Annotated in this window: 104 protein-coding genes (1 of these 104 running past the window's edge); 41 read left to right on the plus strand and 63 right to left on the minus strand. The window is 71.1% G+C overall.

Features of this window, described 5'->3' with window-relative positions; genetic code table 11:
- The 3 genes from DEJ04_RS02200 to DEJ04_RS02210 form a co-directional block, all read left to right on the plus strand.
- Positions 1 to 574, plus strand: partial view of a DUF4194 domain-containing protein gene (locus tag DEJ04_RS02200; RefSeq protein WP_111046094.1) — the 3' portion only. Its footprint begins 215 nt before the window's first position; the window shows 574 of its 789 coding nt (coding positions 216-789); its start codon lies beyond the left edge, outside the window; the stop codon is at positions 572 to 574.
- A complete protein-coding gene (locus DEJ04_RS02205; protein WP_111046096.1) occupies positions 571 to 3,939 on the plus strand; it encodes an ATP-binding protein in 3,369 nt (1,122 codons plus the stop codon). Before DEJ04_RS02200 ends, DEJ04_RS02205 begins: the two co-directional genes overlap by 4 nt.
- A 413-nt stretch (positions 3,940 to 4,352) precedes the next feature.
- On the plus strand, positions 4,353 to 4,640 hold the full coding sequence (locus DEJ04_RS02210) for a hypothetical protein (RefSeq protein WP_111046098.1): 288 nt from the start codon (positions 4,353 to 4,355) through the stop codon (positions 4,638 to 4,640).
- A 166-nt stretch (positions 4,641 to 4,806) separates the two neighbouring features.
- On the opposite strand, the gene DEJ04_RS02215 is transcribed toward DEJ04_RS02210, so the two are convergent.
- Positions 4,807 to 6,273: a peptide MFS transporter gene (locus tag DEJ04_RS02215; RefSeq protein WP_181437705.1), complete on the minus strand. Its 1,467-nt coding sequence runs from the start codon at positions 6,271 to 6,273 to the stop codon at positions 4,807 to 4,809.
- Positions 6,274 to 6,471: 198 nt separating this feature from the next.
- Here DEJ04_RS02215 and DEJ04_RS02220 point away from each other — a divergent pair, with 198 nt between their 5' ends.
- Positions 6,472 to 8,622 (plus strand): acyl-CoA dehydrogenase, encoded by a 2,151-nt coding sequence (locus DEJ04_RS02220; protein ID WP_111046100.1) that lies wholly within the window; start codon positions 6,472 to 6,474, stop codon positions 8,620 to 8,622.
- 89 nt (positions 8,623 to 8,711) lie between these two features.
- Here DEJ04_RS02220 and csrA read toward each other — a convergent pair whose 3' ends face one another.
- From csrA to DEJ04_RS02285, 13 genes are all read right to left on the minus strand, one after another.
- Positions 8,712 to 8,990, minus strand: a complete 279-nt coding sequence (gene csrA / locus DEJ04_RS02225; protein WP_111046102.1) for a carbon storage regulator CsrA — start codon at positions 8,988 to 8,990, stop codon at positions 8,712 to 8,714.
- A gap of 4 nt (positions 8,991 to 8,994) precedes the next feature.
- Positions 8,995 to 9,960: a hypothetical protein gene (locus DEJ04_RS02230; RefSeq protein ID WP_146248623.1), complete on the minus strand. Its 966-nt coding sequence runs from the start codon at positions 9,958 to 9,960 to the stop codon at positions 8,995 to 8,997.
- Positions 9,935 to 11,989: a flagellar biosynthesis protein FlhA gene (locus DEJ04_RS02235; protein ID WP_111046106.1), complete on the minus strand. Its 2,055-nt coding sequence runs from the start codon at positions 11,987 to 11,989 to the stop codon at positions 9,935 to 9,937. Before DEJ04_RS02235 ends, DEJ04_RS02230 begins: the two co-directional genes overlap by 26 nt.
- A complete protein-coding gene (locus DEJ04_RS02240; protein ID WP_111046108.1) occupies positions 11,986 to 13,179 on the minus strand; it encodes a flagellar biosynthesis protein FlhB in 1,194 nt (397 codons plus the stop codon). The genes DEJ04_RS02235 and DEJ04_RS02240 overlap by 4 nt, the downstream gene beginning before the upstream one ends.
- Before the next feature lie 4 nt (positions 13,180 to 13,183).
- Entirely contained in the window at positions 13,184 to 13,942 is a 759-nt protein-coding gene (locus DEJ04_RS02245; protein WP_071403902.1) for a flagellar biosynthetic protein FliR, read from the minus strand.
- Positions 13,942 to 14,217, minus strand: coding sequence for a flagellar biosynthetic protein FliQ (locus DEJ04_RS02250; protein ID WP_027465541.1), 276 nt, complete (start codon positions 14,215 to 14,217; stop codon positions 13,942 to 13,944). Before DEJ04_RS02250 ends, DEJ04_RS02245 begins: the two co-directional genes overlap by 1 nt.
- 9 nt (positions 14,218 to 14,226) lie before the next feature.
- Positions 14,227 to 15,063: a flagellar type III secretion system pore protein FliP gene (gene fliP, locus DEJ04_RS02255; protein WP_027465540.1), complete on the minus strand. Its 837-nt coding sequence runs from the start codon at positions 15,061 to 15,063 to the stop codon at positions 14,227 to 14,229.
- Positions 15,060 to 15,620: a flagellar biosynthetic protein FliO gene (locus tag DEJ04_RS02260; protein WP_111046110.1), complete on the minus strand. Its 561-nt coding sequence runs from the start codon at positions 15,618 to 15,620 to the stop codon at positions 15,060 to 15,062. Before DEJ04_RS02260 ends, fliP begins: the two co-directional genes overlap by 4 nt.
- 7 nt (positions 15,621 to 15,627) lie before the next feature.
- The gene (fliN, locus tag DEJ04_RS02265) at positions 15,628 to 16,332 is read right to left on the minus strand and encodes a flagellar motor switch protein FliN (protein WP_111022848.1); all 705 of its coding nucleotides are present in this window, start codon (positions 16,330 to 16,332) and stop codon (positions 15,628 to 15,630) included.
- Positions 16,332 to 17,210, minus strand: coding sequence for a flagellar motor switch protein FliM (locus DEJ04_RS02270; protein ID WP_084740413.1), 879 nt, complete (start codon positions 17,208 to 17,210; stop codon positions 16,332 to 16,334). The genes fliN and DEJ04_RS02270 overlap by 1 nt, the downstream gene beginning before the upstream one ends.
- A 144-nt stretch (positions 17,211 to 17,354) precedes the next feature.
- Positions 17,355 to 18,284: a flagellar motor protein MotB gene (locus DEJ04_RS02275; protein WP_111046112.1), complete on the minus strand. Its 930-nt coding sequence runs from the start codon at positions 18,282 to 18,284 to the stop codon at positions 17,355 to 17,357.
- Positions 18,285 to 18,286: 2 nt separating this feature from the next.
- Positions 18,287 to 19,111, minus strand: coding sequence for a motility protein A (locus DEJ04_RS02280; RefSeq protein WP_071244627.1), 825 nt, complete (start codon positions 19,109 to 19,111; stop codon positions 18,287 to 18,289).
- Position 19,112: 1 nt separating this feature from the next.
- On the minus strand, positions 19,113 to 19,409 hold the full coding sequence (locus tag DEJ04_RS02285) for a flagellar FlbD family protein (RefSeq protein ID WP_027465534.1): 297 nt from the start codon (positions 19,407 to 19,409) through the stop codon (positions 19,113 to 19,115).
- Positions 19,410 to 19,650: 241 nt separating this feature from the next.
- Here DEJ04_RS02285 and DEJ04_RS02290 point away from each other — a divergent pair, with 241 nt between their 5' ends.
- The 5 genes from DEJ04_RS02290 to DEJ04_RS02310 all read left to right on the plus strand — a co-directional run bounded on the left by DEJ04_RS02290 (position 19,651) and on the right by DEJ04_RS02310 (position 23,412).
- Entirely contained in the window at positions 19,651 to 20,490 is an 840-nt protein-coding gene (locus DEJ04_RS02290; protein WP_071403907.1) for a DUF4397 domain-containing protein, read from the plus strand.
- A gap of 14 nt (positions 20,491 to 20,504) precedes the next feature.
- Complete coding sequence (locus tag DEJ04_RS02295) at positions 20,505 to 21,137, plus strand: class F sortase (protein ID WP_181437706.1); 633 nt, start codon at positions 20,505 to 20,507, stop codon at positions 21,135 to 21,137.
- Positions 21,138 to 21,205: 68 nt separating this feature from the next.
- Positions 21,206 to 21,751 carry an RNA polymerase sigma factor gene (locus tag DEJ04_RS02300; protein ID WP_071244624.1) on the plus strand — a complete coding sequence of 182 codons (546 nt, stop codon included), beginning with the start codon at positions 21,206 to 21,208 and terminating at the stop codon, positions 21,749 to 21,751.
- On the plus strand, positions 21,748 to 22,545 hold the full coding sequence (locus tag DEJ04_RS02305) for an anti-sigma factor (protein ID WP_111046115.1): 798 nt from the start codon (positions 21,748 to 21,750) through the stop codon (positions 22,543 to 22,545). Before DEJ04_RS02300 ends, DEJ04_RS02305 begins: the two co-directional genes overlap by 4 nt.
- Before the next feature lie 3 nt (positions 22,546 to 22,548).
- On the plus strand, positions 22,549 to 23,412 hold the full coding sequence (locus DEJ04_RS02310; RefSeq protein ID WP_111046116.1) for a DUF4238 domain-containing protein: 864 nt from the start codon (positions 22,549 to 22,551) through the stop codon (positions 23,410 to 23,412).
- A gap of 77 nt (positions 23,413 to 23,489) precedes the next feature.
- On the opposite strand, the gene DEJ04_RS02315 is transcribed toward DEJ04_RS02310, so the two are convergent.
- The 4 genes from DEJ04_RS02315 to DEJ04_RS02330 form a co-directional block, all read right to left on the minus strand.
- The gene (locus DEJ04_RS02315; RefSeq protein ID WP_111046117.1) at positions 23,490 to 24,365 is read right to left on the minus strand and encodes an NAD(P)H-binding protein; all 876 of its coding nucleotides are present in this window, start codon (positions 24,363 to 24,365) and stop codon (positions 23,490 to 23,492) included.
- An 89-nt stretch (positions 24,366 to 24,454) separates the two neighbouring features.
- On the minus strand, positions 24,455 to 25,282 hold the full coding sequence (locus DEJ04_RS02320) for an SDR family NAD(P)-dependent oxidoreductase (RefSeq protein ID WP_111046118.1): 828 nt from the start codon (positions 25,280 to 25,282) through the stop codon (positions 24,455 to 24,457).
- 62 nt (positions 25,283 to 25,344) lie between these two features.
- Complete coding sequence (locus tag DEJ04_RS02325; protein ID WP_111046119.1) at positions 25,345 to 25,902, minus strand: CGNR zinc finger domain-containing protein; 558 nt, start codon at positions 25,900 to 25,902, stop codon at positions 25,345 to 25,347.
- Positions 25,902 to 26,750, minus strand: coding sequence for an MBL fold metallo-hydrolase (locus tag DEJ04_RS02330; protein ID WP_111046120.1), 849 nt, complete (start codon positions 26,748 to 26,750; stop codon positions 25,902 to 25,904). Before DEJ04_RS02330 ends, DEJ04_RS02325 begins: the two co-directional genes overlap by 1 nt.
- Positions 26,751 to 27,049: 299 nt before the next feature.
- Here DEJ04_RS02330 and DEJ04_RS02335 point away from each other — a divergent pair, with 299 nt between their 5' ends.
- Positions 27,050 to 27,577 carry a thioesterase family protein gene (locus DEJ04_RS02335; protein ID WP_111046121.1) on the plus strand — a complete coding sequence of 176 codons (528 nt, stop codon included), beginning with the start codon at positions 27,050 to 27,052 and terminating at the stop codon, positions 27,575 to 27,577.
- A gap of 45 nt (positions 27,578 to 27,622) precedes the next feature.
- Here DEJ04_RS02335 and DEJ04_RS02340 read toward each other — a convergent pair whose 3' ends face one another.
- Positions 27,623 to 28,015, minus strand: a complete 393-nt coding sequence (locus tag DEJ04_RS02340) for a helix-turn-helix domain-containing protein (RefSeq protein ID WP_083404110.1) — start codon at positions 28,013 to 28,015, stop codon at positions 27,623 to 27,625.
- A gap of 91 nt (positions 28,016 to 28,106) precedes the next feature.
- Here DEJ04_RS02340 and DEJ04_RS02345 point away from each other — a divergent pair, with 91 nt between their 5' ends.
- Complete coding sequence (locus DEJ04_RS02345; protein ID WP_111046122.1) at positions 28,107 to 28,967, plus strand: SDR family oxidoreductase; 861 nt, start codon at positions 28,107 to 28,109, stop codon at positions 28,965 to 28,967.
- A gap of 44 nt (positions 28,968 to 29,011) precedes the next feature.
- On the plus strand, positions 29,012 to 29,965 hold the full coding sequence (locus DEJ04_RS02350) for a nuclear transport factor 2 family protein (RefSeq protein WP_111046123.1): 954 nt from the start codon (positions 29,012 to 29,014) through the stop codon (positions 29,963 to 29,965).
- Between the two features lie 270 nt (positions 29,966 to 30,235).
- Here the strand turns inward: DEJ04_RS02350 and DEJ04_RS02355 are convergent, their stop codons facing one another.
- Both DEJ04_RS02355 and DEJ04_RS02360 read right to left on the minus strand, forming a co-directional pair.
- Positions 30,236 to 30,856, minus strand: a complete 621-nt coding sequence (locus DEJ04_RS02355) for a response regulator transcription factor (protein WP_111046124.1) — start codon at positions 30,854 to 30,856, stop codon at positions 30,236 to 30,238.
- Positions 30,853 to 32,031, minus strand: coding sequence for a sensor histidine kinase (locus DEJ04_RS02360; protein ID WP_111046125.1), 1,179 nt, complete (start codon positions 32,029 to 32,031; stop codon positions 30,853 to 30,855). The genes DEJ04_RS02355 and DEJ04_RS02360 overlap by 4 nt, the downstream gene beginning before the upstream one ends.
- Before the next feature lie 151 nt (positions 32,032 to 32,182).
- Here DEJ04_RS02360 and DEJ04_RS02365 point away from each other — a divergent pair, with 151 nt between their 5' ends.
- The 6 genes from DEJ04_RS02365 (at position 32,183) to DEJ04_RS02390 (ending at position 39,851) form a co-directional block, all read left to right on the plus strand.
- Positions 32,183 to 33,268, plus strand: a complete 1,086-nt coding sequence (locus DEJ04_RS02365; protein WP_111046126.1) for an ABC transporter permease — start codon at positions 32,183 to 32,185, stop codon at positions 33,266 to 33,268.
- Positions 33,265 to 33,939 carry an ABC transporter ATP-binding protein gene (locus DEJ04_RS02370; RefSeq protein WP_111046127.1) on the plus strand — a complete coding sequence of 225 codons (675 nt, stop codon included), beginning with the start codon at positions 33,265 to 33,267 and terminating at the stop codon, positions 33,937 to 33,939. Before DEJ04_RS02365 ends, DEJ04_RS02370 begins: the two co-directional genes overlap by 4 nt.
- A 108-nt stretch (positions 33,940 to 34,047) precedes the next feature.
- Complete coding sequence (locus DEJ04_RS02375; RefSeq protein ID WP_171907747.1) at positions 34,048 to 35,616, plus strand: UDP-N-acetylglucosamine 1-carboxyvinyltransferase; 1,569 nt, start codon at positions 34,048 to 34,050, stop codon at positions 35,614 to 35,616.
- A gap of 213 nt (positions 35,617 to 35,829) precedes the next feature.
- Positions 35,830 to 36,960, plus strand: a complete 1,131-nt coding sequence (locus DEJ04_RS02380; RefSeq protein ID WP_111022843.1) for a DUF475 domain-containing protein — start codon at positions 35,830 to 35,832, stop codon at positions 36,958 to 36,960.
- A gap of 157 nt (positions 36,961 to 37,117) precedes the next feature.
- Positions 37,118 to 38,719 (plus strand): Na+/H+ antiporter, encoded by a 1,602-nt coding sequence (locus tag DEJ04_RS02385; protein WP_111046166.1) that lies wholly within the window; start codon positions 37,118 to 37,120, stop codon positions 38,717 to 38,719.
- Positions 38,720 to 38,984: 265 nt separating this feature from the next.
- The gene (locus tag DEJ04_RS02390) at positions 38,985 to 39,851 is read left to right on the plus strand and encodes a pentapeptide repeat-containing protein (RefSeq protein WP_111046128.1); all 867 of its coding nucleotides are present in this window, start codon (positions 38,985 to 38,987) and stop codon (positions 39,849 to 39,851) included.
- A gap of 17 nt (positions 39,852 to 39,868) precedes the next feature.
- On the opposite strand, the gene DEJ04_RS02395 is transcribed toward DEJ04_RS02390, so the two are convergent.
- The gene (locus tag DEJ04_RS02395) at positions 39,869 to 40,816 is read right to left on the minus strand and encodes a GlxA family transcriptional regulator (protein ID WP_111046129.1); all 948 of its coding nucleotides are present in this window, start codon (positions 40,814 to 40,816) and stop codon (positions 39,869 to 39,871) included.
- A 115-nt stretch (positions 40,817 to 40,931) separates the two neighbouring features.
- Here DEJ04_RS02395 and DEJ04_RS02400 point away from each other — a divergent pair, with 115 nt between their 5' ends.
- From DEJ04_RS02400 to DEJ04_RS02410, 3 genes are all read left to right on the plus strand, one after another.
- Entirely contained in the window at positions 40,932 to 41,567 is a 636-nt protein-coding gene (locus DEJ04_RS02400; RefSeq protein WP_111046130.1) for an isochorismatase family protein, read from the plus strand.
- 89 nt (positions 41,568 to 41,656) lie between these two features.
- Positions 41,657 to 41,812 carry a hypothetical protein gene (locus DEJ04_RS02405; RefSeq protein ID WP_017887460.1) on the plus strand — a complete coding sequence of 52 codons (156 nt, stop codon included), beginning with the start codon at positions 41,657 to 41,659 and terminating at the stop codon, positions 41,810 to 41,812.
- Positions 41,813 to 41,932: 120 nt separating this feature from the next.
- The gene (locus DEJ04_RS02410) at positions 41,933 to 42,223 is read left to right on the plus strand and encodes a helix-turn-helix transcriptional regulator (protein WP_111046131.1); all 291 of its coding nucleotides are present in this window, start codon (positions 41,933 to 41,935) and stop codon (positions 42,221 to 42,223) included.
- Between the two features lie 25 nt (positions 42,224 to 42,248).
- Here DEJ04_RS02410 and DEJ04_RS02415 read toward each other — a convergent pair whose 3' ends face one another.
- The 20 genes from DEJ04_RS02415 to DEJ04_RS02505 form a co-directional block, all read right to left on the minus strand.
- Positions 42,249 to 42,938: a cation diffusion facilitator family transporter gene (locus DEJ04_RS02415; protein WP_111046132.1), complete on the minus strand. Its 690-nt coding sequence runs from the start codon at positions 42,936 to 42,938 to the stop codon at positions 42,249 to 42,251.
- Positions 42,920 to 43,246: a helix-turn-helix transcriptional regulator gene (locus DEJ04_RS02420; protein WP_111046133.1), complete on the minus strand. Its 327-nt coding sequence runs from the start codon at positions 43,244 to 43,246 to the stop codon at positions 42,920 to 42,922. Before DEJ04_RS02420 ends, DEJ04_RS02415 begins: the two co-directional genes overlap by 19 nt.
- Before the next feature lie 78 nt (positions 43,247 to 43,324).
- Positions 43,325 to 43,498 carry a hypothetical protein gene (locus DEJ04_RS18320; protein WP_181437707.1) on the minus strand — a complete coding sequence of 58 codons (174 nt, stop codon included), beginning with the start codon at positions 43,496 to 43,498 and terminating at the stop codon, positions 43,325 to 43,327.
- Between the two features lie 223 nt (positions 43,499 to 43,721).
- The gene (locus tag DEJ04_RS02425; protein WP_110863826.1) at positions 43,722 to 44,897 is read right to left on the minus strand and encodes a flagellar hook protein FlgE; all 1,176 of its coding nucleotides are present in this window, start codon (positions 44,895 to 44,897) and stop codon (positions 43,722 to 43,724) included.
- Positions 44,898 to 44,967: 70 nt separating this feature from the next.
- Positions 44,968 to 45,411 (minus strand): flagellar hook assembly protein FlgD, encoded by a 444-nt coding sequence (locus DEJ04_RS02430; protein WP_111046134.1) that lies wholly within the window; start codon positions 45,409 to 45,411, stop codon positions 44,968 to 44,970.
- Between the two features lie 25 nt (positions 45,412 to 45,436).
- A complete protein-coding gene (locus DEJ04_RS18325; protein WP_111046135.1) occupies positions 45,437 to 46,834 on the minus strand; it encodes a flagellar hook-length control protein FliK in 1,398 nt (465 codons plus the stop codon).
- Positions 46,831 to 47,568, minus strand: coding sequence for a C40 family peptidase (locus DEJ04_RS02440; RefSeq protein WP_111046136.1), 738 nt, complete (start codon positions 47,566 to 47,568; stop codon positions 46,831 to 46,833). The genes DEJ04_RS18325 and DEJ04_RS02440 overlap by 4 nt, the downstream gene beginning before the upstream one ends.
- A complete protein-coding gene (locus DEJ04_RS02445; protein WP_071403924.1) occupies positions 47,565 to 47,996 on the minus strand; it encodes a flagellar FliJ family protein in 432 nt (143 codons plus the stop codon). Before DEJ04_RS02445 ends, DEJ04_RS02440 begins: the two co-directional genes overlap by 4 nt.
- Entirely contained in the window at positions 47,996 to 49,339 is a 1,344-nt protein-coding gene (locus tag DEJ04_RS02450) for a FliI/YscN family ATPase (protein WP_111046137.1), read from the minus strand. The genes DEJ04_RS02445 and DEJ04_RS02450 overlap by 1 nt, the downstream gene beginning before the upstream one ends.
- Positions 49,336 to 50,010 carry a hypothetical protein gene (locus DEJ04_RS02455; RefSeq protein ID WP_111046138.1) on the minus strand — a complete coding sequence of 225 codons (675 nt, stop codon included), beginning with the start codon at positions 50,008 to 50,010 and terminating at the stop codon, positions 49,336 to 49,338. Before DEJ04_RS02455 ends, DEJ04_RS02450 begins: the two co-directional genes overlap by 4 nt.
- The gene (gene fliG / locus DEJ04_RS02460) at positions 50,003 to 51,055 is read right to left on the minus strand and encodes a flagellar motor switch protein FliG (protein ID WP_244993480.1); all 1,053 of its coding nucleotides are present in this window, start codon (positions 51,053 to 51,055) and stop codon (positions 50,003 to 50,005) included. The genes DEJ04_RS02455 and fliG overlap by 8 nt, the downstream gene beginning before the upstream one ends.
- Positions 51,052 to 52,722: a flagellar basal-body MS-ring/collar protein FliF gene (gene fliF / locus DEJ04_RS02465; RefSeq protein ID WP_111046139.1), complete on the minus strand. Its 1,671-nt coding sequence runs from the start codon at positions 52,720 to 52,722 to the stop codon at positions 51,052 to 51,054. Before fliF ends, fliG begins: the two co-directional genes overlap by 4 nt.
- Complete coding sequence (fliE, locus tag DEJ04_RS02470; protein WP_027465513.1) at positions 52,722 to 53,063, minus strand: flagellar hook-basal body complex protein FliE; 342 nt, start codon at positions 53,061 to 53,063, stop codon at positions 52,722 to 52,724. Before fliE ends, fliF begins: the two co-directional genes overlap by 1 nt.
- Positions 53,063 to 53,458, minus strand: coding sequence for a flagellar basal body rod protein FlgC (locus tag DEJ04_RS02475; protein WP_017886136.1), 396 nt, complete (start codon positions 53,456 to 53,458; stop codon positions 53,063 to 53,065). Before DEJ04_RS02475 ends, fliE begins: the two co-directional genes overlap by 1 nt.
- On the minus strand, positions 53,455 to 53,799 hold the full coding sequence (locus tag DEJ04_RS02480; RefSeq protein ID WP_017886135.1) for a flagellar basal body protein: 345 nt from the start codon (positions 53,797 to 53,799) through the stop codon (positions 53,455 to 53,457). The genes DEJ04_RS02475 and DEJ04_RS02480 overlap by 4 nt, the downstream gene beginning before the upstream one ends.
- A gap of 238 nt (positions 53,800 to 54,037) precedes the next feature.
- Entirely contained in the window at positions 54,038 to 54,364 is a 327-nt protein-coding gene (locus DEJ04_RS02485; protein ID WP_071403928.1) for a hypothetical protein, read from the minus strand.
- Positions 54,354 to 54,827 (minus strand): flagellar export chaperone FliS, encoded by a 474-nt coding sequence (gene fliS, locus DEJ04_RS02490; protein WP_084740422.1) that lies wholly within the window; start codon positions 54,825 to 54,827, stop codon positions 54,354 to 54,356. The genes DEJ04_RS02485 and fliS overlap by 11 nt, the downstream gene beginning before the upstream one ends.
- 11 nt (positions 54,828 to 54,838) lie before the next feature.
- Entirely contained in the window at positions 54,839 to 56,227 is a 1,389-nt protein-coding gene (fliD, locus tag DEJ04_RS02495; protein ID WP_258371283.1) for a flagellar filament capping protein FliD, read from the minus strand.
- A 103-nt stretch (positions 56,228 to 56,330) separates the two neighbouring features.
- Entirely contained in the window at positions 56,331 to 57,170 is an 840-nt protein-coding gene (locus DEJ04_RS02500) for a flagellin (RefSeq protein ID WP_181437708.1), read from the minus strand.
- 118 nt (positions 57,171 to 57,288) lie between these two features.
- On the minus strand, positions 57,289 to 58,104 hold the full coding sequence (locus DEJ04_RS02505; RefSeq protein ID WP_111046141.1) for a sigma-70 family RNA polymerase sigma factor: 816 nt from the start codon (positions 58,102 to 58,104) through the stop codon (positions 57,289 to 57,291).
- Positions 58,105 to 58,547: 443 nt separating this feature from the next.
- On the opposite strand from DEJ04_RS02505, the gene DEJ04_RS02510 reads away from it, so the two are divergent.
- The 5 genes from DEJ04_RS02510 (at position 58,548) to DEJ04_RS02530 (ending at position 62,883) form a co-directional block, all read left to right on the plus strand.
- Positions 58,548 to 59,033 carry a flagellar protein FlgN gene (locus DEJ04_RS02510; protein ID WP_071403931.1) on the plus strand — a complete coding sequence of 162 codons (486 nt, stop codon included), beginning with the start codon at positions 58,548 to 58,550 and terminating at the stop codon, positions 59,031 to 59,033.
- A gap of 4 nt (positions 59,034 to 59,037) precedes the next feature.
- On the plus strand, positions 59,038 to 60,459 hold the full coding sequence (gene flgK, locus DEJ04_RS02515) for a flagellar hook-associated protein FlgK (RefSeq protein WP_111046142.1): 1,422 nt from the start codon (positions 59,038 to 59,040) through the stop codon (positions 60,457 to 60,459).
- 2 nt (positions 60,460 to 60,461) lie between these two features.
- The gene (gene flgL, locus DEJ04_RS02520) at positions 60,462 to 61,343 is read left to right on the plus strand and encodes a flagellar hook-associated protein FlgL (protein WP_071403933.1); all 882 of its coding nucleotides are present in this window, start codon (positions 60,462 to 60,464) and stop codon (positions 61,341 to 61,343) included.
- Complete coding sequence (gene fliW / locus DEJ04_RS02525) at positions 61,340 to 61,708, plus strand: flagellar assembly protein FliW (protein ID WP_071403934.1); 369 nt, start codon at positions 61,340 to 61,342, stop codon at positions 61,706 to 61,708. The genes flgL and fliW overlap by 4 nt, the downstream gene beginning before the upstream one ends.
- A gap of 254 nt (positions 61,709 to 61,962) precedes the next feature.
- Entirely contained in the window at positions 61,963 to 62,883 is a 921-nt protein-coding gene (locus tag DEJ04_RS02530; protein WP_111046143.1) for a hypothetical protein, read from the plus strand.
- 17 nt (positions 62,884 to 62,900) lie between these two features.
- Here DEJ04_RS02530 and DEJ04_RS02535 read toward each other — a convergent pair whose 3' ends face one another.
- Entirely contained in the window at positions 62,901 to 63,548 is a 648-nt protein-coding gene (locus tag DEJ04_RS02535; protein WP_111046144.1) for a hypothetical protein, read from the minus strand.
- A gap of 38 nt (positions 63,549 to 63,586) precedes the next feature.
- On the opposite strand from DEJ04_RS02535, the gene DEJ04_RS02540 reads away from it, so the two are divergent.
- On the plus strand, positions 63,587 to 64,459 hold the full coding sequence (locus DEJ04_RS02540; RefSeq protein ID WP_181437709.1) for a hypothetical protein: 873 nt from the start codon (positions 63,587 to 63,589) through the stop codon (positions 64,457 to 64,459).
- Positions 64,460 to 64,559: 100 nt separating this feature from the next.
- Here DEJ04_RS02540 and DEJ04_RS02545 read toward each other — a convergent pair whose 3' ends face one another.
- Positions 64,560 to 65,528 (minus strand): beta-ketoacyl-ACP synthase III, encoded by a 969-nt coding sequence (locus tag DEJ04_RS02545; RefSeq protein WP_071403937.1) that lies wholly within the window; start codon positions 65,526 to 65,528, stop codon positions 64,560 to 64,562.
- 67 nt (positions 65,529 to 65,595) lie between these two features.
- On the minus strand, positions 65,596 to 66,003 hold the full coding sequence (locus DEJ04_RS02550; protein ID WP_110863841.1) for a ChaB family protein: 408 nt from the start codon (positions 66,001 to 66,003) through the stop codon (positions 65,596 to 65,598).
- Positions 66,004 to 66,136: 133 nt separating this feature from the next.
- On the opposite strand from DEJ04_RS02550, the gene DEJ04_RS02555 reads away from it, so the two are divergent.
- Complete coding sequence (locus DEJ04_RS02555) at positions 66,137 to 67,108, plus strand: aldo/keto reductase (RefSeq protein ID WP_111046145.1); 972 nt, start codon at positions 66,137 to 66,139, stop codon at positions 67,106 to 67,108.
- Between the two features lie 163 nt (positions 67,109 to 67,271).
- On the opposite strand, the gene DEJ04_RS02560 is transcribed toward DEJ04_RS02555, so the two are convergent.
- Positions 67,272 to 68,546, minus strand: coding sequence for an ammonium transporter (locus tag DEJ04_RS02560; RefSeq protein WP_111030006.1), 1,275 nt, complete (start codon positions 68,544 to 68,546; stop codon positions 67,272 to 67,274).
- Positions 68,547 to 68,756: 210 nt separating this feature from the next.
- Positions 68,757 to 69,779 carry a cell division protein ZapE gene (gene zapE / locus DEJ04_RS02565; protein WP_111046146.1) on the minus strand — a complete coding sequence of 341 codons (1,023 nt, stop codon included), beginning with the start codon at positions 69,777 to 69,779 and terminating at the stop codon, positions 68,757 to 68,759.
- A gap of 155 nt (positions 69,780 to 69,934) precedes the next feature.
- Here zapE and DEJ04_RS02570 point away from each other — a divergent pair, with 155 nt between their 5' ends.
- Complete coding sequence (locus tag DEJ04_RS02570) at positions 69,935 to 70,846, plus strand: sulfurtransferase (RefSeq protein WP_111046147.1); 912 nt, start codon at positions 69,935 to 69,937, stop codon at positions 70,844 to 70,846.
- Positions 70,843 to 71,301 carry a SufE family protein gene (locus tag DEJ04_RS02575; RefSeq protein WP_027465483.1) on the plus strand — a complete coding sequence of 153 codons (459 nt, stop codon included), beginning with the start codon at positions 70,843 to 70,845 and terminating at the stop codon, positions 71,299 to 71,301. Before DEJ04_RS02570 ends, DEJ04_RS02575 begins: the two co-directional genes overlap by 4 nt.
- Positions 71,302 to 71,374: 73 nt before the next feature.
- Here the strand turns inward: DEJ04_RS02575 and DEJ04_RS02580 are convergent, their stop codons facing one another.
- Entirely contained in the window at positions 71,375 to 72,598 is a 1,224-nt protein-coding gene (locus DEJ04_RS02580; RefSeq protein WP_146247938.1) for an alpha/beta fold hydrolase, read from the minus strand.
- Positions 72,599 to 72,621: 23 nt separating this feature from the next.
- On the opposite strand from DEJ04_RS02580, the gene DEJ04_RS02585 reads away from it, so the two are divergent.
- The 4 genes from DEJ04_RS02585 to DEJ04_RS02600 all read left to right on the plus strand — a co-directional run bounded on the left by DEJ04_RS02585 (position 72,622) and on the right by DEJ04_RS02600 (position 77,997).
- Positions 72,622 to 73,203, plus strand: a complete 582-nt coding sequence (locus DEJ04_RS02585; protein ID WP_017886108.1) for a DUF3000 domain-containing protein — start codon at positions 72,622 to 72,624, stop codon at positions 73,201 to 73,203.
- Positions 73,200 to 74,510: an HRDC domain-containing protein gene (locus DEJ04_RS02590; protein WP_375334721.1), complete on the plus strand. Its 1,311-nt coding sequence runs from the start codon at positions 73,200 to 73,202 to the stop codon at positions 74,508 to 74,510. The genes DEJ04_RS02585 and DEJ04_RS02590 overlap by 4 nt, the downstream gene beginning before the upstream one ends.
- Before the next feature lie 128 nt (positions 74,511 to 74,638).
- Positions 74,639 to 75,856 (plus strand): thiolase family protein, encoded by a 1,218-nt coding sequence (locus DEJ04_RS02595; protein WP_110863846.1) that lies wholly within the window; start codon positions 74,639 to 74,641, stop codon positions 75,854 to 75,856.
- A gap of 2 nt (positions 75,857 to 75,858) precedes the next feature.
- On the plus strand, positions 75,859 to 77,997 hold the full coding sequence (locus DEJ04_RS02600; RefSeq protein ID WP_111046148.1) for a 3-hydroxyacyl-CoA dehydrogenase NAD-binding domain-containing protein: 2,139 nt from the start codon (positions 75,859 to 75,861) through the stop codon (positions 77,995 to 77,997).
- Between the two features lie 151 nt (positions 77,998 to 78,148).
- Here DEJ04_RS02600 and DEJ04_RS02605 read toward each other — a convergent pair whose 3' ends face one another.
- The 6 genes from DEJ04_RS02605 to dut form a co-directional block, all read right to left on the minus strand.
- A complete protein-coding gene (locus DEJ04_RS02605) occupies positions 78,149 to 78,736 on the minus strand; it encodes a hypothetical protein (RefSeq protein WP_146248625.1) in 588 nt (195 codons plus the stop codon).
- Between the two features lie 312 nt (positions 78,737 to 79,048).
- On the minus strand, positions 79,049 to 80,986 hold the full coding sequence (gene dxs, locus DEJ04_RS02610) for a 1-deoxy-D-xylulose-5-phosphate synthase (protein ID WP_110863849.1): 1,938 nt from the start codon (positions 80,984 to 80,986) through the stop codon (positions 79,049 to 79,051).
- A 109-nt stretch (positions 80,987 to 81,095) separates the two neighbouring features.
- Positions 81,096 to 83,912 carry an aconitate hydratase AcnA gene (gene acnA / locus DEJ04_RS02615; RefSeq protein ID WP_027465472.1) on the minus strand — a complete coding sequence of 939 codons (2,817 nt, stop codon included), beginning with the start codon at positions 83,910 to 83,912 and terminating at the stop codon, positions 81,096 to 81,098.
- A gap of 128 nt (positions 83,913 to 84,040) precedes the next feature.
- Positions 84,041 to 84,820, minus strand: coding sequence for a DUF3159 domain-containing protein (locus tag DEJ04_RS02620; RefSeq protein ID WP_111046150.1), 780 nt, complete (start codon positions 84,818 to 84,820; stop codon positions 84,041 to 84,043).
- Between the two features lie 32 nt (positions 84,821 to 84,852).
- Positions 84,853 to 85,575 (minus strand): DUF3710 domain-containing protein, encoded by a 723-nt coding sequence (locus DEJ04_RS02625; protein ID WP_027465470.1) that lies wholly within the window; start codon positions 85,573 to 85,575, stop codon positions 84,853 to 84,855.
- On the minus strand, positions 85,572 to 86,063 hold the full coding sequence (gene dut, locus DEJ04_RS02630) for a dUTP diphosphatase (RefSeq protein WP_071403948.1): 492 nt from the start codon (positions 86,061 to 86,063) through the stop codon (positions 85,572 to 85,574). The genes DEJ04_RS02625 and dut overlap by 4 nt, the downstream gene beginning before the upstream one ends.
- A gap of 63 nt (positions 86,064 to 86,126) precedes the next feature.
- Between dut and DEJ04_RS02635 the strand changes: the two genes are divergently transcribed.
- On the plus strand, positions 86,127 to 86,558 hold the full coding sequence (locus DEJ04_RS02635) for a DUF3093 domain-containing protein (RefSeq protein ID WP_111046151.1): 432 nt from the start codon (positions 86,127 to 86,129) through the stop codon (positions 86,556 to 86,558).
- 142 nt (positions 86,559 to 86,700) lie between these two features.
- Here DEJ04_RS02635 and DEJ04_RS02640 read toward each other — a convergent pair whose 3' ends face one another.
- On the minus strand, positions 86,701 to 87,000 hold the full coding sequence (locus DEJ04_RS02640) for a DUF4193 domain-containing protein (protein WP_017886098.1): 300 nt from the start codon (positions 86,998 to 87,000) through the stop codon (positions 86,701 to 86,703).
- A gap of 298 nt (positions 87,001 to 87,298) precedes the next feature.
- Here DEJ04_RS02640 and sepH point away from each other — a divergent pair, with 298 nt between their 5' ends.
- Positions 87,299 to 88,327: a septation protein SepH gene (sepH, locus tag DEJ04_RS02645; RefSeq protein ID WP_181437710.1), complete on the plus strand. Its 1,029-nt coding sequence runs from the start codon at positions 87,299 to 87,301 to the stop codon at positions 88,325 to 88,327.
- 34 nt (positions 88,328 to 88,361) lie between these two features.
- Here sepH and DEJ04_RS02650 read toward each other — a convergent pair whose 3' ends face one another.
- The gene (locus DEJ04_RS02650; protein WP_181437711.1) at positions 88,362 to 89,528 is read right to left on the minus strand and encodes an alkaline phosphatase family protein; all 1,167 of its coding nucleotides are present in this window, start codon (positions 89,526 to 89,528) and stop codon (positions 88,362 to 88,364) included.
- A gap of 43 nt (positions 89,529 to 89,571) precedes the next feature.
- Between DEJ04_RS02650 and DEJ04_RS02655 the strand changes: the two genes are divergently transcribed.
- Positions 89,572 to 92,058: a DNA topoisomerase (ATP-hydrolyzing) subunit A gene (locus DEJ04_RS02655; protein WP_111046170.1), complete on the plus strand. Its 2,487-nt coding sequence runs from the start codon at positions 89,572 to 89,574 to the stop codon at positions 92,056 to 92,058.
- Between the two features lie 243 nt (positions 92,059 to 92,301).
- Here DEJ04_RS02655 and DEJ04_RS02660 read toward each other — a convergent pair whose 3' ends face one another.
- A complete protein-coding gene (locus tag DEJ04_RS02660; RefSeq protein ID WP_071244557.1) occupies positions 92,302 to 94,428 on the minus strand; it encodes a type IIA DNA topoisomerase subunit B in 2,127 nt (708 codons plus the stop codon).
- A 167-nt stretch (positions 94,429 to 94,595) separates the two neighbouring features.
- Here DEJ04_RS02660 and DEJ04_RS02665 point away from each other — a divergent pair, with 167 nt between their 5' ends.
- Complete coding sequence (locus DEJ04_RS02665; protein WP_017886093.1) at positions 94,596 to 94,820, plus strand: hypothetical protein; 225 nt, start codon at positions 94,596 to 94,598, stop codon at positions 94,818 to 94,820.
- A gap of 71 nt (positions 94,821 to 94,891) precedes the next feature.
- Here DEJ04_RS02665 and DEJ04_RS02670 read toward each other — a convergent pair whose 3' ends face one another.
- The 6 genes from DEJ04_RS02670 to DEJ04_RS02695 all read right to left on the minus strand — a co-directional run bounded on the left by DEJ04_RS02670 (position 94,892) and on the right by DEJ04_RS02695 (position 101,374).
- On the minus strand, positions 94,892 to 95,350 hold the full coding sequence (locus DEJ04_RS02670; protein ID WP_111046153.1) for a peptidoglycan-binding protein: 459 nt from the start codon (positions 95,348 to 95,350) through the stop codon (positions 94,892 to 94,894).
- 128 nt (positions 95,351 to 95,478) lie between these two features.
- On the minus strand, positions 95,479 to 96,252 hold the full coding sequence (locus DEJ04_RS02675) for a type 1 glutamine amidotransferase (RefSeq protein ID WP_111046154.1): 774 nt from the start codon (positions 96,250 to 96,252) through the stop codon (positions 95,479 to 95,481).
- Positions 96,249 to 97,508, minus strand: coding sequence for a MurT ligase domain-containing protein (locus DEJ04_RS02680; RefSeq protein ID WP_111046155.1), 1,260 nt, complete (start codon positions 97,506 to 97,508; stop codon positions 96,249 to 96,251). The genes DEJ04_RS02675 and DEJ04_RS02680 overlap by 4 nt, the downstream gene beginning before the upstream one ends.
- Positions 97,509 to 97,514: 6 nt before the next feature.
- Positions 97,515 to 98,774: an RNA polymerase sigma factor gene (locus DEJ04_RS02685; RefSeq protein WP_027465462.1), complete on the minus strand. Its 1,260-nt coding sequence runs from the start codon at positions 98,772 to 98,774 to the stop codon at positions 97,515 to 97,517.
- 193 nt (positions 98,775 to 98,967) lie between these two features.
- Positions 98,968 to 100,287, minus strand: a complete 1,320-nt coding sequence (locus tag DEJ04_RS02690; protein WP_071403956.1) for a nitrate/nitrite transporter — start codon at positions 100,285 to 100,287, stop codon at positions 98,968 to 98,970.
- A gap of 157 nt (positions 100,288 to 100,444) precedes the next feature.
- A complete protein-coding gene (locus tag DEJ04_RS02695) occupies positions 100,445 to 101,374 on the minus strand; it encodes a proteasome assembly chaperone family protein (RefSeq protein WP_027465460.1) in 930 nt (309 codons plus the stop codon).
- Positions 101,375 to 101,450: 76 nt separating this feature from the next.
- Here DEJ04_RS02695 and DEJ04_RS02700 point away from each other — a divergent pair, with 76 nt between their 5' ends.
- The 3 genes from DEJ04_RS02700 to DEJ04_RS02710 form a co-directional block, all read left to right on the plus strand.
- Positions 101,451 to 102,941 (plus strand): leucyl aminopeptidase, encoded by a 1,491-nt coding sequence (locus DEJ04_RS02700; protein ID WP_111046156.1) that lies wholly within the window; start codon positions 101,451 to 101,453, stop codon positions 102,939 to 102,941.
- Between the two features lie 156 nt (positions 102,942 to 103,097).
- Positions 103,098 to 104,471, plus strand: coding sequence for a dihydrolipoyl dehydrogenase (lpdA, locus tag DEJ04_RS02705; RefSeq protein ID WP_111046157.1), 1,374 nt, complete (start codon positions 103,098 to 103,100; stop codon positions 104,469 to 104,471).
- Positions 104,472 to 104,541: 70 nt separating this feature from the next.
- Positions 104,542 to 104,978: biotin/lipoyl-containing protein (locus DEJ04_RS02710; protein WP_309148009.1), on the plus strand; the 437-nt coding region annotated here is incomplete at its 3' end.

A 104,978-nucleotide genomic window follows, 5' to 3' on the forward strand; every position in this document is an offset into this window, starting at 1 on the left:
CGACGCCGAGTACCAGCTGCGGTCCCGCCTGAACGACCTGTTCCTCGAGCTGCACGTCGACCGTGACCGTGAGGTCGCCTGGAAGCGCCAGGCCCGGTCGGAGAGCCAGCGCCGCACGTTCCCGACCCTGCTCCGCGACCTGCCGTACACCCGCGAGGAGACGATCGTCCTCGTCTACCTGCGGATGCGCCTGCGCGCCGACGCCCGACCGGGCCCGGACCAGGTCGTCGTCGACCGGTCCGAGATCCTCGGGCACGTGGCGGGCTTCCGTCCGGCGACCGCGACCGACCGCACCCGCGACGAGGGCCGGGTCGCGAAGGCGATCGAGCGCCTCGTGACCGCACGCATCCTGATCCGCACCTCCGACCCGGACCGCTTCCGGGTGGCGAGCGTCGTCGAGGTGCTGCTCCCCCTGGAGCGCCTGCTCGAACTGGACACCTGGTTGCGGACCACCACCGCGCAGGGTGAGGCGACCACCCCGGGCGGCGAGCCGACGGACGGGGACGACCCGGGCCTCCCGACTGACGGCGAAGCCGAGACCGACACCGACGACGAAGGCGAGACGGAAGCGTGACCGACACGTTCGAGATCCCGGCGCTCTTCGACACGGTCGCGCAGTGGCGCGCCGAGTCGATGCAGGTCGTCAACTGGGGTGGGTTCCACGGCCACCGGCAGGTCGAGCTGTCCGGCACGGCGACGCTCATCTCCGGCGCCTCGGGCACCGGCAAGTCCACGCTGATGGACGCCTACCTGGCCGTGATGATGCCGTCCGACGTGCCGTTCAACGGCGCCTCGAACGACGCCACCACCGGCCGCGCCCGCAGCGCCGACCAGCGCAACCTGCTCACGTACCTGCGCGGCAAGGTCGACACCCGGCGCGACCCGGAGACCGGCAGCCTGCGCGACGTGAACCTGCGCGGCGACGACCAGACCACCTGGGGCGCGGCGGCGGTCACGTTCCGGAACGACGACGAGCGGCGCTTCACGGTGCTGCGGGCGTACATCGTGCCGAAGCGTGCCCGCGGGGTCGGTGACATCCAGATGACCATGGCGACGGTGGACGACACCTTCGACCTGCGCCGGCTCGAGGAGTTCGTGCCGTCGCGGTTCCACCACCTCGAGCTGACCGGCCGCGTGCCGGGGCTCGTCATCCGCGACACCTACCAGGAGCTCGCGTACACGCTGCAGACCCGGCTGGGCATCGGTGACTCCGGCGGCGGCAACCGGGCGATGCGTCTGCTCGCCCGGATCCAGGCCGGCCAGCACCTGCCGACCGTCGACGCGCTGTACAAGTCGCTCGTGCTCGAGACCCCCGGCACGTACGAGGCGGCGGACCGGGCCCTCGCGCACTTCTCCGCCCTCGATGAAGCGTACGAGGCGATGGACACCGAGGAGCGCAAGGTCCGCATCCTCTCCCCCATCACCGACCTGCACGACGAGATCTCGCGCGCGACCGAGGCCGCAGCGGCCCTCGACGGCATCGCGACCGGCGCCGAGGTGTCGCCGTTCGCGCACTGGACGGCCTCGCGGAAGCGCGACCTGCTCGACGCCGAGGTGTCGCGCAACGCCCGCGAGCGAACGGCATCGCGCGCCGAGGTCGCCGCGGCCGAGGCCCGGCACGCCGCCGTCGAGATCGAGCTGCGCGACGCCGAGGCCCGGCTCCGCGACCAGGGCGGCAACGCACTCGCCCAGCTCGAGGACCGCATCGAACGGCTCACCCGTGAGCGCGACGCCGTGGTCCGCACCCGCGCCACGTTCGACGAGCGCACGGCGGTGCTCGGCACGTCCGTCGCGACCGAGGCCGACTTCACCGCCGCGCAGCGCGCCTCGCACGAGTTCCTCGGGTCGTACGCCGACGCGCGGACCGCCCTCGACGAGCGCCGCGACGCCCTGACCCGCGAGGAGTACCCGCTCCTCGACCGCGAACGGTCCCTGCGGCAGGAGCGCCAGTCGCTCGAGCACCGGCAGGGCGCCATGCCGCTGCCGATGCACGAGGCCCGGCTCGCGATGGCCCGTGCCACCGGCATCGACCCGGCCGAACTGCCCTTCGTGGCGGAACTGCTCGACGTGCTGCCCGGCGAGGAGCGCTGGCGCACGGCCATCGAGTCCGTCCTGGCGCCCGTCGCCCGCACGCTGCTCGTCGACCAGGACCGCCTCGGCGACTTCAGCGAGGCGATCGACGCACTCCGCCTGCCCGTCCGCGTGCAGTTCGAGGGTGTGCCGACCGGGCCGCACCTGGACCTCGACGGCGACCCGGCGATGGTCTCCGGCAAGCTCGCCATCAAGCCGTCCCCGTTCAGCACCTGGGTGCGCGAACGGATCGAGTCCGACCGCACCGACGCCCGCTGCGTCGCCTCGGCGTCGGACCTCGGCGGTGGTGGCCGCCGGGTCACCGAGTCCGGGCAGCTCCGCGACGGCCGTCGTGGCGCGCACGGTGACCGCCGCCAGTCGAACGTCATCGGCTTCACGAACGAGGCCCGCGTCGCCGCGGTCGAGCAGGAGCTCGCCTCGATCGCGCAGGACCTCGCGACGCTCGAGGCCCGCCGCACCGACGTCGCGCAGGACCTCACCGCGCTCGACGTGCTCCGCGCCGCGCACCAGCACGTGGTCGACGTCACGTGGGCCGCGATCGACGTCGACGGGCTCGGGACGTCCCTCGCCCGGCTCGACGAGGAACGGCAGGCGCTGCTCGCCGCCGACGACGGCCTCCGGACGCTGCGGGCCTCGGTCGCCCGGCTCCGGAAGTCCCTCGACGAGGCCGCCGACCGTCGCTCCGCCGCACGCTTGTCCGTCCAGCGGCTCGAGGAGCGCCACGCGGTGCTCGTCGACGGCCAGGACGCCGCCGCCGAGATCCTGGAGCGCTTCGACTCCTCGCCCGGTTCGCTGCCGGACGACCAGCAGTCCCGCCTGCTCGAGGAGACCTTCGAGGAGATCGGCGCCCCGGACGGCGTCGACGGGTTCGACGACGCGACTCGACGGCTGAAGCGTCGGCTCGAGGAGCGGCTCACGCAGGCGCTCGACGGTGCCGCGGCGGCCTCGACCTCGTTGACGCTGACGTTCCAGCGGTACCAGGACGCCTGGCCCGACCCGAACCTCGGCACCGGCGTCGCGTCGTACCCGGACTACCACGCGATCCTCGACCAGATCGTGGCGACCGGCCTGCACGCGCGTCGGAGCGAGTGGCGTCGACGCCTGTCGCAGTGGAGCGGCGAGGACCTCGTCCCGCTCGCCGGCGCCTTCGACCGCGCCGTCGTCGAGATCGAGGAGCGCCTCGAGCCGGTCAACGAGATCCTGCGGGAGCTGCCGTTCGGCGCGAACCGGGACCGCCTGAAGATCCAGATCCGCCGGGTCACCCGCGAGGACGTCACCGCCTTCCGCCGTGAGCTCCGCGCCCTGTCCGCCTCGGTCGACACCGAGCTGACCGACGACGTGCTCGAGACCCGGTTCCGACGGCTCCGGCGCTTCATGGCGGTCATCCGGCCCGACCCCGACGCCGCCCGGGGCCGCACCACCCAGCGCGACGCGGTGCTCGACGTCCGACGGCACATGGAGATCACGGCCGTCCGGTACGACACCGACGGCAACGACCTCGGCGTGTACTCGTCGCTCGGCGACAAGTCCGGTGGTGAGACGCAGGAACTCGTGGCGTTCATCGTCGGCGCCGCGCTGCGCTACCAGCTCGGCGACGAGACCCGCCCACGGCCCCGGTTCGCGCCGGTGTTCCTCGACGAGGCCTTCATCAAGGCGGACTCGGAGTTCGCCGGCCGTGCGGTCACCGCGTGGCTCCGGCTCGGGTTCCAGCTCGTCGTGAGTGCGCCGCTCGACAAGGTCACGGCGCTCGAACCGTCGATGGAGCGGCTCCTGTCGATGCGCAAGCACCCCGAGACGGGCCACTCGTCCATCACCGAGATCGCCCGGGTGGAGCCGGCCGCCGTCTGACGCGGGCGTGGTCTGGTCGCGCGTGTCGGCTGGTCAAGACACCCCGCTCAGTCCCGCCGAGGGGTCACGAACTGTCGCCTGGCGGCGGCGCAGCCGACAGTTCGTGACCACTCGACGCGCGGCAGGCGGGGTGTCCCGACCACCCGGCCCGCGCTCTGGACGCGACCGACAACGGCCTGGAGGCGCGCCACGGGCCCGCCACGGGCCTCCCGGCCGTCGTCCCGCCGGTCGCAACACCCCGCTCAGGTCCGCCGAGGGGTCACGAACCGTCGCCTGGCGGCGGCGCAGCCGACAGTTCGTGACCACTCGGCGCGCCGCGGGCGGGGTGTCCTGACCACCCGGCGGCCGGGCCGTCAGCGTGTCGACAGGTGCCGCACAGACGTTCCGTGACCACTCGCCGCTACGGTGATGGCGTGTTCGGACGCCGCCGCTCCCCCAGTCCCCGCCCCGACGACGCTCCCGGTCTCGGCATCGGGGCCCTCGTGCAGGTCATCGACACCGATCGGGGTGGCGAGCAGTGGGCCGACGAGCCGATCGGGGTGATCGTGGCTCCCGGCGGGAGTCAGATCGGCGGGACACAGCGCACGTGGACCGTCGCCTTCGATGAGCCCGCGTACACGAAGGACGGCCGCGGCCCCTTCGAGCGCGCGACCGTCCTGAGTCGTCAGCTGGTGCCGGTCACGACCGACAGCGGCGAGTAGTCCGGGTCAGGGACTCAGTACTCCTCGGAGCCGCTCTTCATCATGGCCGCGACGGCCATGCAGCACCCGACGCCACCGAGGACGCCGACGCCGATGATGATCCCTGCGATGAGTTCGAGCATGGGTGGTGACTCCTTGGTTGCGTCGGCGTGTGGCTCCGCTCAGGTTACCGGATGCCGCGCATGAGCCGCAGCACCGGCTTGGCCAGGAGCAGCAGGACCACGCCCACCACGACGGCGACCAGACCGAGGATCGTGAAGTACGGGGCCTCGTTCGCCGGGTCGTAGTAGCGGGACAGCACCCCGGTGACGGCGGTGCCCAGCGACACCGACAGGAAGAACAGCGCGACCATCTGGGTCTGGAACTTCGGCGGCGCGAGCTTCGTGGCGACGGACTGGCCGACGGGCGAGAGCAGCAGCTCGGCGAGTGTGAAGACCAGCAGGATGCCGACGAGCGCCAGCAGCGGCGTGCCGTTCTCGCCCGAGCCGGTGAACGGCAGGAAGAGCAGGAACGCGAGCCCCATGATCCCGGTGCCGAGAGCGAACTTCGTCGGGGTGGACGGCTGGCGGTCACCGAGCTTGGTCCACAGCGCCGCGAAGACACCGGACAGCACGATGATGAAGACCGGGTTGATCGACTGCACCCACGACACCGGCATCTCCCAGCCGAACAGTGAGCGGTCGAGACGCTCGTCGGAGTAGACCGTCACGACGGTGAACTGCTGCTGGTAGAGCGACCAGAACACGGCACTGCCGATGAACAGCGGGATGAACGCGAAGACCCGCGACCGCTCGTCACGGGTGATGCCGCTCGACAGGATGACCACGAAGTAGCCGATGGTGGCCAGCACGACGACCGCCACCACGACGGTGGGCAGGTTGCCGACGTTGAGCAGGCCGGTCAGCACGGCGACGACGATGACGACGAGCGCGACGACGACGCCGGCTCCGATGAGCGGCAGACGCCGGCGGTCGACGGGGTTCGCCACGTGGCGGACGACCTCGGGCAGCTTCTTCCGCCTGATCGCGTACTGCACCAGGCCCGCCGCCATGCCGACGGCGGCGAGGCCGAAGCCCCAGTGGAAGCCGAGCGAGCTCTGCAGCAGCCCGGTGAGCAGCGGTCCGAAGAACGCCCCGAGGTTCACGCCGAGGTAGTACAGCGAGAAGCCGGCGTCGCGGCGCGGGTCATCGCGGCTGTAGAGGCCGCCGACGATCGTGGTGGCGGTGGCCTTGAGCCCGCCGGAGCCGAGCGCGATGAGCACGAGGCCGACCCCGACCCCGGCCACCCCGGGGATGAGCGCGAGGGCGATGTGCCCGAGCATCACGACGATCGCGCTGCCGAACAGGGTCCGGTCCGCACCGATCAGCCGGTCGGCGATCCACGCCCCGATGATCGTGAACAGGTAGACCGCGCCGCCGTAGGCACCCATGATGCCGGTGGCGATGCCCTTGTCGATCCCCAGGCCGCCCTGCGTGACCGTGTAGTACATGTAGATGAGGACGATGCCCTGCATCCCGTAGAACGAGAACCGCTCCCAGAGCTCCACGGCGAACGGTGTCGAGAGCTCGAACGGTTGCCCGAAGAAGGTGCGTCCGGGACGGCCTTCGCGGTCCGCGGGGGTGGTACGTGACATGGCGGCCAGTCTGCCCCTGGCCGGGTGGGCACGCCCAATCGTCGAACCCCGCTCATGTCTTTGGAGGGTTCCCACGACCTCGTGACGGCACGGGCGACACGGGGTTGTGCGGCCCGCACGGCGTTCCCGCCACTGTCGGCACCGGTGTCTAGCGTGGACGGTGCAACACGGACACCGCAGTTCAGGAGGACTCCGCCCATGGTCGACACCGCACCCGCCCAGCGCACCACCCCCGCCAGTGGCAGCGACACCGCGCCGGACGTCGACGCGAAGAACGCCGCGCAGCACGCCGCGCCGAACGCGGACGCCGCCGGCGACCCGGCAGCGGGCACCCCGACCGCCGGGACGGACACCGACGTCCGCATCGACGTCGAGCTGGTGCAGGAGCTCCTGCTCGGACGCTGGGCCGAGGACCGCCGGATCTCCCGCCGCCTGGCGCTCAACCCCGCGATGCAGAAGATCGAGGGCCAGCCGATCCCCGAGCACCGGGCACGCGTGCTCGAGCAGCTCCGGACCCTGGTCGACGCCGGGGCGATCCAGCGTCCCTACCCCACCGAGTTCGGCGGCCAGGACAACCACGGCGGCAACCTGGCGGCGTTCGAGGAGCTCGTCGTCGCCGACCCGTCGATGCAGATCAAGGCCGGGGTGCAGTGGGGACTGTTCGGGTCAGCCGTGCACCACCTGGGCACCGAGGCGAACCACCGCGAGTTCCTGCCGGGCATCGTCTCGTTCGAGGTCCCCGGCTGCTTCGCGATGACCGAGACCGGCCACGGCTCGGACGTCCAGAGCATCGCCACGACGGCGACGTACGACCCCGCGACCGAGGAGTTCGAGATCCACACGCCGTTCCGCGGTGCGTGGAAGGACTACATCGGCAACGCGGCCCTGCACGGACACGCCGCCGTCGTGTTCGCGAAGCTCGTGACCGCCGGTGTCGACCACGGCGTGCACGCGTTCTACGTCCCGCTCCGCGACACCGACGGGGCGTTCCTGCCCGGCGTCAGTGGTGAGGACGACGGCCCCAAGGGCGGACTGAACGGCATCGACAACGGCCGGCTCGCGTTCGACCACGTCCGGGTCCCCCGCACCAACCTGCTGAACCGCTACGGCGACGTCGCCGCGGACGGCACCTACTCGTCACCGATCGCCTCGCCCGGCCGCCGGTTCTTCACGATGCTCGGCACCCTGGTGCAGGGCCGGGTGTCGCTCGACGGCGCCGCGGTCGTCGCGCAGAAGATCGCGCTGCAGATCGCCCTGACCTACGCGATGCAGCGCCGCCAGTTCCCCACCGGTGACGGCACCGAGGGCGTGCTGCTCGACTACGGCCGGCACCAGCGCCGGCTCATCCCGCGCCTGGCGACGGTGTTCGCGCAGTCGTTCGCGCACGAGAAGCTCCTGCGCACCTTCGACGACGTCTTCAGCGGTCGTGAAGACACCCCGGAGCGCCGGGAGGACCTGGAGACCCAGGCCGCAGCGTTCAAGTCGATGTCGACCTGGTCGGCGCTCGACACCCTGCAGGAGGCCCGCGAGGCCTGCGGCGGTGCCGGGTTCCTCGCCGAGAACCGTCTGACCGGGCTCCGCGCCGACCTCGACGTCTACGTGACGTTCGAGGGCGACAACACCGTGCTGCTGCAGCTCGTCGGCAAGCGCCTGCTCACCGAGTTCCGTGCGAAGGCCCCGAAGGACCCGGCGTCCACCGCGAAGTTCGTGGCCGCCGTCGCGGCGTCGAAGCTGGCCGACGCGTCCGGCATCCGCCGCCTCGGCCAGACCGTCGCCGACCGCGGCTCCCTGGCCGCCAGCGTCGCCGACCTGCAGGACCCCCGCACGCAGCGCGAGCTGCTCGCCGGTCGGGTCGACACCATGGTCGCCGAGATCGGCATGCGCCTGGCATCGGCCGGCAAGGACCGAGCCCGCGCCGCCCGACTGCTGAACCGCTCGCAGCACGAGCTCATCGAGGCGTCGAAGGCGCACGCCGAGCTCATGCAGTGGGACGCCTTCACCGAGGCGCTCGACGAGGTCACCGAGGGCGACACACGCCGTGTGCTCGTCTGGCTGCGCGACCTGTTCGCGCTCGGCCTGCTCGAGCAGCACCTGGACTGGTACCTGCTGCACGGCCGACTGTCGGCGCAGCGAGCCCGCGCGGTGTCGGCGTACATCGACCGGCTCGTCGCCCGGGTCCGGCCCATCGTGCCGCAGCTGATCGAGACCTTCGGCTACGAGCCCGGTCACGTCCGGGCGCCGATCGCGCTCGGTGCCGAGCAGGCCCGACAGGACGAGGCCCGTGCCTGGTTCGCCGCCGAGGTCGCCGCCGGCCGCCTGCCCGAACAGGAGAAGAAGCCCCGTCCGTGACGGACGTGCAGCCTCGCCCGTCACGCGCATGCAGCCGCCCGTGATCGACGAGCAGACACGCCCGTGACGGGCGCGGCTGCGTCGGACGGCTAGGAGTCGGTCGGTCCCGACGGAGTCGAGCCGCCCGCGGCAGCCCCGCCACGCGCTCCGAGCGCCGCGCGCAGCTGCGCCTCGGCGTCGTCACCGGCAGCGGCGGCCTCGGCGTTCGCCTCGGCGACCGCACGCACGACCTCTTCGCGCTGGATCTTCACCCCGCGCGGGGCGTCGATGCCGATCCGGACGCCGTCGCCCCGGGAGTCGAGCACCGTGATGACGATGTCGTCGCCGACGAGGATCCGCTCGCCGACCTTCCGCGTGAGTACCAGCACCCGTTCAGCCTAGCGACACGACGGGGAGCCCCAGCAGGTCCACCGATCCGGGCGTGGCGGTCTCCCCCGCACCGATCGCCACGACACCGACCACCGGCAGTCGCGAGGCCACCGAGGACACCATCGCGGCCGAGTCCGCCGGCTTCCGCCCGACGTCGACCACGACCCACACCTGGTCGGCCTCCAGCGCGTCGCCGGTCGCCCGGTCGTCCCACGCGGCGACGGCGAGCACCGCGTGACCGTCGCGGACGCCGTCGGCCCGCGCCAGGATCGCGGCACGGCGGTCGGCGGCGTCCGTCGGGCGGAGCGCGTGCCGCACCGCGAAGAGCCCGGCGGCCGCGTCGACGTCGTTCGGCCGCCCGACCAGGAGCACCAGGTCACCGTCCGCGGACCGCACAGCGGGCGCGGTGGACCGGGCCACCGGAGCAGGCGAGGGCGCGTCGAGGACGCGGGACGAGCCTCCCGACCGGGTCTCGACGACCGGCTGCGCGACGGCCACCGCCTGCGTGTCGACCACCGTCTGCGCGTCGGCGGCGGCCTGGAGGCGCGGGTCGACCCCGGCGGGCACGTCCGGCTCGGCCGGCGCGCGCGTCGGGCGCGGGTCGCGCGGCGTGATCCCGTCCGCCTGGAACCCGTCGAGCACCGACGCGAAGGCATCGGCCCGCGTCGTCGCGGTGCCGTCGGTGCCGGCGATGCGGGCCTCGGCCGCCTCGGCGTCGGCGAGCAGCGCGGCGATGCCGACGCGCTGCACGGGCGAGTCGGCGATGACGACCCGGGCGGTGGGCTGGTCCCCCGGTTCCGGCACCTCGACGGTGGCCTCGACGTGCGCCTTGCGGAACAGTCCGCCGAAGCCCGGCGTGGTCACGCGTTCGGCCGCGACGATCCGCGCACCCGCGCCGAACTCGGTCCGGACCGCGTCGCGGACGGACTCGAGCGTGGCGCCGCTACGCTGCAATCGGGTCGGCGGCACGGACCACTCCCACGGTCTCGATGGTGGAGCCCGCCGCGGTGGCCTCCTGGTACGACAGCACCGGGAGCCCGTTCGACTGGGCGGCGACCATGCGGTGCACGGCCGGGCGGAGCTGCGGGGCGCAGACCAGGACGGCCGAGAGCCCCTGGTCCTCCACGGAGCGCACGGCGTCGCGGACGGAGCCCAGGACCTGCTCGATGCGGTGCGCGTCGAGCACGATCTGGCTGCCCTGCTCGGACGGCCGGAGCCCCTCGAGCATCGACTGCTCGAGCATCGGGTCGATCATGATGACGCGCAGGGTGCCGGCGTCGGTGTGCCGGGCGGCGAGGGCCGGGCCGAGGGCCGCACGGGCGGACTCGACGAGCCCCTCGGGGTCGGTCGACACCTTGGCGCGGAGCGTGAGGGCCTCGCAGATCCGGCCGAGGTCGTTGATCGGCACGCGCTCGGCGAGCAGGCCCTGCAGCACCCGCTGCAGCTCGGCCATCGAGAGCATGCCGGGGACGAGCTCCTCGACCGCGGCGGGGTTGACCTGCTTGACGCCCTCGGTCAGGACCTTGACGTCCTCGCGGGTGAGCAGGCGCGCGGCGTTGTCGCCGATGACCGCCTGCAGGTGGGTGACGAGCACGGAGACCCGGTCGATCACGGTCGCGCCGGTCATCTCGGCGGCGTGCCGGAGCTCGGCGGGCACCCACTTGCCGGTCAGGCCGAACACCGGCTCGATGGTCGAGGTGCCGGGCAGGCCGTCCAGGTGGTCGCCGAGCGCCAGGACGCTGCGGGCGGGCGCGGTGCCCCGGCCCGCCTCGACGCCGGCGATCCGGATGGCGTAGGTCGACGGCGGCAGGTCGATCGAGTCGCGGGTGCGGACCGGCGGGACGACGATGCCCATGTCGATCGCGATCTTGCGGCGGAGCGCACGCACCCGGCCGAGCAGGTCGTCCGAGGCGCCGGACACCATGTCGACCAGGTCGGGGGCGAGCAGGATCTCGAGGGCGTGCACGCGCATCTGCTCGAGCAGGTCCTCCGGGGTGTCGCCCGTCGGTGCCGCGGCTGCGAGTGCCTGCTGCTGGGCGGCGTCGGCCTCGGCCCGGGCGGCGTTCCGGCCGATGCGCCAGCCCGTGAAGAGCAGGGTCGCGCCGACGAGCAGGAAGGGCAGGATCGGCATGCCGGGGATGAAGCCCATCGCGATCGCGGCGACACCGGCGATCATCAGGGCGTTCCGCGACTGCGACAGCTGGGTCGCGGCCGATGACCCCATCTCGGACTCGGCGCCGGACCGGGTGACGATCATGCCCGTCGACACCGCCATGAGCAGAGCCGGGATCTGCGTGACCAGGCCGTCACCGATCGTCAGGATGCCGTACTTCGACAGTGCGTCGGTGACGGACAGTCCGTTCTGCAGCATGCCGATCGCGATGCCGCCGATCAGGTTGATGATGATGATCAGGATGCCGGCGATCGCGTCGCCCTTGACGAACTTCGACGCACCGTCCATCGCGCCGTAGAAGTCGGCCTCGGCGGACACCGCGGCGCGGCGCTCCTTGGCTTCCTGATCGGTGATGAGCCCGGCGTTCAGGTCGGCGTCGATCGCCATCTGCTTGCCCGGCATCGCGTCGAGGGTGAAGCGTGCCCCGACCTCGGCGACGCGCTCGGCACCCTTCGTCACCACGACGAACTGGATGACGATGAGGATGAGGAAGATGACCGCGCCGATGATGATCGACCCGGAGACGGCGACGTGGCCGAACGCCTGGATGACGTCACCGGCGAAGCCCTCGCCGAGCACCAGCCGGGTGGACGCCACGTTGAGGCCGAGGCGGAACAGCGTCGCGACGAGCAGCAGGGACGGGAACACCGAGAAGTCGAGCGGCTTCTTCACGAACAGCGTCGTGAGCAGGATCACCAGCGCCAGCAGGATGTTGATGATGATCAGGAAGTCGAGCAGGAACGACGGCACCGGCAGGATCAGCAGCAGGATGATGCCGACGATGAACACCGGGACGACGAGCTTCGGCAGGTCCTTGCGGTTCATGCGGGGAGTCCTTCGGTCTGGTTCTCTGCGGTGCGCGGTGTGCGGAGCCTGCGGGGGCGGAGGTCCCCGGTCAGGGTGGCGGGGTCGATGACGCTCGCGACCTCGTCCGGGGTGGTCGGCCGTGGCGGCGCGTGCGTGCCGGCAGCGGTGCCACGGGCCTTGAGCGCCATCACGAAGGACAGGACGCGGGCCACGGGCGTGTACAGGTCGACGGGGATCTCGTGCCCGAGCTCGCACGCGGCGTGCAGGGCCCGGGTGAGCGGGACGTCGCGGACGATCGGCACGCGCTCGTCCTCGGCACGGGCGCGGATCACGTCGGCGACCGGGCCGGCCCCCTTCGCCACCACCCGGGGCGCGGACTTCCCCGGCTCGTACTTGATCGCGACGGCGTAGTGGGTCGGGTTCGTCATCACGACGTCCGCGGTGCCGATGGCCTGGATCATCCGGTTGCGGCTCATCGCGAGCTGACGGGAGCGTCGCTGCGACTTCACCAGCGGGTCGCCGTCGCTCCGCTTGTTCTCGTCCTTGACCTCGCGTTTGGTCATCATCGTGCGCTTCCGGTTGCGGCGGATCACCACGAACACGTCGAGGGCTGCGAGGACGAGCCCGGCGACGATCGCGGCGCGCAGCAGGGTGCCGGACCCGGCGGCGGCGGCCTCGAGCACGGCCGACAGCGGCAGCGAGCCGCTCGTCATCAGGACCGGCATGAGCCCCTGCACCGCGAACCAGAGGACGAGCCCGACGACGGCGGTCTTGAGCAGCGCCTTCGCCCCGTTCCAGAGCGCCTGGGTGCCGAACACGCGCTTCAGTCCGGCGATCGGATCGAAGTGGTCGGGCTGCGGCGTCATCTTGCGGAAGTGCACCCCGCCCTGGGTGACGGCGGCGGCGAGCACCGCGACCGCGACGACCGCGAGCATCGGGCCGAGGGTCGCACCCATCGAACCGAGGGCGTCGGCGAGCAGGGCCTGCACGGCACCGAGCTCGGGGTCCTCGATGGCCCGCTGCACGGCGAGGAGCTGGTCCTGTCCGGCGGCCGCGGCGTTGCCGATCGCGGCCGGGATCATGAGCGCCGCGACGGCGATCCCGATCCACGCGCCGAGGTCCTGCGAGCGACCGATCTGGCCCTTCTCGTGGACCTCGCGCATCCGCTGCTGGGTTGCCTGTTCGGAACGTTCTCCGCTGTCGGACACGTCGTCACCCCCGTCCCGTGATCGCCTCGACGGCGTCGCCGGTCAGCGACGACACCACCGAGGGCAGGGCCATGAAGAGCGCGCCGGCGAACAGGACGGTCAGGCCGATCTTGATCGGGAAGCCCATCTGGAACGCGTTGAGCGCCGGTGCCACGCGGGTCAGCAGCCCGAGGCCGACGTCGGCCAGGAACAGCACGACGACGAGCGGTCCGGCGATCTGCAGGGTGGCGAGGAACATCTGCGACATCGCCGTCACGAGCATCGACGCGAGCCCGTCGACCGCGAAGGTACCGGTGAGCGGCACGGCGTCGAACGACCGCACCAGACCACCGACGATGAGCTGGTAGCCGCCCGAGGTGAAGAGCAGCGCGAGCGCGGTCATCTGGAACAGGCGGGTGAACTGGGCGCCGTTGACCTGGGACTGCGGGTCGAACGCCTGCGCGAGCGTGAACCCGCCGAACAGGTCGATGAGCGCACCCGCGGACTGCACGGCGGCGAACACCAGGAACACCAGGAACCCGAGGGACAGCCCGACGACGAGCTGGGTGAGCAGGGCGAGCAGGAACGGCCCCGTGTCGAGCGACTCGTAGCCGACGGCGACGCGCGGGGCGACGCCGATGGCGAGCCCCAGCCCGAGGATCACCTTGACCGTGCCGGGGAACGCCCGGTACGAGAACGGCGGCGCGATGACGAAGAACGCGACGAGCCGGACGCCGGCGAGCATGGTCGCCTCCAGACGGTCGGCGTCGATGCTGAGCTCCATCAACCGGCCCCGAGCAGCTTCGGGATCATGTCGAAGGCGACGTGCGTGAACGCGATCATCTCCGAGATCATCCAGTTGCCGCAGACCACCAGGGCGATCGCGACGGCGACGGCCTTCGGCACGAACGAGAGCGTGACCTCCTGGATCTGCGTCACCGACTGGAACAGCGAGATCGCGAAGCCGACGACGAGCGAGGTGATGAGCACCGGGGCGGCGAGCTTGCCGGACACCAGGAGCGCCTGGAGCACGAGGTCGATGACTGCCTGCTGGTTCATGCGTGCCCCCTAGACAACGTGGTAGCTCTCGATGAGCGACGTGATGATGAGGCCCCAGCCGTCGACCAGCACGAAGAGCAGGATCTTGAACGGCAGCGAGATCATGACCGGCGGGAGCATCATCATGCCCATCGACATCAGGGCCGCGGAGACGACGAGGTCGATCACCAGGAACGGGATGAAGATGACGAACCCGATGATGAACGCGCTCCGGAGCTCCGAGATGATGAACGCCGGGATCACCGTCGTCATCGGCACGTCCGCCATCGACTTCGGGTTGTCGAGCCCGGCGGCGCGGGTGATCAGGGCGACGTCCTCGTCACGGGTCTGGTGGAGCATGAAGGTCCGCAGGGGCTTCGTGCCGATCTCGACGGCCTGGTTGAAGTCGAGGTGCCCGGCCAGGTAGGGCTGCAGGGCGTCGTCGTTGATGTGCCCGAGCACCGGTGCCATCACGAACAGCGACAGGAACAGTGCCAGTCCGGCGATCACCTGGTTCGGCGGGATGGACTGCAGCCCGAGCGCGTTCCGGGTCATCGCGAGCACGACGAAGATCTTCGTGAACGACGTCATCATGAGCATCAGCGCGGGTGCGACGCTCAGCAGCGTGATGCCGATGAGCGTCACCACGGCCGACGACGGGGTGCCGTCGGGGCCGTTCACGCTGACGCTGAAGTCACCGGTCGCGGGGGCGGTCGGGGTCGCCGGGGCGGTGGGTTCGACGACACCGGCGGCGTGCGCACCGGTCGTCGTGAGCATCAGGAACCCGGCCACGACCGCCAGGCCGAGCAGGACGAGGGCGACGAGTCGACCCGACCGTGCCAGCCGGTGCGGCCCTGCCGCGGTCACCCGGCCCGCCGGTTCCGCAGCGCGGCGGCGGCCTGGCGCCAGGTGTCGACCGACAGGATCGAGCCCTGCAGCTGCTGCGCGCTCGGCACGGCGCGCTGCGGGCGACGGTTGCGCGGGCGCATCGGCAGCGGCGCGATGGCGCTGGTCGCGTCGGTCGTGCGGGTCACGTCGTCCGTGTCTGCCGGGAGGCCCGTGGTGGCGTCCGACTGCTGCGCGAGTTCCCGACCGAACGCGTCGGCCGACGGGGCGGGACGCACGGGCAGCGCCACCGGTCCGGTCACGATGGTGAGTTCCGGCGCGGGCGCCTGCCCGCTGGTGAGCAGGTTGACCCCGTGCTCGGACACGCCGAGCACGAGCCGCTCCCCCTCGACGTCGACCACGACGACGCTCGCCTTGCCGCCGATGCCCTGCCGGCCGACGACCTCGACGGTCGCGGCACGACGGCCCGACGGCTTGCCCGAGAAGCGCTTGCGGCTCGCGCGGTGCAGCACCCACATGAGGGCGAGCACGACGCCGAGCGAGAGCGCGACGCGGAGGGTGACGACGAGGGTGTCCACGCGCGGGTCAGACCGTTTCGGCGACGTCGAGGATGCGGGTGATCCGGACCGCGTAGTCCTGGTCGACGACGACGACCTCGCCGTGCGCGATGAGGCGGCCGTTCAGCAGGACGTCGGCGGGGGCACCGGCACTGCGGTCGAGCTCGACGACGGCGCCGGGCTCCATGCCGAGCACGTCGCGGACCGACATCCGGGTGCGGCCGATCTCGACCGTCAGGGTCATCTCGACATTGTTGATCCGCCCGAGGTTGCCGGCGGGCAGGTTCGCCACGACGGGCGCCGACACCGTGCCGTTCTCGCGGATCCGGATGCCGAACCACCCCGCGGGCAGGCCACCGGCGGTCAGTTCGAACACGACGGTGTCCGGGTCGGCCAGCAGCGACGCGGCCGACTCGCGGTTGGCCTCGCCGAGCACCCCGACGCCGAGGACCCCGGCCGCGGCCTCGAGCGACGGACGCAGGACGTCCGTGACGGCCACGATGCCGTGGTCGGTGCCTCCGGCGGCCGTGATCGACTCGAGGTCGGTGAGCACGAGCGCCAGATCGGCCGACAGGCCGCCGACGAACGAGGCGACCACGGCGTCCGTCGCCGCGTCGAGCACGACCGGTGTCGCGCCTCCAGGCAGGAGCACCGCGGTCAAGGGGGCGGCCGTCGGGAGCTGCGCCGCGAGCGACTCGGCCGCTGCGGTGTGGAGGGTGGTCGTTTCGGTCATCAGTGCTGCTCCGTGCTCGTGGTGGTGACGACGATGCCGGCGAGGCGCGAGCCGTTCGCGCCGACCGCGGCGGTGCCGACGGGTTCGCCGTCGACCGCGATGGTGAGGGGCCGGTGCTGCGGGTGCGGCAGCGGCAGGACGTCGCCGACGGCGAGCCGCAGGACCTGCGTCGGCAGGACCGCGGCCGGGGCGAAGCGCAGGCTGACGCCCACGGGCACGCTCTCGAGCTGCGCGTCGAGCAGGGCTCGGGCGTCGGCGGGCGACACGTGTGCGGCGGCCTCGCCGAGCTGCGGCAGGACGGCCTCGGCCGGCAGGGCCAGCGTGCCGGGGGCGATGCGGTCGCCGACCCGGATCGAGAACGAGGCGACGATCATCAGGTCGCCCTTCTGCGCGGCCTGGGCGAACTGGCTGTTGAACTGGAACCCGCCGACCGTGACGTCCTGCGCGAGCAGCCCGCCGAACGAGTAGCGGAGGTCGTCGAGGGCGTCCTCGACGATCTTGCGGACCAGGGCCTGCTCGATGGGCGTGAAGGTGCGGTCCGGCGTCGGCAGCGGCTTCGACGCGCCCAGCGCGTGCGACACCCACGTCAGGGCGGCGTCGAGCGGGACCTGCAGCACGCCCTTCGGGGTCAGGCCGGTGATCGGCAGCAGCACCATGCCGGTGAGCGCGGGCAGCGACGCGGCGTACTCGTCGTACGTCGTCATCTCCACCTGCTCGCAGGTGACCTGGCTGACCGCGCGGACCTTCGCCGTCAGCTGCGTGCCCCACTGGCGCGCGAACGTCTCGAAGGCGAGCTCGAGGACCCGGGCGTGCTCACGGGCCAGCGTCGACGGGCGCGCGAAGTCGTACACCTCGGGCGCTGGCAGGGTCTCGGTCACGGGTGCGTCTATCGGTCACCTGTGGGGCACCCGTCAGTGCTGTACCCCGTAGTGGGGCGGTGGCGGCAGCGCTCGTGCGCTCCGCGCGCTGCGTGTCCCAGCCCTTGCTGCGCTCCGTGTCCCAGCCCTGCTGCGCTGCGTGTCTCAGCCCTGCTGTGCTCCGTCCTGCGCCTTGGCCAGCGCTGGCATGAGGGCGCTGACGTCCTGGTCGGCGTTCGACAGGACCACGATGTCGACCCGCCGGTTCAGGGCGAGGTCCTGCTCGGTGCCGCCCTTCGCCAGCGGTCGGCTCGACCCGAACCCGACGCTCTGCACGTGGTCGCCGGGCATCCCGCCCCGCTCGACCAGGTCGCGCAGGACCCCGGTCGCCCGTGCTGCGCTGAGCTCCCAGTTGGTGGCGTACGGCGCGGTCGAGTTCCGCTGGTCGGCGTGCCCCTCGACGCTGACGTCGTGGGCGGAGGTCTTCAGCACCGGCGCGATGGCGTCCATGATCGACCGCGCCTGGTCGGACAGGTCCGCGCTGTTCGTGCCGAAGTACGTCTCGCTGCCGATCAACCGGACGATCAGGCCGCGGGCGTCCACGGTGAACTGGACGTTCTCGGTCTGGCCCGCCTTCGCCAGGTTGCGCTGGATCGCACGCTCGAGCTTCGTCAGGTCGTCGAGCTCGCGCTTCGCCTCGGCGAGGTCCTGCTTGCTCGCCGTGGTCGGCACCACCGTCGACGCGGGGTCGACGTTGGTGTCCTTCGTGCCCGATGACGCGGTCGAGTGGTCGGCCTGGGACTTGTCCGTCGAGTAGCCGGAGCCGTCCTCGACCTGGTCCTTCGTCACGACGGTGCCGCTCGCGGTGTCGATCTTCTGCGAGTCGACCTCGCCGAAACCGGTGGCGAGCGACTGCTTCAGCTGGATGTACTTCTCCTGGTCGACGGTGGACATCGCGAAGAGCACGAGGAACATGCACATCAGCACCGTGATCATGTCCATGTACGACGCCATCCAGCGCTCGTCGGGGTGCTCGGCCTCGTCGTGGGACTTCTTCGCGCGACCGCGGCCGCGGCCCCGGGGGTTGGCGCTCACGGTCAGGCCGCCAGCTGCTGGTCGTCGGCCGCGTCGGCCTTCTTGCCGGCCTTGCCGGCCTTGCCGCCCGTGTCGGCGCGGGCGGCGGGCGGGACCATGGCCTTCAGCCGCTCGCCGAGCAGACGGGGCTGGCTGCCGGCCTGCACCGCGAGCAGCCCCTCCATCAGGAGCGTCTGACGGTCCGACTCGAGCTGGGCGAGCTTGCGCAGCTTGCCGCCGATCGGCAGCCACATGAAGTTCGCGGTCAGCAGGCCCCACAGGGTGGCGACGAACGCGCTGGCGATCAGCGGTCCGAGCTCGTCCGGCTTGCCGAGGTTCGCGAGCACGTGGGTCAGCGAGACCACGGTGCCGATGATGCCGACGGTCGGGGCGAAGCCGCCGAGGCCCATGAAGAACGCGCTCGCGCTCCGGGTCGGGGCCGCGTTCGACTCGATCTCGTCCTCGAGCAGGATCCGCAGCTCGTCGCCGTCGGTGCCGTCCGCGATGTTCTGCAGCGCCTTCTTCATGAACGGGTCGTCGTGCTTGTCGGCCTCCTGCTCGAGCGCGAGCAGGCCGTTGGCGCGGGCGGTCTCGGCGAGCCCGACGACGTCATCGATGACCGATGCCGGCGGGGTAACCTTGCCGGTGAACGCCTTCGGCACGGCCTTGAAGCTGGCGATCGCGTCCTTCAGCGTGGTGCTCGCGATGCCGCAGCCGATGGTTGCGCCGAACACGAGCAGCATCGGGGCGGGCAGGAAGAGTCCACCGAGCTCGACGTGCTCCATCTGGACCATGCCGAACAGGGCGCCGAAGGCGAGCAGGATGCCGACGATCGTTGCGATGTCCACGTCAGCGACCCCCGTCCAGCGCGCGACCGTGCTGCGTGGAGCGGAGTGCGGCGACCGGGGCGAGCGTCGGCTGCGGGCCGGTGTTCGTGCGGGGGGCCTGGTCGGTGCCGTAGGCCATGCCGACGATGCGTGCGCGGTACGCGGCGATCAGGTCGATGACGTCGGCCATCGACTCCCGCACGATGTACTTCGCGCCGTCGACCATGATGAGCGTCGTGTCCGGCGTCTCCTGGATGCGCTCCACGAGATCGGGGTTCACAGCGAATCCGCTGCCGTTCAGTCGTGTGACGACGATCATGGCCCGTCCTGGTTCTCGATCGTCCCGCCGCCGTCCGTGGGGCGGGATGCGGGCCCGTCCGTGGGCCTGCACGGAGGACTATCGGCGGGTGCGACGGGTGCGTTAGCGACGCGTTCTGGCCGTCTCAGGTGATCCCCAGGAAATCGCTGCATCCGATCGGGGTGCTCCGGCGGTAGTGGGAGTACGACGTCGAGGACGACGTCGTCCGCACCGGCCCGGACAGGCCCGAAGGAGACACGTCATGCGCAAGACACTCGCCACCGGCCTCAGCGCCGGTGTCCTGTTCGCCGCCGCTGCGGCCGTACTGCCCGCGACCGCTGCGACCGCCGCCACCGGCGAGGCGACGCTCTCGGTCCTCCATGCCGTCCCCGACGTCACCGTCGACGTGTACCTCGACGGCGAACGTGCCATCGACGACTTCACCCCGGGCACCCTCGCCGGCCCGATGATGGTGCCGGCCGGTGCTCACCAGCTCGCGATCACCGCCTCGGATGCCACCGACGCGTCGAAGCCGATCATCGGCCCGGCGGACGTCTCGTTCGACGCCGGCGGCAACTACACCGCCGTCGCCCACGACGCCACGGACGGGTCACCCACCGCCACGGTGTTCACCAACGACACCTCGGCCGTCGCGGCCGGCCAGGGACGTCTGGTCGTCCGGCACGTCGCCGCCGCACCGGCCGTCGACGTCCTCGCCGGCGGGAAGGCCGTCGTGTCGAACCTGTCGAACCCCGACGAGCAGGCACTCGAGCTGCCGGCCGGCACCGTGTCAGCGACCGTCGCCGCCACCGGGACCACCGACCCCGTGATCGGCCCGGCGGACGTCGCGGTCACCGCGGGCTCGTCGACCATCGTCTACGCCTGGGGCAGCCTGGACGACGACAACCTCGCCCTCGCCACGCAGACGATCGCGGACCTCGGCGGCACGCCGAACGGCGTCCCCGCCGGGAACGCCGGTCTCGTGGCCACGAACGACCAGGACCCCCTGCCCCTGGTCGGCGCAGCGGCGGCCGCACTGGCCGCCGCTGCCGCGATCGGGGCCGTGGTGCTCCGCCGCCGGCACGCAGCGACCCGCCGCTGAACGTGCCACGCCCCGTGCGGTCCGCCACGGTGACGCTCGTCGTCGCCGTGGCGGCCGCCGCCCTGACCGGGTGCTCGTCGGCCGGGACCACCCCCGGCGGGCAGCCGTCCGTCCTGCCGACCACCACCCCCACACCGGTCCCGTCGGCGTTCTCGACCGAGGTCCCGCAGCAGGCCGCCACGATCCCCCCGGTCCGGGACGCCCCCGCCCCCACCACCATCACGGTCGACCACGCCGGCATCCGCGCGCCGATCCGCCCCGAGGGGGTCGACGAGGACGGCGCCATGGCGCTCCCGCCCGACCCGGCCACCGCAGGCTGGTACCGGTTCGGTGCCGCACCGTCGTCCACCGAGGGCACCGTCGTCATCGCGGCCCACGTCGACGCGGTCGGCTACGGCATCGGCCCGTTCTCCCGGCTCGGCGACGCCCCGACCGGCACCCGGGTCACCCTGACCGACGCGGACGGTGCCGAGACCGCGTGGCGGATCGACTCCGTCAGCATGCTCGAGAAGCAGGGACTCCCCTGGGGCGAGGTGTTCCGTGACGACGGACCACGACGGCTCGTCCTGGTGACCTGCGGCGGGACGTTCGACGCAGCCACCGGACACTACGAGAGCAACCTCATCGTCACCGCGGTCCCGGCCTGACCGTGGCGACGATCCGCCCCCTACGATCGGATCGTGGTCGACGACGACCGCGCCAGCGACAGGAAGACGTGACGACCATCCTCCCGGACGACAGCGAGCTCTCGGACGCGTTCCGCGCCGGGGGCGAGCACGCCCTGCGAGCCGTCTACGAACGGTGGTCGTCGCTCGTGTACTCGCTGGCCCTGCGCGCCCTGGCCGACCCGGCCGCCGCGGAGGACGTCACGCAGCAGGTCTTCGTGAAGGCCTGGCAGCGCAGCACGAGCTACGACCCCGGCCGCGCCCCGCTCGGCGCGTGGCTGGTCGGCATCACCCGGAACTGCATCGCCGACGCGCAGAACGAGCGTCGCCGGCACGCCAGCGCCGCCGACCCGGACGTGGTCGAGGAGACCACCCCGGCGCCGGAACCGGCCTTCGACCTGGCCGAACGCGCCCTGGTCGCCGGCGAGCTCGAGCGGCTCGACGAGGTCCCACGGCGCGTGATGCGACTGGCGTTCTACGACGACCTCAGCCATCGTGAGATCGCCGAACGGCTCGAACTGCCGCTGGGCACCGTCAAGAGCCACATCCACCGAAGTCTGGCTCGGCTCCGAACACGTCTGGAGGTGATCGAATGAAGCACGTCGACGACGAAACGCTGGCGATGCTCGCGGTCTCCGACCAGGTCGCCGCGGACGACGTCGCCGAGCACCTGGCGTCCTGCGACCGGTGCCGCGACGAGGTCGCCGCGCTGCAGCGGGTCGCCGCGGTGACCCGGGCGTCCGAGGACGTCACGCTGGCCGCGCCCCCGGAGCACGTGTGGGACCGGATCGCCGCCGAGATCGCCCGGACGCCGCAGCAGGCTGCGGCGCCGGCGGCCGACCCCGGACGAGCGGCCGAACGCGCGTCCGCCGCCACGACGTCCGACGCGCAGCACCACGCCGTGGCACGCCGACCCCGATCCCGTCCGCGTCGTCGCCGTGCCTTGGCGCTGGTGATCGCCGGCGTCGGTGTCCTCGCCGTCGTCCTCGGCATCGGTGTGGCGTCGGGGGTCGTCCCCGGACTCCCCCGCGGCGACACCGAGACCGTCCTGGCGAACACCGAGCTCGCCGCGCTGCCCGGTTGGTCGGGGACGACCGGCCGCGCCGAACTCGAACGTGACCAGGACGGCCGGGTGACCCTGCTCGTCGACCTGCACGGAGAGCGCGGTCGCTCCGGCACCGGTCCGCTGCGCGAGGTCTGGATGATGCGGTCGGACCTCGGTGGACTGGTGAGCGTCGGCTACCTCGACGGCGACCAGGGCCGCTTCACGGTGCCCGACGGCGTCGACACCGCGGAGTTCCCCGTGGTGGACGTCTCGGCCGAGGCCGACGACGGTGATCCGGCGCACTCCGGTGACTCGATCGTCCGGGGCACCCTGACCGATCCCTGAGCAGTGCGGGGCACTGGTGTCCGCGAGCGGGACAACGGTGCGCGCGGCCACGCGGAATCGTACGGGTGGGACTGCTCAACAGACGGCGTTGATTGGTGCCCCGCCTGTCGTGCAGCGCAGGCAGAAGGCCGATGGCCACTTGACGTCGCAGATCGCACTGCCTTGGGGTACTTCATCGCGTTGCAAGCAACCCGGACACAGGTGAACCGAAGAACGGCAGACTCGCTCGCTGCTTTCGCCGCACGGCTTGAGATTGGCTTCGGGGGACGAGATCGGTTCAAGGCTCGGCTCGAGCACGACGGAAGGACCGTCCCCGAGGAGAAAGTGCAACAGCTGTGGGATGAAGCAATGCGCCCCGAGGGGCCGCCCGTACAAGTCAGTCATGGGGAGTTCGCCGAACAGATGCTGAAGACCGCCGACGGCCTTCTGAAATACCTGATCGGACGACCTTGGACGCTGGTCCGATTCGATCGCAGGTCGCTAGTCACCTCCGACTCCCCGGTGAGCTTGGTCGCACAGCCCGACGCTGACGAGTGGGAAGGGGTCGGATACATGACCGCTTGGGGCATCGCGATGCCCTTGACTCGGAAGCTTGGACTCATCATGGGAGACCCGACGCCGTTCCAAGGCCTGGTCCCCGTCGAGGAGGTGCACCAGGGCCTGCGAGACACACTCGTCCCTGTAGGCACGACCGCCTACGAGCGCTTCTTCAACGAGCACACGATCGGCCACGCAAGCCGATGGCTCTACTGCCACCCCAGCGATGAGCACCGCATCCCGGACGACCTACCCGAGCCCCATCTCGTGAACATGCGCATCCAGAACGACCCTTGGGAGTTCAACGGCGAACCGAACGGTGTTGTCTAACCGCTCGCCGATGCCGAGCACGCCGCGAATCCGGCCCACGCGGACCGTCTCGATAGCCGATCGGCTACCGGACGAGATCAGCGGAAGAGCTCGGCGTTTTCCGCGACCCAGTCCGGGATCGAGCGGGCAGGCCGGCCCAGCAGATCTTCCACAGTGGACGTCTTTTCGGTGCTGGCGCCAGACGCAAGGGCTTCGACGTCGATGCTCACGAGGAGGCCCACGACCATCTCCGGCAGTCCGAGTGACAGCAGCAGGGCTCGCTGTTCGTCAGGGGTTCGGTGCGTGTAGGTCACGGTGCGCCCGATTGCTTCCGAGATGAGCTCTGCAATGGCGTCCATGTTCAGTCCGTCGGGTCCGGTGAGGTGGTAGGCCCTGCGGACCGAGCCGCTCGCTGCACCGCTCAGGATCAGGCGTGTCGCGACGTCTCCGACGTCGCGCACGTCGATGAGGTTCGCGGGAAGCGTGCCGGCAGCGCCTCCCCACAGGTCGCTCTTGATGAGTCCGGCCTGACCTCCGATGACGGCGCTGAAGGTCATGGGGCGCAGCACGCTGTAACCGATGTCGACCGCGCCGAGATGGCCCTCCACCTGCAGATGCCAGTCGATTGGGTGCATGCGGGAGGGCCAGCTCCACGAGCTGACCTTGACGACGTGTTCGACCCCGGCGCGAGCGGCCGCGTCGATGAGGGCGATTTCCTGGTGGGCTTGGTCGTCGGAGCTGCCGAGGCTGATGACCAGCACGTCGGCGCCGTTGACAGCGGACGCGATCGACTCCGGGTTCGCGTGGTCGATGTGGACGCTCGTGGTCTGGGTGCCAGCGTTTTGCGCTGCGGGTGTCCGGCTGAGTGCACGTACCGCGGTGCCGGCAGCGGAGAGCCCGTCGGTGATCACCCTGCCGACACGCCCCGTCGCGCCTGCGATGGCAACGAGCCCCGGTCCTGATACTTCGGTCATGTCGATGTCTGCCTTCTCTTGGTGACTGCGGCTCGGGCGGGCGCTTCGCGCTCCTGGGCGCCAGGGATGAGCGGTGGTCGAGGTGCGGTTCAGCCGTTCGCTCGGACGGAGAACTCCTTCGAGGACTCCCACTCCGCCAGTCGGGCGGCGTAGACCTGGGGGACGACAACGGTGGGTGCGGCGCCGAAGAAGACGCGGAGCGGCGGGGTCGGGTTGTCGACGAGCTCCAACATGGCTGCGCCGACGGCCTCGGGCTTGCCCAGCCACTCGACCGGTCGGTTGCTTTCGGCCGCCTCGGCTGCGCGGTGGGCGTCCTCGTACGCCGAGTTCGGGGTGGCGTTGACAGCGCTCGACCCTGCCCAGTCGGTGCCGTACTGCCCCGGTTCGACCAGGGTGACGTTGATCCCGAACGGGGCTACTTCCTGGGCGAGGGCGTCCGAGAGGCCCTCGAGTGCCCACTTGGAGGCGTTGTACCCGCCGAGGCCGGGGAACGCGATGACCCCGCCGATGGTGGAGATCTGCACGATGTGGCCGCTTCCCTGAGCGCGCAGGACGGGCAGCGCCGCCCGCGTGACGTTGAACGCGCCGAAGAAGTTGACGTCGAACTGCTGGCGGAGTTCGGTTTCGCTGAGTTCCTCGACCATCCCGAACAGGCCGTACCCGGCGTTGTTCACGACGACGTCGAGCGTGCCGAAGCGTTCGGCCGCCGCATCGACCGCCGCGTGGACGGCGGCGGCGTCGGTGACGTCGAGTGCGATGGCGAAGAGGCGGTCGCCGTGGGTGGCGGCGAGGTCGTTGAGTGCGGCGAGGTCCCGAGCGGTCGCTGCGACGCGGTCGCCGCGTTCGAGGGCGGCAACCGTGAACTGCCGGCCGAAGCCGCGGCCGGCGCCAGTGATGAACCAGGTCTTGGAGGTCATGCGTTTGTTCCGATCTGCTGTGTCTGCGGAGTTGTGTTGCGGGGTGTCAAGTTGGAGCGGACTCAACTGGTTGACGAGTTCGTGTCGGTTCGGCTGATGGTCCTGTCTCGGTGTGCACGGACGCGGGCCGCGTTGCCGCAGCGGGCCGACGAGTGCCACTTGGCGGCCCCGTTCTTGGACTGATCGAAGAACGCGACCTGGCAGTCCGGGTTCGCGCACAACTTGAGCCGCGAGAGCGCACCCGTGGCGCGCCCTTCGAGCAGCGCGACTGCGACCTTCGCCTCGATGAAGTCACCGCCGTCGTGCGGCACGGTGATGCCGTCGTCGTCGAGGCGCAGGCGGAGGGCGAGATCCACTGGCTGATGGAGTTCCGCGGGCCCGTCACCGAGCAGTCGCCTGAGGGCTGTCCGTAGGCGACGCAGGCGTTCGAGGGAGTCAACGTCGACGCCGGCCCCGGTGCCGGTGCCGATCGACGCCAGCCAGGTCGTTGCGCTGTCGGTGGATCCCAGGAGGTCAGCCCCGGGGCCGACGCTGACGGTGTTGACGAGGTCCTGCAGGAGCGCGAGGTCACCCGGTGCGGGGTTCGCCTCGTACCGGGTCGTCGCGGTGCCCTCGAGCATCAAGCCGCTCCCCCCAGGAGGGTGAGACCACCGAACCAGACAGGGCTGAGATTGAGGTGGTGAGGGTAGCGGGTGGTCATCTCCTGCAGGAACCGCTCCGGGGTGACACCGTCATGGAGCAGCGCCATGACGTCGCGCAGGTACATCCGGGTTTCGGCGATGGTTTCGGGGCTGTCCGCCAGTGCCCGGTTCTTGTGGCCTGCCACGACGTGATGGGCTCCGAGTGCTTCGATGACGTCGAGCGCTGCGAGCCAGTGCTCGAAGCCGCCACCAGGCCCCTCCAGGAGGTACTGGTGCACCCCGTTGTAGACGCTGTCGCCAGCGACGACGAGGTCCAAGTCCGGGACGTGGAGCACTGTGGTGCCGTCGGTGTCGGTGTGTCCGACCTCGATGGGGAGCAGCCGATGACCTTCGAGGTCGAACCCGTCGGGGCCAACCTCTTCCGCGATGACAGGTGCCTCCGGGATCAGCCCCGGGAAGATCTGGTCCCACAGCTGTTCGCGGCCCGCTGTCGCCTCCTGGTGCATCATCGCGATCGTCTGCTTCGTCGCGACCACCGTCGCCGACGGGAACCGCTCCACCAGGGCGTGTCCACCGAACCAATGGTCACCGTGGCCGTGGGTTGCGTAGATGGACGTCAGTGTCTTGCCGGACGCTTCGACCCAATCACCGACCGCCTTGATCTGCTCGTGGGTGAACGGTGCGTCAACGAGCACCGCGTGCTCCGCCCCGGAGATCAGGACCGTGCTGCCTGGGTTCCACACCAGAGGGCGGCCGTCAGGCAGCCGTGCGTCACCAGCCCACTCCGGTCCGTCGGTCACGAGAACGTCGTAGCTCAATTCACTCATGCGACTCACTGTAACGTACAAAACGGTTTTGCTCGTTACAGAACCTCAAGGAGTTCGATGCTGCCGTTCGGTTCGGTTCGGCTCGGCTCGGCACGCACCCGCCCGCGCACCCCCATCGGTCAGGCTGATCGCGGGGCTGCCACAACAGGCCTCACTCACTGAGCATGCCCTCATCGAGCAGGACCCACTTTTCGACATTGGGTCGTATGGCGTGATGCGACCGCAGGACCGCGGCCATGCGACCGCGGGCGCTTCGGAACCGAGCGCCGTCAAGACACGACTCGCCGGCGAGGAGCCCCGTGAACCTGTACTTCCGACTTCTTCTGGTGCTCTTCGGACAGCGCTTCCGACGAGGCCTCAACATCCACGAGACCGACACCACCATCTTCCGCGTGACCGTCGGGGACCTCGATGTGTACGGCCACATGAACAACGGCCGCTACCTCACGATCATGGATCTCGGCAGACTGCGGTGGCTCCGACGCACCGGGATCTTCGGTCGCACCCGGGCCAGAGGTTGGGCAGCGGTCGTGGCGCAGCAAACGGTGACCTACCGGAGGCCCCTCCGAGTCGGCCAGCGCTTCGAACTCCGCACGAGGTACCTCGGTTCCGACGATCACGGCAGCTACACCGAGCAGACCTTCGTTCGACGCGGAAACCTGCACGCGCACGCCGTCGTGCGGACGAAGTTCTTGACGCGACACGACGGCCCCGTCGTGACCGACGATCTCCGCGCTCTCCTCGACGGGGACGATCTCGTTGTGCCCGACTGGGTCGCTGACTGGTCCGCTTCCGCTCGCAGCGCCGCGGCCGATTCGCCGTCGTGAGCCCGGCGGCAGCGTGACACAGATCCCGCTCAGGACCGCGGGGTGTCAGTCGCCGGACGGCCGATCGACGATGGCGTCGGCGTGCTCGACTATCCAGTCCATGAGGGGAACGAGTCGAGCTGCCAGTTCGCTACCGCTGTCGGTGAGCGAGTAGTCCACCCGAGGCGGGATCGTGGGCTGCGCGACCCGGTTCACGATCCCGTCGTGCTCCAGCGTCCGCAGGGTCGAGGCGAGCATCTTCTCGCTGATCCCCTCGATGGTGCGTCGAAGTTCCCCCCAGCGCATGCTGCCCGGCTCGAGCGCGAGGAGCACGAGGACGCCCCACCGACTCGTGACGTGGGTGAGCACGACTCGCGTAGGACACGCCGCTGGGAAGCGCGCGAACGCATCCGGATCCTGCACGGGCGGTGCAGGGGCTTCCACGATTCCGACATCCATGTAAGTACCTTACAAAAAGGTGCGTACCTCCGTACAGGAGAGTTTCCTGCGATGCTGCGATCACCCGCTGAAGATCGCAGAAGGAGACCTCGTGTCCATCATCGTCACCGCCGCTTCCGGCCAGCTCGGCCGCCTCGTCGTCGAAGCTCTCATCGAACGCGGGGCCGACCCCGAGTCGGTCGTCGCGACCTCACGCAACATCACTCGCCTCGCAGACCTCGCGACACTGGGCGTCCGGACCGCCGTGCTCGACTACACCCGTCCGAGCACGATCGCTGACGCCATCGGTGCCGGCGACGTCGTCGTCCTGATCTCGAGCAATGCCGTCGGGCAGCGCGTCGCCCAGCACACCGCGGTGATCGACGCCTCCGCAGCGGCCGGCGCCAGCAGGATCATCTACACGAGCGTCCTGGACGCTGGTCGCTCGGAGTTGATCCTCGCTCCCGAGCACAAGGCCACGGAGGAGGCCATCGCCGCATCCGGCGTCCCCGCCACCATCCTCCGCAACGGTTGGTACACCGAGAACTACGCGACCACGCTCGCCATCGCACGGCAGTCGGGTGTGATCACGGCAAGTGTCGGAGACGGCCGCGTCGCCAGCGCCAGCCGACGCGACTTCGCTGAAGCAGCCGCGGTCGTCGCGCTCGATGACGAGACCGCCGGGCGTGTGTTCGAACTCTCCGGCGATTACGCATGGACCCATGCCGAGCTCGCCGATGCCCTCACCGACGTGATCGGCTCACCGGTGCACTACCAGGCCCTCAGCACGGACGAACACGCTGTCTCCCTCCGGGGAGCGGGGCTCGACGAGGGCACAGTCGCGTTCTTGGTGGCCCTCGACGCGGGCATCCGCGACGGTCTCCTCGCCCACACCAGCGGGGAGCTCAAGGCTCTCATCGGCCGACCGACCACCCCGCTCGCCGAGGGCCTCGCAGCCATCGCGGCGCAGTGACCCGCATCCAGTCCCGTCAACCACACACGAGCAGGAGCACAACCATGACCAACGACCTGATCACGCGCACACGAAGCAGCCGCATCGCCCGCGGCGCGGCGGCCATCGCCGGAGCCGCCCTCCTCACCGGTCTCGTCGTGTCCACGCCGGCAGCGGCCGCTCCCGCAACCCAACCGAAGCCGACCGTGACGGTCGCCGGGAACCGGCAGAACACCAACACCGAACACCGCAACGCCTGCATCGTCCGGACGCTCATCACCCGGACCTTCACCGATCCTGACAGCAGATCCTCCCGGCAGGTCGCGGCACGGTTCGTGTCCCCGAGCGCAGTCACGCACGGCGCAGCAACCACTGCCGGACCGAAGGGTGTCCTTGCCCAGTTCTCGGCGGACCGTACCCGCATCCCTGGTGCTCGAGCAGTGATCAAGCGCACCGCAGCAGACGGCAACCTCGTCGCCGTGCACTGGCAGATCGCACCAGACCCGCGCAACGAACGACGCGGTGATGCCGCCGTCGACCTGTTCCGCGTCCAGCACGGACGGATCGTCGAGCACTGGTCGCTCGAGCAGCCCATCCCGACGGGCACCCCCGCAAGCGGGAACACGAACACCATGTTCAGCGACCTGTACCGGCCGGCACGTCCGACCACCGCGCCGTCGGAACGTCAGGAAGAACGCAACCGCGTCCTCGCGGTGTCGGCGTACAACACACTCTTCCGAGACCACGATGCGTCCGTCCTCGACCGCGCCTTCGACCCCGCGTACTTGCAGCACAACACCGTCGCTCCGAACGGGACAGCAGCCCTCAAGCAACTGTTCGGGAGCGGCGCCCAGTTCCCGGCGCAGCAGTCCGTCATCTCGCTCTCCGACGGTGACATCGTCTGGACCTTCTCCCGCGCGGTCGGGGCGAAGCCCGGCGACCCGCTCCTCGCTGCCGACCTGTTCCGCGTCGACGGTGGCCTCATCCGAGAGCACTGGGATGTCGTCCTCACCAGCTGACCACCGCCCGGGAGGCAGAACCTGCCACCGCGACGAGTTGTCTATGACGACTGCAACCAGTCGGCAAGACGGGGTCTCATCAGCCGATCGCCTACCGGGACAGCGGAGCTAAGGGAGATTCGCTGAGTGCCGTGACGGCCCCCGAAGTGGTCCTCGTTCACGGCTTCTACCACCAGCCGCAGCACATGCAGCCACTCCGGGCAGCTCTCGAAGAGCAGGGCGCGATCGTGCACATTCCTCGCCTGCACCGAGGGTCTCTCATCAGCTCCGTCAGCGCAGGATGCCGAGCGCCCGGGCCTCGGACACCGCGGCGGTCCGGGATCCGACGCCGAGCTTGGAGAACACGTGGACCAGGTGTGACTTCACGGTGGCGTCGGTGATGTGCAGGCGTGCCGCAACATCGACGTTCGAGGCACCCTCGGCGACGAGCCGGAGGACCTCGATCTCGCGAGCGGACAGGCTGACCCGTGGCGCACGCATCCGTGCCATCAGGCGGCTGGCGACCGCCGGTGCGAGGGCGCTCTCACCGGCGGCTGCGGCGCGCACCGCGGCGAGCAGTTCGTCGGGCGGCGTGTCCTTGAGCAGGTACCCGCTGGCCCCCGCTTCGACAGCGCCCAGGATGTCGCCGTCGCTGTCGTAGTTGGTGAGGACGAGGACGTACGGCGCGGCGTCGGTCGACCGGATCTGCCGGGTGGCGTCGGCACCGGTGCGGTCCTGCCCGAACTGCAGGTCCATCAGCACGAGGTCGGGGTCCAGGGACGCTACGAGCGCTGCGGCTTCGTCGGGTGTCGCGGCCTCCCCGACGACGTCGACGTCGACGGCCCCGTCGAGGAGTGCGCGCAGGCCGGCGCGGACGACGGGGTGGTCATCCGCGATGACGAGTCGGATCACGGGCGACCGACCTCCACGGTGGCGGTGATGGTCGTGCCGTTCCCGGGTGCGCTGTCGATGGTGAGACGGCCACCCAGCTGGTCGACACGTTCACCCATCGCGCGGAGCCCGAACGCGTCGGACGTGCCGGAGCCGGTGCCGACACGGTCGGGGTCGAAGCCGGAGCCGTCGTCCTGCACCCGCAGGGACGCGTGCGTCGCGCTGACGTCGAGGGTGATGTCGACGGTCGTGGCGCCGGCGTGCTGGGCGACGTTCGCGAGGGCCCCCTGGGCGATGCGCAGCAGAGCGGTCTGCACGTCCATCGTCAACTCCGACGCTTCGGGTGCGGCCGTCACGGTGATCCCGAGCCCCTCGCGGTGCCACTGGTCGCTGAGGCGGCGCAGTGCCGCGGGGAGACCGGCATCGAGGGACGGCGGTGCGAGCTCCCGGATGAAGCGCCGCGTGTCGGCGAGGCCGTCGGCCGCTGTGGCGCGTGCGAGGCGGATGTGCTCGATGCCCGGCCGGCCGCCGTCGGCTGCTTCGGCGGCGTGGAGGAGCATCTGGATGCTGGAGAGGTCCTGCGCGACGGTGTCGTGGATCTCGCGTGCCAGGCGGGCGCGTTCGGTGAGGACCCCCTGCTGCCGTTCGGTCGCGGCGAGTCGGTCGCGGGTGGCGAGGAGTTCCGCCAGGAGCGCCTCCCGCTCGACGGACTCGCGGGCGAGCGCCCGGTAGCCGAGGCCGATGAGCAACGCGACCCCGGCACCGACGAGGGGCCCGATCACCCCGCCCACGGTGAAGCCGCCGTGCAGGCCCAGGGCGACGACCGCGATCAGGGTCGCTGCGACCACGGCGGCCGGCCCGACGATCCGGGGCAGGACGTGCAGGTAGAGGAAGAACAACGGGAACACCAGGTACGCCGCTTCCGGCACCAGGACGAGCAACGCCACCCACACGGCGGTCAAGGCGGTGATCCAGGCCGCTCCCACCACGGCTCGGCGTGCCTCCGGCGCGGCGGCGACACCGGCGCCGAGCAGGTACAGGACGGCGAACCCGACCACCAGGGCGATCGCCGCCCACATGGTCGGGTCACGGACGACGAGGACCCGGACGACGACGAGTGCCACGAGCGCAGCGAACAGCACGTGCAGTCCGGTGCGGAGCCCGACGAACACGGGCGTGAGGGTGCTGTGTGCCATGTCCGTTGCAGCGTACGGCGGCCACGACCTACCGGACATCAACCAGAAGTCGGACGACAGCAGTCAACCTCCCGGCGATGGCACCGGGACCCGCGACGGCGAGGCTCGTCTGGACGGCAGGGAGCGTCCCCGCCGTCGGGAAGGAACCATCGTGTTCGTCGCTTGGCGCGACCTCCGATCCGCCCGTGGCAGGTTCGTGCTCATCGGGTCCGTGGTGTCGTTGATCACCCTCCTGGTCGGCTTCCTCGCCGGCCTGACCGGCGGCCTCGCCGCGCAGAACGTGTCCGCGGTCCTCGGCCTCCCCGGGAACCGGCTCGTCCTGCAGGAGCCCTCGACCGGGCAACCATCGTTCTCGCAGTCGACGATCGACGCCGCGACGGTGTCCGCGTGGCGGGAGTCCTCCGGCGTCGAGCACGTCACGCCGATCGGGATCGCACAGGGGCGCGCCGCCGTGCACGCCGAAGCCGCACCAGCGGTCGCCGTCGCCCTGTTCGGCGTCCCACGGGGAGCCCCCACGTCGACGGTGACCGACCTTGCTCCGAGGTCCGACGACACGGTGGGCCTGTCCGCTGGCGCAGCGAAGGACCTCGACGTCGCCGTCGGGGACGCCGTCACGATCACCGGGACGACCTACCGGGTCGCCACCGTCGGTGGAGACGCCTGGTACAGCCACACCCCCGTCGTCGCACTCTCCCCGACGGCGTGGGCGTCGACCGACCGGCGCCTCGGCGGGGACGGCGAAGCGACCGTGCTCGCCGTCTCCGGTTCGCCAGACTGGGGCAGCACGGCGGACCGCACGCACACCGTCGCCGCGTCACCGCTCGCCAGCCTCACCGCGCTCGAGACGTTCAAGTCGGAGGTGGGGTCCCTCGGACTCATGATCGTGATGCTCTTCGGAGTCTCCGCGCTCGTCGTCGGGGCGTTCTTCACCGTGTGGACGCTGCAGCGTGCCGACGACATCGCCGTCCTGAAGGCCCTCGGCGCCTCCGACGCGTCGCTCGTCCGCGATGCCCTCGGCCAGGCACTCGTCGTCCTGGCCGCGGGCGTCGGGGTCGGGATCGGTCTCGTGTCGGTCCTGGGGACGTTCGCGAACGGTGTCCTGCCGTTCCTGCTCAGCCCGCTCACCACCCTGCTGCCGGCCGCCGTGATGGTCGTCCTCGGCCTCGCCGGTGCCGCCGTCGCACTCCGCACCGTCACCAGGGCCGACCCCCTCACCGCACTCGGGAGCAACCGATGATCACCCTCGACGACGTCACCCTCACCTTCCCCGACGGCGACTCCCGCATCACGGCGGTGGACCGCGTGTCCCTGACCGCTCCGAGCGGGGTCGTCACGGGCATCACCGGGCCCTCCGGCTCCGGGAAGTCCTCACTGCTCGCGGTCGCGGCGACCCTGATCCGCCCGGACTCCGGGCACGTGTGGATCAACGACGTCGACGCAGCGACCCTGAGCCGGAACGAGGCGACGACGCTCCGCCGCAGACAGGTCGGCATCGTGTTCCAGCAGTCGAACCTCATCGAGTCGCTCACCGCTCGGGAACAGCTGCTCGTCATGGCGGAGCTCGGCGGCGGCCACCGAGACCGGACCGCGGTGCGCACCCGTGCCGATGCGCTGCTGGCAGCGGTCGGTCTCGCCGAGCACCGCGGCAAGCGACCCGCGCAGCTCTCCGGCGGCCAGCGGCAACGGGTCGCCATCGCCCGAGCCCTGGTGAACACCCCGTCCGTCCTGCTCGTCGACGAACCCACCAGCGCGCTCGACCAGGAGCGAGGCGCCGAGATCATGGCGCTTATCGCGCGCCTCACGCACGAGCAGGGCACGGCGACGATGCTCGTCACGCACGATCTCGTCCACCGCGACGCGCTCGACCGCCTGGTCACCGTCGTCGACGGCCGCCTGACCGATGCCTGAGCGTTCGTCCCCCGAAATTCCCAACTGTGACGTATTCGAGACCTCGGGACGCGCAACGGGTGTCGATCTTCCACTGGTTTATCTCATGAGCGTGTTAGCGTGGCGCGCATGACCGACACCACCACCGTCGTCTCGCCGGCATCTCCGGCGACCGCAGCACCCCTCCGTGAGGTCGGCGCCCTGATCCGGGGCGCCCGCAAGGGCCGCAGCATGACGCAGGCCCAGCTCGCCGAACGCGTCGGCACCAGCCAGAGCGCCATCAACCGCATCGAGCAGGGCGGGCAGAACCTGTCCCTCGAGATGCTCACCCGCATCAGCGACGCCCTCGACCAGCAGATCGTCTCGATCGGCGGCGCCCCGCAGCGTGCCCACCTGCGCGTGCAGGGCGGCCGGAAGCTCAGCGGCTCCATCGCGGTGAACTCGAGCAAGAACGCCGCCGTGGCGCTGCTCTGCGCCTCGCTGCTCAACCGCGGCGTGACCCGTCTGCACAAGGTCGCCCGGATCGTCGAGGTCGACCGCATCATCGACGTGCTCCGCAGCCTCGGCGCGAGCGTCACCTGGTCGGAGGACGGCGAGACCCTCGAGATCGTCGCCCCCGACGACCTACACCTCGACGCGATCGACGCCGACGCCGCCCGCCGCACCCGCAGCGTGCTCATGTTCCTCGGCCCGCTCAGCGGCCGGTACGAGTCCTTCCGCCTGCCCTACGCCGGCGGCTGCGACCTCGGCACCCGCACGGTCGAGCCGCACCTCATCGCGCTCCGTCCGTTCGGCGTGGACGTCGAGGCGACCTCCGGTTGGTACGAGGTCGACGTCGCGAACCAGGCCGTCCCCACCAAGTCGGTCGTGCTCACCGAGCGCGGCGACACCGTGACCGAGAACGCGATCCTGGCCGCCGCGGCCCGCGACGGCGAGACCGTCATCCGGAACGCCAGCCCCAACTACATGGTGCAGGACCTCTGCTTCTTCCTCGAGCTGCTCGGGGTGCAGATCGAGGGCATCGGCACCACCACGCTCCGCATCACCGGCAAGAGCAAGATCGACGAGGTCGTGGACTACTGGCCGAGCGAGGACCCGGTCGAGGCGATGAGCCTGCTGACCGCGGGCATCGTCACCGCGTCGACCCTCACCGTGACCCGTGCACCGATCGAGTTCCTCGAGATCGAGCTCGCGACCCTGGCCGAGATGGGCCTGCGCTTCGACGTCACCGAGGAGTACGCCGCCGCCAACGGCCGCACCCGCCTCGTCGACATCACGGTGTACCCATCCGAACTGCACGCGCCGATCGACAAGATCCACGCGATGCCGTTCCCCGGCCTGAACATCGACAACCTGCCGTTCTTCGTCGTCATCGCGGCCATGGCCGAGGGCACCACGCTCGTGCACGACTGGGTCTACGAGGGCCGGGCGATCCACCTGCTCGACCTCACCCGCCTGGGCGCGAGCGTCACCCTGCGTGACCCGCACCGCCTCGACGTGACCGGTCCGACGCACTTCTCGGGCGCTGAGATCAGCTGCCCGCCGGCGCTGCGGCCCGCCGTCGTGATCCTGCTGGCGATGCTCGCGGCGAAGGGCGAGAGCGTCCTGCGCAACGTCGGCATCATCGCCCGTGGCTACGAGCAGCTGCAGGAGCGCCTCAACTCGCTCGGCGCGTCCATCGAGACGTTCCACGACTGACGCTGAACCCCCGCAAGACACCGGTGTTCGCCGGTTGAACACGCGCAGACCGCGGTTCAGCACGCGAACACCGGTGTTTTGCGTTTCCCCCGACGGCCCGTCCCCGCAAGTGGGGACGGGCCGTCACCCGTTCTGCGGGGTCCCCACGGGCCTCCAGGCCGATGCCCAGGAGCGCTCCATGCGCCGCCCAGCCCGACCGTGCTGGATGGGCAGATGGCCACGAGATCACTCCTGACCGTCCCCCTGCTCATCACCGTCGCGGCCGCCGCGGCGGCCTGGCTGGTGCTCGGCCCCGCCGCAGCGCTCGCCTTCGTCGCCCTCGCGTTCCTCGAGATCGCGATGGCCGCGGACTCGTCCGTGCCGATGGCCGGCATCGCCGGCCGGCTGCACTCCCCCGCCCGGCGGCTGTTCCTGTCGCTCGGGATCGTCGCGGGCGTGCTCGCGATGCGCCTGCTCCTGCCGCCGGCCGCCGTCGCGGTCGGTGACGCGACCGACCCGGCGAGCTCGGTGGAGGAAGCCGTCTTCGCGCCCGGCTCGTTCTCCGCGCACCTGGCCGAGGTGCGTCCGGCCCTCGCCGCCTTCGGCGCCGCGTTCATCTGGCAGGTCTTCGCCGAGTACTTGTTCAACACCGACCGCGCGTCCCGCAGGTCGTGGCTGGGCAGCCTGGAGGCGCGACTCGCCTCCGTCGCGCGCCCCCGCGTCTGGTCGCTGGTCACCGCTGCGACGGGGGTCGTCGTGACCTCCGTGCTCGTCGGGTCGCGTTCCGGCTGGGCCGCCGGTGCGCTGTTGCCGGTCGCGCTCGGTGGGGTGGCCGGCATCGCCGCGTACCTCGTGTCGAAGCGGACCGCGGCGTGGGCGCTTCGCAGTGGCCCCGGCGGCGGGTCGGACACGGCGTCGATCGGCGTGGGCCGGGGAGCCTGGCGCATCCACCTGTACGCGTCGACGGTCGTGTTCGAGCGGGGGCTCGTCGTGTTCATGCTGTTCGAGATCCTCGACGGCGTGTACAGCCTGTCGGGGTCCGGGCCGCTCGGGTCGGACGGGCTCGGGGCGCTCGAGCAGGCCGCGGTCGCCATCGGGGCGATCGGGGTGGGCGCGGTGTTCCTGGCCCGCCTGACCTCGCGGGTCGACCAGGCTGCGGGGCTCAAGCGGCTGCGGTACCTGAAGGCCGGGGCGGCGTACGTCCTCGGGGTGCTGTCGGTGCTGCTGTGGGCGAGTCTGCTCGTGCCGATCCCGGGCGTCGTCGTGGGGTGGTTCGGGACCGTCGTGATCGGTTCAGCGCTGGTGAGCTCCCTGCCGTGGCGCGCGTGGTGGCGGCGGGTGGTGCGGCGGCCGCGGGCGGTGTGAGCGGCGGCTCGTGACGCGTCGTGCGCTGTGGTGCGGCGCGTCGTTCGGCTGTGCGCGGCGCGTCGTCCGGCTGTGTGCGGCGCGTCGTCCGGCTGTTCTGGAAGGATCCACCGTGGATCGGCGTTGACTGGCGGGTCGGACGACGATCGGAGTGCACGTGCTGGGACCGGAACTGGTGGTCGTGCTCGGCCTCGCCATCGCACTGACGGCGGCCGTGGCCGACCGAATCCGGATCGCACCACCCGTGCTGCTCCTGGTCTTCGGCGCGCTGCTCGGGCTCGTGCCGGAGTTCGCGGACGTCGAGCTCCCCGCCGAGGCCGTGCTGCTGCTGTTCCTGCCGGCGCTGCTCTACTGGGAGAGCCTGACGACGTCGCTCCGCGAGATCCGGAAGAACCTGCGCGGCATCGTCCTGATGGGCACCCTGCTCGTCGTGGTGACCGCCGGTGCCGTCGCCGTCCTGCTGCACCTGCTCGGGATGCCGTGGGGACCGGCCTGGGTGCTCGGCGCCGCGGTCGCCCCGACCGACGCGACCGCGGTCGGCGTGCTCACGAAGATGCTGCCCCGGCGGAACGTCACCGTGCTCCGCGCCGAGAGCCTGGTGAACGACGGCACCACCCTCGTCGTCTACGGCATCGCGGTGGCCGTCACCGTCGGCACGCAGGAACTCACGTTCTGGGGCGTGTCCGGCATGCTCGTCCTGTCCTACATCGGCGGGGTCGCCGCCGGGCTCGCCGCCGCCTGGATCGGGACGATGGTGCTGCGGCGCGTCGACACCGTCGTGCTCGAGAACCTCGTCACCCTGCTCGTGCCCTTCGCAGCCTTCCTGGCCGCCGAGGCCATCGGTGCCTCCGGCGTGCTGGCCGTCGTGGCGGCCGGCATCGTCGTCAGCCAGGTCGGTCCCAAGCTCGACCGTGCCGAGACCCGCCAGCAGGTGCGCGCGTTCTGGTCGTTCCTGACCTTCCTGCTCAACGGCGCACTCTTCGTCCTGGTCGGCATCGAGGCGATGGTCGCCGCACGCGCACTCGACCCCGCCGACCTGCTGCGCGGGACCGGGATCGTCTTCGCGGTCGCGGTGCTGCTCGTCATCGTGCGGTTCGCGTTCCTCAACGCCGCGGGCGGGACCATCTGGCTCGTCACCCGACGCACCGGTGGAGAACCCCGCGAGGGGCACCGCGACCGGCTCGTCAGCGGGTTCGCCGGGTTCCGGGGCGCGGTGTCGCTCGCCATGGCCGTCGCCGTGCCGCGCACCCTCGAGTCCGGCGGTGACTTCCCCGAGCGGGACCTCATCGTCTTCGTCACTGCCGGCGTGGTCATCGTCACGATCGTCGGGCAGGCCCTCGTGCTGCCGGCCGTCCTGCGTCGCGCCGCGCTGCCCGAGGACGAGTCCGTCAGCGAGGAACGTCGCTACGCCGAACGCACCGCCATCGAGGAGGCGCTCGATGCACTCCCCCGTCTCGCACGGGCGACCGGAGCCGATCGTGCCACCGTCGATCGCCTGCGGAAGGAGTACGAGGCGCACCTCGACGTGATCGAGGCCCGCGAAGGGGACGACGACGACCACCCCGCGCTGCAGCGGCACGACAACGCGGTCGCCCTCGAGCTCGCACTCGTCCAGCACAAGGCGAACACCCTGTTGCGCCTGCGGGACGCCGACGAGATCGACGACCTGGTGCTGCGTCAGGTGCGCGCCGGGTACGACGCGGAAGAGGCGCGGCTGGACGGCATCGAATCGGTAGCGTCACCGCCCACGTCGTCGTAGGGCGGCCCCGGGCACACCTGGTCGAATCGGGCGTACCCGGTCGGTCGTTCCGATCAGGTATGCCCGTTTCCGGCTCCCGTCGCAGCGGGAACGCTAGCCTGGCCGCAGTGGTCCTCCGTCTCTCTCGGTGACCCACCGGTCACCCAGCACCACCGGCTCGCCCCGCCGACGCGCGGGGGTGGTCTCGTGCGCCCGGACGGGGAACTCCACCAGGAGTTCCCCCGCCCGCGGCACACCATCCAGACCACCAGAGGAAGACCACTCCATGACGACCACCGACCGGTCCGCCCTGCGCGCGGACTGCGGCAACTGCTTCGCGCTCTGCTGCACCGCCTTCGGGTTCCAGCGCTCCGCCGACTTCCCGATCGACAAACCCGCCGGCACCCCTTGCGGCAACCTCGCTGACGACTTCTCCTGCTCCATCCACGAGGCGCTGCGGCCGCGAGGGTTCCGGGGCTGCACCGTCTTCGACTGCTCCGGTGCTGGCCAGTACGTGTCCCAGACCCTCTACGACGGGGTCAGTTGGCATGACCACCCTGACTCCCGCGCGGAGATGTTCCGGGTGTTCCCGATCGTCCGCAGGTTGCACGAGATGCTCTGGCACCTCGCCGAGGCACAGGACCGTGCGGTGACCCCGGACTCGTCGGACGACGCTGCCTTCCTCGCGCAGGAGATCCGCCGAAGCCTCGACGCCGGTCGGCCGACGCTCCTCGCGCTGGACGTCGAGCCGCTGCACGCTCGAGTACGCGACGTCCTGATCGAGGTGAGCGCCGAGGTCCGAGGCCGGTACAACGCCGGTGCGGACGACGCTCCGGACGGCCTGTTGCGACCGGGGGCGGACCTCGCCGGGCGCGACCTCGGCGCACGGTCGCTGCGCGGGGCCGACCTGCGGGGAGCCACGCTGATCGCGGCAGACCTGCGCGGTGTCGACCTGTCCGGTGTCGACCTGCTCGGCGCGGACCTCCGGGATGCACGGGTCGACGGAGCCGACCTGTCCACGGCGGTGTTCCTCACACAGGCGCAGGTGAACGCGGCGCGCGGAGACGGCACCACGGCGCTGCCCCGTGGTGTCGATCGACCGACACACTGGCGGTCGACGGCCGCCCCGGTTTCGCCCACGGCGCCGCGCTGAGACCGCGGATCGGCCGGTCAGGGCCTCGCGTCGAACCTTCGGCGGTAGCTCGAGGGTGTGCTGCCGAACGCCACGGCGAAGTTCTGCCGCAGCGTGACCGGGTTGCCGAACCCGCACGCTGCGGCGATCCGGTCGACGGGCAGGTCGGTGGTCTCGAGCAGCCGACGGGCCTCGTCCAGACGGCGACTCCGTACCCAGGCCGCCGGCGTGGTGCCGGTCGACGCCTTGAAGGCCCGGACGAAGCTGCGGCGGCTCATGTGGGCCGCCGCAGCGAGTCGGTCGACGCCGAGCTCCTCGTCCAGGTGCTCCACCGCCCAGGCTGATGCCGTCGCCACCGGGTCGTCGCCCCGATGCTGCACGACCGGCCGCTCGATGTACTGGGCCTGCCCGCCTTCGCGGTGCGGCGCGACGACCAGGCTCCGCGCGACCCGGTTCGCTGCCTCGGCGCCGAGCCGCGTCCGCACAACGTGCAGGCACGCGTCCAGCCCGGACGCCGTGCCCGCCGAGGTCAGCACGTCACCGTGGTCGACGTAGAGCACGTCGGCGTCCACGGTGACGTCGGGGTGTGCGGCGGCGAGCCGGTCGACCTCGCGCCAGTGCGTGACGGCGCTGCGTCCCGCGAGGAGCCCGGCACCGGCGACCGCGATCGACCCGAGGCACAGACCGACCACGACCGATCCCCGCGCGTGCGCGTCGACGACCGCCCGTTCCGTCGGTGCCGGCAGTCGGGTGCCGTCGTCGGTCCAGGACGGCACCACGACCAGGTCGGCGTCCGCCGTGGCGTCGAGCCCCTGCACGGGACCGAGCGTCAGCCCCTCGGCGGTCCGGACCGAACCGCGCCGGTCGGAGAAGACGACGGTCTCCCAGTCGGCGAGCCCGAGCCGGGTGACCTCGTCGAACACCATCTGCGGGACCGACAGGTGGAACATCGTGATGCCGTCGAAGGCGTAGATGGCGATCCGCACGCGGGACTCCTCCGGTTTGGCCTGGATCCATCGTACCGACGCACGCGTGCCAATCGCACCGAGCGCATCGACGGACGAGGATCGTCGAGTACGCCCACCGACCCAAGGAGCTCCCGTGTCCGATCCCCAGCGCGCCCTCGTCCTCGTCGACATCCAGCTGGAGTACTTCAGCGGTCCACTCGAGGTCCGGTTCCCGCCCGTCCGCGACGCGCTCGCGCAGATCACGACCGCGATCGACGCCGCGACGGCTGCCGGCACGCCGATCGTCGTCGTCCAGCACACCGCCGGTGACGCTGCGCCGGTGTTCAACCCGACGACGGAGGCGTTCGCCCTGCACCCCGAGATCGAGCGACGACGGACGCCCCAGTGGCATCAGATCACGAAGCAGTTCAGCTCCGTCTTCGCCCACACGGACCTGCTCGCCTGGTTGCAGGAGCGGTCGATCGACACGGTCACCCTGGTCGGCTTCATGACGAACAACTGCATCATCGCCTCGGCAGCCGAGGCGGAGGCGCTCGGCGTCTCGGTCGAGGTGCTGTCCGACGCGACCGGCGCGATCAACATCGTCAACGCCGGCGGGGCCGTGTCCGCCGAGACGGTGCACCGCACGCTGATGGCGTTGTTGCAGTCGAACCTCGCCGCGGTCGCACCGACCGCGGAGTGGACGTCGGCACTCACCGCCGGAGTCGCGATCCCCGGGGACGCGCTGCCGACGTCGGCCGTCGCGGGAACCCAGCGGTTCCCGGGCTGACATCCGTTCTCATCTATAAATGTATTGCTACTTCTGCATATGTGATCTACGCTGAGGGCATCCCAACCGACGATCAGCAGGAGGTCACCATGGCCGAGCACGAGAACAGCGCAGAGCACACCGTCGCCGAGCACACCCACCAGGACGGCTGCGGCCACGAGACGGTCCAGCACGAGGACCACGTGGACTTCGTCCACGACGGCCACAAGCACGCCCAGCACGGCGACCACTACGACGAGCACTGATCCCCTGATCAGCGCAGGCCCGTGATCAGCACCGATCGACGGACCTGCACGACGGCCCCGACGCACCGCGCCGGGGCCGTCGTGTTGCATGCACGTATGCGCGTGCGCTTACATGAGTCCATGTCAGACGGGATCGAAGCAGCAGCCGAACTCTTCAAGGCGCTGTCCTCGCCCGCCCGACTCCGGATCCTGTCGGCCTTGATCTCCCAGCCTTCCGACGTCGGCTCCCTCGCCGACGCGACCGAGCTGTCGCAGCCCCTGGTGTCCCAGCACCTCCGCACGCTGCGGCTCGCGGGCATCGTGCAGGTCGAGCGCATCGGGCGGAACGCCGTCTACTCGCTGCACGACGAGCACATCGCGCACATCGTCGGTGACGCGGTCAGCCACGTCCGCGAGACCGAAGCCGACTGAACCGCCGGCCGCGGGCAGAGTTCGTTCAGCAGCAGTCGCAGCCGTCGCCCTCGCGCTCCCCCGTCAGCGCCGACACCGGCTGCTTGCACGCGTCGCCGCGCCAGGCTTCAAGTCCCTCGCGCACGGCGAACACGACCACGACGAGTCCTGCGAGCGGATCGGCCCACCACCAGCCGAACAGGCTGTTCGCCAGCAGGCCGAGCAGCACCGCCGCCGACAGGTAGCTGCAGATCAGCGTCTGCTTCGAGTCGGCGATCGCCGACGCCGAACCGAGTTCGCGTCCGGTCCGCCGTTCGAGGAGGCTCAGGAACGGCATGACGGCCAGGCTCACCGCGGCCAGGACGATGCCGACCGGACTGTGCTCCGGCGACCGGACACCCGTGAAGGTCAGGACGGCATCGACACTGACCACGACGGCGAGCCCGAAGAACGAGACCGCGATCACCCGCAGTGCCGTTCGTTCCCGGGCCTCCGGGTCGCGCCCGGCGAACTGCCACGCGACGGCCGCTGCCGACAGGACCTCGACGATCGAGTCGAGCCCGAAGCCGATCAACGCGGTGGACGAGGCAACCGAACCAGCGGCGATCGCCACGGCGGCCTCGATCACGTTGTAGGCGATGGTCGCCGCGACGATCCACCTGATCCGTCGCCGGAGCACGCCGACACGAGCCGGTGCGAGCGACACCGCAGCCGTGGTCACCGCTCCACCTCGCATCCGTCGTCGTCGGCGACGTCCACCGCCAGCACCACGTCGACCAGGGACTCGAGCGCGCGGGTGAGGTTGCGGTCCGCGATCTCGTAGCGGGTCCGACGGCCCTCGGGGACGGCGACGACGATCCCGCAGCCGCGCAGGCACGCCAGGTGGTTCGACACGTTCGTCCGCGTCAGCTCGAGTTCCTCGGCGAGCCGCGCTGGGTAGCCGGGTGCGTCGAGCAGCCGGAGCAGGATCCGCGCACGCGTGGGGTCGGAGAGCGCCCGCCCGAGACGGTTCAGCACGTCGTACCGCGAGGCAATGGTCAGCATGCGCTGACCATACATCGAGCCGCGCCCAGACCGCCAGCGATCCGGACGACACGTCACGCCCTCGGACAGCGCTCGGGCTCAGACGTCCGAGAGCCCCCGCCCGGTCAGCGCGTCGTTCCAGCTCGTGCGGCCGCCGCGAGCACGCGACTCGTGCACGCCGTCGTGGCCGCGTGGTCGATCACACCGCCAGCGGTCGAAGACGCTGCAGCATCGGTGGTCGGACTGGGGGTCGGTGTCGTGGTTCTCGCGCATCGCACCGATGAGACGTGGCGACGCACCCTTTCGTCACGAACGGTCGCCGAACTCCCTGCACCACGAACGATGGTGAGCAGGAACGGTCGAGTCCCCCTTCAGTACCCGACCGTTCCTGCTCACCAAACGCCCGCGACGCGACGCGAGACGCGAGCGCAGCGCCCGCGACGCGAGCGCAGCGCCCGCGACGCGAGCGCAGCGCCCGCGACGCGAGCGCCCGCGCCTAGCGCTTCAGGTTCGTGAGCTCCTGCAGCACCTCGTCCGAGGTGGTGATGATGCGGGCGTTCGCCTGGAACCCGCGCTGCGCGACGATCAGGTTCGTGAACTCCTGCGACAGGTCGACGTTCGACATCTCGAGCGTCCCCGCCGCGAGCGAACCGACGCCCGCCGAGCCGGGGCCGCCGACCGTCGCCCCGCCCGAGTTCGCCGTGGCGCGGTAGCCCGACGCCCCGGTCTTCTCGAGGCCGGCCGGGTTGGCGAACGTGGCGAGGGCGATGCGACCGAGCGCGAGCGACGCACCGTTCGAGAACGTGCCGGTGACGGTGCCGTCCTTCGAGATCGAGTAGCCCTGCAGCGCGCCGGCCTCCCGGCCGTTCTGCGAGCCGATCGCCGCGGTGTTGAGCGAGGCGAACCCGGTCAGGTCGCCCATGTCGACCCGGATGCCCCCGACGGCGAGGGTGCCGCCGGCGGTCAGCTTGCCGTCTGTGCCGAAGGTCAGCGAGGTCGTCGCCGTGGTGCCCTGGCCGTTGCGCCCGGTGACGTCCCAGCCGTCGGCGGTGCGCGTGTAGGCGAGGGACATCGTGTGCTTGGCACCCGAGGCGTCGTACACGGTGGCCTCGCGGGTGATGGTCTGGCCGACGGCGGTCTCGGACGGCAGGTTGCCGGCGACGGTGGCGGCGGTGGTGCGGACCGCCGGGGCCGCTGCTTCGAGCGGCAGCGTGATGTCGGACAGCTGTCCGTTCTCGTTGACGACGCCGTTCGTGGCCGGGTAGCCCTGCACGATCTTGCCGTCGGCGGTGACCAGGCGGCCGTTCGCGTCGAAGTCGAACGCACCGGCACGGGTGTAGACGGTGTCGTTGCCCAGGCGGGTGACGAAGAAGCCGTCGCCCGAGATCATCAGGTCGGTCGCCTTGCCGGTGGCCTGCGCCGAGCCCTGCGAGAAGTTCGTGGAGACGCCGGCGACCTGCACGCCGAGGCCGATCTGGGCCGGGTTCGTGCCGCCGATGCCGGTCTGCGGTCCGCCGGCGCCCTGGGTCATCTGCGACAGGGTGTCCTGGAACACGGTGGTCGACGACTTGAAGCCGACGGTGTTCACGTTGGCGATGTTGTTGCCGGTGACGTCGAGCATCTGCTGGTGGGAGCGGAGGCCGGAGATCCCGGAGTAGAGCGAGCGGAGCATGGTGCGTCCTTTCGGAGAGGCAGGAAGAGCGAGGAAGTACGAGGGAGTACGAGGAAGGAACGAGCGGGCGTCAGGACGCCGGAGCGGTGGTGGTGATGCCGGAGATCACGTCGAGAGCGACCTCCTTCCCGTTCACGGTGACCGTGGGGACGCTGTTCGCGTACGACACGGCCGAGGCGGTCCCGGTGACGGACTTGCCCGAGTCGGCGTCGTTGTAGCTGACCTGCTTGCCGACGAGGTTCGCTGCGGCGATGCGCATCTGGAGCGAGAAGTTCTCGTTCCCCGTCGTGGTCTGGTTGGTGATCTGCTCCATCATCGCGAGCTGCGTCTGCTGGCCGATCATCTGGTTGGTGTCCATCGGCGAGGACGGGTCCTGGTTGCGCAGCTGCGTGACGAGCAGCTTCATGAAGACCTCGGAGTCCATCGTCTGGGACTTCTGGGCGGTGGAGTTCGCGGCGAGGGCCGCGGCCTGCGCGGTCGGGTCGACGCTGCCGGTGATGCCGTCGATGGGCATGGTGCGTTCCTGTTCGTGAGCCGGATCAGGCGAGGACGTCGAGTCCCGCGGTGCGGATGGAGGGCGTGTGGGCGGTGGGCTGCGTGCGCGGGGTGACCCGCGCCTCCAGACCGGGGTCGCCAGGCAGCGCACGTGCAGCCGGGCGCTCGTCGCGACCCGGCGCGTCCTGCGGCTGGTTCTGCGACGACAGGTCGAGCGTGGTGCTCACACCGGTGCCGGCCGCATCCCGCCGCAGGTCCGGCAGGACCTGGCGGACGGCCTCGCGGCCGGCGTCCGACGCGGCGAACAGCTCGACGTGCATGCCGTGCGCGGTGACGTGCGCGCGGACCGTGACCGGGCCGAGGCTGTCCGGCACGACCTGCACGGTGACGACGTGCTCGCCGGGGCCGGCCTGTGCGAGCGAGAACACCGGTCGCGCCAGCTGCTGGGCGAGCGGTGCCGGGGCCGGCGCGGTCGCCGCGGCGGGCGCGGCGGTCGGCGTCGTCGACATGACGAACGGCGTCTCGCCACCGCGGCTGGGGGCGACGGCCGGGAGGCCCGGATCACCCGGCGTCGACGCCTGCTGCTCCGTCCCGTGGCCGGCTCGGGAGCCGGTGGCGGCTGCCGGGGCGGCGGCAGCCACGACCGGCGCCTGAGCAGGGGTCACGGTGGCGCTGTCGCCGTCGGCGGTGCGGGTGGCGGCGGGGGCCGCGATCGCGGCAGCGGCCGTCGGGGCGGCGGTCGCCGGGGCGGTCGCGGCTGCGGTCGTCGACGCAGCGGTCGTCGTGGGGGTGGCGCCCGCGACGATCGTCGCGGCGGCCGGAGACGCGGTGCCGGCGGGCGGCGCGGCGGGCGTCGTCGTGGCGGTGGTCGCCGTGCCCGTCGTCGCTCCGGCAACGTTCTGCGGCGCCCCGCCTGATGCCGGTGTCTGCTGCGGGGCCGCCGTGGCGGAGGCGGTGGTCGGCGCCGGGGTCGACGGGACCGGCGTCGAGGCGTCCCCCTCCACCGACGGCGGTGTCGTGGTCGTGGTCGTGGTCGTTCCGGCGGTCACCCCTGCGGCCACGACGGCGTGTTGGCCGTCGGCGGAGGTCTCGGCGGCGAGGCTGGCCGGAGCGATCGGTGCGGCCACGGCCACGAGTCCGGCGGCGAGCAGCGCCTGCGCGTCGACGGGCGCTGCGTCGCTCGGCACCGCCTGGTCCGACGCGGACGTGGCCGCAGACGTAGACGGCGTAACGGCGGTGCCCGGCGTCGCAGCCGACCCGTCCGCCGTGCGGCCGTCGACGTCGTCCCGCCCGGCAGCACCGTCGCCGGCTCGCCGCTCGGTCGCGACGGCGGCGGTCAGTGCCACACCGAAGGACCCGGCAGCCGCGGGGTCGGACGATGCACCCCGGGTGGAGCCCGGTGTGGTGGGCACGGACGGCTGGGTGGCGATGGTCAGGCTCATGCGGCGCTCCCGGACTGCATCATGGACAGCAGCGCGGCGGTCTGCAGGTCGGTCGCGGAACGCGCAGCCGAGGCGGTCGGCGCGGTGACGGCAGCCGGGGCCGCCTGGGCGGGGACGATCCGGCGGATGGTCGCGATGTCGGCGTCGGAGTACCAGTTGTCGACGATCCGGACGTCCTTGCCGGGGCGCGGGGCGTGCAGCACCTTGCCGTCGCCGACGTAGATGACGACGTGGCCCTCGCCCTTCGGGATGATCAGGTCGCCGGGCTGCGCGTCCTTCAGGGAGCCGACCTCGACGCCCATCTTCGCCTGGTCCGGCACGACCCGGGGCATCGTGACCCCGAGGTCCTTGAAGACCGTCTGCACCAGGCCCGAGCAGTCCATGCCCGCGGTCGTCTCCCCGCCGAACACGTACGGCACGCCGAGGTACTTCTTCGCGTCGGCCACCACGTCGGCGCCGGTCGCACCGCTGCCGGTGGCGAGGGTGCCGGCACCGGCGTCGACCGAGGTCGCCGGGGCACGGGTGGCCGTCGGGGTCGCTGCGGCGGTCGCACCGGCAGCGCTCGCGGCGCCGGTCGTGCCGTCGGCGGTGGCGAGGGCATCGGCGAAGGCCGACGATCCCGCGGCACCGCTGGTGGCGGAGGCGCTCGGGGCAGCCGTGGCCGTCCCGCCGCGCAGCGTGTCGATCTGGGACCGGATCTCCGAGATCCGGGAGAGCACCGCTTCGACGCTCATCGGGCACCACCTTCCGTGCGGCGTCGTGCCGCGATCTCGTCGAGGGCGTTCTGTTCGGTCCGGAGTTCCTCGGCCGCCTGCTGCTCGGTGTGCTTGCCCTCGAGCTTCTCGAGGCCGACGGCGGCGCGACGCGCGGCGGTGTAGTCCTGCTGCGCCCGGTCGGCGTCGGCACGGCGGTTCTGCACCACGGCGTCGAGCTCCTCGAGCATCCCGCGGGTCGCGGCACGGGCTGCGGCGACCGCGCTCAGGGTGGCGGCGTCCTGGATCGGCTGGGCGTCCTCGCTGTCGGCGAGGCTGCGGCGTGCGGCGATCCGGGCGTCGGCAGCGTCACGGACGCGCTCGTTCGCGGTGGCCAGTGTGGCGGCGGCACGGTCCTGTTCGGTGTGGCGCAGGCGCAGGAGCCCGGCGAGCGGGAAACGGCGGGCCATCACGACACCCCCAGCTGCTGCACGAGGCCGCCGAGGCGCTGCCAGGACGCATCAGCCGTGGCCCGCTCGTCCATGCCCTGACGCAGGAACGCGTCGATCGGTCCCTGGTGGTCCACGGCGGCGTCCACGAGCGGGTTCGACCCGCGCTGGTACGCACCGACGTCGAGCAGGTCCTGGGCCCCGGCTCGGGCGGCCATCACCTTCCGCAGCACGGTGGCGGCAGCACGCTGCTCGGGTCGGGTGACCTTCGAGGCGACGCGGGACACCGAGCCGAGGGCGTCGACCGACGGGAAGTGCCCGGTGATCGCGAGCTTGCGGTCGAGCACGACGTGGCCGTCCAGGATGCTGCGGGCCGCGTCGGCGATCGGCTCGTTGTGGTCGTCGCCGTCGACCAGCACGGTGTACATGCCCGTGATGCTGCCGACCCGGTCGGTCCCGGCGCGCTCGAGCAGTCCGGCGAGCACCGAGAACGTCGACGGCGGGTAGCCCCGGGTGGCCGGGGGCTCTCCGACCGACAGCCCGATCTCGCGCTGCGCCATCGCGACGCGGGTGAGCGAGTCCATCATGAGCACGACGTCCTGCCCGGCATCGCGGAACGACTCCGCGATGCGGGTGGCCACGAACGCGGCGCGCAGGCGCATGAGCGCCGGCTCGTCGGAGGTCGACACCACGACGATCGAGCGGGCGAGCCCCTCGGGTCCCAGGTCGTCCTCCAGGAACTCGCGCACCTCGCGGCCGCGCTCCCCCACCAGGGCGATGACGTTGACGGCCGCGTCGCTCCCACGCGCGATCATCGACAGCAGCGACGACTTGCCCACACCGGACCCGGCGAACAGGCCCATGCGCTGCCCGCGGCCGACGGTGGTCAGGGTGTCGAGCACGCGGACGCCGAGCTGCATCGGCGTGTCGATGCGGGTCCGGGCCATCGCGCTCGGGGTGTCGTGGTCGAGCGGGACCCAGGTGACCGGTCCGCCGCCGGGGCCCCCGAGCGGCCCGCGGTCGTCGATCGGTCGGCCGAGTCCGTCGAGCACGCGGCCGAACAGACCGGATCCGGTCGGCACGAGCACCGGGCGGCCGGTCGGACGCGCCGGGGTGCCCGCGGTCACGCCGGTCAGGCGGCCGAGCGGCATGCAGCGGACGCCCGAGGCATCGGTGGCGACGACCTCGACCGCGGTCTGCTCGCCGTCCTCGGCGCCGACCGTGACGACCTCGCCGACGCGGGCGTCGAGCCCGGCGATCGTCAGCCCCAGGCCGACGGCGCTCGTGACGACACCGACCCGCTGGGGCGCGGCCCGCAGCAGCGCCTCGTCGAGGCCGCGCGGACGGAGCAGCGTGGCGGTCACCGGTCGGCTCCCGTCGCGTCGACACCGAGGGCGGTGCGGGCGCGGTCGAGCGCCGTGGCGATGCGCGCGTCGAGCATGCCGTCCGGCAGGTCGACGACGGCGTCGCCGTCGCGCAGGGCGCCGTCGGCGACGACCGGCACCGGCAGGTCGAGGCGGGAGACGCGCGCGGCGTCCGCCGGGCTCAGCCGGACGGCCACCGGGACCGTGCGGTCGACGGACGCGAGCGCCCGACGGACGGTGGCCTCCGCGCCGGACGCGATCCGGGCCTCCAGGCTGCCCTGTCCATCAGGACCGTCGGCGACGGTCGCGTCGTGTGCGGGCCTGGAGGCGCGGACCACGTTGCCGACGATCGCCTCGGCCAGGTCGACTGCCGCACTCGCGACCGACGCCTCGGCGTCCCCCAGGACGGGTGCGACCGTGGACAGCATGGCGTTCGTGGCGGCGTCGAGGACCGCGATCCGGCGGGCCGTGTCGGCCTGCAGCGCGGTGATCCGCGAGGCGTGCTCGGCCTCGAGCCGGGCACGCAGGGCTTCGGTCTCGGCCTGCGCGGCCCGCAGGCCGGCGGTGTAGCCGGCCGCGTGCCCGCGGACGTCCGCGCTCGACGCGCGCTCGCGTCCGGCGGGGTCGGCGAGCACCGGGAAGGCGACGCGGTGCACGACGGTGTCAGTCAACGAGCTCGTCCTCCTCGGCGCGGTGCACGGTGACGACGCCCTGGGCCTCGAGCTCGCGCACGGAGCGGACGACCTCGGCACGGGCTTCCTCGACCTGCGAGACGCGGACCGGGCCCATGGCCTGCAGTTCGTCGTCGAGCAGTTCGCGGTTGCGCTCGGACACGTTCGCGCGGATGGTCTCGACGACGGGTCCGGCTGCGCCCTTCATGGCGGTCGCGAGGATCTTCGAGTCGATGCCGCGCAGCACCTGCTGGATGTCGCGGGACTCGAGCTTCACGATGTCCTCGAAGGTGAGCATGCGGGAGCGGATGTCCTCGGCGAGCTCCGGGTCGCGGGCTTCGAGTCCCTCGAGCACGGCCTTCTCGGTCGCGACGTCCGAGCGGTTGATGATGTCGACCAGGGGCGCGATGCCACCGACGACCTCGACGCTCTCGCGCGGCGACACGACGGCCCCGGCGCGCTGGCGCAGCACACCGGCGACGATGCCGACGGCCTCGGGGGTCGCGCTGCCCATGGTGGCGAAGGCCTGGGCGACGTCGGTGCGGACACGCTCGTCGATCCCGGCGAGCACGGCACTGGCCTGCCCGGGGCCCAGGTGGGCGAGCACGAGGGCGATCGTCTGCGGCAGCTCGCCCTCGAGCAGGGAGATGACCTGGCCGGGTTCGGCGTCGTCGAGGAAGTCGAACGACTGGCCGGCGAGGTTCGAGGCCAGACGGTCCATCACGCCGGCGGCCCGCTCGGCACCGAACGACGCCTCGAGCAGCCCGAGGGCGGTCTCCTTGCCGCCGCGCTTCTGCAGGCGGCCGCTCATCGTGATCCGGTGGAACTCCGACAGCGTCTGGTCGACGACGGTGTCCTCGACGCGGCGCATCCGGACGATCTCGGCGGAGATCTCCTCGGCCTCCATCTCGGTGAACTGCTTCATCACCTCGGCGGCGCGGTCGGTCTCCATCTGCATGAGGATGAGCGCGACCTTCTGCGCACCGGTCAGCGCACGGTCGCTCGGACCGGAGCCGCCGCCGGGGCTCGGCATGAGCGCGCTCACACCGGTGCCCGGTCGTCCAGGAGCCCGCGCAGGAGCTCGGCGGTGCGCTTCGGGTCACGCTCGGCCAGGGCGGAGATGTCCTGACGGCGGCGCTCGGCGGTGATCTCCTCGGTCGTCAGCACCTCGGTGGGGGCGTCGCCGGCGGGCATCGCCGACAGCACGGCGGTCGGGGCGTCACCGGCACCGAGCGTGGCCCGGTCGTCGACGCCGTCCATCGCGAGGGGCAGCTGGAACGTCTCACCGGCGAAGGCGTCGAGCTCGCCGAGGTCGACGGCCTCGCGCTCCTGCTTCCGGTTGCGGCGGGCGACGAAGAACATGATCGCGATGACGGCGAGGACGATGCCGATCACGATGCCGGCGGTGCGGATCGACGACCACAGTGCTTCCTGCTGGTCGGCCTTCTGCTGGGCTTCCAGGGCCTTGGCGGCCTGGTCGGAAGCGCTCGTGTCGAAGTCCATCATCGCGACCTTGACCTGGTCGCCACGGTTCTGGTCGACCCCGGCGGCGGCGGAAACCAGGTCGTTGATGCTCTGCAGGTTCGCGTTCTGCACGGCGTCGGCCTTCGAGTTCAGCGCGACCGAGATGGTCTGCCGGTCGAGCCCGCCCGAGGGGATCTGCGTGGTCTCCGTGGTGTGGTCGACGGCGTTGTTCTTCGTCGCCGATTCGTTCTTGTACCCGTCGTCGCCGGTGCCGCTCGTCGCGGTGCCGTTCGGGACGGCGATGTTGTCCGGACCGAGGACCCCCGTCGCGCCGCTCCCCGCGCCGGAGCCGGCGCCGTACTCCTCGGTGGTGCTCGACTCGTTCAGCGCAACCGGGCCCGACGTGGGAGACGTGTAGCTCTCGGACGTCCGGGTGCCGGACTCCTGGTTCATCGTCCCGGAGACCACGACGGTCGCGTTGCCGACGCCGAGCGTGGTGTCGAGCAGGTCCTGGATCTTCTTGCTCGTCGCCGCGTCGTAGTCGGCGGCCTGGTCCGCGCCGCTCCCGGTCGCACCGGTGCCGACGGCGGACAGGGTCTGGCCCTTCGCGTCGACGACCGAGACGTCGGTGGGCTGCATGCCCTCGACCGAGGCGCTCGTCAGGTGCACGATGGCCTGCACCTGGTCGGTGCTGAGCTGCGTGCCGTTCTCGGTCGCGATGAACACCGATGCGGTCGGGTCCTTCTCCTCGGAGACGAACACCGACTTCTCCGGGATCGCGAGCTGCACGGTGGCGGTCTGCACGCCGTCCATCGCACCGATGGTCTTGGCGAGTTCGCCCTCCATCGCGCGCTTGTAGGTGACGTCCTGCTGGAACTCCGAGCTCGTCACGCCCATCTTGTCGAGCAGCGAGTAGCCGCCCTCGTTCGACGACGGCAGACCGTTCGACGCCGCCTTGAGCCGCTCCGAGTACACCTGCGCCTGCGGCACGAGGATCGTCGCGCCGCCGTCGGTGAGCTGGAACGGCACACCGTCGGTCTGCAGCTGGTCCGTGATGGAGCTCGCGTCGGCCGCGGCGAGCCCGGTGAAGAGCGGGGCGTAGGACGCCTTGCCGAGCCAGGACGCGAGGGCGATCCCGCCGAGCACGAGCGCCGCGATCGCCAGGATCGCGATGGTGCGCTGGGCGGCGGAGAAGCCCTTCACGTAGGCGCTGAGGCGCGCGAAGACGTTCTTGACGGCGACGGGCATCAGGCCTGCATCCTCATGATCTCGTTGAAGGCGTCGACGCCCTTGTTGCGGACGGCGGAGACGAGCTCGAGCGTGACCTGCGCGCGGGTGGCGGCGATCGTGGCGTCGTGGATGTCGTCGAGGTTGCCGGTCACGGCCTTGAGCGCGAGGGTCTTCGAGTCGCTCTGCAGCGACTGCAGCCCGTCGACGGCGTTGCCGAGGCTCGCGGCGAACCCGCTGCCGTCGGTCGTCGCCCCGGCGGCACCGGTCGCGTTCGTGCTGTCGCTGGACGTCCCCGACACACTCGTCAGGGCGTTCGTCATCGCGTTGGTGGTCACACCGTTCACGGCGTCGATGGGCATCAGTTCTTCCCGATCTGCAGTGCCGCCTCGTAGGCGGTCTTGGCACGGTCGACCACGGCGGCGTTCGCCTGGTAGCCGCGCTGGGCCATGATGAGGTCCGCCATCTGCGTGCCGAGGTCGATGTCGGGCATGCGGACGTAGCCCTCCTCGTTCGCGAGCGGGTTGTCCGGGTCGTAGGTCACCCGGCCGGCGGCGCTGCCGAACGCGGCGCCCTTGACGTAGGCGCCGGAGACGCCGGCACCCTCCTGCACCTCGACGTACCGTGCCTGGAACGCGGTGTCGTCCATGGACTTCACGGTGTTCGCGTTCGCGATGTTGTCCGAGACGGCGTCGAGCCACTTCCGGTGCACGGTCAGGCCGGTGCTCGCGATGCCGATCGCGTCGAAGGTCGTCACGAGTTCGTCCGCATCGCCGCACGGACGCTGGTGAGCTCGGAGTTCATCGCCTGCGTGGCGAACTGGTACCGCAGCACGGTGTCGATGTTCGACAGCGTCTCCTCGTCGAGGTTGACGTTGTTGCCGTTCGTGTTCGTCGGCTCGAGGCTGCGCGCCATCGTCGGCGTGGTGGCGCCGTCGCCGTCCACGATCGACTTCGCCAGGGCGTCCTCGAACTGCACCTTCTCGGCGTGGTAGTTCGTCGTGTTGATGTTCGCGATGTTGTTCGCGATCACCTTCTGGCGCATCGACAGGCCGTCGAGTGCGCTCTGCAGCGCGACGCTCGTCACGGAATCGAACACGGGGGTCCCCTCGTCAGGCGTCGTCGGTGCGACGTCGCCGTGCGGTGGTGGCCGATCCCTGGCCGAACTGGTGAGCGATCCGTGCTCGTGTGGCGCTATCGGAGCCCGTCGTCCGCCGCGTTAGGCGTCGCCCCGAACGGGGGGCGGTGCGGGCTGTGGGCGGCGGAGCACCCGAGATGCGACAGAGCACCCGTCGATCGACGGGTGCTCTGTCGCAGAACTGGTGCGGGGGCGCGGGTCAGGCGGAAGCGTCGAGGTACACGGAGCCGCGGGGCTCGCGCGTGGCGTCGACGGCGCGCAGGGCACCGAGGTGCTCCAGCGTCGAGCGGCGGTCCGCCTCGAGCACGGTCATGCGGTCCCGCTGCGCGGCGAGCAGCCGGGAGGCCCGTCCCACCAGGTCACGCGGCAGCGGTCCCAGCCCGGCCGGCTCCGACCACCCGGCCACGGCCGTGGAGTCGGCCGCCTGCCCGGCGGCGTCGTGCTCCAGGGACGTGAGCAGGGCCTCCCATGCGGCTCGTCCGTCGGACGGCTCAGGCGACAGCTCTGCGGACGGCTCAGGCGACACCGAGGGCTCCCCCGGTCGGCTGCTGCGTGGCGGGCGTCGCGGGCAGCGACGCGGCTGCCTCGTGCCACGACTGCCGCAGCGGTTCGAGGATCCGGATGCAGTCGCGGGTGGCCTGCACGTCGCGGTGCACGTTCGCCGTGATGAGCGAGGTGGAGGCGTAGTTGTAGACGGCGAGCAGGCCCTCGCCGCCGTCCCAGACGTCGATCCGGAGGGTGCTCGAGAGCTCGCCGACGATCGCCTGGGCGTGCAGGAGCTGCTCGCGGGCCGCCTCCCAGTCGGCGGCGACCTGCGCGGCCTCGGCACGGTGCAGGTCGAGCAGCAGCCGGTCGTAGAGCATCGTCACGAGCTGGGCCGGCGTCGCCGACAGCACGGCCTCGTTCGTGTACTGGGCACGACGCTGGTCGGTGACGGTGCGCGGCTGGGCGGCCTGGCGGAAGGCGGCTGCCTGGAAGTCGAAGGTCATGGTCGTTCCCGTCAGCTCGACGTCGATGCGAGCTGGCTGGCGAGCCAGCTCGACTGCGACTGGAGCTTGCTGAGGCTGGTCTCGAGGGATGAGTAGAGGGTCTGCAGCGAGGCCCGGCGCATCGCCAGCCGGTCGGTCCAGCTGTCGATCTGGGTGGTGAGGTCCTTCGCGACGGCCTGCTGCCCGGTGATGGACGTGGTGACCGAGCCGTCGTACTTGTCGGAGGCGGCGGTGGCCGCGGCGCCGACGTTCGCGGCGACCCCGGAGAGCATCGCCTGGGTGGCCTTCGGGTCGGTGGCGAGGGCCTTCTGGAAGACCTCGGGGTCGAAGGTGAACGTGCCGTCCTTCGTGATCACGATGCCGATCGTCGACGGGGACTTGCCGTCGACCGGGGCGGACATCGTGCTCGTGAGCCGCTGCACGGCGTCGCGGGACGCACCGTCGCCGAGCAGGACGCCGGCCTTCGTCGTCGTGGTGCCGGACGTCGCGCTGGTCGAGCTCGACACCGCGGTGTTCGTCTTGTAGTAGGCCGCGATCGCGTTCATCGCGTCGACGAGCCCGGAGGCCACGGACTGGGCCTTGGTGGTGTCCTGCGCGACCGTCACGGTGACGGGCTCGGTGGTGGCCTTCGAGACGGTGACGTCGACCCCGGGGACGAGCCCGGTGAAGGTGTTCGTGGCGCTCGTGACCGTCTGCGCGGCGGCGGTGCCGGCCCAGAGGGTGACGCTGGCGTCGGTCGCCGCGGTGACGACGGCGGCGCCGGTCTCGGTGAGGACGTTCGTCGCGGTGCCCGCTGCCACGTCGTCGGCGCCGCCCCGGTACACCTGGAAGCCGCCAGCGGTCCCGGTCGTGGCGGACGTGAGCTGCAGGCGGTAGAGCTTGGTGCCGTCGGCGTCGGTGCCGGCGGAGACCTTCGTCGCGGTGACGCCCGCACCGGACTTGTTCAGGGCGGACACGGCGTCGTCGAGTGAACCGGACGCCGGCGTCACGGTGGTGGACTTCCCGTCCGTGCCGACGATCGTGATCGGCTGCGCACCGGTCGACCACGTCGACATCGCGGCGGTCACACCGACCTGGGCCGAGGCCGTCGAACCGACGGTGAAGCTGATGGAGCCCGCGGTCGCCCCGGTACCGGTGACGGCGGTGACGCTCGGCGCGGTGCTCGTCGCGGCGAAGAGGTCGAGCGACGAGGCCTTCGCGGCGTCCGCGGCCTTCGTGGCGAGCCCCTGGATCAACCCGTTGAGCGTCTGCAGTGACGAGATGAACGAGTTGGTGGTGGTGAGCTTGTTCTTGAGCAGGGTCTGCGGGACCCCCTCGACGCTCATCAGCGAGTTGATGAGGTCGGTCGTCTTGAGACCGCTGACCAGACCGTCGATCGCGAGGCTGGTGCTCGATGACACGGACGAGGACATCGTCGACACTCCCTGGCGTCGTGGAGGTGGTCAGGACGGCGAGGTTCGCCCTCCGCGCCCGAAGGGGCCCGGAGGGCGGACCACGTGATGGCTAGCGCAGGAGCGAGAGCACGCCCTGGGTGCTCTGGTTCGCCTGCGCGAGCATCGAGGTGCCGGCCTGGCTGAGGATGTTGTCGCGCGTGTACTTGACCATCTCCTCCGCCATGTCGACGTCGGTGATGCGCGAGGAGGCAGCGGTGAGGTTCTCCTTGGCCACGTTCGTCACGTTGATGGCGTGGTCGAAGCGGTTCTGGACTGCACCGATGCTCGAACGGGCGGCGGAGACGTACTTGATCTGCTCGTCGATCGCGGTGATGGCAGCCTGAGCGTTCGTCGCCGAGTCGAAGGTGAGCGCGCCGACCGCGGTCGACACGGACTCCACGTTCGACTTCGACAGGTCCACGTCGATCTGGCTCGCCGCGTCGCCGTTCGCGCCGACCTGGAACTTCAGGACGCCTGCGGTTCCGGCGGAGCCGTCGAGCAGGTTGATGCCGTTGAAGTTGGTCGACGCCGAGATGCGGGTGAGCTCCTTGGTGAGCTCGCCGACCTCGGTGGTGATCGCCGTGCGGGAGTCCGCGTTGTTCGAGTCGTTGCCGGCCTGGACGGCCAGGTCGCGCATGCGCTGGAGGATCGAGTGGGTCTCGGTGAGGCCACCTTCAGCGGTCTGCACGACGGAGATGCCGTCCTGCGCGTTGCGGGCGGCGACCGTGAGGCCACCGACCTGGGACTTCAGCCCCTCGGAGATCGTCAGACCGGACGCGTCGTCGGCAGCACGGTTGATGCGGAGGCCGCTCGAGAGCTTCTCGAGGGACTTCGACAGGTCGTTCTGCGTCGAGTTCAGGTTCCGGTACGTGTTGAGCGCCGAGAGGTTGGTGTTGATGGACATACCCATGGTGGTTTCCTCCGTGAATGTGGGTCGTGCGTCGGCCCGTCCGTGGGCTGACATGGATGACTCTCGACCGGTTGCCGGGAGTCGTTAGGGGATCGGCGGAGAAGTTTCCGCCGACGTCTCAACTCGCCGCGACGGCCGGTCCTGCTGCGGCGTCGTGCACCGCACGGGCGACACCGGCGGCGGCGTTCGTGGCGACACGGGCGAGGTAGGCGCTGCGGCGGGCCGCGGTGGTGCGGCTCGCGGGCTCGACGGTCGTGCCGTCGCCGTAGTGGGCGGCGAGACCGTCGTGGAGCAGGCGCATCGCCTCGGAGCGCTGCTGTGAGACGGCCGAGTGCGTGATGCCGAGTTCGGCGGCGACGTCGGTGACCGAGCGGTCGCCGAAGTAGACGGCCTCGACGATGAAGCGCATCCGCTCCGGCAGGGCCTCGACCGCGGCGCGGAGGTACCGGCGCTTCTCGGTCTCGAGCAGGTCGTCCCCGGGGAGCGGCAGGTCCGCGGCGACGAGGTCGTGCACGGTCTCGTCGAGCGGCGCGACGGTCCGGGCGGCGTCGCTCATGGCGTCGACGGCGGTCTGCTTGTCGACGCCCATGGCATCGGCGATCTCCTGCGTACCGACGCTCCGGCCGAGGCGCGCGGACAGGGCTTCCTGCGTGGCGAGGGTCTCGCGGATCCGCTTCCGGGTGCCGCGGGACGCCCAGTCGGCCGAGCGCATGTCGTCCGCCAGCGCGCCGGCGATCCGGGTGCGGGCGTAGGCGCCGAACGGCACGCCGAGGGTGGGATCGAAGGCCTCGGCGGCTGCGACGAGTGCGAGGGACCCGACGGCGGCGAGGTCGTCGCGGTCCAGGTGCGTCGCCCGGGAGCGGACGTCGGCCACGATGTAGCCCACGAGCGGGAGGTGCTCCACGATCATCGCGTTGCGTTCGGTGCGGTCCATGCTGTTCCCCTGGTCGACCTGACGTGTGTCGGCTCACCCGTCCGTGGGCGCGACGGACGCCGGCCTCGGATGGCCGGTGCGTACGCCGAAGACCCGCCCGGGTCCCTCCGAGCGGTGCACCCCGCATCGTTCCCGAGCGGTTCCGGGTGTCCCCCGGGGTGCGTTCTGAATGTATCGGCTGGCAATGCGCTGAACAGGTGCACAACCGTCCCCAGTGCGGGGGTGTCAGGCCCCGTTTCCGGTCGGCATTTGGGGGGACCCGGGGTCGGGAACGCTCGTTCTTGTCCCCCGACGGGGGTCATCGGGTCACAGCGTCGACGAGTACGGGTGACGGCACTCGGCCGCCGGGGCTTACGGTCGCGGTCACCGAGTCGATAGGTCCCGGTGTCCGCAGGATGACGGACCGGGGGCCACCCCGACGAACCACCACCTGGGAGGAGCTGATGAGCGTGAACGACCTGTCCGCCGTGCTCTGGCGCGAACGCGAGCTGCTCGAACTGCTCACCTTCAAGCTCGAGGAGGAGCAGCTCCTGCTCACCGCGGGCCGCTCCCGCTGGGTGTCGCACGCCAGCCGCGAGGTCGAGCAGGTCCTCGACCGGCTCCGCAGCACCGGTCTCGAACGCGCCGCACAGAGCGCCGAGGTCGCCGAGGAGTGGGGCGTCCCCGCCGACGCTCCCCTGCGCGACGTCGTCGCCGCGGCACCGAACGGGCCGTGGGGCGAGATCCTGTCGTCGCACCTCACCGCGATGGTCGAACTGACCACCCAGATCGGCGCCCTGCGCGACGAGAACGACCGGTTCCTCCGTGCCGCCGCCCAGGCCACGGAGGAGACCCTGGCGGGGACCGTCACCGGTGCCGCCACCTACGACGCCAGTGGCACGTCCGGCGCGGGCCAGGACGGCGCCCGCCTGTTCGAGGGGACGCTGTAGCACCGTGGTCAGCACCTTCGGATCCCTCGCGACCGCGTACTCGGGCCTCGCCGCCGCCCGTGCCGGCATCGACGTCACCGGCCAGAACATCGCGAACGCCGGCACCGCCGGGTACACGCGGCAGCGCGTCACGCAGAACTCGATCCCCGCGACCCAGACCGGGTTCATGCGGGGCACCGCGGCCCTCGCCGGCCAGGGTGTCTCGGTCGACGGCATCGCCCGCCTGGCGTCCCTCACGCTCGACGCCGGCGTCCGCGTCGCCGCCGGTTCGTCCGCCTACGCCGACGCCCGCGCCACGGCGCTCTCCGCCCTCGAGACCGGGTTGCACGAGCCCGGCAAGGACGGCCTGAGCGCCAAGCTCGACGCGTTCTGGTCGTCCTGGAGCGAGCTCGCCAGCCACCCCGACGACCCGGGTGCCGCCAGCGCGGTGCTCGGGGCCGCCGGCACCGTGGTCTCCGCGCTGGCCGCCGGCTCGAAGGCCGTCGACGCGCAGTGGTCCTCGGTGCGCGGCACCCTGACCGGGCAGGTCGCCCAGCTGAACGGTGCCGCGGAGCAGGTCGCCGACCTGAACGGCCGGATCCGCACCGCGCTCGCCTCGGGCGGCACCGCCAACGAGCTGCTCGACCAGCGCGACCAACTCACGCAGCAGATCGCCACGCTCGCCGGCGGCACCACCCGGACGAACGCCGACGGCACGGTCGACGTGCTCCTCGGCGGCAACCCGCTCGTGCAGGGCACCGACGCCCGCTCGGTCGCCCTCGGCGGCGGCGAGCGTCTGGCCGACGGCACCGCCGTCACCCTGACCTGGACCACCGGAACGGCCGGGGCGGTCGGGCTGAGCGGCGGCTCCATCGGCGGCGCCCTCGCGGTCCTCGCGCCGGCGTCCGGCACCGGTACCGGCGGCGCACTCGCCGAGGCCTCCGCGTCCTACGACGCCGTGGCCACGCGGCTCGCCACCACCGTGAACACCCTGCACGCCGCCGGGACCACCCCGGCCGGTACCACCGGCGCACCCTTCTTCTCCCTGGCGACCGGCGTCCCGGCCGCCCAGGCGCTCGGCGTCGTCCCCACGGACGCCAGTGGGCTGGCGACGCGGAACGCGGCGGGGGAACTCGACGACTCGTTCGCCGACGCGCTCGCGCGACTCGGGGCGTCGTCGGACGGTGCCGACCAGGTCTGGGCGACGTTCGTGGCGGGGGTGGGCACCGCCTCCAGGTCGGCGACGTCGGAATCCACGATGACCGGACTCGCGCTCACCAACGCACGCACCCAGCAGCAGTCGAGCGCCGGCGTCGACCTCGACGAGGAGAACGTCAACCTGCTGAGCTACCAGCACGCGTACCAGGGCGCGGCGCGCGTCCTGACCGCGGTCGACGAGATGCTCGACACCATCATCAACCGCGTCGGACTCGTCGGGAGGGGCTGATCGTGATCACCCGTGTGACCACCCAGATGTCGATGGCGGCCGCGTCGGCCCGGCTGCAGGCCGGTGCCGCGCGGGTCGCCGAGCTCACCGACCAGGCCACGACGCTGCGTGCGATCCAGAAGCCCTCGGACGACCCGGTCGGCACCGCGTCGTCGATGCAGGTGCGCAAGGAGCAGGCCGCTGCAGCGCAGTACTCGCGGAACGCGAACGACGCCGCGGCCTGGCTCGCGACGACCGACAGTGCCCTGTCCAGCGTCTACTCGGTGCTCAACAGCGTCCGCGACCTCACCGTGCAGGCCGCGAACTCCGGCACCATGAGCGACACGAACCGCGACGCCTTCGTCACGCAGTTCAAGTCGCTCAAGGCGGACCTCGAGGCGCGGGCCAACACCACCTACGGCACCCGCTCGGTGTTCGCGGGATCGTCGACGGCCGCTGCTGCCTACGACCCCGCCACGGGCTGGGCGGCCGCCGGCACCGACGTGTCCCGGCGGATCGGTGACGGCACGACCGTGCGCGTCGACACCGCCGGCACCGCGGTCTTCGGGTCCGGCGACGACTCGGTGTTCGCGGTGATCGACTCCATCGTCAACGACCTGCAGAACGGGGTGAACGTGAACGCTCGGATCAACGACGTGGACGGCGCACTCGGGACCGTCCGCGGCGCCCAGGCCGACGTCGGGATCCGGCACGCCGCCGCGCTCACGGCGCAGGACTCGCTGAAGTCGGCGACCGTCTCGCTCGAGAGCCGCCGCGCCGACATCGAGGACGTCGACCTCGCCAAGGCCGTCCTCGACCTGCAGGTGCAGCAGACCAACTACCAGGCAGCCCTCGCCGTCACCGCGAAGGTCCTGCAGCCGACCCTGATGGACTACCTCCGATGAGCATCTCCCTGACCTTCGCCGTCCCGCCGTTCGGGCTCGCTCCCGCCGCGGCCTTCGAGCTCTCGCCGGTCGAGGGCGCCGAGGGGCTGTTCACGCTCGTCGGCGACGACGCGCGGCTGTTCCTGCTCGACGCCGCGGTGCACCTGCCGTCGTACGCGCCGGAGCTCACCGACGAGCAGGCCGCCGGGCTCGGGCTGACCGACCCCGCCGACGCGATGCTGCTGGTGGTCGCGAACCCCGGGGCGTCCGGCACCACGGTCAACCTGCTCGCGCCGATCGTCGTGAACGCCCGGACGGCCGTGGGCGCGCAGGTCATCCTCGAGGAGCAGGACCTGCCGCTGCGGGCGGAGCTCGCGCGGGTGTAGCGCGGGGCGCGGCTGCTTCGCACCCGTTCTGCGACATTCCACCAGTCGTTCTCGGCGTGGATCGTCGGAAGATGTGTACGCAGAGGTTGCGTGTGCATGTGACGACAAGGCACGAGTCGTTCGACGCGTGGATCGTCGCAAGATGCACGCGCATTGCAGCTGGTCAGTCCTGCACAGATCGTCGTCGCCGCCCGTCTCTCCACAGATCGGACTACGGCGGGAGCTGGACCACGATCTTCGGCGAGCCTGGTGGCATGTCCAGAGCGAACGACGTCGAACTGATCCGCACGACGGGGGCGACCTCCGCCGAACGCCGCGCACTCGAGCGCGATGTCCGCCGCGGACGGTACGAACGCCTCCGCCCCGGCGTCCTCGTCCGCTCGCACGCACTCGACGGGATGCACCCCGGTGAGCAGCACCACGTGCTCGTTCGTGCCGCGGCGCACCGACTCCGCGCGACCGATGTCGTCTCACACCAGTCTGCCTGCGCGGTCCTCGGGCTCCCGTTGATCGGGGCAGCACCACCCAAGGTGCACCTCGCCGATCCGACCACGACGCACACCCGTGTCACGGCGTGGTTCGTCCGGCACGGTGCACAGGGGCGAGCGCCCGCAGTCCTCGTCGATCAGCAGGCGACCCCCACGACGACGGCCGCGAGGACCGCCATCGACGTCGCTGCCACGCGCTCCTTGCTCGAAGCACTCCCCGTCGTCGATGCCGTGCTCTCCCGTCGGCTCGCCGACCGTGAGGCGCTGGACGCGGAACTCACATCGCTGGTCTTCGCCCGGACGAAGGCGCGGATTGCGGTGGGGATGGGTTCGGCGCTGTCGGGGTCACCGGCGGAGTCGGTGTGCCGCGTGCGCTTCCGGGAGCTCGGGGTGCCGGAGCCGGTGCAGCAGCACGTGTTCGCCCGGGCCGGATCGGCCACGGCGGTCGTGGACTTCTGGTTCCCGGACCAAGGCGTCGTGGTCGAGGTCGACGGCCGCGCGAAGTACGAGGACCCGGTGCTGCTCGACGGGCGCTCCACCGCGGACGCGCACTGGCGCGAGAAGCGGCGTGAGGACTTCATCCGGTCGTTCCCCGAGGTCCGGGCGGTCGTGCGGCTCTCGTGGGCCGACCTGATGCAGCCCGACCGGGTGCGGGCTGCCCTCCGGCGGGTGGGTGTCCCGTGCTGAGGCTGCGTGTTCGACGATCAGCGCGGACGACGCGGCGCATCCGGGTGGTACGTGCGCTGACGCTCGATCCGCGGCCGACCGGAGGACGCCCCGATGTCCAGTGCCCCACCGACCACGACCTCGCCGAGCCCCACGCGCACCCCACGGACCGGCCCGGTGCCCTTCACCACGCCGCCGCGGTGGTCCGGGTCGGGTTCGCGGTGGTCGCCGCCGTCCTCGAGCTCGACGTCGCGCACGGACACCGGCCCGAGCACCTGCGCGCCCACACCGATCCGCGCCGGCCCCTCGACGAGACACCCGGCCGTCAGGCGAGCCCGACCACCGATCACGACGTCGGCCCCGTCCGCGACGACGGTGACGGGGCCCGGGCCGAGTTCGGCGCCCTCCCCGATGTGCACCGTCGCCGCAGACGCCACGACGGTCACGGGTCCGGGGCCCAAGCGGGCACCGGTAGCCAGCGTGATCGCCCCACCGTGACAGGTCTCGAGCGTCGTGGACGGGTACAGCACCACGCCAGGCAGGACCGACACGCCCACCCCGATCAGGACGGACGCCGGATCGAGCACCCGGACCTCGGGCGCGAGGGCGATGACCTGTGCGACCGGCAGGAACCCGGCTGCACGACGGGCATCGTCGAGGGCTCGCTGCGCGGGGTCGGTGTCCATCCAGCGAGCCTCTCACGTGTGCGGCGTACGGTGATCGCATGGCCCGCGCCCCGAAGGACCAGTCGATCGTGCCCCTGCCGACCGCACCGGTCTCCCCCACCACGTCCGACCCCCGAACGCAGCAGGTCCAGCCCACGGGCTGGGCGAAGTGGCTCGATCGGGTCATCAGTGTGCAGCGTCCCGTCGTGGTCGCGCACGTCAACGCGATCCGTCGCCGCAAGCCCGACGCGACCCCCGCCGAGGTGATCCAGATCCTCGAGCGGCAGTACCTGGCAGCGGTGACGACCGGCGGTGCCGCGGTCGGTGCGAGCGCGGTGATCCCCGGCGTCGGGATGGCCGCTGCGCTCGGACTGAGCGGCGCCGAGACGGTCGGGTTCCTGGAGACCACCGCACTGTTCGCTCAGTCGGTGACCGAGGTGCACGGCATCGCGCTGGACGACCCGGAGCGCGCCCGCACGCTGGTGATGGCGATGATCCTCGGCGCACCGGGCACGCAGCTCATCAAGCAGCTCGCCGGACAGGCCGCCGGCGGTCAGGCCCGGACCGCGTTCTGGGGCGAGATGGTGACGTCCTCGCTGCCGAAGCAGGTCGTCAACGGCATCGGTGGACAGGTCCGCGACCAGTTCATCAAGCGCTTCGCCATCCGGCAGGGCGGTTCCGTCCTCGGCCGCGCGCTGCCGTTCGGCATCGGAGCGGCGGTCGGCGGTCTGGGGAACCACGCCCTCGGGCGCAAGGTGATCCAGGCGTCACGGACCGGATTCGGGATGCCGCCGGCGGAGTTCCCGATCGTGCTGACGGTCACACCGACTGCCGAGAAGACCCGGCGTGCCCTGCCGTGGAAGCGCGGCGCGGGCAAGGACCAGGACCTCTGGACCGAGCCGGGGCAGGACGACCCCCGCTCGAAGCGATGAACCCTTGCGCGAAGCGCTGAACCAGCGTCCGAAGCGCTGACGCAGAACGGCCCGGGCACGCTGCCCGGGCCGTCCCTGTGTCTTCGTCGAATTCCGTGTCCTAGAAGGACCGCACCGGCGTCGTCACGACCTGCCCGGCGTGGGCGAACCCGCCACCGAACCCGAACAGCAGGGCCGGCACCCCCTCCGGGAGGTCGCCGCGCTCCCAGGCCTTCGACAGGCCGAGCGGCACACTCGCGGCCGAGGTGTTCCCGGACTCGACGACGTCGCGGATGACGAACTTCGATTCCCCACCGAGCGCGGTGACGAGCGGCTCGATGATCCGCAGGTTCGCCTGGTGGAACGCGAACACCTCGATGTCGTCCATCGTGAGTCCGGCGGCCTCGACGACCTTGCGGGCGTGCCCCTCGGCCTCGGTGATGGCCCACCGGTAGATCGAGCGACCCTCCTGGTTGAAGCGCCCCGGCGACCCTTCGACACGCACGGCGTCGAGCAGGTGCGGCACGCTCCCCCACGACACCGGGCCGATCTCGGGCGTCTCGGCGACCCCGAGCACGGCGGCACCGGCCCCGTCACCGACGAGCACGCACGTCGACCGGTCGGTCCAGTCGGCGATGCCGGACAGCACCTCGGATCCGATGACGAGCGCGACGTCGGCGGAACCGGTGCGGATGGACTGGTCGGCGAGCCCGAGCGCGTACTCGAACCCGCTGCACGCGGTGTTGATGTCGATCGGCGCCGGGCCGTTCGTCATGCCCAGTGCGGCGGCGACGCGGCCTGCCGTGTACGGGGCGCGGTCCTGGTGGGTGGTGGAGGCGACGATGACGAGTCCGACGGCCGAGGGCGACACCCCGGCGTCGGCGAGGGCACGGCGTCCGGCCTCGATGGCCAACGACGTGACGGTGTCGTCTGGACCGGCGATCCGACGGGTCTGGATCCCGGTGCGGGTGCGGATCCACTCGTCGTTCGTGTCGACCATCGTCGAGAGCTCGTCGTTGGTCAGGACGCGTTCGGGCTGGTGGTGTCCGAACCCGAGGATCCGGCTGCCGCGGAGTGCTGGGATGTTCATCGTCGGCACGTTACCCCCTCACCCCACCGCCGCATGCCGAGCGGGGCATGCACGGCACGCGCGACGGTCACTTCCGCGCGGCAGCGGTCGCGCGGTCGTTCGCCTTGCCGATCGCCTCGACCAGCTCGTCCTTCGTCATCTTCGAGCGGCCGCTGACGTCGAGCCGCTTCGCGACGTCCATGAGGTGCGCCTTCGAGGCGTTCGCGTCGACACCGCCCTCGGTCTTCCCGGATGAGCCCGAGCCAGCACCACGCGAACCGGCGGCACCGGAGTCGGACGGCCCGGAGGACTCCTTCTCCTCCCAGTGGTCGCCGACCTTCTCGTACTCGTGCTTCACGGCGGCGAACGCCGTGCGGTGCGCCCGCTCACCCGGGCCGTACGTCTCGTTCGCCGAGTCCAGTGTCTTCTCGAAGATCTCCTGCGCGTGCTCCGGGGACCGCTGCAGGGTGCTGGGGATCTCGTCCTTGGCTGGCATGGCTGCTCCTCTCGAGTGGTCCTCCCTGACTACTCCGACCAGCACAACGAGCACCAAGCACCAACCAGCGCCAAGCGCCGACCGGTACTCCCAGGGCCTGGCGCCACCAGGGCGTCACGAGTAGACCCGTCTCATGGACTACACACACCTCGGTCGCACCGGTCTGTCCGTCTCCCGCGCCGTGCTCGGCACGATGAACTTCGGCCCGGAGACCAGCGAGGACGACTCGCACGCGATCATGGACCGGGCCCACGAGCTCGGCGTCAACTTCTTCGACACCGCCAACGGCTACGGCGGCTCGGTGGGCAAGGGTGCCACCGAGGAGATCATCGGACGGTGGTTCGCCAAGGGCGGCGGTCGCCGCGAGAAGACGGTCCTCGCCACGAAGGTCTACGGCGAGATGACCGACTGGCCGAACGGCGGCAAGCTCAGCGCCCTGAACATCCGGCAGTCGCTCGACGCGAGCCTGCAGCGGCTGCAGACCGACCACATCGACCTGTACCAGTTCCACCACGTCGACCGTGCGACGCCGTGGGACGAGATCTGGCAGGCGATCGACGTCGCCGTGCAGCAGGGCAAGGTCCTGTACGTCGGCTCGTCGAACTTCGCCGGGTGGCACATCGCCCAGGCCCAGGAGGCAGCGAAGCGCCGGAACACCTTCGGCCTGGTCAGCGAGCAGTCGATCTACAACCTCGTGGTCCGCGACGTCGAGCGCGAGGTCCTGCCCGCCGCCCGCGCGTACGGCCTCGGCGTGATCCCCTGGTCGCCGCTGCAGGGCGGCCTGCTCGGCGGCGTCATCGAGAAGACCGAGAACGGCTCCCGCCGGCTCTCCGGCCGCAGCGCCGAGTACGTCGAAGCGCACCGCGATCAGCTGCAGTCGTACGAGTCGTTCGCGAAGGAGCTCGGCCACACGCCCGGCGAGCTGGCCCTCGCCTGGCTGCTGCACCAGCCCGGCGTCACCGCGCCGATCACAGGCCCCCGCACGATGGAGCAGTGGGAGTCCGCGGTCCGCGCCGTCGACATCCGCCTCGACCAGCGTGCGCTGGACCGTCTCGACGAGATCTTCCCGGGGCACGAGACCTCGCCGGAGGACTACGCGTGGTGAGCTGAGCCCGGAAAGCAGGGCACAGCCGGGAGGCGCGGTGCGGGTCCGACCCGCACTGCGCCTCCCGGCCGTGGTCACGTCGAGAACGCGACCCACGGAACGACGACGGGCCCCGCGCTGCTGTGTGCGCGGGGCCCGTCGTCGTGCGGGTGGTGCCTGGTGACTAGCGGACGCTGACCGGGCTGTCGTCGGTCTGCTCGTAGAGGACGTAGCCCTCTTCGCCGTGGACCGCGGTGTCGATGCCGGCGACCTCGTCCTCGGTCTTGACGCGGAAGCCCATCGTCTTCTCGATGATCCAGCCGATGACGAAGGCCAGGACGAACGAGTACGCGCCGACGGCGCCCGCTGCGGCCGCCTGCTTGCCGAGCTGCTCGAACGAGCCCGAGTAGATCAGGCCGGTGTCGTTGGCGAAGAAGCCGAGGAACAGCGTGCCGAAGATGCCGCCGACCAGGTGGACGCCGACCACGTCGAGCGAGTCGTCGAAGCCCAGGCGGTACTTCCAGTCGATCGCGAAGCAGCAGACGATGCCGGCGAGGAAGCCGAGCAGGATGCCCCAGCCCGGGGTCAGCGCGGCACAGGCCGGGGTGATCGCGACGAGGCCGGTGACGGCACCCGATGCGGCACCGACAGAGGTGGCCTTGCCGTCCTTGAGCTTCTCGATGAGCAGCCAGCCGAGGATGGCGGCGGCCGGGGCGGCGAGGGTGTTCACCCAGGCGATCGCGGCGATGCCGTCAGCAGCACCCTCGGAGCCGGCGTTGAAGCCGAACCAGCCGAACCACAGGATGGCGGCACCGAGCAGGACGAAGGGCGGGTTGTGCGGCTTGTGGGCACCCTTGGCGAAGCCGACGCGCTTGCCGAGCACGATCGCCAGGGCGAGACCCGCTGCACCGGCGTTGATGTGCACCGCGGTGCCACCGGCGAAGTCGATGACGCCCCACGTGGCGGCCCAGCCCGAGGTCAGGTTGAAGACCCACGAGGCGACCGGGAAGTAGACGACCGTCACCCAGACGCCGGCGAAGACCATCCACGCGCCGAACTTGGCGCGGTCGGCGATGGCGCCGGAGATGAGGGCGACGGTGATGATCGCGAACGTCGCCTGGAAGCCGACGAAGGCCATCGACGGGTACGCCGCCTGGATGTTCGAGGACTGCGCTTCCTCGAAGGCCTGGCCGAGACCGATCTGGTTCCAGTCGATGCTGAAGAACCCGACCACGCCGGAGACCGCCGTGCCGTCGCCGTGGTTGGCGAAGGCGATCGCGTAGCCGTAGACCACCCAGAGCACGCTCACGAGCGCGATCGCACCGAACGACATCATCATCATGGAGATGACGGACTTGGCCTTCACCAAGCCGCCGTAGAAGAAGGCCAGGCCGGGTGTCATGAACAACACCAGCGCAGCCATCACCAACACGAACGTCGTGTTGCCCTGATCAAGCATCTGCTCACCTCTCGATTGCACGAGCGGCTCTTGGACCGCCTCGGGTGTCACAGAGTCTGGCGAGGCGAGGTTTCACGAGGGAGCACGAACTGTTTCGCGGATGTAACGCGACCGGGCCGTTTGTAAACGTCGTGTTTCCAGCGGCCCGATGTCCCCTGCGCGAGGGGCAGGAGACCGCCGTGGACAGATCGGTCTGACGGCGAGCGACGCTCAGGCGCGGGTGAGCGCCACCACGCGGGACGCCGCGCGCAGGTACTTCTTGCGGTACCCGCCCTCGAGCATCACGTCGGGGTACACCTGGTCGAGCGGGGTGCCCGACGCGACGATGCGCACCTGCGCGTCGTACAGCCGGTCCACCAGGGCGACCCAGCGCAGCGCGTCGGTCTGGTCGGTGAACGCCCGGACGTCGGTGAGCCCGACGGCGTCGAGGTCCTCGACCAGCGCGACGTACTTCGACGGGTGCACGGAACCCAGGTGCGCGACCACCGCACCGAAGTCGTCGAGCGTCACGGAGCCGGACGGCAGCGCGGCGGGCACGTCGGACACCACCTGCGCCGACTCGTCCACGGCGCGTCGGCGGTAGTCCAGGCCGTCGATGCGCATGGTGTCGAACCGGTCCGACATCGCCTGGATCTCGCGCAGGAAGTCCTGCGCGGCGAAGCGTCCCTCACCCAGGGCTCCCGGGGGCGTGTTCGACGTCGCGGCGAAGCGGGTGCCGGTCTCGGTCAGTTCCTTGATGAGCCGGGTCATCACCATCGTGTCGCCCGGGTCGTCGAGCTCGAACTCGTCGATGCACACCAGTGCGGTGCCGCGGAGCAGGTCGACGGTCCCCTGGAACCCCAGGGCGCCCACGAGCGCGGTGTACTCGATGAAGGTGCCGAAGGTCTTCCGGCCGGTGGCCGCGTGGTAGGCGGCTGCGAGCAGGTGGGTCTTGCCGACACCGAACCCGCCGTCCAGGTACACACCGGACTTCGCCGCGGGTTCCGCCGCCTGCTTCCGGCGCCCGAACAGCCCGCGCCGCGGGGCGTCCGTCGGACCGGCGGCCACGAACGCGGCGACGGCATCGCGGACCGAGGCCTGCGAGTCGTAGTCCGGGTCCGGCCGGTACGAGTCGAACGACGCGTCCGTGAACTGCGGCGGGGGCACGAGCGCTGCAGCCATCTGCTGCGGCGTCACCTGGGGATCACGGTCGACGAGGTGAGCGGGCAATCGGGGAACCCTTCCGGGAAGCATGTCGTGGGGTGTCACGTTGCGTCAGGAGCACGGTACGTCCGCGTACCGTTGCCCACAGGCACCGACGCCCGATCCTAGTCCGGCACCGGCAGCACGCACCCGGGCACCAAGCCCGCCCCGCACCACGCTCCCCCGCACCCCTGGAGGTACCCCCGATGACCGCACCGGTCGACCCGTCCGAGAAGTTCGCCGCCTACGCGCACCCGGAGCGCCTCGTCTCCACCGAGTGGCTGCAGGAGCAACTCGACGCCGGGGCCGGCGCGCCCGACCTGGTGGTCGTCGAGTCCGACGAGGACGTCCTGCTCTACGAGACGGGGCACATCCCGGGCGCCGTGAAGATCGACTGGCACACCGACCTCAACGACCCGGTGCAGCGCGACTACATCGACGGCGCCGCCTTCGCCGAGCTCCTCGGCGGCAAGGGCATCGGCCGCGACACCACCGTCGTGATCTACGGCGACAAGAACAACTGGTGGGCCGCGTACGCCCTCTGGGTGTTCACGCTGTTCGGTCACGAGGACGTCCGCCTGCTCGACGGCGGTCGCGGCAAGTGGATCGCCGAGGACCGCGCCCTGACCACCGACGAGACCCCGGTCACGCCCGTCGAGTACCCCGTCGTCGAGCGGCACGACCAGCCCGTCCGCGCCTTCAAGGACGACGTCCTCGCGCACCTCGGCAAGCCGCTCATCGACGTCCGCAGCGCCCCGGAGTACAGCGGGGAGCGCACGACCGCGCCCGACTACCCTGAAGAGGGCGCGCTACGCGGCGGCCACGTCCCCACCGCCGTGAACATCCCCTGGGCGACGGCCGCCGCCCCCGACGGCACCTTCAAGTCGCGCGACGAGCTCGACGCCGTCTACCGTGACGGCGCCGGCATCGGTGACGCCGACGAGGTGATCGCCTACTGCCGCATCGGTGAGCGCTCGAGCCACACCTGGTTCGTCCTGCAGCACCTGCTCGGCTACGACAACGTCCGCAACTACGACGGCTCGTGGACCGAGTGGGGCAGCGCCGTCCGCGTCCCCATCGTGCAGGGATCCGAGCCGGGTACTGTTCCGAACCGATGAACGCCAGCACCGACGCACCACTCCCCGCCACCCTCGCCGAGATCCGCGACGACTTCCTCGCCCTGGGCCAGAAGGACCGCCTGCAGCTCCTGCTCGAGTTCTCGAACGAGCTGCCCGCACTGCCGGAACGCCTGCAGGGGCACGAGGACGAGCTCGAACGCGTCGAGGAGTGCCAGTCCCCCGTCTTCATCACCGTGACCGTGGGCGAGGACGGCGACGCCCCGGACGTGGTCCGGATGCACGCCACCGCCCCGCGCGAGGCGCCGACCACCCGCGGCTTCGCCTCGATCCTGGCGCAGGGCCTGTCCGGCCTGACCGTCGAGCAGGTGCTCGCCGTCCCGACGGACTACCCGCTGACCATCGGCCTGTCCGAGGCGGTCAGCCCGCTGCGGATCCGCGGCATGGTGGGCATGCTCGGCCGCGTCCAGCGGCAGGTGCAGGCGGCGGTCGCGTAGACGCGACCCACTGACGGACGGGAGGCGCGGTGCCAGCTGGCACCGCGCCTCCTGTCCGTTCCTCCGGTTGCGTCTACCGCGCGCTGGCCGCCCCGCGCCGCTGGACCACCTCGGTCAGCCACGCGAGGATCCGGGCGTCGAACCAGTCGGCGTCGTGGTTCCAGAGCTTCGTGTGCCGGGCCGTGGTCTGGATCTCGAGCCGCACCAGGTCGGGCCGTGCGCGGGCCAGGTCGTGCGAGGCCGAGGACGGCACGAACCCGTCGTCGTCGCTGTGCAGCAGCAGGATCGGCACCGTGAGCTCATCGGAGCGCGTGACCATGTCGAGCTCGCGCAGGTCCACAGGAGCCTGGAGCCCGGCGAGCCGGTGCAGCACCGGCGTGCGGAGCAGCCGCTGCGCGACCTTGCGGACCGGACGCGGCAGACGCAGGAGCTGGCTCTGCGACTTCAGCACCGCGTGCCAGTCGACCACCGGGGACTCGAGGACCACCCCGTCGACCAGGCCGGCGAAGCGCGAGCGGAGCAGCGTCTGCAGCACGACGGCGCCGCCCATCGACCAGCCCATGAGCACGACGCTCTGGGCGTCCTGCGCGGTGAGCCAGCGGAGGACGGAGTCGACGTCCTCCCACTCGGTGCTGCCGAGGCCGTAGCGGCCGTCGACGCTCGGCGGGGCGACACCGTCGTTCCGCCACGAGGCGAGCACCACCGAGTACCCGGCGGCGCGGAAGACGGGGACGGCGCGGATCGTCTCGGCACGCGTGACGCCACGGCCGTGCACGAGGACGGCCCAGGGCGCTGCCGGGTCGTCGGCGCGGACGACCCAGGCGGGGGCGGGGCCGTTCGGGGTGGGGATGTCGACGTCCTCGACGGGCACGTCGAGTTCGCCCGGGGTCAGGTAGAACCAGCCGCCCCAGCGTCCGCGACGTGCAGCTGTCGGATCGCCGGCGTCGATCGCGATGATGCGGCGCGTGACGGTGGTGTCGGTCGTGCCGAGGACCTCGCCGACGCGCATGTGGCCGGTGCCGCCGCCGAACCAGAGCGAGTAGCGGCCCTGCAGCTCGGTGTCGGCCGTGCGCTCGATCGTGACGGTCTTCCGGACCGGGTCGACGGCGTGGATCGGGACGCGTTCGTTGCGCTTGCGGTCGGGGGTGACGACGGCACGGGCGACGGCGGCGACGAAGCCACCGATGACGGCCGTCCCCACCGCGGCAGCTGCCAGACCGGCGCCGAGTGCGATGAACCCGGCCGATCGAGCGGTCTCCTGGACGACGTCCTCGGCGGGTCGCGCGGATCGGGACATGGCCCGGAGCCTAGTCTGCATGTGTGTCCGAAACCCGAGAGCCCGACGCCTTCGCGCGGCTCCGCGCGTTCGTGTCCGGCGGCAGCGGCCGTGCCGAGACCACCGTCACCGAGATCCCCTCGCCGACCCGGATCGCACCGTTCTCGATCGCCCTGGCGGCGGACGTGTCCGGCACCGCGCACGGCGTCGAGTCGGACCTGGGAACCGGCCGGTTCATCGCCCTGTACGACCCGGAAGAACCCGAGGGCTGGGGCGGCGCGTTCCGTGTCGTCTCGTTCGCCCAGGCGCCGCTCGAGCCGGAGATCGGCGTCGACGAGTTCGTCGCCGACGTGACCTGGAGCTGGCTCGTCGACGCGCTCGAGTCGCACGGTGCGACGTACGACCACGCCTCGGGCACGGCCACCAAGATCATCTCGCGCGGGTACGGTGACCTCGCCGCACAGGGCGACGGCGCCCAGCTGGAACTCCGCGCGTCGTGGACACCACGCGGCGACGACCTCACCGCACACGTCCGGGCCTGGCAGGACATCGTCGCCATGCTCGCCGGTCTGCCGCCCGCATCGGACGGCGTGACCCTGCTGGCCCCGAGGAGGCTCGCCAAGTGACCGACCCCGCTCCCCAGGACGCCGCTGGATCGACCGGCCCGGCTGCGCCCGCAGCCACGGCTGCCGGCTCGACTGCTCCCGCTGCCAGCCCCGCCTTCGAGGCATCGCACGACGCCGTCAAGGTCATCGACACCCGCGAGGACTACCTCGAGGCGGTCGCCGCCATCGCCGCCGGCCACGGCCCCGTCGCGGTCGACGCCGAGCGCGCCAGCGGCTACCGCTACTCGCAGCGCGCCTACCTGATCCAGGTCTTCCGCCGCGGTGCCGGTGCGTTCCTGTTCGACCCGATCCCGATCGGCGACTTCTCGGAGCTGCAGGCCGCCATCGTCGACGAGGAGTGGCTGTTCCACGCCGCCTCGCAGGACCTGCCGTGCCTGCAGGAGGTCGGCCTCGTCCCGACGCGCATCTTCGACACCGAGCTCGGCGCTCGCATCGCCGGGTTCCCCCGCGTCGGCCTCGGCGCCGTCGTCGAGCAGCTGCTCGGCATCACCCTGGCCAAGGCGCACTCGGCCGCCGACTGGTCGACCCGTCCCCTGCCGCAGTCGTGGCTCGTCTACGCGTCGCTCGACGTCGAACTGCTGCCCGACCTCCGCGACGCCCTTGCCGAGAAGCTCGACGAGGCGGGCAAGACCCGGATCGCGCAGGAGGAGTTCGACGCGGTCCTGCACCGTGCGCCGAAGCCCGCCCGTGCCGAGCCCTGGCGTCGGCTGTCCGGCATGCACGCGCTCCGTGGTGCGCGAGCACTGGCGATCGCGCGGTCGCTCTGGCTCGCCCGTGACGAGTACGCCCGCCAGGCGGACATCGCCCCCGGGCGCACGATCCCCGACTCGGCGATCGTCGCCGCCGCGGCCGCTGCACCCGAGTCCCGCGCCGAACTCGGCGCGCTGAAGACCTTCACGGGCCGCGCCAGCCGATCCGAGCTCGACCGCTGGTGGGCCGCCGTCGAGGAAGGCCGCACCACCGAGGACCTCCCCCGTCTCCGCGGTGCCGGCGAGGCGACGCTGCCCCCGCCCCGCGCCTGGGCGGACCGCAACCCGGCCGCCGACCGCCGGTACAAGGCCGCGCGCGCCGCGGTGACGAAGCGTGCCGAGGAGCTCGACATCCCGCTCGAGAACCTGCTCACGCCGGAGACGCTCCGGCTCGTGTCGTGGGCCCCGCCGTCGCCGCCGTCGACCGAACTGGTCGGCGCCGCCCTCGCCGAGCACGACGCCCGCCCGTGGCAGGTCGAGGAACTCGCGTCGATCATCGCCTCGGCCTTTGTGGCTGCTGCACAGCGGCCCGCGGCGACGGACGACGACGAGTCGTAGGAACTGCCCAACCGGCATGCGGCCGCCCAGGCTGGGGGCATAGCGTCGGGAGGGTCGCCGGGCGAGGCCCGGCCAGGCCGGAGCGACCTGCGTTCCGGCCCGATCGATGAGGATCTGGGAGGCCCGGATTGCCAAAGGCATCAGACGTCGTGTTCGTGGACGGCGTTCGCACACCGTTCGGACGAGCCGGCGAGAAGGGGGTGTTCTGGAAGACCCGGTCCGACGACCTCGCGGTGCACGCGATGCGCGGACTGCTCGACCGGAACACCTTCGACACCGCAGCGGTGGACGACGTCGCCGTCGCGGCCACCACGCAGCAGGGTGACCAGGGGCTGACGCTCGGGCGCACCGTCGGCATGCTCGCGGGTCTGCCGAAGTCGGTGCCCGGCTACGCGATCGACCGCATGTGCGCCGGTGCCATGACGAGCGTCACGACGCTCGCCGGCGCCATCGCCTTCGGCGCCGCCGACATCGCGATCGCCGGTGGTGTCGAGCACATGGGCCGGCACCCGATGGGCTTCAACGCCGACCCCAACCCGCGCTTCGTCGCGGAGCGGATGGTCTCGAGCGACGCCCTCGTCATGGGCGCCACCGCGGAGCGCCTGCACGACCGCTTCCCCGCGATCACGAAGGACCGCACGGACGCCTACGCCGTCCAGTCCCAGCAGCGCTACGCCGCCGCCTGGGCGAACGGGAAGCTCCAGCCCGACGTCATCCCGGTCGAGGTCAACAAGGGCGACGGCTGGGACGTCGTCAGCACCGACGAGCCGCCGCGGCCGGGGACCACCCTGGAGGCGCTGGCCGCGTTGAAGACGCCGTTCCGGCCCCACGGACGGGTCACCGCCGGCAACGCCGCCGGTCTCAACGACGGTGCCACCATGAGCCTGCTCGCGTCCGAGGACGGCGCGAAGCAGCACGGACTGTCGACGAAGATGCGCATGGTCTCGTTCGCCTTCGCCGGCGTCGAACCAGAGGTCATGGGCGTCGGCCCGGTCCCCGCGACCGACAAGGCCCTGTCGAAGGCCGGCCTGTCGATCGACGACATCGGCCTGTTCGAGATCAACGAGGCGTTCGCCGTCCAGGTGCTCGCGTTCCTCGACAACTACGGCATCGCCCAGGACTCCCCGAACGTGAACGCCTGGGGCGGCGCGATCGCCGTCGGCCACCCGCTCGCGTCGAGTGGTGTCCGGCTGATGAACCAGCTCGCCGCACAGTTCGCCGAGCGACCGGACGTCAAGTACGGCATCACCACGATGTGCATCGGGCTCGGCCAGGGCGGCACCGTCATCTGGGAGAACCCGAACCACAGCAAGTCAGCCGAGCGTTCGGCTCGGAAGGGGGCGTGACCATGACCATCGTCGACAACGACCGACTGGCCGAACTCAGCGAGGACGAGGTCGTCACGCACTCATTCGTCAAGCACGTCACGATGCCCTCGGGTGGCACGCTGGCGCTCATCACGCTCGACAACGGCAAGGACTACAAGCGGCCGAACACCCTCGGGCCCCGCACGCTCCGTGAGCTGTCCGGCGTGCTCGACACCCTGAAGACCGAGGCCGCCGCCGGCACGATCCAGGGCGTCGCCATCACCGGCAAGGAGTACTGCTTCGCGGCCGGGGCCGACCTGTCCCAGGCAGCCGCGGTCCCGTCGCGCGAGGCCGCCCACGACCTGGCCGCGCTCGGGCACGCCACGCTCCGCAAGTTCGCCGACCTCGGGGTGCCGTCGTTCGCGTTCGTGAACACCCTGGCGCTCGGCGGTGGGCTCGAGATCGCCCTGCACTGCACCTACCGGGCGTTCTCGTCCGCGGCGCAGGGCATCGGCCTGCCCGAGGTGTTCCTCGGCATCATCCCCGGCTGGGGCGGCGCGACGCTGCTCCCCCGCCTGATCGGTCCGGAGCGCGCGCTCCGCGTCATCGTCGAGAACCCGCTCAAGAACAACCGTCTGATGGACGGCCCGGCCGCGGTCGAGATCGGCATCGGCGACGTGCTCGTCCCGTCCGTCACGTTCCTGCCCTCGGCCGTGGCCTGGGCGGACGGCGTCATCACCGGCACGACCAAGGTGGTGCGGAAGAACGAACCGGGCATGCTCGAGAAGGCCGCCTGGGGCACCGTCGTCAAGGTCGCCCGCGGGCAGGTCGCCTCGAAGATCGGCACCGTGCCGAAGTCGCCGTTCCGGGCGCTCGACCTCGTGGCCGCCGCCAAGTCGGGCTCGCTCGACGAACGGTTCGCCGACGAGGACGAGGCCCTCGCCGAACTCATCTCGGGCGACCAGTTCGCCGCGTCGATGTACGCCTTCGACCTCGTGCAGAAGCGTGCGAAGAAGCCCGTCGGCGCTCCCGAGGGCGTCGAGCCGAAGAAGATCACGAAGGTCGGCGTCCTCGGCGCCGGGCTGATGGCGTCGCAGTTCGCGCTGCTGTTCGCCCGACGCCTGGGCGTCCCCGTCGTCATCACCGACGTCGACCAGTCCCGTGTGGACGCCGGCGTCGAGCGGATCCGCGGCGAGGTCGCGAAGCTGCTCGACAAGGGCCGGATCTCCCCCGACGACGCGAACCGCATCACCGCACTCGTCAGCGGGTCGGTGTCCTACGACGCCTTCGCCGACGCCGACTGGGTGATCGAGGCCGTCTTCGAGGAGATGACCGTCAAGCAGGAGGTCCTCCGGAAGATCGAGCAGGTCATCGCACCGGACGCCATCCTCGCCACGAACACGTCGTCGCTCTCCGTCGACGAGATGGCGTCGGTGCTCACCAACCCGGAGCGGCTCGTCGGCTTCCACTTCTTCAACCCGGTCGCGGTCATGCCGCTGCTCGAGGTGGTGCGTGCGGCGAAGACCTCGGACGAGGCCCTCGTCACCGCCCTCGCCGTCGCGAAGACCCTGAAGAAGACCGCGATCATCACCGCGGACCAGCCGGGCTTCGTCGTCAACCGGGTGCTCGCCCGGGTGCTCGGCGAGGCGATGCGCGGCGTCGAGGAAGGGACCTCGTTCGACACTGTCGCCCAGGGTGCCGCGCCCCTCGGCCTGCCGATGTCGCCGTTCGAGCTGCTCGAGCTCGTCGGGCTGCCGGTCGGCGCGCACGTGCTCGACTCGCACCACGCAGCCTGGGCGGAGCGCTTCTACCCCGGTGACGGGCTGAAGAAGATCGCCGAGCACGGGACGATCCTGACCCGCGACAAGAAGGGCAACGCGACCGGGTACGACCCCGCCGCCGTGAAGCTCGTCGCGCCGTCCAAGAAGGACTCGAAGCCCGTCGACGCCGCCGAGATGCAGCGCCGGTTCGAGGACGCCCTGGCCGACGAGCTGCACCGCATGCTCGAGGACCGGGTCGTCGAGCACGTCGAGGAGATCGACCTCGGGCTCATCCTCGGTGCGGGGTACCCGTTCCAGGCCGGTGGGATCAGCCCGTACCTCGACCGTTCCGGCGCGTCCGAGCGAGTCTTCGGCGGCACGTTCCACGAGCCCCGGATCGTCGGCCCCGCTTCCCGCTAGAGCCGACTCGGTCTCGAAGGCGGCACCGCCGCACAACCAAAGTCACCCCGAACCGCGGATCGCCGTGGTTCGGGGTGACTTTGATTGTGCGGCGCCGAGGCGTGCCACCGTTTCCGACAGCAGCCCGGGCGTCTGCTACCGTGCGCCGCCGTCAGCCACCGACGCAGTCGTTGCTGCCACTGAAGCACGGCGGCACCGACGGCCGGGGTGCCGGCGGCTCGGGCGGCTCGTTGTCGTACGACGTGAAGTAGTCGGCGCTGTGCGTCACGACGAGCACGTAGTCCGCCCCGCTCGCCCGCACGGCGTCGTCTCGTCCCTCGACACCGAGTCCCGGCGCGGACTGCACGACGGACGATCCGTCCGGTTGCCACAGTCCGAGTGACTGGTCCCAACCACGGACCCGGACGACGGCGAACCGGTCCTGGCCGACATCGCTGCCGAGTGCGATCGACTGCCGCCCACCGACATCGATCAAGGACGGTGTCGATCCGTCCGGCCGGATCGCCTGCGCCACGAGGTCCTCGTCGGTCAGGCCGCCTGCACGAAGCGCTGGGCCGACGATGCGCACCGCGTCGACCGGTGTGGTCGCACCGTCGATCGTGTAGACCGCTCCGGCGTCGATCCGGCACGTGGTTCCTGCAGCGGGCTGGAAGAAGCCGGAGTTGCTCGCGTGCCCGCAGGAGTCGGTCCAGGTGGCATCGACCCGGTGGACCGCTTCCCCGCCATCCCAGTCGATCACGCGGTGCATCGTCTGTCTGGCACCGACCCGGGCATCAGCACCGAGCTCCGGCGCGACCGAACCGTCGTTCATCGCCGAACACCCCGAAGTCAGCGCCAACACGGCGAGGCAGAGCCCCACCGTCACCGTCCTGAGCCCCCGTCGCATGTGGCGATCCTGCCAGACGTCCCCGTGGCACATGCCCCTCGCGGCATGGCAGCAGGGCGGCAAGGGGGCCTCCCACCGAACCAGGTTCCGGACACAGCACCGCGGAGGAACGTGGTGCCGTGTCCGGAACCTGGTTCCGAGCGGTCAGCCGTCGGCCGTCAGGCGTCAGCGGTCGGACGCCGCCGATTCGCGGGAGCGCGCGGGCTTCGCCTGCGGCAACTTCGTCCCGACGACCTGGTCGATGACGTCGCGGGCGATGGCCTGCGCCGTCAGGCCCGCGTCGGCGAGGATCTGCGACCGGGTCGCGTGGTCGATGAACGCGTCGGGCAGCCCGAGCTCGTTCACCCCGGTGTCGACTCCGGCAGCGCGCAGGTCCTGCCGCAGCCGGGTCCCGACGCCCCCGACCCGCACGCCGTCCTCGATGGTGATCACGAGCCGGTGCGTCCGCGAGAGCTCGATCAGCGAGGTCGGGATCGGCACCACCCAGCGCGGGTCCACGACGGTGACGCCGATGCCCTGCGCCTCGAGCAGCGCCGCGGCCTCGAGCGCCACCGGCACCATCGACCCGACGGCGACGAAGAGCACGTCCTCGACGTCGTCCGCGGCTGCGTGCAGGACGTCCACACCATCCGAGAGACGACGGACCGCGGGGATGTCCGGCCCCACCTGCCCCTTCGACCACCGCAGCACGGTGGGGGCGTCGTCGACGGCGATCGCCTCGCGGAACTCCTCGCGCAGGGTCGCAGCATCGCGGGGCGCGGCGATCCGGATCCCCGGCACGACCTGCAGCAGCGCGAGGTCCCACATGCCGTGGTGCGAGGGGCCGTCCGGGCCGGTGATCCCGGCACGGTCGAGCACGAACGTCACGCCGGCCTTGTGCAGGGCGACGTCCATCAGCACCTGGTCGAACGCGCGGTTCAGGAACGTCGCGTAGAGCGCCACCACGGGGTGGAGTCCCCCGTAGGCCAGGCCCGCGGCGGTCGTCACGGCGTGCTGCTCGGCGATGCCGACGTCGTAGACCCGGTCGGGGTGCTGCTCCTGGAACAGGTGGAGCCCGGTCGGTCGGAGCATCGCCGCCGTGATCGCGACGATCCGGGGATCCGAGGCGCCGGCTTCGGCCAAGGAGGACGCGAACACCGAGGTCCACGACGGGCCCGATGCGGCGTCGAGCGACTCCCCCGTCTCCGGGTCGATGTGTCCGACGGCGTGGAACTGGTCGGCCTGGTCGCGCAGGGCGGGCTCGAAGCCGTGGCCCTTCTCGGTGATCGCGTGCACGATCACGGGAGCGCCGTACTCCTTCGCCTGCCGGAGTGCTGCCTCCATCGCCTGCTGGTCGTGGCCGTTCACCGGGCCGATGTACTTGATGTCGAGGTTCGAGTACAGCGCCTCGTTGTTCGTCAGCCGCGAGAGGAAGCCGTGCAGGCCACCGCGCATGCCTCGGTACACCGCACGACCCGGAGCGCCGAACCGCGCCGCCACGGCCTGCGTGCCCTCGTACAGGGCCCGATACTCGCGGCGGGTGCGCACGGAGCTCAGGAACCGGGCCATGCCACCGATCGTCGGGGCGTACGAGCGGCCGTTGTCGTTGACGACGATGACCAGTCGACGGTCGTTGTCGTCGGAGATGTTGTTGAGCGCCTCCCACGTCATGCCGCCGGTGAGGGCGCCGTCCCCGACCACCGCGACGACGGTGCGGTCGGTCTGCCCGGTCTGCCCGAACGCGCGGGAGATGCCGTCGGCCCACGACAGCGACGACGACGCGTGCGAGGACTCGACGATGTCGTGCTCGGACTCGCTCCGCTGCGGGTAGCCGGCGATGCCGCCGCGTTCGCGCAGCTTCGAGAAGTCCTGGCGCCCGGTGACGAGCTTGTGCACGTACGACTGGTGCCCGGTGTCGAACACGAACGGGTCGTTCGGCGAGTCGAACACGCGGTGCATCGCGAGCGTCAGCTCCACGACGCCCAGGTTCGGCCCGAGGTGCCCACCGGTCTTCGCGACCTCGGCGACCAGGAAGCGCCGGATCTCGGCGGCGAGGTCGGTCATCTGCGCGTCGGAGAGACGCTTCAGGTCGCGCGGGGACGTGATGCTGGCGAGCAGGCTCACGGGCGCTCCTTTCGTGGGGCTGTCGGCCCACTCTATGCGCGTGGGGACAGAACGGACTGGAGGCGCGGTGCCAGCTGGCACCGCGCCTCCAGGCAGTATCCGGGTCGCGTCAGACGAGCGAACGGAGCACGTACTGCAGGATGCCGCCGTTGCGGTAGTAGTCGGCCTCGCCGGGGGTGTCGATGCGGACGACCGCGTCGAACTCGATCGGCTGCTTGCCGGCCGGCGAGTGCTCGCTCGGCGTCGCGGTGACGTGCACCGTCTTCGGGGTGCGGCCCTCGTTCAGCTCGGTCAGCCCGGAGATCGAGACGACCTCGGTTCCGTCGAGCCCGAGGGACTCGACCGTCTCGCCCGCCGGGAACTGCAGCGGGACGACGCCCATGCCGATGAGGTTGGAGCGGTGGATCCGCTCGAAGCTCTCGGTGATGACCGCACGGACACCGAGCAGGTTCGTGCCCTTGGCCGCCCAGTCACGGGACGAGCCGGAGCCGTACTCCTTGCCACCGAAGATGACGAGCGGGATGCCCTGCTCCTGGTAGTGCTGCGAGGCGTCGTAGATGAACGACTGCGCACCGTCCGGCGTCGTGAAGTCGCGGGTGTAGCCGCCCTCCACGCCGTCGAGCAGCTGGTTGCGCAGACGGATGTTCGCGAACGTGCCGCGGATCATGACCTCGTGGTTGCCGCGACGTGAGCCGTAGGAGTTGAAGTCCTTGCGGTCGACGCCGTGCTCGGCGAGGTACTGGCCGGCGGGGCTGTCGGCCTTGATCGAACCGGCCGGCGAGATGTGGTCGGTCGTGACCGAGTCGCCGAGCTTCGCGAGCACCCGGGCGCCGGAGATGTCCGACACCGCGTCGGGCTGCATCGTCATGCCCTCGAAGTACGGGGGCTTCCGGACGTAGGTCGACTCCTGGTCCCACTCGAAGGTGTCACCGGTCGGGGTCGGCAGGTTCTTCCAGCGGTCGTCGCCCTCGAACACGGAGCCGTACTCGTGGGTGAACATCTCGGTGTCGATCGACTCGTCGATGACCTGCTGCACCTCGGCCGCGTCGGGCCAGATGTCGGTCAGGTAGACGTCGTTGCCGTCCTGGTCGGTGCCGAGGGCGTCCTTGTCGAAGTCGAAGTGCATCGACCCGGCGAGGGCGTAGGCGATGACCAGCGGCGGGGACGCCAGGTAGTTCATCTTGACGTCGGGGTTGATCCGGCCCTCGAAGTTGCGGTTGCCCGAGAGCACCGCGGTGACGGCGAGGTCGTTGTCCTGCACGGCCTGCGAGATCTCCTCGGGCAGCGGGCCCGAGTTGCCGATGCAGGTGGTGCAGCCGTAGCCGACCGTGTAGAAGCCGAGCTGCTCGAGGTAGGTGGTGAGACCGGCCTTCTCGTAGTAGTCGGTGACGACCTTCGACCCGGGCGCGAGGGTGGTCTTCACCCAGGGCTTCGCGGTGAGGCCCTTCTTCGCGGCGTTCCGGGCGAGGATGCCGGCGGCCATCATGACCGACGGGTTCGACGTGTTCGTGCACGAGGTGATCGCGGCGATCGCGACGGCACCGTGGTCGATGGTGAACGGGTCGGCCCCGTCCATCGCGACCTTCGTCGGCGCCGAGGCGGTCGACGGTGCGCTCGACACGTGCACGTGCTCGTGCAGCGCAGTGTCCTCGTTGGTCGAACCGGCGGCGATCGGGTCGGAGGCCGGGAACGTCTCCTCGACCGCGTCGTCGAGATCGGTCTGCTCGGACGGCGTCGTGTAGTTGTTCAGGTCGAGCTCGAACTGGCTCTTCGCGTTCGTGAGCTCGATGCGGTCCTGTGGACGCTTCGGGCCGGAGATGGACGGCACGACCGTGGAGAGGTCGAGCTCCATGTACTCGGAGTAGTTCGGCTCGACCGAGGCGTCGTGCCACAGGCCCTGGGCCTTGGAGTACGCCTCGACCAGGGCGATCTGCGCCTCGTCGCGACCGGTCAGCCGCAGGTAGTCCAACGTGACGTCGTCGACCGGGAAGATCGCCGCCGTCGAACCGAACTCGGGCGACATGTTGCCGATGGTGGCGCGGTTGGCGAGCGGGACGGCGCCGACGCCCTCGCCGTAGAACTCGACGAACTTGCCGACGACGCCGTGCTTGCGGAGCTCCTGCGTGATGGTGAGCACCACGTCGGTCGCGGTCACGCCGGCCGGGATCTCACCGGAGAGCTTGAAGCCGACGACCTTCGGGATGAGCATCGACACGGGCTGGCCGAGCATCGCGGCCTCGGCCTCGATGCCGCCGACGCCCCAGCCGAGCACGCCGAGGCCGTTCACCATCGTGGTGTGCGAGTCGGTTCCGACCAGGGTGTCCGGGTACGCGTAGGTCTCGCCGTCGAAGTCACGCGTGTAGGTGACCTTCGCCAGGTACTCGATGTTCACCTGGTGGACGATGCCGGTGCCCGGCGGGACGACCTTGAAGTCCTCGAACGCGGTCTGGCCCCAGCGGAGGAACTGGTAGCGCTCACCGTTCCGCTCGTACTCCAGGTCCGTGTTGCGCTGCAGGGCGTCCGTGCTGCCGAACAGGTCGGCGATGACGGAGTGGTCGATGACCATCTCGGCCGGGGACAGCGGGTTGATCTTGTTCGGGTCGCCGCCGATGTCCGCCATGGCCTCGCGCATGGTGGCGAGGTCGACGATGCACGGCACACCCGTGAAGTCCTGCATGACGACGCGTGCCGGCGAGAACTGGATCTCGGTGTCGGGTTCCGCGTCGGGCCGCCAGGAGCCGAGCGCCCGGATCTGTCCCTCGGTGACGTTCTTGCCGTCCTCGGTGCGGAGGAGGTTCTCGAGCAGCACCTTCAGGCTGTAGGGCAACTTCTCGTGCCCGGGAACCGAGTCGATCCGGTGGATCGCGTAGTCGACACCCCCAACCGACAGTGTGTCCTTCGAGCCGAAGCTATTGACTGCAGCCACCGTGCCGCCTCCCTACTGATCGGTTTGCCCTCATCCTCGCGGGCCGTGGACCGTCCCACCAGCAAGGCAAACCTAATCCCGAGGACGCGTGCGCGCCCTGCGAGAACTATCTTGATGTCGAGAGAACTCTACACCGGGGTGACGTCGTCGCGTCGGACGAACACGGTGCGGACCAGCAGCCAGGTCACCCAGAGCACCGCCGCGTACAGCGGCACGCCGAGGATGAGCTTCAGCCCGGCGAGCAGTTCGACCTGCGCCGTCAGGTACAGCGGGACCTCCACCGCGAGCCGGACCGCGAACAGCCCGACCCAGATCCAGGTGGCGACCGTCAGCACGCGGCGCTTGACGGGGTCGGCGCGCCAGTCGACGTGCGAGCCGTCCTCGTTCGCGGGCAGCAGGAAGCCGACGACGAGTCCGATCAGCGGCCAGCGGATCGCCAGCGTGATCAGCAGCCCGACGAGCCAGACGGCGTTGATGACGATCCCGGGGATGAAGTTGCTCTCCGCGCGTCCGGTGATGAGCGCCAGGCCGGCTGAGACCGCGACGCCGAGGATGCCCGCGAACGACATCGTCACCGACTGCCGCTGCAGCAGCCGGAGCACCACGAAGACGAGCCCGACGGCCACCGGGATCACGACGCTCGGCACGAGCTCCTTCGTGATCGCGTAGACGACCAGGAACGCGAACCCGGGCAGCACCGACTCGGCGAGCCCGCGCACCCCGCCGACCGCGCCGAGCAGCGCCCGGCCGGACGGTGCCTCACCGGGTGCCACGCGGGCGATCCCGGCGTTCTGCACGGCGTCACGGAACTGCGCGGAGAACGACGGCGCCACCGAGGGCTCAGCAGCCGGCGCAACGGGGTCGGAGCCAGCCGTCTCGGGTCGTGGGGTGTCGTCGTGGTCCGGCACCGTGCCTCCAGGCGGGGTTGGTCGTCAGTCGGTCAGATCGCGGTCTGCGTCGACTTGGGCATGTGCAGCGGGATGAGGTCGCGCGGCGGCATCGGCGTCGTGCCGCGCACGACGACGACGCTGCGGAACAGCTCCTCGATCTCGCTCGCGTCGTCGGGCTGCTCGGCGGCCTTGCCGGCGATCACGCCGCGCAGGAACCAGCGCGGGCCGTCGACGCCGACGAAACGGGCCGGACGGGAGCCCGCGGTGCCGCCGTCGCCGTCCACGGCGACCGGGACGGACGCGCGGAGCTCGGGGCCGAACGGGCCGTCGACCTCGGTCACGACACCGCCCTGGCGCTCGATCTGCTCGGCGATCTGGGCGCGGATCTCGTGCCACAGGCCGGTGGACCGGGGTGCCGCGAACGGCTGGACCTGCAGCGTGGACTCGTCGTAGTCGAGCCCGACCGCGACGACGCGCTGCGAGCCCTCCTCGACCTCGAGGCGCAGGTGCAGGCCCTCGCGCGGGAGCACCTTCACCCCGCCCAGGTCGACGTAGGGGCGGACCAGGTTCGCCTCGGTCTCGTCGTGGGGGCCGTTCTCGGCCCGGTCCTCCGGAGCGGACTTGTCCGTCGGGGCGACCGCGTCGACCTCGTCGAGGTCCGCGTCGGCATCCGTCGCGATGTCGACCTCGGGGGACGTGTCCGCGACCTCGATGTCGTCGGCGACGGCGTCCGCCACCTCGACCTCGTCCCGCTTGCGTCGGCCGAACTTCATGCGCGCGTTCCTTCCTGAGCGTCTGCGGCGGCACCGGTCACGGCGTCGCTCCGGTCACCGTAGCCCGACGAGCCGAACCCGCCCTGTCCGCGGACGCTGTCCGGCAGGTCGTCGACCCGGGTGTAGGTCACCTGCGGGACCGGCATCACGATCAGCTGGGCGATGCGGTCGCCGACGTGCACCTCGTACGGTTCCGTCTGGTCGGTGTTGAGCAGGGCGACCTTGATCTCCCCGCGGTAGCCGGAGTCGACGGTGCCGGGGCTGTTCACGATCGTGATGCCGTGCTTCGCCGCCAGGCCGCTCCGCGGGACAACGAACGCGGCGTAGCCCTCGGGCAGCGCGATGCGCAGCCCCGTGGCGGCCAGGTGTCGCTCCCCCGGCTGCAGCACGAAGGCCTCGGTGGAGACGAGATCGGCACCCGCGTCGCCGGGGTGGGCGTGGCCGGGAGCGTGCTCCCCGGTCCAGAGGACGTCGACTGGTTCGGTCACGTGACGAGGGTAGTGCAGCCGTGACCGTTCCGTGACCTCGCTCGCTCGTGATCGAATGGACCCGTGACCCTGTACCGCGAACGACTCTGGGCCCCGCCCGCCCTCTACCTGGCGACGGCGCTCGTCATCCCCGCCACCCTGCTCGTCTTCCTCCCCATCAGCGTCCTGGCCGGCGTCCTCGTGGCGATCGGGATGGAGCTCGGGGTCCTGGTCCTCCTGTGGGCACTCGCACCCACCGTCGAGGTCACCGACACCGAGTTCCGCGCGGGCAAGGCCCACCTCCCCCGCACGCTCGTCGGCACGACCGAGGCGTTCGAGGGCGCAGCGGCCACCGAGCAGCGCGGGCCGGCACTCGACGCCCGCGCCTGGACCCTCTTCCGCGGCTACGTCCGCGGGGTCGTCAAGGTCGAGGTGCGCGACGACGCGGACCCGACGCCCTACTGGCTGGTCAGCGTCCGGCACCCGGGCAAGGTCGTCGAGGCGCTGCGTTCCTGACGGACCACGGTCCACGGTCCACGGGCCACGGCCTGGAGGCGCGGCTCGGCCCCGCCTCGCAGCACACGACGAAGGCCCCGCATCCCTGGAGGATGCGGGGCCTTCGCTGATCGTTGCGTCGAGAGCGACGCGGCTGTGCTCGCTAGAGCGAAGCGCACTCCGCGCAGACCGGTCCGAGCTTCGACTCGTGGTCGAGCTGGGAGCGGTGCTTCACGAGGAAGCACTCGACGCAGGTGAACTCATCGACCTGCGGGGGCAGCACCACGACGTCGAGGTCGACGTCGCTGAGGTCCTGCCCGGCGAGTTCGAAGCTGCCGGGGTTGTCGGAATCATCGTCGACGACCCCCGACATCTTGTCGGGAACGCGCTCCTTGAGGGCCTCGATCGACTCTGAGTCAGAGTTGTCGTCGGTCTTCCGGGGGGCGTCGTAATCGGTGGCCATGCCCATCCATTTCTCGTATCGAGAGGTCGTCGCCGGGTGATCGGCGGCGACAGTTTGCACCACGCCCCGCCAGAGCGCAAACCGAGTGCTGCGGCGGGTCGTGCTGGCTGTGCAACCCACGACCGGAACCGGACATTCCCGACACCCGTTGCCGGAGCGCCGCCCGCCCGGGATCGGCCGTGCGGATGTCCGCGGCACGCCCGTGCGCCTCCCCGGAAACCGCCCGTCGTCCCTGCATACTCACGGGGTACGACAGCAGCACCGTACGCGACGCTGGGAAGGCGGAACCATGCAAGACGTGAGAGTCATCGGAGTCGAGTCCGGCGCACTCCTCCTGGCGACCGACGGCGGCACCGAGTTCCGGTTGCCCGTCACGTCGTCGCTGGCAGGCCAGGTGCGCCAGGCGAACCCCGACGCCGGTCCGCAGAAGCGGGTCTCCCCCAAGGACGTCCAGGCGCGCATCCGTGGTGGCGCCGACGCCGCCGACGTGGCCGCCGCGCTCGACGTCGACGTCGAGTACGTCCGCCGCTTCGAGGGCCCGGTCCTCGCCGAGCGTGCCTTCATCCTCGACGCCTCGCACCGCGTGCCGGTCACCCCGGTCGACGACGAGGCCCCCGACACCTTCGGCCCCGCGATCACCGCGAAGCTCGAGGCCGGCGAGGCCACCGCGATCACCTGGGGCTCCTGGAAGCACCCGGAGAGCGGCTGGCAGGTCCGCGTCCGCTACACCGCTGGCGAGGTCGAGCACGACGCCCAGTGGCACTTCGACCCCAAGACCTCGACCCTCGTACCGGACAACGGCGACGCGCACCGGCTGTCGCACACCGACGACGAGGGCATCGCCCCGCGTCTGCGTGCGGTCGAGTTCGAGCAGCAGGACGACGACGGCACCCGCTTCGACTCGGGCGCCTTCCGCGTCGACGAGCCGGAGCAGCCGGCCGCCGAGCCCGAGCCGTCCCAGCACGCGCCGCTCCGTGCGCCGCTGCCCCGCATCGGCCAGGCCGCCGTGGAAGAGCGTGCTCCCGGCAACGAGACCGCCGACCTGCTCGAGGCGCTCCGCCGTCGCCGCGGTGAGCGCGAAGCAGCGTCCTTCGGCGAGCAGCGCGACGAGTCCGCCCGCGGCACGTCCATCAGCGTCGTCGACATCCCGCTGCAGGGCTTCGAGGACGGCGGCGCGCACGACACCGCACCGCAGTCGACCGACACCCGCCCGGCCTCGGCGCCCGAGCCCGAGAGCCGTGGCGAACGCAAGAAGCGCAACCGCCGCTCGATGCCGAGCTGGGACGAGATCGTCTTCGGCACCCGCCCGGACGACGACCCCGCCTGATCGGCATGCTCACCGACCGTCGGCGCTGACACCCCTAGTGGGCGAACGCGCCGGCGAGCCGGAGCGGCACGATCGTCTCCTCGTCGGTCATCGCCCCGTGCTGGCCGATCATGCGCTTCGGCGTCTCGTCCTCGCGCAGGGCACGGTCGTCGTTGAACGCCCACGAGCCGCGCGCCACGACGAGCACGTCGCCGATTCGCGGCACCACCTGGTCGGACACCTGCCCGAACCACCCGGCCTCGATCGCTTCGGCACGGCTGGCGACGGAGGCCTTCTTGCCGTAGCGCGCCCGGAACGCGCCGACGAGGGCGCGGACGTCCGTGCCGGGTGCGACGGTGAGCTGGCGGCAGCGCGGGTCACCCGCGACGCCGACGACGTCGGTGAGCAGCAGCGGGTCGATGGCGATGTTCGCGTGGTCCGGCACGTCGAGCACACCGTGGTCCGCCGTCACCAGGACCCCCACGTCGTCCGCGGTCCGGGCATCGAGGCGGGCGAGTTCCCCGTCGAGCAGCTCGAGGGCGGCCGTCCACCGGTCGGACTGCCAGCCGTACTTGTGCCCGATCGAGTCGAGCTCCGGAACGTACAGGTAGACGAGCGAGCGGCCGGTGGCGGTCTCGGCCAGTGCGGCGTCGACACGCTGCGGGATGGTGTCCGCGGACACGTACCGGGCGCCGCCGAGCACGTTCGCGGTCATCCCGGACGAGCGGTACCGGTCCGGCCCGACGACGACCGGGTCGAGTCCGAGCTCCGCGGCCCGGGTGAACAGCGTCTGCGTCAGGAACCAGTCGGCGGGCACCTCGGTGTCCCAGCCGCCGAGCAGGTTCATCACGGCACCGGTGTCCGGGTTCCAGCCGCTGTACCCGACGACGCCGTGGGTGCCGGGCGAGCGGCCCGTGGTCAGGGTGCTCAGCGCCGCCGCGGTCGTCGTCGGGAACCCGCTCCGGAGCTTCTTCGCGGTGCCGGTGCCCTTCGCGCCGGTCAACCAACGCGCGTGCCCGGCGCGCGCTGCCAGCGCGGCGGAACCGAGGCCGTCGACCAGCACGACGATCGCCGAGCGGGCGAGGCGGAGGGCGATCCGGGCCTCCAGGCCGTCGTTCCGCAACCACGCGTCGTCCGCAGCGCCGAGCGCCACGAGGCAACTCGGGAAGACGTCGGCGAGGTTCGCGACGGCGTCGGGGGCCGTCGGTACGCTTGTTCCCATCCCACGAGTCTCCCAGACGACTCCGGTTCTCCAGAAAGGTGCCATGGCACGCACGGACGTAGTCGGCCTGCCCGACGGTGAGCGCATCGAGGACGTCGACGTCTCCGAGGAGATGCAGGGCTCCTTCCTCGAGTACGCGTACTCCGTCATCTACTCGCGGGCGCTGCCCGATGCCCGCGATGGCCTGAAGCCGGTGCAGCGTCGCATCCTGTACCAGATGGCCGAGATGGGGCTCCGGCCCGACCGCGGACACGTCAAGAGCGCCCGCGTCACCGGCGAGGTGATGGGCAAGCTGCACCCGCACGGCGACGGCGCGATCTACGACGCGCTGGTCCGGATGGCCCAGCCGTTCACGATGCGCGTGCCGCTCGTCGATGGTCACGGCAACTTCGGCTCCCTCGACGACGGCCCCGCTGCCGCCCGGTACACCGAGGCCAGGCTCGCCGAACCGTCGATGGCGATGACCGAGGGCCTGGGCGAGGACGTCGTCGACTTCGTCCCGAACTACGACAACCAGATCATGCAGCCGGGCGTGCTGCCGGCGGCGTTCCCGAACCTGCTCGTCAACGGCGCCTCCGGCATCGCGGTCGGCATGGCGACGAACATGGCGCCGCACAACCTCGGCGAGGTCGTCGAGGCCGCGAAGCACCTGCTCATGAACCCGCAGGCCAGCCTCGAAGAGCTCATGGAGTTCGTGCCCGGCCCCGACCTGCCGTCCGGCGGCACGATCGTCGGGCTCTCCGGGGTCCGCGACGCCTACGCGACCGGCCGTGGATCGTTCCGCACCCGCGCCAAGGTGAGCGTCGAGAACCTCACCCCGCGCAAGGTGGGACTCGTCGTCACCGAGCTGCCCTACCTGGTCGGCCCCGAACGCGTCATCGAGAAGATCAAGGACGGCGTCCAGTCCAAGAAGCTCGTCGGCATCTCGGACGTCAACGACCTGACCGACCGCAACCACGGGCTCCGGCTCGTCATCGGCATCAAGAGCGGCTTCAACCCCACCGCCGTGCTCGAGCAGCTCTACAAGCACACCCCGCTCGAGGACGGCTTCGGCATCAACAACGTCGCGCTGGTCGGCGGGTCGCCGCGGACCCTCGGGCTCCGCGAGCTGCTCGACGTCTACGTGCAGCACCGGCTCGACGTCGTCACCCGGCGGTCGCAGTACCGGCTGGCACGACGCAAGGAACGGCTGCACCTGGTCGAGGGCCTGCTCATCGCGATCCTCGACATCGACGAGGTCATCCAGGTCATCCGCACCTCCGACGACTCCGAGGCGGCGCGCAACCGCCTGCGCGACATCTTCGACCTGTCCGAGGTGCAGGCCGAGTACATCCTCGAGCTGCGCCTGCGCCGCCTGACGAAGTTCTCGCGGATGGAGCTCGAGGCCGAGCGTGACCAGCTGCTCGCCGACATCGCCGCCCTCGAAGAACTCCTGGCGTCCGACGAACGGCTCCGCGCGCAGGTCGCGCTCGAGCTGACCGAGGTGTCCGACAAGTTCGCGACCCCGCGGCGCACGCTGCTCACCGAGGCCGACGCCCCGGTGAAGGGCGGTCGGAAGGCCGCGGTCGACCCGGAGTCGCTGCAGATCGCCGACTCCCCCTGCCGCGTGCTGCTCTCCACCACCGGACGGCTCATCCGCGTCGACATCCCGACCTCGGAGCTCGGCATCGTCCGCGTGCCGAAGCGCTCGAAGCACGACGCCGTGCGCTCCGCCGTGGTGAGCACGGTGCGGGGACAGATCGGCGCGATCACCTCGACCGGGCGGGTCCTCCGGCTCTCCCCCGTCGACGTCCCCGCCGTACCGCCCGCCGCGGTCCGGCTCGACGCCGGCGTCCGGGTCACCGACTTCCTGGCGCTCACCAAGGGCGAGACGGTCGTGGCGATCGTCGACCTGTCCGGCGCGTCGTCGGACTCGCTGGCGATCGGCACCGCACACGGCGTGGTGAAGCGCGTCGTGGCGGGTGCATGGCCCGACAAGCCCGAGTTCGTCGCCATCGGCCTGAAGCCCGGCGACCACGTGGTCGGCGCTGCCCAGGCCCCGGAGTCCGACGACCTCGTGTTCATCAGCTCGAACGCGCAGCTGCTGCGGTTCCCGGCGTCCGTCGTCCGGGCGCAGGGGTTGCCCGCGGGTGGAGTGGCCGGCATGGCCCTCGCTGACGGCGCCTCGGTGATCTGGTTCGGCTCGGTCGCACGCTCCGACGACGCCGTGGTCGCCACGGTGTCCACCACCTCGACCGCCCTGCCCGGCACGGACGCCGGCCGCGCCAAGGTCTCCGCCCTGTCGGAGTTCCCGGCGAAGGGCCGCGCCACCCAGGGTGTCCGTGCGCACGCGTTCCTGAAGGGCGAGGACGGGCTCACCGTGGGCTGGGCGGGCATCGCGCCGCCGCACGCCGTCGGCACGGACGGCGCCGCGCGGACCCTGCCCGACTGGCTGTCGAAGCGTGACGGGTCGGGTGCCCCGCTCGAGGCGGTCATCGGCTCGATCGGCGGCAGCGCCGCGACGCTCGACGGCACCGCCGGCGAGGCGTAGGCGCGCACTGGCGCGCGCCACCTTTCGCGCCTGGCGACACCTCACACCCTGCGAGACCCGTGAGGTGTCGCCCAGCGCGTGAGAACGCAGGGCGCACGGCCTGGAGGCGCGGGGCGGCCCCGCCACGGGCCTCCCGTCCGCCATCGCGGAAGCGACAGAACCCCGCCGACTGTCGGCGGGGTTCTGTCGCTCTTGCGCCATGGACCGTGCGCATCGGCCGAGCGGTGTCGCTTTCGCGACGCGCTACGCGTCGATGCGGTCGCGGTCCAGGCCCTCGCCGGCCAGGATGAACTCCTTGCGCGGCGCGACGTCGTTGCCCATGAGCAGCTCGAACACCTTCGCGGCACCCTCGGCATGGGTCACGTTCACCCGGCGCAGGGTGCGGTGCGCGCGGTCCATCGTGGTCTCCGCGAGCTGGTCGGCGTCCATCTCACCGAGGCCCTTGTACCGCTGGATCGGCTCCTGGTACTTCTTGCCCGTCTTCTCGAGCTTCTTCAGCACCGTCTGCAGCTCCTGTTCGGAGTACGTGTAGAGCGTGTCGTTCGGCTTGCCGCGGTTCACCACGACGACCCGGTGCAGCGGCGGCACGGCGGCGAAGACCCGGCCCTGTTCGATCATCGGCCGCATGTACCGGAAGAACAGCGTCAGCAGCAGCGTGCGGATGTGGGCGCCGTCGACGTCGGCGTCCGACATGATGATGATCTTGCCGTAGCGGGCCTGGTCGATGTCGAACGTGCGGCCCGAACCGGCGCCGATGACCTGGATGATCGACGCGCACTCGACGTTCGAGAGCATGTCCGACACGGACGCCTTCTGCACGTTGAGGATCTTGCCGCGGATCGGCAGCAGCGCCTGGTACTCGCTGTTGCGGGCGAGCTTCGCGGTGCCGAGCGCCGAGTCGCCCTCGACGATGAAGAGCTCCGTGCCCTCGGTCTCCTGCGAGCGGCAGTCGGCGAGCTTCGTCGGCAGCGAGGAGTTCTCGAGCGCGTTCTTGCGGCGCTGCGTCTCCTTGTGTGCCCGCGCCGAGATGCGGGTCTTCATCTCGGACACGACCTTCTCGAGCAGGGCGGCCGACTGTGCCTTCTCGGTGCGCTGCGTCGAGGTGAGGATCTCGGTGATGCGCTTCGACACGACCTGGTCGACGATCTTGCGGACCGCGGGGGTGCCGAGGATCTCCTTCGTCTGCCCCTCGAACTGCGGCTCGGGCAGGCGCACGGTCAGCACGGCGGTCATGCCGGCGAGCACGTCGTCCTTGTCGAGCTTGTCCTGCCCGACCTTGAGCTTGCGGGCGTTCGCCTCGACCTGGGCACGGACCGCCTTGACGACGCCCGACTCGAACCCGGCCTGGTGGGTGCCGCCCTTCGGCGTCGCGATGATGTTGACGAAGCTGCGGAACACGGTCTCGTAGCCACTGCCCCAGCGGAGCGCCAGGTCGACCTCGCACTCGCGCTCGACCGAGGTGGAGACCATGTGGCCCTTGTCGTCGAGCATCGGCACGGTCTCGGTGAAGGTTCCAGTGCCCTGCACGCGCCAGACGTCGGTGAGGGGGCTGTCGACGGCGAGGTGCTCGACGAACTCGCCGATGCCACCCTCGTACCGGAAGCGCTCCACCACCGGCCCCGCGGCCACGGTGGTGCCCGTCGCCTCGGCCCGGGCGGCAGCGGCGTCGATCGAAGCCGCGCGCTCGTCGGTGATGGTGATGCCGAGCCCGGGCACGAGGAATGCGGTCTGCCGTGCACGGGTGACCAGGTCGTCGGTGCTGAACCGGGCGTCGGCGGTGAAGATCTGGCGGTCCGCCCAGTACCGGATCCGGGAGCCGGTGACGCCCTTCTTGACCTTGCCCACCACACGCAGTTCGCTGCCGGAGGTGAAGGGCGCGAACGGAGCGTCCGGGCCGATGCCCTTGCTGTCGTCGAAGATGCCGGGCTCGCCGCGGTGGAACGACATGGCGTAGGTCTTGCCGCCCCGGTCGACCTCGACGTCGAGGCGCTCTGACAGCGCGTTCACGACCGAGGCGCCGACACCGTGCAGGCCGCCCGAGGCCGCGTACGACCCCGAGCCGAACTTGCCGCCGGCGTGCAGCTTGGTGAACACGACCTCGACGCCGGTGAGGCCGGTCTTCGGTTCGACGTCGACGGGGATGCCGCGGGCGGTGTCACGGACCTCGACCGAGCCATCGGCGTGCAGCACGACACCGATCTCGTCACCGTGTCCCGCGAGTGCTTCGTCGACCGAGTTGTCGATGATCTCCCACAGGCAGTGCATGAGGCCCCGGGAGTCCGTCGAGCCGATGTACATGCCCGGCCGCTTCCGGACCGCCTCGAGCCCTTCGAGGACGGAGAGATGGCGTGCGGAGTAGTCGGAGCTCACCGTCGGAGTTTACCGAGCGGCACCGACAGCACCGTGTGGACACTCGCACTGGGGCCAAGCGATCCGCGCTGAGCGAAACAGGCCCCGACAATGCGTCGCTCTCAGGCATCACGTGTTGAAATGGTGCAACCACCCGGCACCACCTGCGATCCGTGAGGAGCACAGCAATGACCCAGACCGTGCAGGACCCCTCCATCGACGAAGTCAGCAACCACCAGCTGACCGCCGCCGACCGTTGCGACAGCTGCGGGGCGCAGGCCTACATCCGAGCCACCATGTCGAGCGGCGAGCTCTACTTCTGCGCCCACCACGGCGCCGAGTTCAAGGACAAGCTCGCGGCGACCGCCATCGAGTGGCACGACGAGAGCAGCCGACTCTACGAGTCGAAGTAGTCGCGACCGACACAAAGACAGGAGGCGCGGTGCCAGCTGGCACCGCGCCTCCTGTCTGTCTGCAGCCCGGTTCAGAACTCGCGGTTCAGCGACCAGGCCACCCCGCGGTAGCTGTTCGGCCCCCAGATGCCGTCGATCGGCCCGCTGTACCTGCCGTGGGCGGCCGCCCATCGCTGCAGTGCCCGGATGATCTCGGGGCTCTGCCAGTTGTGGAGGTCGCCTGCACGGAAGTACCCGCCCTTCGCGAGCTGCTCGGAGACACCCGTCCAGGAGTTCGGACCCATGATCCCGTCGATCGGTCCCTTGTAGCCGTAGTACCCCGCCATGCTGCCGAGGCACTGCAGCCGCTTGTAGAAGATCGGCCCCGGGACGCCGTCCGACTCGGTCGTGGTCGTCGGCACCGAACTGCAGGCCGAACTGATGCGGGGCGTCGCGGCCTCAGCCGGAGCTGTCTGGACGACGGCAGCGGCAGTGGTGATCGCCACGACGAGTGCGCCGACCAGGGCGAGGACGGATTTGTTGGTGAGCATGAAGCCTCCTTTGTCGGCTTCCAACATTTCACATCTCGCACACGAGCGGACCGACTTGGCAATTGTTGCCACTCATCAGAGACGACGAAGGCCGGGCCCCCTCGGGACCCGGCCTTCTGCTTCGTGCGTCAGGCGATGCGCTTGAACGCCTTGTCGACGTAACGGTCGACCGTGGCGCGCGCTTCACGTGCGTAGCGGTCGATGGTCGCCGTCTGCTCCGCGTCCGGCGCGTACTCGCGGCCCAGCCGTGCGGTGGCCGCGGCGAGGACACCGTCGGTCAGCTGCGGGTTGAGCGGCAGGACCGGACCCTGGGTGTGCGTGCCGAAGGAGTTCCCGACGATCGCACCCTCGACCGGGGTGCCGGCCTGGTTGCCGCCGCCGGAGACGACGTCGGCGAAGGGGGTGACCCCGGCTGCGAGCTCGATGCGGGTTGCGTGGTCCTCGAAGCCGGCGAGACGCTTCGGTGCTCCGGGGAGCAGCGGGTACCGGGTCTCGAGGACGAAGTAGTTCACGCGGCGCTCAGCACCGCGGACGGCACGGGCGTCGAACACGCCGAAGCCCGCGACCGGCGCACCCTCGGTCGGCACGACCTCGTTCGTCGCGAGGTCGAACCCACCGCCGACGGCGAGCACCGGCACACCGTCGGTCGCGAACGCACGGAGTGCTCCCCCGATGCGTGTGACGTCGTCGCCCAGGGAACGCATCGCGCTGAGCGGACCGTTGCCGATGACGACGACGTCCGCCGTGGTCGGCAGGTCGTCACCAGGCGCGTACTCGAGGACCTGGGTCTCGATGTCCGCGGCGGCCGCACGGCGGACCAGCGCCGCGACGTTGCCACGGTCGCCCGAGACGCCCATCTGCCGGGGGTAGACGTGCAGGATCGTCATCCGATCGGCCGTCATGCGGTCTTCTCCATGTCCGGGTGGCCGAGGGCCTTGCGGGCGATCATCATGATCTCGTAGTTGACGATGAAGTTCTTCGTCCCACGGGTCGTCGAGCCGAGCTGCTCCATGTGCTTGATGGCCGCTTCGACGTCGGGCTCGACCCGGCCGATGCGGACACCGGCGTGCTCGAGCGCGATCGCGATCTGCCACGCCTTGTCACCGGAGACGACGTCCACGTGGTCGAGCTTCGAGAAGTCGATGTCGTAGATCCAGGAGATGTCGGGCGTGCCCTCGTCGATCGCCATGAGGACCTGCTCGGGCTGGTCCGGCAGGGCGTCGAGGTTGAGCTGCAGGCTCGCGGCGTTCTTGAACATCGTGAACTCGGCGGACTCGCCCGCGATGGGCAGTCGCTCACCGCGGCCGTACGCGGGCTTCATCGTGCCGAAGGCCTTGGTCACGGCATCGGCGCGGAACTGCGCTCCGAGGGCCGCACTCGCCGTCGCGGTGGCCGCAGCGGCGTCGACCGCGTAGTGCAGGCCACGGGCGGGCAGGCGGACCGGGATCTCGGCGCCGTCGAAGCGGATCGTCGCGCCGTCGCCCGTGTGGGCCACGACCTCGGCGTCGGCGGTGTGCTGGGCACGGTCACCGGCGTCGAACGAGTCGGCGTTCTGCAGACCGTTCGGCGCTGCGGCGATGACCTCGTCGCTCGCACCGAACCGCAGGACACGCTGCCCGGGGCTACCGGAGTAGCCGTCGAGGAACTGGTCGTCGTGGTTCGTGATGACGTTCGCCGTCGACAGCGCGGCGGTGTCGAGCATCATCGTCGCCACGCGCTCGGTCTCGAAGAACCGGTACAGCTGGTCGACCTGCACGTTGAGCATCGTCACCGTCGAGGGCGACAGGATCCCGGCGAGCTCGACCGCGAAGGCCTCGTCGACCTCGAGGATGCCGATGTCCGCCTTCAGGCGACCGGTCAGCGAGACCTCGGACAGCAGGGCCGACGCGATGCCCTGCGGCAGGTTCGCGCCGGACGGGTTCGTGAAGACCCGCAGCCCGTGGGCCCGCACGATGTCGGAGATCATGTGCGTGGTCGTCGACTTGCCGTTCGAGCCGAGCACGAAGACGACGCCGTTCGGGAACTGCTTCGTCACGTGCTGCAGGAAGTCCGGCACGAGCTTCAGGACGATGAACCCCGGGTAGGCGGACCCGCCGCCCCGCGCACGAGCGAGGGCACGGAGGATCCGCCCGATCAGGATCGGGATGAAGAAGCGCATGCCGGCTTACTCGAGGTAGTCGCGCAGCGACTGCGACCGCGACGGGTGGCGGAGCTTCGCCATCGTCTTGGACTCGATCTGACGGATGCGCTCACGCGTCACGCCGAACGTGTCACCGATCTGGTCGAGGGTCTTCGGCTGGCCGTCACCAAGGCCGAAGCGCATGCGGATCACGCCCGCCTCGCGCTCGGACAGGGAGTCGAGCAGGCTCTCGAGCTGCTTCTGCAGCATCGTGAAGCCCACCGCGTCGGCCGGCACGACCGCCTCGGTGTCCTCGATGAGGTCACCGAACTCCGAGTCGCCGTCCTCGCCCAGGGGCGTGTGCAGCGAGATCGGCTCGCGGCCGTACTTCTGGACCTCGACGACCTTCTCCGGGGTCATGTCGAGCTCGCGGGCGAGCTCTTCCGGAGTGGGTTCGCGACCGAGGTCCTGCAGCATCTGCCGCTGGACGCGGGCGAGCTTGTTGATGACCTCGACCATGTGCACCGGGATGCGGATGGTGCGGGCCTGGTCGGCCATGGCGCGGGTGATGGCCTGACGGATCCACCACGTCGCGTAGGTCGAGAACTTGAAGCCCTTGGTGTAGTCGAACTTCTCGACCGCACGGATCAGGCCCAGGTTGCCTTCCTGGATGAGGTCCAGGAACTGCATGCCACGACCGGTGTAGCGCTTCGCGAGCGAGACGACCAGGCGGAGGTTCGCACCGAGCAGGTGCGACTTCGCACGCTGACCGTCACGGGCGACCCAGCGCAGTTCACGCTCGGCGGGCTTCGAGAGCCCCGTCGCGTGCTGCAGCTTGTCCTCGGCGAACAGGCCGGCCTCGATGCGCATCGCGAGCTCGACCTCCTGCTCGGCGTTGAGCAGGGCGACCTTGCCGATCTGCTTGAGGTAGTCCTTCACCGGGTCGGCGGTGGCACCCGTGATGGTCGTCGAGTAGACCGGCGCCTCGTCGTCGTCGGTCTGCGAGATGACGAGCGCACCGGCGGCGACCGCGGCAGCGGCGTCCGGCTTGGCCGTCTTGTCGTCGGTGTCGTCGGCCTCGTCGGTCGGCTCCTCGACGGGCTCGTCGGAGGCGATCGCCTCGTCGACGGCGTCGGTCTTCTTCGCCTTGGGCGCCGCCTTCTTGGCGGGCGCCTTCTTGGCGGGGGCCTTCGTGGCGCGCTTCTTCGGCGCTGCGGTGCCCTCGGTGTCCGTGGCGTCCTCTGCCACAGCGCCCTCGGGCTCGGTGTCCTTCGTGGGATCGATCGTCGTGCTCCGGGCAGCCATGCGATCACCTCTCTCGTCGTGCCACGTTCGTGGGGTCGTGGCCTCCCTCGCCGCCCAGGTCCCGCGCCGCAGTCCCCCGCGTCGTACGAGTCCTACCGTTCCGGGCAGCACTAGGACCCATGTCAAGTCCCCCGAGTTCACCGGCGCACCGAAGTGCTCCGACAGACAGGGGTCCCGAACGGGTCCGTGATCATTATTGCACGTGCCGCTTCCGCAGGCGTGCAACGAGTGCAACCCAGAGTGGCCCGACGCGTATTCCCTCTTCCGAGTGCAGCACGCGGCGGGTCCGACGGCGGGCGTGCAGGAGCATCCCGACGCCGAAACCGACCACGACGTACTGCACGGTGAGGGCGATCCGGAAGTTCTCCCAGGCGAACACCTCGGTGCCCGAAGCCCGCGCAGCGACGTCGAGGACGACGCCGATCAGGTACATCATCACGAAGGCCGCCAGGAAGCCGCCGACGTTCACGACGCCGTTCGCCGAACCGAGCGATCCGACGGGGTTGAAGGTCCGGGCGAAGTCGAAGCCGATGAGCGAACCGGGTCCGCCGATCCCCATCGCGACGACGAGCAGCACGAGCAACCACGTCGGTGGGTGCCCGGGCCAGAGCAGGATCGCCGTCCAGAGCACCGCGAGCAGGACGACCACGCCGAGCACCAGGTTCGACCGGCGCATCGGGAACCGCGCGCAGAGCACGCCGAGCACCGGACCGGCGACGAACCCGACGACCACGATGATCGTGAGGAACCCGGCAGCCTCACCCGGGGAGTACCCGAGCCCTCGGAGCATCGGCACGCCCCACAGCAGCGAGAACACCGTGCCCGACGACTGGGTGACGTAGTGCGACCAGAACCCGAGCTGCGTGCCCGGGCGTCGGAGCGCGTGCCCGAAGGTGCTGAACGCGGCGCCCCACGAGTGCGGCAGCGGGATGGTGTCCGTCCGCACCGGCACGGGACCGTTCCGCACGAAGACCGCGGCGAGCACGAGACCGACAGCGCTGGCCGCGGCCGCGACGCCGAACGCCGGGGTCCAGCCCACCGTGTGCAGCAGCACCGCGAACGGGAACGCCGAAAGGATCTGGCCGATCTGCCCGAGGTTGCCCGTCCACTGCGAGATCTGCGGCAGGATCCGGCCGCTGAACCACATCGGAACCAGGCGGATCACCGAGATGAAGGTCATGGCGTCACCGGCACCGACGAGCACCCGCCCCGCGATGGCCGGCCCGATCGACGGGGACACGGCGACGATCGCCTGTCCGACGACCAGCAGCGCGGCGCCGAGGAGCACCAGCCGGCGCGGGCCCACGCGGTCGAGCGCGATCCCCACCGGGATCTGCAGCCCCGCGTAGACGGCGATCTGCACCACGGCGAGGGTGGACAGGACCGCGGCGGAGACGGCGAACCGGTCCTGCGCGTCGACACCGGAGACCCCGAGCGAGGACCGCTGCACCACGGCGAGGACGTACGCGAGGACCGCGACGCCCCAGATCAGGAAGGCACGACGGGAGTTCACCGGTCCAGGCTACCGACGCGTCCCAGCGTCGATGCGCGAGGAGCGTCGTCGACGCGCGTCACGTCGTGCGGGTGACCGGAGGACGGCCTGGAGGCGCGGTGCGGGGCCGCCACGGGCCTCCAGGCCGCCCTGTGGGGACGTCCGGATCCCGCGACGGTCAGTCGGTCGCGTCGCCCTGGGTGCGCCGGTCGGCGAGGAAGCGCTCGAGCTCGGCCGCGATCGCGTCGGCGGTCGGCACCTCGCCGTCCACGCCGGTGAGCGGCGACGCGACGGGGTTGCCCTCCATGTACGTGTCGTGCCGCTCCTCGAGCACGGAGACCAGGCGCTGCAGCTCGGGGTTGCCGGCCACCTGCTCCTCGACGCGGGTGAGGAACTCGCGACCCGACTCGCGCAGGGCGTCCGTCGGGAAGATGAGCCCGGTCGCGGCGGCGATGCCGGACAGCGCCGCGACGGCGGCGTCGGGGAACTCGGTGTCGGACAGGTAGTGCGGCACGAGCAGCACGAGCCCGGTGACCTGCGCGCCGGTCTCGGCGAGGCGGTGCTCGACCAGGTGCAGGACGTTCGCCGGCGCCTGGGTCTCGGGCTTCCAGACGCTCATCTGCTCGACGAGGTCGGCCCGGGTGCCGGAGACGGTCAGGCTGATCGGACGGGTGTGCGGGACCGGCATCGGGATGGACTGCACCCACGTGGTGTCGGCCACCTGCAGGTCGGCGGCGAGCCCGGTGACGGCGCGGACGAAGCGGTTCCACTGGAAGTCCGGCTCGTAGCCCGACAGGAACAGGAACGGCTGGCCGATCTCGTCGCGCACCAGGTGCAGGGCCAGACGGGGCGGCTCGACGGCGCTGATGTGGTCGTGCTCGAAGGTGATGACCGGGCGACGGGCCCGCCAGTCGAGCAGCACGTCCGGGTCGAACTCGGCGACGAGCTCGGTGTCGAGGTCCTCGAGGATCGAGTTCGTCACCTGCGCCACGGCCGATCCGGCATCGGCGAAACCGGTCAGCCCGGCGATCAGGTGCAACCCTGCTGGCACGGTCGGGGCGTCCGCGTCGAACGTGTAGAGCTCCTCGGGGTGGTTCACCGTCCCCATGCTAGGCGGGGCTTCCGACGTCCCCGGTGCGCGACGACCACGCCGACAGCGAACAGGCCGTCGGTAGGGTTGGAGCATGGTCCGACCGACGCTCTCCACCACCAGTTCACCCCCCGAGACCACCACCGCCGACGTGCTCGTCGTCGGGGTCCGCCCGGGCTCGTCCGGCGAGGCCGACAGCCCCGCCGTGCTCGCCCCCACCGCCCTCGGCACGCTCGACGCCCTCGCCGGCCTCGACCTCGCCGCGATCGGGGTCACCGGCGCGAAGGACCAGCTCGTCCGCCTGCCCGCCACCGGCGTCGGTGCGAAGTCGGTCGCGCTGATCGGCCTCGGCTCCGCCACGGGCGCCGCGGCGATCCGCGCTGCGGCCGGCAGCGCCGTGCGACAGCTCCCCCGCGTCGACTCGATCACGCTCGCCCTGCCCACCGACTCCGCCGAGCTCGTCGACGCCGCCCTCGAGGGCGCGGCGCTCGGCGCCTACGCCTTCACCCGGCACAAGGGCACCGGCACCAAGGCCCCGGCCCGCGGTGACCAGCGCATCGAGGTCGTCGCCCCCACCGACGTCGCAGCCGACGCCGCCGTGCGCCCCGCGATCGTCGCCGACGCCGCGTCGCTCGTGCGCGACCTCGTGAACACCGCCGCGGGCGACCTCGGGCCGCAGGACGTCGCCGACGTCGCGACCGGGTTCGCCTCGGACCTGCCGCTCACCGTCGAGGTCCTCGACGAGCAGGCGCTCGAGGAGCAGGGCTTCGGCGGCATCCTCGGTGTCGGCCGCGGTTCGGCGCGTCCCCCGCGCCTGGTCGTCGTCCGGTACGCGCCGGAGTCCGCCACGAAGCACCTCGCCCTCGTGGGCAAGGGCATCACCTTCGACTCGGGCGGCCTCTCGCTCAAGCCCGCGGCGTCGATGCTCGGCATGAAGACCGACATGACCGGTGCCGCCACGGTGCTCGCCGCGACCGTCGCCGCCGCCCGCCTGGGGCTGAACGTGCGCGTGACCGCGTGGCTCGCCCTCGCCGAGAACATGCCCTCCGGCACCGCGACCCGCCCGGGCGACGTCCTGACGCTGAAGAACGGCACCACGGTCGAGGTCACGAACACCGACGCCGAGGGCCGCCTGGTGCTCGGCGACGGGATGGCCGCCGCGTCGCTCGAGCAGCCCGACGCGCTCGTCGACGTCGCCACGCTGACCGGCGCCCAGGTCGTCGCGCTCGGCGACCGCACCACCGGCCTGATGGGCAGCGACGACCTCGTCGCGAAGGTCCGCGCCGTCGCCGAGGGCGTCTCGGAGCCGATCTGGCCGATGCCGCTGCCCGAGGAGCTCGAGGCCCGGCTGTCCAGCGACGTCGCCGACATCGTCAACGCCACGGTCGGCAACCCGGCCGGTGGCATGCTGCTCGCGGGCAAGTTCCTCGAGCGCTTCGCCGGCGAGGGTGTCCCCTGGGCGCACCTCGACATCGCGGGTCCGTCGGAGAACAAGGGCGGCGGGTACGCCTGGTTGGGCAAGGGTGCGACGGGCGTGATGGTCCGGACGCTCATCGCTCTCGCAGAAGACCTCCAGTCCGAGTAGTAGGTTTGGTACCGGTGGGAACGGCGCACCGACGCGCCTCCCACCGGTACTGCACGGGACGGGACCGGAACCACGCGGTCCGACCGTCGGACGCCGCCCTCCGCGGTGTCCACGTAGGGCCCGATCGGCCCGACACGCACGAGGGAGTTGCACCAGGTGACGGAACAGACTTACGACGTCGTTGTCCTCGGTGGCGGGAGTGGTGGGTACGCCGCTGCGCTCCGGGCCGCCGAACTCGGCATGAGCGTCGCGCTCATCGAGGGCGACAAGCTCGGAGGGACGTGCCTGCACCGCGGCTGCATCCCGACGAAGGCACTGCTGCACGCGGCCGAGGTCGCCGACGCGACGCGCGACGCCGACAAGTACGGCGTGGTCGCGGAGTTCGCCGGTGTCGACGTGCCCAAGGTCATCGACTACCAGCAGGGCATCATCAACTCCAAGTACAAGGGCCTGCAGGGTCTGATCAAGGCCCGCGGCATCACCGTGGTCGAGGGCTGGGGTCGTCTGACCTCGCAGAACACCGTGCAGGTCGGCGACCAGACCGTCACCGGCAAGAACATCGTGCTCGCGACCGGCTCCTACTCGAAGTCCCTGCCGGGGCTCGAGATCGGCGGCCGCGTGATCACCAGCGAGACCGCGCTCCGCATGGACTACGTCCCGAACAAGGTCGTCATCCTGGGCGGCGGCGTCATCGGCGTCGAGTTCGCCAGCGTCTGGAAGTCCTTCGGGGCCGAGGTCACCATCGTCGAGGGCCTGCCGCACCTGGTCCCCGCCGAGGACGAGTCGATGTCGAAGCAGCTCGAGCGTGCGTTCCGCAAGCGCGGCATCGAGTTCTCGCTCGGTGTCCGGTTCCAGGGCGTCGAGCAGCACGAGAACGGCGTCGTCGTCACGTTGGAGGACGGCAAGACCTTCGACGGTGACGTCCTGCTCGTCGCCGTCGGCCGTGGCCCGGTCACGCAGAACGTCGGCTACGACGAGGTCGGCGTGGCGATGGACCGCGGGTTCGTCACCACGAACGAGCGTCTCGCCACGAACATCCCGAACGTCTACGCCGTCGGCGACATCGTCCCCGGTCTGCAGCTCGCGCACCGCGGCTTCCAGCAGGGCATCTTCGTCGCCGAGGAGATCGCCGGCCTCAACCCGGTGGTCATCGAGGACAAGAACATCCCGAAGATCACCTACTCCGACCCCGAGGTCGCGTCGGTCGGGCTCTCGCAGGCCAAGGCCGAGGAGCAGTACGGCGCCGACAAGGTCGACTCGTACGAGTACAACCTGGCCGGCAACGGCAAGAGCCACATCATCGGGACCTCCGGCTCCGTCAAGGTCGTGCGCGTCGTGGACGGCCCCGTCGTCGGCGTCAGCATGATCGGTGCCCGCGTCGGCGAGCTCATCGGCGAAGCCCAGCTCGCCGTGAACTGGGAGGCCTACCCGGAGGACATCGCTCCCCTGGTGCACGGTCACCCGACCCAGAACGAAGCCCTCGGCGAGGCGTTCCTGCACCTCGCGGGCAAGCCGCTGCACGCGCTGTGACCGGCACCGGCCGCACTGTGACAATGACATCAACAACCACTGCAATCCCCCGCGAAGAGGAGTCCACCCGATGAGCGAATCCGTCAACCTCCCGGCGCTCGGCGAGAGCGTCACCGAGGGCACGGTGACCCGATGGCTGAAGAACGTCGGTGACCGGGTCGAGGTCGACGAGCCGCTGCTCGAGGTCTCGACCGACAAGGTCGACACCGAGATCCCGTCGCCGATCGCCGGCGTCGTCGAGGAGATCCTCGTTCCCGAGGACGAGACCGTCGAGGTCGGCACCGCCCTCGTGAAGATCGGTGACGGCTCCGGCTCGTCCGACGGCGGTTCGGACTCGTCCGACTCCGGCGCCGACGACGCGAACGCCGCCGCTGCCGACGCCGAGGAGCCCGAGGCCGCTCCGAGCACGGAGCAGGAGGCCGAGACCCCCGCACCCGAGCCCACCGAGCCCGAGCCCGCTCCCGCCGGTCAGACGCAGCCCGCCGCCCCGCAGGCACCGTCCGCCCC

The sequence above is a fragment of the Curtobacterium sp. MCLR17_044 genome (assembly GCF_003234435.1).
GTDB classification, from domain to species: domain Bacteria; phylum Actinomycetota; class Actinomycetes; order Actinomycetales; family Microbacteriaceae; genus Curtobacterium; species Curtobacterium flaccumfaciens.

Bases quoted from the DNA above. Each gene is read 5' to 3' on its own strand.
- DEJ04_RS02215 (WP_181437705.1), bottom strand. From the start codon at position 6,273: ATGTCACGTACCACCCCCGCGGACCGCGAAGGCCGTCCCGGACGCACC.
- DEJ04_RS02220 (WP_111046100.1), top strand. From the start codon at position 6,472: ATGGTCGACACCGCACCCGCCCAGCGCACCACCCCCGCCAGTGGCAGC.
- DEJ04_RS02235 (WP_111046106.1), bottom strand. From the start codon at position 11,989: ATGAACCGCAAGGACCTGCCGAAGCTCGTCGTCCCGGTGTTCATCGTC.
- DEJ04_RS02245 (WP_071403902.1), bottom strand. From the start codon at position 13,942: ATGGAGCTCAGCATCGACGCCGACCGTCTGGAGGCGACCATGCTCGCC.
- DEJ04_RS02250 (WP_027465541.1), bottom strand. From the start codon at position 14,217: ATGAACCAGCAGGCAGTCATCGACCTCGTGCTCCAGGCGCTCCTGGTG.
- fliN (WP_111022848.1), bottom strand. From the start codon at position 16,332: ATGACCGAAACGACCACCCTCCACACCGCAGCGGCCGAGTCGCTCGCG.
- DEJ04_RS02285 (WP_027465534.1), bottom strand. From the start codon at position 19,409: ATGATCGTCGTCACACGACTGAACGGCAGCGGATTCGCTGTGAACCCC.
- DEJ04_RS02290 (WP_071403907.1), top strand. From the start codon at position 19,651: ATGCGCAAGACACTCGCCACCGGCCTCAGCGCCGGTGTCCTGTTCGCC.
- DEJ04_RS02305 (WP_111046115.1), top strand. From the start codon at position 21,748: ATGAAGCACGTCGACGACGAAACGCTGGCGATGCTCGCGGTCTCCGAC.
- DEJ04_RS02315 (WP_111046117.1), bottom strand. From the start codon at position 24,365: ATGACCGAAGTATCAGGACCGGGGCTCGTTGCCATCGCAGGCGCGACG.
- DEJ04_RS02320 (WP_111046118.1), bottom strand. From the start codon at position 25,282: ATGACCTCCAAGACCTGGTTCATCACTGGCGCCGGCCGCGGCTTCGGC.
- DEJ04_RS02325 (WP_111046119.1), bottom strand. From the start codon at position 25,902: ATGCTCGAGGGCACCGCGACGACCCGGTACGAGGCGAACCCCGCACCG.
- DEJ04_RS02330 (WP_111046120.1), bottom strand. From the start codon at position 26,750: ATGAGTGAATTGAGCTACGACGTTCTCGTGACCGACGGACCGGAGTGG.
- DEJ04_RS02340 (WP_083404110.1), bottom strand. From the start codon at position 28,015: ATGGATGTCGGAATCGTGGAAGCCCCTGCACCGCCCGTGCAGGATCCG.
- DEJ04_RS02350 (WP_111046123.1), top strand. From the start codon at position 29,012: ATGACCAACGACCTGATCACGCGCACACGAAGCAGCCGCATCGCCCGC.
- DEJ04_RS02360 (WP_111046125.1), bottom strand. From the start codon at position 32,031: ATGGCACACAGCACCCTCACGCCCGTGTTCGTCGGGCTCCGCACCGGA.
- DEJ04_RS02370 (WP_111046127.1), top strand. From the start codon at position 33,265: ATGATCACCCTCGACGACGTCACCCTCACCTTCCCCGACGGCGACTCC.
- DEJ04_RS02375 (WP_171907747.1), top strand. From the start codon at position 34,048: ATGACCGACACCACCACCGTCGTCTCGCCGGCATCTCCGGCGACCGCA.
- DEJ04_RS02380 (WP_111022843.1), top strand. From the start codon at position 35,830: ATGGCCACGAGATCACTCCTGACCGTCCCCCTGCTCATCACCGTCGCG.
- DEJ04_RS02390 (WP_111046128.1), top strand. From the start codon at position 38,985: ATGACGACCACCGACCGGTCCGCCCTGCGCGCGGACTGCGGCAACTGC.
- DEJ04_RS02405 (WP_017887460.1), top strand. From the start codon at position 41,657: ATGGCCGAGCACGAGAACAGCGCAGAGCACACCGTCGCCGAGCACACC.
- DEJ04_RS02410 (WP_111046131.1), top strand. From the start codon at position 41,933: ATGTCAGACGGGATCGAAGCAGCAGCCGAACTCTTCAAGGCGCTGTCC.
- DEJ04_RS02415 (WP_111046132.1), bottom strand. From the start codon at position 42,938: ATGCGAGGTGGAGCGGTGACCACGGCTGCGGTGTCGCTCGCACCGGCT.
- DEJ04_RS02420 (WP_111046133.1), bottom strand. From the start codon at position 43,246: ATGCTGACCATTGCCTCGCGGTACGACGTGCTGAACCGTCTCGGGCGG.
- DEJ04_RS18320 (WP_181437707.1), bottom strand. From the start codon at position 43,498: ATGCGCGAGAACCACGACACCGACCCCCAGTCCGACCACCGATGCTGC.
- DEJ04_RS02425 (WP_110863826.1), bottom strand. From the start codon at position 44,897: ATGCTCCGCTCGCTCTACTCCGGGATCTCCGGCCTCCGCTCCCACCAG.
- DEJ04_RS02430 (WP_111046134.1), bottom strand. From the start codon at position 45,411: ATGCCCATCGACGGCATCACCGGCAGCGTCGACCCGACCGCGCAGGCC.
- DEJ04_RS18325 (WP_111046135.1), bottom strand. From the start codon at position 46,834: ATGAGCCTGACCATCGCCACCCAGCCGTCCGTGCCCACCACACCGGGC.
- DEJ04_RS02440 (WP_111046136.1), bottom strand. From the start codon at position 47,568: ATGAGCGTCGAAGCGGTGCTCTCCCGGATCTCGGAGATCCGGTCCCAG.
- DEJ04_RS02445 (WP_071403924.1), bottom strand. From the start codon at position 47,996: ATGGCCCGCCGTTTCCCGCTCGCCGGGCTCCTGCGCCTGCGCCACACC.
- fliF (WP_111046139.1), bottom strand. From the start codon at position 52,722: ATGCCCGTCGCCGTCAAGAACGTCTTCGCGCGCCTCAGCGCCTACGTG.
- fliE (WP_027465513.1), bottom strand. From the start codon at position 53,063: ATGCCCATCGACGCCGTGAACGGTGTGACCACCAACGCGATGACGAAC.
- fliS (WP_084740422.1), bottom strand. From the start codon at position 54,827: ATGACCTTCGACTTCCAGGCAGCCGCCTTCCGCCAGGCCGCCCAGCCG.
- DEJ04_RS02500 (WP_181437708.1), bottom strand. From the start codon at position 57,170: ATGGGTATGTCCATCAACACCAACCTCTCGGCGCTCAACACGTACCGG.
- DEJ04_RS02505 (WP_111046141.1), bottom strand. From the start codon at position 58,104: ATGGACCGCACCGAACGCAACGCGATGATCGTGGAGCACCTCCCGCTC.
- DEJ04_RS02510 (WP_071403931.1), top strand. From the start codon at position 58,548: ATGAGCGTGAACGACCTGTCCGCCGTGCTCTGGCGCGAACGCGAGCTG.
- fliW (WP_071403934.1), top strand. From the start codon at position 61,340: ATGAGCATCTCCCTGACCTTCGCCGTCCCGCCGTTCGGGCTCGCTCCC.
- DEJ04_RS02530 (WP_111046143.1), top strand. From the start codon at position 61,963: ATGTCCAGAGCGAACGACGTCGAACTGATCCGCACGACGGGGGCGACC.
- DEJ04_RS02535 (WP_111046144.1), bottom strand. From the start codon at position 63,548: ATGGACACCGACCCCGCGCAGCGAGCCCTCGACGATGCCCGTCGTGCA.
- DEJ04_RS02540 (WP_181437709.1), top strand. From the start codon at position 63,587: ATGGCCCGCGCCCCGAAGGACCAGTCGATCGTGCCCCTGCCGACCGCA.
- DEJ04_RS02545 (WP_071403937.1), bottom strand. From the start codon at position 65,528: ATGAACATCCCAGCACTCCGCGGCAGCCGGATCCTCGGGTTCGGACAC.
- DEJ04_RS02550 (WP_110863841.1), bottom strand. From the start codon at position 66,003: ATGCCAGCCAAGGACGAGATCCCCAGCACCCTGCAGCGGTCCCCGGAG.
- DEJ04_RS02555 (WP_111046145.1), top strand. From the start codon at position 66,137: ATGGACTACACACACCTCGGTCGCACCGGTCTGTCCGTCTCCCGCGCC.
- DEJ04_RS02560 (WP_111030006.1), bottom strand. From the start codon at position 68,546: ATGCTTGATCAGGGCAACACGACGTTCGTGTTGGTGATGGCTGCGCTG.
- zapE (WP_111046146.1), bottom strand. From the start codon at position 69,779: ATGCTTCCCGGAAGGGTTCCCCGATTGCCCGCTCACCTCGTCGACCGT.
- DEJ04_RS02570 (WP_111046147.1), top strand. From the start codon at position 69,935: ATGACCGCACCGGTCGACCCGTCCGAGAAGTTCGCCGCCTACGCGCAC.
- DEJ04_RS02575 (WP_027465483.1), top strand. From the start codon at position 70,843: ATGAACGCCAGCACCGACGCACCACTCCCCGCCACCCTCGCCGAGATC.
- DEJ04_RS02580 (WP_146247938.1), bottom strand. From the start codon at position 72,598: ATGTCCCGATCCGCGCGACCCGCCGAGGACGTCGTCCAGGAGACCGCT.
- DEJ04_RS02600 (WP_111046148.1), top strand. From the start codon at position 75,859: ATGACCATCGTCGACAACGACCGACTGGCCGAACTCAGCGAGGACGAG.
- DEJ04_RS02625 (WP_027465470.1), bottom strand. From the start codon at position 85,575: ATGAAGTTCGGCCGACGCAAGCGGGACGAGGTCGAGGTGGCGGACGCC.
- DEJ04_RS02640 (WP_017886098.1), bottom strand. From the start codon at position 87,000: ATGGCCACCGATTACGACGCCCCCCGGAAGACCGACGACAACTCTGAC.
- DEJ04_RS02650 (WP_181437711.1), bottom strand. From the start codon at position 89,528: ATGGGAACAAGCGTACCGACGGCCCCCGACGCCGTCGCGAACCTCGCC.
- DEJ04_RS02655 (WP_111046170.1), top strand. From the start codon at position 89,572: ATGGCACGCACGGACGTAGTCGGCCTGCCCGACGGTGAGCGCATCGAG.
- DEJ04_RS02665 (WP_017886093.1), top strand. From the start codon at position 94,596: ATGACCCAGACCGTGCAGGACCCCTCCATCGACGAAGTCAGCAACCAC.
- DEJ04_RS02670 (WP_111046153.1), bottom strand. From the start codon at position 95,350: ATGCTCACCAACAAATCCGTCCTCGCCCTGGTCGGCGCACTCGTCGTG.
- DEJ04_RS02675 (WP_111046154.1), bottom strand. From the start codon at position 96,252: ATGACGGCCGATCGGATGACGATCCTGCACGTCTACCCCCGGCAGATG.
- DEJ04_RS02680 (WP_111046155.1), bottom strand. From the start codon at position 97,508: ATGCGCTTCTTCATCCCGATCCTGATCGGGCGGATCCTCCGTGCCCTC.
- DEJ04_RS02685 (WP_027465462.1), bottom strand. From the start codon at position 98,774: ATGGCTGCCCGGAGCACGACGATCGATCCCACGAAGGACACCGAGCCC.
- DEJ04_RS02695 (WP_027465460.1), bottom strand. From the start codon at position 101,374: ATGGGGACGGTGAACCACCCCGAGGAGCTCTACACGTTCGACGCGGAC.
- DEJ04_RS02700 (WP_111046156.1), top strand. From the start codon at position 101,451: ATGGTCCGACCGACGCTCTCCACCACCAGTTCACCCCCCGAGACCACC.